At 68.6% G+C, this 115,343-nt stretch carries 104 protein-coding genes, 1 other RNA gene and 1 riboswitch (2 of these 106 cut by a window edge); of the genes, 36 read left to right on the top strand and 69 right to left on the bottom strand.

From position 1 onward, the window contains the following. On the bottom strand, positions 1 to 130 hold the 5' portion of the coding sequence (locus QSJ19_RS02290; RefSeq protein ID WP_286318066.1) for a WKL family lipoprotein. Its footprint begins 425 nt before the window's first position; the window shows 130 of its 555 coding nt (coding positions 1-130); the start codon lies at positions 128 to 130; its stop codon lies beyond the left edge, outside the window. A gap of 228 nt (positions 131 to 358) precedes the next feature. Here QSJ19_RS02290 and QSJ19_RS02285 point away from each other — a divergent pair, with 228 nt between their 5' ends. Next, positions 359 to 1,294 carry an asparaginase gene (locus tag QSJ19_RS02285; RefSeq protein ID WP_286318065.1) on the top strand — a complete coding sequence of 312 codons (936 nt, stop codon included), beginning with the start codon at positions 359 to 361 and terminating at the stop codon, positions 1,292 to 1,294. Between the two features lie 38 nt (positions 1,295 to 1,332). On the opposite strand, the gene QSJ19_RS02280 is transcribed toward QSJ19_RS02285, so the two are convergent. After that, positions 1,333 to 2,850, bottom strand: coding sequence for a DNA polymerase IV (locus tag QSJ19_RS02280; RefSeq protein WP_286318064.1), 1,518 nt, complete (start codon positions 2,848 to 2,850; stop codon positions 1,333 to 1,335). Between the two features lie 109 nt (positions 2,851 to 2,959). Beyond that, positions 2,960 to 3,406 (bottom strand): nitroreductase/quinone reductase family protein, encoded by a 447-nt coding sequence (locus QSJ19_RS02275; RefSeq protein ID WP_286318063.1) that lies wholly within the window; start codon positions 3,404 to 3,406, stop codon positions 2,960 to 2,962. A 134-nt stretch (positions 3,407 to 3,540) separates the two neighbouring features. Between QSJ19_RS02275 and QSJ19_RS02270 the strand changes: the two genes are divergently transcribed. Beyond that, complete coding sequence (locus QSJ19_RS02270) at positions 3,541 to 4,227, top strand: TetR/AcrR family transcriptional regulator (RefSeq protein WP_286318062.1); 687 nt, start codon at positions 3,541 to 3,543, stop codon at positions 4,225 to 4,227. 17 nt (positions 4,228 to 4,244) lie between these two features. Here the strand turns inward: QSJ19_RS02270 and sigJ are convergent, their stop codons facing one another. The 6 genes from sigJ to QSJ19_RS02240 form a co-directional block, all read right to left on the bottom strand. Then, a complete protein-coding gene (sigJ, locus tag QSJ19_RS02265; RefSeq protein WP_286318061.1) occupies positions 4,245 to 5,147 on the bottom strand; it encodes an RNA polymerase sigma factor SigJ in 903 nt (300 codons plus the stop codon). Continuing rightward, positions 5,144 to 6,385 (bottom strand): NAD(P)/FAD-dependent oxidoreductase, encoded by a 1,242-nt coding sequence (locus tag QSJ19_RS02260; RefSeq protein ID WP_286318060.1) that lies wholly within the window; start codon positions 6,383 to 6,385, stop codon positions 5,144 to 5,146. Before QSJ19_RS02260 ends, sigJ begins: the two co-directional genes overlap by 4 nt. A gap of 104 nt (positions 6,386 to 6,489) precedes the next feature. Beyond that, complete coding sequence (gene ileS / locus QSJ19_RS02255) at positions 6,490 to 9,657, bottom strand: isoleucine--tRNA ligase (protein WP_286318160.1); 3,168 nt, start codon at positions 9,655 to 9,657, stop codon at positions 6,490 to 6,492. 454 nt (positions 9,658 to 10,111) lie between these two features. Then, positions 10,112 to 11,002 carry a hypothetical protein gene (locus QSJ19_RS02250; protein WP_286318059.1) on the bottom strand — a complete coding sequence of 297 codons (891 nt, stop codon included), beginning with the start codon at positions 11,000 to 11,002 and terminating at the stop codon, positions 10,112 to 10,114. 24 nt (positions 11,003 to 11,026) lie between these two features. Next, the gene (gene wag31, locus QSJ19_RS02245; protein ID WP_286318058.1) at positions 11,027 to 11,860 is read right to left on the bottom strand and encodes a DivIVA-like cell division protein Wag31; all 834 of its coding nucleotides are present in this window, start codon (positions 11,858 to 11,860) and stop codon (positions 11,027 to 11,029) included. 308 nt (positions 11,861 to 12,168) lie between these two features. Further along, on the bottom strand, positions 12,169 to 12,495 hold the full coding sequence (locus tag QSJ19_RS02240) for a YggT family protein (RefSeq protein WP_286318057.1): 327 nt from the start codon (positions 12,493 to 12,495) through the stop codon (positions 12,169 to 12,171). 57 nt (positions 12,496 to 12,552) lie between these two features. Here QSJ19_RS02240 and QSJ19_RS02235 point away from each other — a divergent pair, with 57 nt between their 5' ends. Further along, complete coding sequence (locus QSJ19_RS02235) at positions 12,553 to 12,711, top strand: hypothetical protein (protein WP_286318056.1); 159 nt, start codon at positions 12,553 to 12,555, stop codon at positions 12,709 to 12,711. Here QSJ19_RS02235 and QSJ19_RS02230 read toward each other — a convergent pair. The 18 genes from QSJ19_RS02230 to QSJ19_RS02145 form a co-directional block, all read right to left on the bottom strand. After that, positions 12,696 to 13,409: a cell division protein SepF gene (locus QSJ19_RS02230; protein ID WP_286318055.1), complete on the bottom strand. Its 714-nt coding sequence runs from the start codon at positions 13,407 to 13,409 to the stop codon at positions 12,696 to 12,698. The genes QSJ19_RS02235 and QSJ19_RS02230 overlap by 16 nt on opposite strands. A 105-nt stretch (positions 13,410 to 13,514) precedes the next feature. Beyond that, positions 13,515 to 14,267, bottom strand: coding sequence for a YggS family pyridoxal phosphate-dependent enzyme (locus QSJ19_RS02225; protein WP_286318054.1), 753 nt, complete (start codon positions 14,265 to 14,267; stop codon positions 13,515 to 13,517). Beyond that, complete coding sequence (pgeF, locus tag QSJ19_RS02220; protein ID WP_286318053.1) at positions 14,260 to 14,985, bottom strand: peptidoglycan editing factor PgeF; 726 nt, start codon at positions 14,983 to 14,985, stop codon at positions 14,260 to 14,262. The genes QSJ19_RS02225 and pgeF overlap by 8 nt, the downstream gene beginning before the upstream one ends. A gap of 8 nt (positions 14,986 to 14,993) precedes the next feature. Next, the gene (gene ftsZ, locus QSJ19_RS02215; RefSeq protein WP_286318052.1) at positions 14,994 to 16,163 is read right to left on the bottom strand and encodes a cell division protein FtsZ; all 1,170 of its coding nucleotides are present in this window, start codon (positions 16,161 to 16,163) and stop codon (positions 14,994 to 14,996) included. A gap of 232 nt (positions 16,164 to 16,395) precedes the next feature. Then, complete coding sequence (locus QSJ19_RS02210) at positions 16,396 to 17,103, bottom strand: cell division protein FtsQ/DivIB (RefSeq protein WP_286318051.1); 708 nt, start codon at positions 17,101 to 17,103, stop codon at positions 16,396 to 16,398. After that, entirely contained in the window at positions 17,100 to 18,773 is a 1,674-nt protein-coding gene (gene murC, locus QSJ19_RS02205) for a UDP-N-acetylmuramate--L-alanine ligase (protein ID WP_286318050.1), read from the bottom strand. Before murC ends, QSJ19_RS02210 begins: the two co-directional genes overlap by 4 nt. Positions 18,774 to 18,834: 61 nt before the next feature. Next, entirely contained in the window at positions 18,835 to 20,034 is a 1,200-nt protein-coding gene (gene murG, locus QSJ19_RS02200) for an undecaprenyldiphospho-muramoylpentapeptide beta-N-acetylglucosaminyltransferase (protein ID WP_286318049.1), read from the bottom strand. Positions 20,035 to 20,102: 68 nt separating this feature from the next. Continuing rightward, a complete protein-coding gene (gene ftsW, locus QSJ19_RS02195; RefSeq protein ID WP_286318048.1) occupies positions 20,103 to 21,836 on the bottom strand; it encodes a putative lipid II flippase FtsW in 1,734 nt (577 codons plus the stop codon). Then, positions 21,833 to 23,407 carry a UDP-N-acetylmuramoyl-L-alanine--D-glutamate ligase gene (gene murD / locus QSJ19_RS02190; RefSeq protein WP_286318047.1) on the bottom strand — a complete coding sequence of 525 codons (1,575 nt, stop codon included), beginning with the start codon at positions 23,405 to 23,407 and terminating at the stop codon, positions 21,833 to 21,835. The genes ftsW and murD overlap by 4 nt, the downstream gene beginning before the upstream one ends. A 10-nt stretch (positions 23,408 to 23,417) precedes the next feature. Beyond that, positions 23,418 to 24,512, bottom strand: coding sequence for a phospho-N-acetylmuramoyl-pentapeptide-transferase (gene mraY, locus QSJ19_RS02185; RefSeq protein ID WP_286318046.1), 1,095 nt, complete (start codon positions 24,510 to 24,512; stop codon positions 23,418 to 23,420). Between the two features lie 124 nt (positions 24,513 to 24,636). Beyond that, the gene (locus QSJ19_RS02180) at positions 24,637 to 25,089 is read right to left on the bottom strand and encodes a UDP-N-acetylmuramoyl-tripeptide--D-alanyl-D-alanine ligase (RefSeq protein WP_502876068.1); all 453 of its coding nucleotides are present in this window, start codon (positions 25,087 to 25,089) and stop codon (positions 24,637 to 24,639) included. Beyond that, positions 25,086 to 26,726: a UDP-N-acetylmuramoyl-L-alanyl-D-glutamate--2,6-diaminopimelate ligase gene (locus QSJ19_RS02175; RefSeq protein ID WP_286318158.1), complete on the bottom strand. Its 1,641-nt coding sequence runs from the start codon at positions 26,724 to 26,726 to the stop codon at positions 25,086 to 25,088. The genes QSJ19_RS02180 and QSJ19_RS02175 overlap by 4 nt, the downstream gene beginning before the upstream one ends. Before the next feature lie 194 nt (positions 26,727 to 26,920). Then, the gene (locus QSJ19_RS02170) at positions 26,921 to 28,846 is read right to left on the bottom strand and encodes a peptidoglycan D,D-transpeptidase FtsI family protein (RefSeq protein ID WP_286318045.1); all 1,926 of its coding nucleotides are present in this window, start codon (positions 28,844 to 28,846) and stop codon (positions 26,921 to 26,923) included. Between the two features lie 21 nt (positions 28,847 to 28,867). Next, complete coding sequence (gene ftsL / locus QSJ19_RS02165) at positions 28,868 to 29,812, bottom strand: cell division protein FtsL (protein WP_286318044.1); 945 nt, start codon at positions 29,810 to 29,812, stop codon at positions 28,868 to 28,870. Further along, positions 29,809 to 30,750, bottom strand: a complete 942-nt coding sequence (gene rsmH, locus QSJ19_RS02160; RefSeq protein ID WP_502876077.1) for a 16S rRNA (cytosine(1402)-N(4))-methyltransferase RsmH — start codon at positions 30,748 to 30,750, stop codon at positions 29,809 to 29,811. Before rsmH ends, ftsL begins: the two co-directional genes overlap by 4 nt. 272 nt (positions 30,751 to 31,022) lie before the next feature. After that, a complete protein-coding gene (mraZ, locus tag QSJ19_RS02155) occupies positions 31,023 to 31,463 on the bottom strand; it encodes a division/cell wall cluster transcriptional repressor MraZ (protein WP_286318042.1) in 441 nt (146 codons plus the stop codon). Between the two features lie 466 nt (positions 31,464 to 31,929). Further along, positions 31,930 to 32,337 carry an SCO2097 family morphological protein gene (locus QSJ19_RS02150; protein WP_286318041.1) on the bottom strand — a complete coding sequence of 136 codons (408 nt, stop codon included), beginning with the start codon at positions 32,335 to 32,337 and terminating at the stop codon, positions 31,930 to 31,932. Positions 32,338 to 32,503: 166 nt separating this feature from the next. After that, positions 32,504 to 32,977 (bottom strand): SAV_6107 family HEPN domain-containing protein, encoded by a 474-nt coding sequence (locus QSJ19_RS02145; RefSeq protein WP_286318040.1) that lies wholly within the window; start codon positions 32,975 to 32,977, stop codon positions 32,504 to 32,506. Positions 32,978 to 33,242: 265 nt separating this feature from the next. Here QSJ19_RS02145 and QSJ19_RS02140 point away from each other — a divergent pair, with 265 nt between their 5' ends. The 3 genes from QSJ19_RS02140 to QSJ19_RS02130 all read left to right on the top strand — a co-directional run bounded on the left by QSJ19_RS02140 (position 33,243) and on the right by QSJ19_RS02130 (position 36,395). Continuing rightward, positions 33,243 to 33,899 carry a GNAT family N-acetyltransferase gene (locus QSJ19_RS02140; RefSeq protein ID WP_286318039.1) on the top strand — a complete coding sequence of 219 codons (657 nt, stop codon included), beginning with the start codon at positions 33,243 to 33,245 and terminating at the stop codon, positions 33,897 to 33,899. Then, positions 33,896 to 35,509, top strand: coding sequence for a phytoene desaturase family protein (locus QSJ19_RS02135; protein WP_286318038.1), 1,614 nt, complete (start codon positions 33,896 to 33,898; stop codon positions 35,507 to 35,509). The genes QSJ19_RS02140 and QSJ19_RS02135 overlap by 4 nt, the downstream gene beginning before the upstream one ends. Positions 35,510 to 35,570: 61 nt before the next feature. Beyond that, positions 35,571 to 36,395, top strand: a complete 825-nt coding sequence (locus QSJ19_RS02130; RefSeq protein ID WP_286318037.1) for an LppM family (lipo)protein — start codon at positions 35,571 to 35,573, stop codon at positions 36,393 to 36,395. Between the two features lie 42 nt (positions 36,396 to 36,437). Here the strand turns inward: QSJ19_RS02130 and QSJ19_RS02125 are convergent, their stop codons facing one another. Beyond that, complete coding sequence (locus QSJ19_RS02125; RefSeq protein WP_286318036.1) at positions 36,438 to 37,400, bottom strand: methylenetetrahydrofolate reductase; 963 nt, start codon at positions 37,398 to 37,400, stop codon at positions 36,438 to 36,440. Positions 37,401 to 37,494: 94 nt separating this feature from the next. Between QSJ19_RS02125 and QSJ19_RS02120 the strand changes: the two genes are divergently transcribed. After that, complete coding sequence (locus tag QSJ19_RS02120) at positions 37,495 to 38,658, top strand: polyprenyl synthetase family protein (protein WP_286318035.1); 1,164 nt, start codon at positions 37,495 to 37,497, stop codon at positions 38,656 to 38,658. Further along, the gene (mptB, locus tag QSJ19_RS02115) at positions 38,655 to 40,256 is read left to right on the top strand and encodes a polyprenol phosphomannose-dependent alpha 1,6 mannosyltransferase MptB (protein ID WP_502876066.1); all 1,602 of its coding nucleotides are present in this window, start codon (positions 38,655 to 38,657) and stop codon (positions 40,254 to 40,256) included. Before QSJ19_RS02120 ends, mptB begins: the two co-directional genes overlap by 4 nt. On the opposite strand, the gene QSJ19_RS02110 is transcribed toward mptB, so the two are convergent. After that, on the bottom strand, positions 40,225 to 40,590 hold the full coding sequence (locus tag QSJ19_RS02110; protein WP_286318034.1) for an Rv2175c family DNA-binding protein: 366 nt from the start codon (positions 40,588 to 40,590) through the stop codon (positions 40,225 to 40,227). The genes mptB and QSJ19_RS02110 overlap by 32 nt on opposite strands. 120 nt (positions 40,591 to 40,710) lie before the next feature. Here QSJ19_RS02110 and QSJ19_RS02105 point away from each other — a divergent pair, with 120 nt between their 5' ends. After that, positions 40,711 to 41,904 carry a protein kinase domain-containing protein gene (locus QSJ19_RS02105; protein WP_286318033.1) on the top strand — a complete coding sequence of 398 codons (1,194 nt, stop codon included), beginning with the start codon at positions 40,711 to 40,713 and terminating at the stop codon, positions 41,902 to 41,904. Between the two features lie 78 nt (positions 41,905 to 41,982). Here QSJ19_RS02105 and QSJ19_RS02100 read toward each other — a convergent pair whose 3' ends face one another. Both QSJ19_RS02100 and QSJ19_RS02095 read right to left on the bottom strand, forming a co-directional pair. Next, positions 41,983 to 43,377, bottom strand: coding sequence for a class II 3-deoxy-7-phosphoheptulonate synthase (locus tag QSJ19_RS02100; RefSeq protein WP_286318156.1), 1,395 nt, complete (start codon positions 43,375 to 43,377; stop codon positions 41,983 to 41,985). A 61-nt stretch (positions 43,378 to 43,438) separates the two neighbouring features. Next, positions 43,439 to 43,921: a polyadenylate-specific 3'-exoribonuclease AS gene (locus QSJ19_RS02095; protein WP_286318032.1), complete on the bottom strand. Its 483-nt coding sequence runs from the start codon at positions 43,919 to 43,921 to the stop codon at positions 43,439 to 43,441. A 44-nt stretch (positions 43,922 to 43,965) separates the two neighbouring features. On the opposite strand from QSJ19_RS02095, the gene QSJ19_RS02090 reads away from it, so the two are divergent. Beyond that, a complete protein-coding gene (locus tag QSJ19_RS02090) occupies positions 43,966 to 45,315 on the top strand; it encodes a glycosyltransferase 87 family protein (RefSeq protein ID WP_286318031.1) in 1,350 nt (449 codons plus the stop codon). A 42-nt stretch (positions 45,316 to 45,357) separates the two neighbouring features. Here QSJ19_RS02090 and QSJ19_RS02085 read toward each other — a convergent pair whose 3' ends face one another. From QSJ19_RS02085 to QSJ19_RS02060, 6 genes are all read right to left on the bottom strand, one after another. After that, positions 45,358 to 46,068, bottom strand: a complete 711-nt coding sequence (locus tag QSJ19_RS02085; protein ID WP_286318155.1) for a lysophospholipid acyltransferase family protein — start codon at positions 46,066 to 46,068, stop codon at positions 45,358 to 45,360. 101 nt (positions 46,069 to 46,169) lie between these two features. After that, entirely contained in the window at positions 46,170 to 47,150 is a 981-nt protein-coding gene (locus tag QSJ19_RS02080) for an ROK family protein (protein ID WP_286318030.1), read from the bottom strand. After that, the gene (locus tag QSJ19_RS02075) at positions 47,150 to 47,581 is read right to left on the bottom strand and encodes a hypothetical protein (RefSeq protein ID WP_286318029.1); all 432 of its coding nucleotides are present in this window, start codon (positions 47,579 to 47,581) and stop codon (positions 47,150 to 47,152) included. The genes QSJ19_RS02080 and QSJ19_RS02075 overlap by 1 nt, the downstream gene beginning before the upstream one ends. 105 nt (positions 47,582 to 47,686) lie before the next feature. Next, a complete protein-coding gene (locus QSJ19_RS02070; protein WP_286318028.1) occupies positions 47,687 to 48,925 on the bottom strand; it encodes an ArsA family ATPase in 1,239 nt (412 codons plus the stop codon). Positions 48,926 to 48,945: 20 nt separating this feature from the next. After that, complete coding sequence (locus tag QSJ19_RS02065) at positions 48,946 to 49,383, bottom strand: SRPBCC family protein (protein WP_286318027.1); 438 nt, start codon at positions 49,381 to 49,383, stop codon at positions 48,946 to 48,948. Beyond that, on the bottom strand, positions 49,383 to 49,829 hold the full coding sequence (locus QSJ19_RS02060; RefSeq protein WP_286318026.1) for a hypothetical protein: 447 nt from the start codon (positions 49,827 to 49,829) through the stop codon (positions 49,383 to 49,385). The genes QSJ19_RS02065 and QSJ19_RS02060 overlap by 1 nt, the downstream gene beginning before the upstream one ends. Positions 49,830 to 49,983: 154 nt before the next feature. Between QSJ19_RS02060 and QSJ19_RS02055 the strand changes: the two genes are divergently transcribed. Then, positions 49,984 to 51,786, top strand: a complete 1,803-nt coding sequence (locus QSJ19_RS02055; RefSeq protein WP_286318025.1) for an AMP-dependent synthetase/ligase — start codon at positions 49,984 to 49,986, stop codon at positions 51,784 to 51,786. A gap of 132 nt (positions 51,787 to 51,918) precedes the next feature. On the opposite strand, the gene QSJ19_RS02050 is transcribed toward QSJ19_RS02055, so the two are convergent. From QSJ19_RS02050 to QSJ19_RS02030, 5 genes are all read right to left on the bottom strand, one after another. Then, entirely contained in the window at positions 51,919 to 53,037 is a 1,119-nt protein-coding gene (locus QSJ19_RS02050) for a glycosyltransferase family 4 protein (protein ID WP_286318024.1), read from the bottom strand. Beyond that, positions 53,037 to 54,632 (bottom strand): hypothetical protein, encoded by a 1,596-nt coding sequence (locus QSJ19_RS02045; protein WP_286318023.1) that lies wholly within the window; start codon positions 54,630 to 54,632, stop codon positions 53,037 to 53,039. The genes QSJ19_RS02050 and QSJ19_RS02045 overlap by 1 nt, the downstream gene beginning before the upstream one ends. A 27-nt stretch (positions 54,633 to 54,659) precedes the next feature. Further along, complete coding sequence (locus QSJ19_RS02040) at positions 54,660 to 55,664, bottom strand: C40 family peptidase (protein ID WP_286318154.1); 1,005 nt, start codon at positions 55,662 to 55,664, stop codon at positions 54,660 to 54,662. Between the two features lie 222 nt (positions 55,665 to 55,886). Then, complete coding sequence (locus QSJ19_RS02035) at positions 55,887 to 56,591, bottom strand: C40 family peptidase (protein WP_286318022.1); 705 nt, start codon at positions 56,589 to 56,591, stop codon at positions 55,887 to 55,889. Positions 56,592 to 56,605: 14 nt separating this feature from the next. Beyond that, a riboswitch (cyclic di-AMP (ydaO/yuaA leader) is annotated at positions 56,606 to 56,785 on the bottom strand. Positions 56,786 to 56,893: 108 nt separating this feature from the next. Then, entirely contained in the window at positions 56,894 to 57,121 is a 228-nt protein-coding gene (locus QSJ19_RS02030) for a hypothetical protein (protein ID WP_286318021.1), read from the bottom strand. 245 nt (positions 57,122 to 57,366) lie between these two features. Between QSJ19_RS02030 and QSJ19_RS02025 the strand changes: the two genes are divergently transcribed. Both QSJ19_RS02025 and QSJ19_RS02020 read left to right on the top strand, forming a co-directional pair. Further along, complete coding sequence (locus QSJ19_RS02025; protein WP_502876064.1) at positions 57,367 to 59,124, top strand: DEDD exonuclease domain-containing protein; 1,758 nt, start codon at positions 57,367 to 57,369, stop codon at positions 59,122 to 59,124. A gap of 95 nt (positions 59,125 to 59,219) precedes the next feature. Next, positions 59,220 to 59,498, top strand: coding sequence for an Lrp/AsnC family transcriptional regulator (locus QSJ19_RS02020; protein ID WP_187589668.1), 279 nt, complete (start codon positions 59,220 to 59,222; stop codon positions 59,496 to 59,498). Between the two features lie 24 nt (positions 59,499 to 59,522). On the opposite strand, the gene trpD is transcribed toward QSJ19_RS02020, so the two are convergent. Together trpD and QSJ19_RS02010 are read right to left on the bottom strand one after the other, a co-directional pair. Beyond that, positions 59,523 to 60,596 carry an anthranilate phosphoribosyltransferase gene (gene trpD / locus QSJ19_RS02015; RefSeq protein ID WP_286318020.1) on the bottom strand — a complete coding sequence of 358 codons (1,074 nt, stop codon included), beginning with the start codon at positions 60,594 to 60,596 and terminating at the stop codon, positions 59,523 to 59,525. Between the two features lie 25 nt (positions 60,597 to 60,621). Continuing rightward, entirely contained in the window at positions 60,622 to 61,212 is a 591-nt protein-coding gene (locus tag QSJ19_RS02010; RefSeq protein WP_353507111.1) for a hypothetical protein, read from the bottom strand. Between the two features lie 51 nt (positions 61,213 to 61,263). Here QSJ19_RS02010 and ctaE point away from each other — a divergent pair, with 51 nt between their 5' ends. From ctaE to QSJ19_RS01985, 5 genes are all read left to right on the top strand, one after another. Continuing rightward, positions 61,264 to 61,875: an aa3-type cytochrome oxidase subunit III gene (ctaE, locus tag QSJ19_RS02005; protein WP_187589670.1), complete on the top strand. Its 612-nt coding sequence runs from the start codon at positions 61,264 to 61,266 to the stop codon at positions 61,873 to 61,875. Between the two features lie 57 nt (positions 61,876 to 61,932). Continuing rightward, a complete protein-coding gene (gene qcrC / locus QSJ19_RS02000; RefSeq protein WP_286318019.1) occupies positions 61,933 to 62,865 on the top strand; it encodes a cytochrome bc1 complex diheme cytochrome c subunit in 933 nt (310 codons plus the stop codon). Beyond that, positions 62,862 to 64,022 (top strand): cytochrome bc1 complex Rieske iron-sulfur subunit, encoded by a 1,161-nt coding sequence (qcrA, locus tag QSJ19_RS01995; protein WP_286318018.1) that lies wholly within the window; start codon positions 62,862 to 62,864, stop codon positions 64,020 to 64,022. The genes qcrC and qcrA overlap by 4 nt, the downstream gene beginning before the upstream one ends. Further along, a complete protein-coding gene (gene qcrB, locus QSJ19_RS01990) occupies positions 64,019 to 65,638 on the top strand; it encodes a cytochrome bc1 complex cytochrome b subunit (protein ID WP_286318017.1) in 1,620 nt (539 codons plus the stop codon). Before qcrA ends, qcrB begins: the two co-directional genes overlap by 4 nt. 139 nt (positions 65,639 to 65,777) lie before the next feature. Then, complete coding sequence (locus QSJ19_RS01985; RefSeq protein ID WP_286318016.1) at positions 65,778 to 67,301, top strand: bifunctional phosphatase PAP2/diacylglycerol kinase family protein; 1,524 nt, start codon at positions 65,778 to 65,780, stop codon at positions 67,299 to 67,301. 58 nt (positions 67,302 to 67,359) lie between these two features. Here QSJ19_RS01985 and QSJ19_RS01980 read toward each other — a convergent pair whose 3' ends face one another. Continuing rightward, positions 67,360 to 67,776, bottom strand: coding sequence for a cytochrome c oxidase subunit 4 (locus QSJ19_RS01980; RefSeq protein WP_286318015.1), 417 nt, complete (start codon positions 67,774 to 67,776; stop codon positions 67,360 to 67,362). Further along, positions 67,773 to 68,840, bottom strand: a complete 1,068-nt coding sequence (gene ctaC, locus QSJ19_RS01975; RefSeq protein WP_286318151.1) for an aa3-type cytochrome oxidase subunit II — start codon at positions 68,838 to 68,840, stop codon at positions 67,773 to 67,775. Before ctaC ends, QSJ19_RS01980 begins: the two co-directional genes overlap by 4 nt. Positions 68,841 to 69,200: 360 nt before the next feature. On the opposite strand from ctaC, the gene asnB reads away from it, so the two are divergent. Further along, complete coding sequence (gene asnB, locus QSJ19_RS01970) at positions 69,201 to 71,126, top strand: asparagine synthase (glutamine-hydrolyzing) (RefSeq protein ID WP_286318014.1); 1,926 nt, start codon at positions 69,201 to 69,203, stop codon at positions 71,124 to 71,126. Between the two features lie 54 nt (positions 71,127 to 71,180). On the opposite strand, the gene QSJ19_RS01965 is transcribed toward asnB, so the two are convergent. The 4 genes from QSJ19_RS01965 to QSJ19_RS01950 form a co-directional block, all read right to left on the bottom strand. Continuing rightward, on the bottom strand, positions 71,181 to 72,152 hold the full coding sequence (locus QSJ19_RS01965) for a carbohydrate kinase family protein (protein ID WP_286318013.1): 972 nt from the start codon (positions 72,150 to 72,152) through the stop codon (positions 71,181 to 71,183). A gap of 117 nt (positions 72,153 to 72,269) precedes the next feature. Continuing rightward, positions 72,270 to 72,629 carry a HesB/IscA family protein gene (locus QSJ19_RS01960; protein ID WP_187589679.1) on the bottom strand — a complete coding sequence of 120 codons (360 nt, stop codon included), beginning with the start codon at positions 72,627 to 72,629 and terminating at the stop codon, positions 72,270 to 72,272. Continuing rightward, on the bottom strand, positions 72,626 to 73,696 hold the full coding sequence (rarD, locus tag QSJ19_RS01955) for an EamA family transporter RarD (RefSeq protein ID WP_286318012.1): 1,071 nt from the start codon (positions 73,694 to 73,696) through the stop codon (positions 72,626 to 72,628). The genes QSJ19_RS01960 and rarD overlap by 4 nt, the downstream gene beginning before the upstream one ends. Positions 73,697 to 73,702: 6 nt before the next feature. After that, complete coding sequence (locus QSJ19_RS01950; protein WP_286318011.1) at positions 73,703 to 74,788, bottom strand: glycerate kinase family protein; 1,086 nt, start codon at positions 74,786 to 74,788, stop codon at positions 73,703 to 73,705. 88 nt (positions 74,789 to 74,876) lie between these two features. On the opposite strand from QSJ19_RS01950, the gene QSJ19_RS01945 reads away from it, so the two are divergent. Genes QSJ19_RS01945 through QSJ19_RS01935 form a run of 3 tightly spaced genes read left to right on the top strand, consistent with a single transcriptional unit; the run spans position 74,877 to position 78,194 of the window. Then, the gene (locus QSJ19_RS01945; protein WP_286318010.1) at positions 74,877 to 75,566 is read left to right on the top strand and encodes a DUF3043 domain-containing protein; all 690 of its coding nucleotides are present in this window, start codon (positions 74,877 to 74,879) and stop codon (positions 75,564 to 75,566) included. Positions 75,567 to 75,571: 5 nt separating this feature from the next. Then, the gene (cobT, locus tag QSJ19_RS01940; protein WP_286318009.1) at positions 75,572 to 77,407 is read left to right on the top strand and encodes a nicotinate-nucleotide--dimethylbenzimidazole phosphoribosyltransferase; all 1,836 of its coding nucleotides are present in this window, start codon (positions 75,572 to 75,574) and stop codon (positions 77,405 to 77,407) included. A gap of 10 nt (positions 77,408 to 77,417) precedes the next feature. Further along, positions 77,418 to 78,194, top strand: coding sequence for an adenosylcobinamide-GDP ribazoletransferase (locus tag QSJ19_RS01935; RefSeq protein WP_286318008.1), 777 nt, complete (start codon positions 77,418 to 77,420; stop codon positions 78,192 to 78,194). A 4-nt stretch (positions 78,195 to 78,198) separates the two neighbouring features. On the opposite strand, the gene QSJ19_RS01930 is transcribed toward QSJ19_RS01935, so the two are convergent. After that, the gene (locus QSJ19_RS01930; RefSeq protein ID WP_286318007.1) at positions 78,199 to 79,305 is read right to left on the bottom strand and encodes a branched-chain amino acid aminotransferase; all 1,107 of its coding nucleotides are present in this window, start codon (positions 79,303 to 79,305) and stop codon (positions 78,199 to 78,201) included. 65 nt (positions 79,306 to 79,370) lie between these two features. Next, positions 79,371 to 80,480, bottom strand: coding sequence for a glycine cleavage system aminomethyltransferase GcvT (gcvT, locus tag QSJ19_RS01925; protein ID WP_286318006.1), 1,110 nt, complete (start codon positions 80,478 to 80,480; stop codon positions 79,371 to 79,373). Positions 80,481 to 80,550: 70 nt separating this feature from the next. Here gcvT and QSJ19_RS01920 point away from each other — a divergent pair, with 70 nt between their 5' ends. The 6 genes from QSJ19_RS01920 to QSJ19_RS01895 all read left to right on the top strand — a co-directional run bounded on the left by QSJ19_RS01920 (position 80,551) and on the right by QSJ19_RS01895 (position 87,602). Further along, on the top strand, positions 80,551 to 82,095 hold the full coding sequence (locus tag QSJ19_RS01920) for a leucyl aminopeptidase (protein ID WP_286318005.1): 1,545 nt from the start codon (positions 80,551 to 80,553) through the stop codon (positions 82,093 to 82,095). 205 nt (positions 82,096 to 82,300) lie between these two features. Then, positions 82,301 to 84,118 (top strand): 2-oxoglutarate dehydrogenase, E2 component, dihydrolipoamide succinyltransferase, encoded by a 1,818-nt coding sequence (gene sucB / locus QSJ19_RS01915; RefSeq protein ID WP_286318004.1) that lies wholly within the window; start codon positions 82,301 to 82,303, stop codon positions 84,116 to 84,118. Positions 84,119 to 84,124: 6 nt separating this feature from the next. Continuing rightward, positions 84,125 to 85,009 (top strand): TIGR01777 family oxidoreductase, encoded by an 885-nt coding sequence (locus QSJ19_RS01910; RefSeq protein WP_286318003.1) that lies wholly within the window; start codon positions 84,125 to 84,127, stop codon positions 85,007 to 85,009. Further along, the gene (gene lipB / locus QSJ19_RS01905; protein WP_286318002.1) at positions 85,002 to 85,706 is read left to right on the top strand and encodes a lipoyl(octanoyl) transferase LipB; all 705 of its coding nucleotides are present in this window, start codon (positions 85,002 to 85,004) and stop codon (positions 85,704 to 85,706) included. Before QSJ19_RS01910 ends, lipB begins: the two co-directional genes overlap by 8 nt. Next, on the top strand, positions 85,703 to 86,785 hold the full coding sequence (lipA, locus tag QSJ19_RS01900; RefSeq protein ID WP_502876063.1) for a lipoyl synthase: 1,083 nt from the start codon (positions 85,703 to 85,705) through the stop codon (positions 86,783 to 86,785). The genes lipB and lipA overlap by 4 nt, the downstream gene beginning before the upstream one ends. Before the next feature lie 76 nt (positions 86,786 to 86,861). Further along, complete coding sequence (locus QSJ19_RS01895) at positions 86,862 to 87,602, top strand: DUF4191 domain-containing protein (protein ID WP_286318001.1); 741 nt, start codon at positions 86,862 to 86,864, stop codon at positions 87,600 to 87,602. A gap of 11 nt (positions 87,603 to 87,613) precedes the next feature. Here QSJ19_RS01895 and QSJ19_RS01890 read toward each other — a convergent pair whose 3' ends face one another. Genes QSJ19_RS01890 through QSJ19_RS01870 form a run of 5 tightly spaced genes read right to left on the bottom strand, consistent with a single transcriptional unit; the run spans position 87,614 to position 92,698 of the window. After that, complete coding sequence (locus QSJ19_RS01890) at positions 87,614 to 88,363, bottom strand: FadR/GntR family transcriptional regulator (RefSeq protein WP_286318000.1); 750 nt, start codon at positions 88,361 to 88,363, stop codon at positions 87,614 to 87,616. Positions 88,364 to 88,373: 10 nt separating this feature from the next. Next, positions 88,374 to 89,159 (bottom strand): 3-oxoacyl-ACP reductase, encoded by a 786-nt coding sequence (locus QSJ19_RS01885; protein WP_286317999.1) that lies wholly within the window; start codon positions 89,157 to 89,159, stop codon positions 88,374 to 88,376. Next, the gene (locus QSJ19_RS01880) at positions 89,156 to 90,592 is read right to left on the bottom strand and encodes an aldehyde dehydrogenase family protein (RefSeq protein WP_286317998.1); all 1,437 of its coding nucleotides are present in this window, start codon (positions 90,590 to 90,592) and stop codon (positions 89,156 to 89,158) included. Before QSJ19_RS01880 ends, QSJ19_RS01885 begins: the two co-directional genes overlap by 4 nt. Further along, a complete protein-coding gene (locus QSJ19_RS01875) occupies positions 90,589 to 91,350 on the bottom strand; it encodes a gamma-glutamyl-gamma-aminobutyrate hydrolase family protein (RefSeq protein WP_286317997.1) in 762 nt (253 codons plus the stop codon). Before QSJ19_RS01875 ends, QSJ19_RS01880 begins: the two co-directional genes overlap by 4 nt. After that, a complete protein-coding gene (locus QSJ19_RS01870; protein WP_286317996.1) occupies positions 91,337 to 92,698 on the bottom strand; it encodes a glutamine synthetase family protein in 1,362 nt (453 codons plus the stop codon). Before QSJ19_RS01870 ends, QSJ19_RS01875 begins: the two co-directional genes overlap by 14 nt. A gap of 259 nt (positions 92,699 to 92,957) precedes the next feature. On the opposite strand from QSJ19_RS01870, the gene QSJ19_RS01865 reads away from it, so the two are divergent. Next, the gene (locus QSJ19_RS01865) at positions 92,958 to 94,499 is read left to right on the top strand and encodes an amino acid permease (RefSeq protein ID WP_286317995.1); all 1,542 of its coding nucleotides are present in this window, start codon (positions 92,958 to 92,960) and stop codon (positions 94,497 to 94,499) included. Between the two features lie 41 nt (positions 94,500 to 94,540). On the opposite strand, the gene QSJ19_RS01860 is transcribed toward QSJ19_RS01865, so the two are convergent. Continuing rightward, complete coding sequence (locus tag QSJ19_RS01860) at positions 94,541 to 95,041, bottom strand: RDD family protein (protein ID WP_286317994.1); 501 nt, start codon at positions 95,039 to 95,041, stop codon at positions 94,541 to 94,543. Between the two features lie 324 nt (positions 95,042 to 95,365). Between QSJ19_RS01860 and glnA (QSJ19_RS01855) the strand changes: the two genes are divergently transcribed. Beyond that, the gene (gene glnA, locus QSJ19_RS01855; RefSeq protein WP_286317993.1) at positions 95,366 to 96,799 is read left to right on the top strand and encodes a type I glutamate--ammonia ligase; all 1,434 of its coding nucleotides are present in this window, start codon (positions 95,366 to 95,368) and stop codon (positions 96,797 to 96,799) included. Positions 96,800 to 96,955: 156 nt separating this feature from the next. After that, complete coding sequence (locus tag QSJ19_RS01850; protein ID WP_286317992.1) at positions 96,956 to 97,141, top strand: hypothetical protein; 186 nt, start codon at positions 96,956 to 96,958, stop codon at positions 97,139 to 97,141. A gap of 11 nt (positions 97,142 to 97,152) precedes the next feature. On the opposite strand, the gene QSJ19_RS01845 is transcribed toward QSJ19_RS01850, so the two are convergent. Both QSJ19_RS01845 and QSJ19_RS01840 read right to left on the bottom strand, forming a co-directional pair. Further along, positions 97,153 to 97,653: a hypothetical protein gene (locus QSJ19_RS01845; protein WP_286317991.1), complete on the bottom strand. Its 501-nt coding sequence runs from the start codon at positions 97,651 to 97,653 to the stop codon at positions 97,153 to 97,155. Positions 97,654 to 97,695: 42 nt separating this feature from the next. Next, on the bottom strand, positions 97,696 to 99,237 hold the full coding sequence (locus QSJ19_RS01840; RefSeq protein ID WP_286317990.1) for an MFS transporter: 1,542 nt from the start codon (positions 99,235 to 99,237) through the stop codon (positions 97,696 to 97,698). Positions 99,238 to 99,334: 97 nt separating this feature from the next. Between QSJ19_RS01840 and QSJ19_RS01835 the strand changes: the two genes are divergently transcribed. Together QSJ19_RS01835 and QSJ19_RS01830 are read left to right on the top strand one after the other, a co-directional pair. Beyond that, the gene (locus tag QSJ19_RS01835; RefSeq protein ID WP_286317989.1) at positions 99,335 to 100,090 is read left to right on the top strand and encodes a TetR/AcrR family transcriptional regulator; all 756 of its coding nucleotides are present in this window, start codon (positions 99,335 to 99,337) and stop codon (positions 100,088 to 100,090) included. 61 nt (positions 100,091 to 100,151) lie between these two features. Then, entirely contained in the window at positions 100,152 to 100,565 is a 414-nt protein-coding gene (locus tag QSJ19_RS01830) for a phage holin family protein (protein WP_286317988.1), read from the top strand. A gap of 8 nt (positions 100,566 to 100,573) precedes the next feature. Here QSJ19_RS01830 and QSJ19_RS01825 read toward each other — a convergent pair whose 3' ends face one another. The 5 genes from QSJ19_RS01825 to QSJ19_RS01805 all read right to left on the bottom strand — a co-directional run bounded on the left by QSJ19_RS01825 (position 100,574) and on the right by QSJ19_RS01805 (position 108,285). Continuing rightward, the gene (locus QSJ19_RS01825) at positions 100,574 to 101,224 is read right to left on the bottom strand and encodes a biliverdin-producing heme oxygenase (RefSeq protein ID WP_286317987.1); all 651 of its coding nucleotides are present in this window, start codon (positions 101,222 to 101,224) and stop codon (positions 100,574 to 100,576) included. Beyond that, positions 101,221 to 102,171, bottom strand: coding sequence for an endonuclease/exonuclease/phosphatase family protein (locus tag QSJ19_RS01820; protein WP_502876076.1), 951 nt, complete (start codon positions 102,169 to 102,171; stop codon positions 101,221 to 101,223). The genes QSJ19_RS01825 and QSJ19_RS01820 overlap by 4 nt, the downstream gene beginning before the upstream one ends. Beyond that, positions 102,171 to 105,185, bottom strand: coding sequence for a bifunctional [glutamine synthetase] adenylyltransferase/[glutamine synthetase]-adenylyl-L-tyrosine phosphorylase (locus QSJ19_RS01815; RefSeq protein ID WP_286317985.1), 3,015 nt, complete (start codon positions 105,183 to 105,185; stop codon positions 102,171 to 102,173). The genes QSJ19_RS01820 and QSJ19_RS01815 overlap by 1 nt, the downstream gene beginning before the upstream one ends. A 109-nt stretch (positions 105,186 to 105,294) precedes the next feature. Further along, positions 105,295 to 106,635 (bottom strand): type I glutamate--ammonia ligase, encoded by a 1,341-nt coding sequence (glnA, locus tag QSJ19_RS01810; RefSeq protein ID WP_286317984.1) that lies wholly within the window; start codon positions 106,633 to 106,635, stop codon positions 105,295 to 105,297. 84 nt (positions 106,636 to 106,719) lie between these two features. After that, the gene (locus QSJ19_RS01805) at positions 106,720 to 108,285 is read right to left on the bottom strand and encodes an alpha/beta hydrolase (RefSeq protein WP_286317983.1); all 1,566 of its coding nucleotides are present in this window, start codon (positions 108,283 to 108,285) and stop codon (positions 106,720 to 106,722) included. Between the two features lie 161 nt (positions 108,286 to 108,446). On the opposite strand from QSJ19_RS01805, the gene panB reads away from it, so the two are divergent. The 3 genes from panB to QSJ19_RS01790 all read left to right on the top strand — a co-directional run bounded on the left by panB (position 108,447) and on the right by QSJ19_RS01790 (position 111,883). Further along, positions 108,447 to 109,310, top strand: coding sequence for a 3-methyl-2-oxobutanoate hydroxymethyltransferase (gene panB / locus QSJ19_RS01800; RefSeq protein WP_286317982.1), 864 nt, complete (start codon positions 108,447 to 108,449; stop codon positions 109,308 to 109,310). 44 nt (positions 109,311 to 109,354) lie between these two features. Next, positions 109,355 to 110,308, top strand: coding sequence for a prolyl aminopeptidase (gene pip / locus QSJ19_RS01795; RefSeq protein WP_286317981.1), 954 nt, complete (start codon positions 109,355 to 109,357; stop codon positions 110,306 to 110,308). Positions 110,309 to 110,386: 78 nt separating this feature from the next. After that, positions 110,387 to 111,883, top strand: a complete 1,497-nt coding sequence (locus QSJ19_RS01790; RefSeq protein ID WP_286317980.1) for a CYTH and CHAD domain-containing protein — start codon at positions 110,387 to 110,389, stop codon at positions 111,881 to 111,883. A gap of 132 nt (positions 111,884 to 112,015) precedes the next feature. Here the strand turns inward: QSJ19_RS01790 and QSJ19_RS01785 are convergent, their stop codons facing one another. From QSJ19_RS01785 to QSJ19_RS01770, 4 genes are all read right to left on the bottom strand, one after another. Beyond that, the gene (locus QSJ19_RS01785) at positions 112,016 to 113,446 is read right to left on the bottom strand and encodes an RNB domain-containing ribonuclease (protein WP_286317979.1); all 1,431 of its coding nucleotides are present in this window, start codon (positions 113,444 to 113,446) and stop codon (positions 112,016 to 112,018) included. Between the two features lie 64 nt (positions 113,447 to 113,510). Beyond that, positions 113,511 to 113,941: RNase P RNA component class A (gene rnpB, locus QSJ19_RS01780), an RNA gene on the bottom strand. A 35-nt stretch (positions 113,942 to 113,976) separates the two neighbouring features. Beyond that, positions 113,977 to 114,654, bottom strand: coding sequence for a bifunctional RNase H/acid phosphatase (locus tag QSJ19_RS01775; protein ID WP_286317978.1), 678 nt, complete (start codon positions 114,652 to 114,654; stop codon positions 113,977 to 113,979). Continuing rightward, positions 114,651 to 115,343, bottom strand: partial view of a zinc ribbon domain-containing protein gene (locus tag QSJ19_RS01770; RefSeq protein ID WP_286317977.1) — the 3' portion only. It continues 45 nt past the right edge of the window; 693 of the gene's 738 nt are visible here — the last part of the coding sequence; the start codon falls outside the window, past its right edge; the stop codon is at positions 114,651 to 114,653. Before QSJ19_RS01770 ends, QSJ19_RS01775 begins: the two co-directional genes overlap by 4 nt.

Below are 115,343 nucleotides of genomic sequence, written 5' to 3'. Positions count from 1 at the left end.
CATCCGCCGAGGAGTCCGCGGACGAGACCGTCGGCACCTCCGGGATGTCGCTGTCATCGCTGCCACAGGCCGCAACCGATGCAACCGATGCCGCGATCAGTGCGGCAGTCACGATCTTCGGAAACTTCACCGATCTCCCTTACTGTCGTTCGTCCGGCCCACGGCGGATCTCCGCCCCCGCAGGTCCTGGCAGTTTCTGGCCGGATTGTCCCCCTCGGGCCCGCCAAAACTCACACCACTATGCCAAATCCACGGCCACGCCCCCAACAACCGCTCTCCGGGGACATCGACGTCGCAGCCGCAACGGTCGGCACGCAAAGATGGTTCCCCGGCGGAGGGCACCTTAATCTTGACCACCATGGCGACCACTCGAATCGTGCTGATCACCACCGGCGGGACCGTCGCCGCCCAGAGCACTCCGGACGGCGCGGTCCCGGCACTGTCGGCGCGCGATCTGCTCCCCGACGGTCCCGTTGCGGAGATCTCGACCGTCGACCTCATGTCGGTGGACAGTTCCGCGATGACGGTGGCCGATCAGTTCGCGGTCGTGCGCGCGATCCGTGCCGCCCTGTCGGATCCTGTGGTCGACGGTGTCGTCGTGACCCACGGCACCGACACCCTCGAGGAGACCGCGTATCTCGCCGACCTCTTCCACGGCGACGACCGACCGGTGGTGTTCACGGGTGCGCAACGACCGTCGGATGCGATCGACTCCGACGGGCCGGCGAACATCGCGACGGCGTTCGCGGCAGTGTCCGACCCGACGGTCCGGGGTCGTGGTGTGGTGATCGCGTTCGGAGGTGAGATCCTCTCCGCGCGTGGTCTTTTCAAGTCGTCGACGACGGAGTTGATCGCATTCGACAACATCCATCACGCGTTGCCCCGCCAGCATGTCGGTGACGATGTCCCGACGGCGGCGCGGGTTCGCGTCGATGCACTACAGCTCTATCCGGGGGTCTCCCCCGGTCTGATCGCTGCCGCGGTGTCCCAGCAGGCCTCGGGCATCGTGCTGTCGACGACCGGCGCGGGCAACACCCACCCCGACATCACCGCCGAGATCAGCGCAGCCGTGACCGCCGGGGTGGTCGTGGTCGTCACGTCCCGAGTCCCCTCCGGCGCGGTCATCCCCACCTACGGCGGTGGCGGCGGGGCCGTGGACCTCGAACGCGCCGGCGCCGTCGTCTCGAGGTGGTTGCGCGCCCCGCAGGCTCGGATCGCCACCCTCGCCCTGCTGTCGACCGGCGCCGACACCGATGCGGTGCGGGCGTTCTTCGCCGAGACCGCACTCGGCTGACCCGCTCGCCGCGTCGGGTGCCGGCGTCGGGCCTCGGCTCAGTCCGGGTCCGCAGACGGCAGGTCCGGCCACGCCAGGCTGTCGCGCGGATCGGCACGACAGAGATCGGGATCGTCGGCACGGAAGGTCACCGCCCGCCCGGGTCCGGTGGCGCGGGTCTCGAAGCGGACCGTCACCACGCCGTGTCCGCTCCCCTGGACCCACCCGTGACCGTGATCGGGGTGCGTGAGGTCGGCGCCGGTCTCCCAACGGCTCTCACTCCCGTCGACCTCGGCGTCCGTCGAGCCGCCGAGCGGCGCCGCGGATTCAGTGGACGAACCGGCCGCCACGAATCCGGCCTCCACATCCGTCTCGACACCGTCTTCGGCGACCACCACCGGACTCACGTCGTCGCCGAGTTCGTCGTGCAGCTCACCGAAGAGCGAGAACTGTTGCACCGCGGTCAGGCCCGAATACCCGACGCCGACGAGCCGGATCGGTCCGATGCTGCGTGGATCGAGCGCGAGGCGTTGCGCAGCGGAGGTGAGGACGCCGAGTTCGGTGGTCGCGGCGGGCAGCGTCATCGAACGGGTCAGCACGGACATGTCCGACCGCTTGAGCTTGAGGACGACGGTCCGCGCGCCACGACCGTCGGACAGGAGCCGGCGGTGCGCCCCTTCCGCGGCCGACTCGATCGCCGGACGCAGCTCCGACAGCTCGACGAGATCGCGGGGGAAGGTGGATTCGGCGCTGATCTGCTTGGCCGACGCTCGTTCCGCGACGGGCCGGTCGTCGATCCCCTGCGCCAGCCGGTGCAGCGCCGGTCCGAGCGTGGCGCCGAGTACGGAGACGACCTCGAGGTCCGACATCGCGGCGAAGTCACCGATGGTCTCGATGCCCAACCGGTGCAGGCGATCGCCCGACACCGGACCGATCCCCCACAACTTCCGCACCGGCAGCTCGTGCAGGAACTCGAGCTCGACGGCGGGCGAGATCGCCATGACCCCATCGGGTTTCGCCAGCCCCGATGCGATCTTGGCGATCTGTTTGCCACTGCCGAATCCGACGGACGCCGAGATCCCGACCGTCTCACGGATCCGACGACGCAGTCGCTCGGCGAACTCCGTCACCTCGTCCACCGACGCACCCGCGAGCTCCTCCGGTTCGCCGAAGGCCTCGTCGAAGGAGAGCATCTCGATCACCGGGATGGCATCGCGCACGAGGCCGAAGATGCGCGCGCTCACGACCCGGTAGACCGTCCCGCGCGGCGGGAGCACCACGGCTCCGGGGCCGACGAGTCTCCGAGCCTGATGCATCGGCATCGCCGACCGCGCGCCGAACGCCCGGGCCGCGTAACTGGCACCCGCGACGACGCCACGGCCGCCCGTTCCGCCGACCAGCACTGGACGATCCCGCAGCGTCGGCCGCGTCAGTTGCTCCACCGACGCGAAGAAGGCATCCATGTCGAGGTGCATCACCCAGCGCGAGCTGCGCCGGGCCCCCTCGCGCGTTCCGGCACCGTCACCGTCGGCGGCCCCGGACGGACCGGGGCTCGGGAACGGGACGTCGGAGACCATCTGACGAATCGTAGTTCCGTGGCGTCGGCCCTCCGAGCGCCGACCTCGGGACGGAAGGCGCGAGCGGCGTCCGGGAGCGGCAAGTCGGAGCGCCGTTCCTGGGCTGAGCTCAGGAACGGACCTCGAACACCGGCAGATCCTCGAGATGCGCGGCGAGCGTCTCGTCGTCGGGGTCGGTCGTCATCCCCTCGGGCAGGAACCGGCCGACCTCCCATCCCCACTTGTCGAGGTAGGCGCGGATGATCGGGCCACGCTGCGCCGGCTCGACCTCGACGAGGCGAACTGCTCGCCGACGACGCCCGCGGCGCAGTTCGGCGGTCGGGGTGACGCGGACGTTGCGCACCCACTGCGTCACGCCGCGCGGCGCCACCAGGTATTCGCGCCCCTCGAACGGCATCGGGTTCACCGGGACGGTCTGCGGCTTCCCGCTCGCGCGCCCGGTGACGGTCAGCGTCTGCGCGCCGGCCAGGTTGACACCGCGATCGGCGAGCCACCGCACCGTGCGGTTGAAGCCGTTGTCCATCCCCTGCGGCGGGCGGTAGTGCGTTGCGGTCATGGTGTGTCCTCTCGTCGTCCTCGCCGGTCGCGAGGTGAGTCGTGATTTCGAGAGCACCGCTCTCGTTTTCCAGTGTGCACCGTCGGTCCGGCTAAATCAAGAGCAGCGCTCTCGAATTGTGCGAGACTGGGACCATGACCGCCGGGACACGGGCAGCCAACCGCGCCGCCATGGAATCCGAGATCCGACGTCTGGGCCGCGCCCACCTGCGCACCCACGGCGCCGCCGGCCTGTCGCTGCGTGCCATCGCGCGGGAGATGGGCGTCGTGTCGTCGGCCGTGTACCGCTACGTGCCCAGCCGCGACGATCTGCTGACTCTGCTGCTCGTCGAGGCGTACTCGGACCTCGCGGACACCGTCCACGACGCGATCGCCCAGGTGGCGGAGGACCGACCGCGTGATCGGCTGGTCGCGGCGACCCGTTCGTTGCGGCGATGGGCCGTCGACGACCCGTCGCGCTGGGCGTTGCTGTACGGCAGCCCGGTTCCCGGGTACGCGGCGCCGGCCGAGCAGACCGTCGGTCCGGGCACGCGGGTCGTCGCCATGCTCATCACCGAGGTCGGCCGCGCCCACGCGGCGGGACAGGTGCACGCCGACGACACCGTGGCAGAGTCCGTAGCTCGCGACTTCGACGCGATACGGGCCGAATTCGACAGTGCGCTATCCGATTCCGCCCTCCTCGTGGCCACCACGCTGTGGGCGGTGACCATCGGTGCGATCAGTCTCGAGGTCTTCGGCCAGTACGGGTCGGACACCTTCGCCGACCCGGAGGCGTTGTTCGCGGCGCAGATCGAGCGTGCGCTCGCACCGATCGGCGGGTGACCCCGTGTCGACCCGCGTCAGCGTGAGATCCGTCGCGGCTCACCGACGCCGAGCAGTTTCTCCGGATTGCGGGTGGCGTAGATGTCGGCGACCAGACCGTCGACGACGTCGAGAACGAACACCCCCTGCAGCTCGCCGTCGAAGAAGATCCGCATGCCGGGCAGACTGTTGAAGATCGCCGGCTCGACCCGGAACTCCTCGAGCGTGGGTCCGACCCGCGCGAATCCGGCCAGCAGCCGGGCCACCGCGAGGGCACCGCGGACGGGCCGTTTGACCGCGCTCGCCTTGCCGCCACTGTCGGCGGTGAACACCACGTCCGGAGACATCATCGTCATGAGCGTCTCGACCTCCCCCGACTCCGCGGCCGCCATGAACGCATCGGTGATCTGGGCGGTACGGGCGGCGTCGACCGGCTCGAAACGTCGACGACGCGCATGGACGTGCTCGCGCGCTCGATGGGCCACCTGCCGGACCGCGGACCCGGACTTGCCGACGATCTCCGCGATCTCGTCATGGGAGAAGCCGAAGACCTCACGCAGGACGAACACCACCCGCTCGTCGGGGGTGAGGGTCTCGAGGACGACGAGCATCGCCGTCGACACCGACTCGGCGAGCACGACGTCGGCCGCGGCGTCGCGCTCGTCGAGCAGGATGGGCTCGGGCAGCCACGGACCGACGTACTGCTCCCGCCGCCGCGACGAGGCGCGCAATGCGTTGAGCGCCTGCCGCGTCACGAGAGTGGCCAGATACGGCTTCGTGTCGTCGACAGTGTCGAGATCGACGGCGGCCCACCGCAGATAGCTCTCCTGCAGGACGTCGTCGGCGTCGATGGCCGAGCCGAGGATCTCGTAGGCGACGGTGAACAACAACGGCCGCAGCTCGACGAACCGTCGAACGTGTTCGTCACACGCCGACGTCACGCCCGCACCCGGTCCGCGGTGTGGTCGACGGCCGGACCGGGCCGGCCGGAGAAGGTCGGGAACGCCCCCGGATGCCGGGCCTCCCACCGCAGGCCCCACAGCACACTCCGGCACACCAACTCCTTGATCCCGGCGGCCGCCCGCCCCGGGATGATCAGGTCGACGGGCGTGTCGTCGCGGCGTGTCGCCTGGATCACCGCGCCGCGACGGCCCAACGAGGTGCACTGCCCGACGAACACGACCCCGAGGGTCCCCGGCTGTCTGCCGGCCAGGCGGGCCAGCACGACGTCGGCGGCGTGTGGCCCGGTCTGATTGGCCGCCTGGCAACTCATCCGGATCGCCTGCCCGGCCGGGGCGACGGCATCACCCGCGCCGACGATGCGTACGTCGTCGACGCTGGTGAGCGTGTCGTCGGTGACGATGCGTCCGCGCGCGTCGGTCGTCAGACCACTCGCCGCGGCGACACCGGGCACGCCGAAGCCGGCGGCGATCACGGTCGTCGCGCTCGGCAGGGCCTCCTCCGCGGTCTGCGCCGAACGCCCGATCCGGGGATCCACGCGGGTGTCCACAACGGTGACGGTATCCGCCCCGACGGCCGCCACGCGACGTTCCTCCAGTATCTCGACACCCAGCTTCTGCAGACGTCGTCGAGCCGACCGTCGGGCCCGGGCACCGAAGGACGGCGCCAGTACGCCCGACGAGACGAGCCGGACGGCGCGACCGGCCTCGGCCAGCTCCGCGGCCATCTCGATCCCGGTGAGGCCGCCGCCGACGACAGTCGTCACGACATCCGTCGCGCTGTCACCCGTCTCCTGCCGAGTCAGGTCCGCCAGATGCGCTCGGAGCCGTTCGGCCTCCTCCCACTCACCCAGCACGAAGGCGTGCTCGGCGGCACCGCGGATCGCGTCCGCCGACGTACCCGTCGACCCGACCGCGTAGATCAGGTGGTCGTAATCGAGGATGTCGCCCGAGGCGAGTTCCACCCGAGCGCCGGGGACGTCGATCCGGGTGACCGTGTCGACGACGAGTCGTACCCGATCCCCCAGCACCTGATCGAAATCCTCGGCGGCGGTACCGGTTCCGGTGATCCACTGATGCAGACGGATACGATGCACGAAGTGCGGGCGCGCATTGACGAGCGTGACGTCGACGTCCGCCGAGCACAGACGGTTGGCTGCCATCGTGCCCGCGTAGCCGCCACCGAGGACGACGATCCTCGGACGGGTTGTGGTGGTCATGGTTGCTCCTCTCGAAGGTGGACAACCACGGGACACCACACGTCGCCGATCTGTGACACAGAGTGATCCAGATCACAGAGTTGCCCGCAGGGGCCGTCCCGACGCTACGACGCCTTCGCCACGTCCGCACTCGCGCCGTCGCCGAGGTCGATCGCGCCCGCGGGCCCCTCCGACGTCACATCGAACGTGACCGCGAGTACCTCACCGGCGATCAGGTCGGCGTGAGTGCGGGCCCAGTCGAGACGCTCGGCCGGCACGACGAGACGGACCGTGATCCGGTCGGACACGTCGAGACCCAGGGTCCGCCGCGCATCCTGCAGTTCGCGCACGCGGTCCTTGGCCCAGCCCTCCGCCTCCAGCTCGGGGGTGACGGTGGTGTCGAGCACCACGAGACCCCGGCCCCCGGGCAGCTCGGCCGTCGACTCGGGCTCGACGGCCACGAGCCGACGCGTGTACTCACCATCGTGCAGCTCGATACCGTCGGCGACGATCACCTCCGCGCCGTCGTCCCCGGTGCTCACCGACCAGTCACCGGACTTGACCGCCTTGATCACACGCTGGACGTCCTTGCCGAGGCGCGGGCCGGCCGCCCGGGCATTGACGGCGATCTCGTGACGCCCGTAGACGTCGGCGTCGGTGGCCAGGGTCACCGACTTCACGTTCATCTCGTCCTTGATGAGGTCGGTGTACGGGCCGAGTTGTCCGGCCGTCGGAGACGCCACGGTCAGCCCCGTCAGCGGCAGCCGCACCCGGAGCTTGTTGGCCTTGCGCACACTCGAGGCCACCGAACAGACCTCCTGCACCTCGTCCATCGCGGCTACGAGAGCGGCATCGGCGGGCAGATCCGTGGCGGCAGGCCAATCGGTCAGATGCACGGATCGTCCGCCGGTCAGGCCACGCCAGATCGCTTCGGTCGCCAGCGGCAACAACGGCGCCGCGAGTCGGGCCGCCACCTCAAGAACCGTGTACAACGTGTCGAACGCATCGGCGTCCTCGTCCTGCCCGGCCCAGAAACGCGCACGCGAGCGACGGACGTACCAGTTCGTCAACGACTCGACGAACTCGCGGAAGGCCTCAGCCGCCCCGGACACGTCGTAGCTGTCGAGCGAGGTGGTCATCACCTCGCGCGTCGCGGCGAGCTTGGCCAGGATGTAGCGGTCGAGCACATGCTCACTGTCGGTCCGCCAGACGGCCGGCCGGTCTGCGTAGAGCTGAAGGAAGCTGTAGGCATTCCACAGCGGGAGGAGCGCCTGACGGACCCCCTCCCGGATGCCACGCTCGGTCACGACCAGGTTCCCGCCGCGCAGGATGGGGCTCGCCATCAGGAACCAGCGCATCGCATCCGAGCCGTCGCGGTCGAACACCTCGTTGACGTCCGGGTAGTTGCGCTTCGACTTGGACATCTTCTGACCGTCGTCGCCGAGGACGATGCCATGCGCAGCAACCGATTTGAACGCCGGTCGGTCGAACAGGGCGGTGGCCAGGACATGCAGGTTGTAGAACCATCCGCGCGCCTGACCGTTGTACTCGACGATGAAGTCACCGGGATTGTGCGGCAACGCGCCGTCCGCCCCGGCGTGATCCCCCGTCGCTGCGCTCGCCCCGTCAAACCACTCAGCGTTCTCGAACGGATAGTGCACCTGCGCGAACGGCATGGAACCCGACTCGAACCAGCAGTCGAGCACCTCGGGTACCCGCCGCATCGTCGACTTCCCCGACGGGTCGTCGGGGTTGGGCCGGGTCAGCTCGTCGATGTAGGGCCGGTGCAGATTGTCCGGGCGCACCCCGAAGTCGCGTTCGAGGTCGTCGAGCGATCCGTACACGTCCACGCGCGGGAACTCGGGGTCGTCGGAGACCCACACCGGGATCGGCGCACCCCAGAAGCGATTGCGGCTGATGTTCCAATCGCGCGCACCCTCGAGCCACTTGCCGAACTGGCCGTCACGGATGTGCGCCGGCGCCCAGATGATCTGCTGGTTGAGCTCGAGCATGCGTTCCTTGATCGGGGTGACCGCGACGAACCACGACGGAACGGCCATGTAGATCAACGGCTTTCCCGACCGCCACGAGTGCGGATAGGAGTGCTCGATGGTGTCGTGCCGCAGGATCTTGCCGATCCCCTTGAGGTCCTTGATGATCACCGGGTTCGCATCGAACACCATCATGCCCTCGTACGGCGGCACGAGGGCGGTGAACCGGCCGCCCGGATCGAGCGGCTGCACGACCTCGATGCCGTTGGCCATCGACAGCTCCATGTCCTCCTCACCGAATGCAGGCGCGAGATGGACGACGCCGGTACCGCTCTCGGTCGTCACGTAGTCTCCGAGCAGCACACGGTGCGCGTTCGGATGACCGAGGAAGAAGTCGAACGGCGGCGTGTAAGAGAGGCCGGCGAGTTCGGCGCCGCCGTAGCTGCCGAGGACCTCGGGCTCGGGGATCTCCTTGGCGTAGCTGCCGAGCAATGCCTTCGCCAGCAGGTACTCCTGGCCGTCGGCCGCCCGGACATGGACGTATTCGACGTCGGGGTTGACCGCGATCGCCAGGTTCGACGGCAGCGTCCACGGCGTGGTGGTCCAGATCAGCGCGTTCACGCCGTCCAGCGACGCCAACGGACCGTCGGGCACCGACAGCGGCATCCGGACGGTGACCGCGGGGTCCTGCCGCATGCGGTAGGCGTCGTCGAGCTTGGACTCCTGGTTGCTCAGGGGGGTCTGCTCATACCAGCTGTAGGGCAGGACCCGGTAACCCTGGTAGATGAGCCCCTTGTCGTAGAGACGCTTGAACGCCCACATGACCGACTCCATGAAGTCGATGTCGAGGGTCTTGTAGTCGTCGTCGAAGTCGACCCATCGCGCCTGCCGGGTCACGTAATCGCGCCATTCGCCGGTGTAGCGTAGCACCGAGTCGCGGCAGTAGTCGTTGAACTTCTCCATGCCCATCGACTCGATTTCCGACTTGTCGGTGATGCCGAGTTGGCGTTCGGCCTCGAGTTCGGCGGGCAGACCGTGAGTGTCCCAGCCGAAGCGGCGCTCCACCTTCTTGCCGCGCATGGTCTGGTACCGCGGTACCAGATCCTTGACGTAGCCGGTGAGCAGGTGCCCGTAGTGCGGCAACCCGTTGGCGAACGGCGGTCCGTCGTAGAAGACGAACTCCTCGGCGTCCGCACGATTCTCGATGGACGCGGTGAACGTCTGGTCGTCGGCCCAGTAGTCGAGGACCCGTTCCTCGACCGCCGGGAACGACGGGGCGCCGCGACCGGTTCCGCCCGTCATGTCGACGACCGGATAGACCCGCGACTCCGACGAGCCTGCGGAGGGAGACCCGTGAGGGTCGGAGAAGGTGTCGGTGGTGTCGTTGCTGCCGACCGTCTCGGTCATCGTCGCTCTCCTCGTGCCTGGCATACGAACTGCTGCTCTGGCACGGGGACGCAGATCCGTGGTCGACGACCACTCGTGTGCGCGGTACCACCCCGCTTGCGCCGGTCAGATCCTCGGTAGAGGAGCGTGGCGCCACTCGACGGTTCACATCAGCTGATGTGAACCCACGGCTGTGACGGGCCGCTCCCCGCCCGGTTCTACTGAGGATGTCGGCGCAGCTGAGTGCCGGACTCCCGTTCTTCCGGGTGCTCCCCGGTGATGGCCGGATCGACGCAGCATCGAGTGTAGCCGCGGCGCACCCGAACGGACGAATCGTTTTCCGACACCGACCCGCCGATGACCGGGCCGATCAGTCGAGCGGCGGACGCCAGTTCGGGTCGAGCGGGTCGAACTTCTGCGTGCGCGACGGTTCTCCGTCGGGGCCGTCCGTGCGGTTGGACCGCTCCGCGGATTCCCACCCGCCGGGCGTGGAACCGTCGGGCCGCCTGGCCTGTGTCGGCGCAGGAGTCGGCGCGGCAGCACTCCGGGGGGACGGCATCCCGAAGGACTCCGTCGCGGGGTCACCCCCGGGGTAGGGCCCCGGCCGGCGGTGCGGTTCGACACCCGGCGGAATCGGTGGAGCAGGGGGTGTCTGCCCCGGAGCCGGCCGCGGGGGTGTCGGCTGCGGATACGGGCTGTTCGCGCCGCTCCTCGGGCCTCCCGGACCGGGATAACCGCGGTCCGGCGGCGACTGACGACGGGTCGCCGCGTCGTCGGCACCGCCGACCGAGCGGAGGTAGTCGTCGAGAGTGCCCTCACGCCGGGGTGTCCGCGGATCGTCTGCGCGCGCCCCGGGAGCACTACCGGACGGCTGCGCCGTAGGTGGCACGGGTTGCCTCGGTGCCGGGGGTGTCGGGCCGCTCCCGGACGAGGGGACATCCGGAGCAGCGGGCCCTCGGGCGACCAGGCCGCCCAGCGACACGTCGTCGTCGGGCACCTGCGCGGTCCGGCGACCGGCCGTGTCGTCGATGCCGTCGTCGGCGGCGTCGGCGGCGTCGGAATCGTTCGCCCCGTCGACGAAATCACCGATGGACGGCTCATCATCGCGACGGCTCGACCCGACGATGTCCGCGATGAGAAAACCCACCCCGACGAGACAGACGACGATGCACGAGACGGCAAGCCACACCGTGCCCGTGACCAGGCCGAGCACCAACAACACGAACCCTACGAGAGTTGCCGCCAGGGCGAGCGTCAGCACGAAGACTCTCCGCCAGTCCGCCGATTAACTCGGTGAGTAGCTGGTGAATCCGCCGTTACCCGGATCCGACGAGAAGGAGTCTGCTCTCCCGCCCTCGACCGGCGCCGCGCTGCCACGCTGCTGCAGTTCCTCGAGCTGGGATTCCAGGTAGGTCTTCAGACGGGTCCGGTATTCACGTTCGTACACCTTCAACTGCTCGATCCGGCCCTCGAGCACGGTCCGCTGCTGATTGATGGTGCCCATGATCTCGCTGTGCTTGCGCTCGGCGTCGGTCTGCAGTGCGTCGGCACGCTCCTGTGCCTGTCGCACCTGTGCCTCCGACCGGGTCTGCGCGTCGGCGAGGATGGCCTCGGAACGCTGCCGTGCATCGGTCAGCATCGCGTCGGACTTGGTCTGAGCGTCGGTGACCATCGCGTCGGCCCGCGAGCGGGCGTCGGCCAGAAGGGACTCCGCCTCCTGCCGCGAGGTGGAGGTCAGACGATCCGCGGTGTCCTGGGCGAGCGCGAGCACGCGTGCGGCACGGACATTGGCGTCGTCCTCGCCGAACTCGGGCCGCGGTGTCGGCTCGGGTGCCGGGGCAGGTGTCTCGGGCGCGACCGGCGCGGCGGCGAACACCTGGGTGCGCTCCTCCGCGGCCGGGGCAGTGCCACCGGCGGATGCCGACGAACGGGCCTCGGCGAGATCGCCTTCGAGTTCCTCGACCCGCTGCTTCAGGTCGCCGTTCTCCTCGATGAGACGGGCGAGTTCCGCCTCGACAAAGTCGAGGAACTGATCAACTTCGTCTTCGTTGTAGCCGCGTTTACCGATAGGCGGTTTGCTGAACGCGACGTTGTGCACATCAGCTGGTGTCAGCCGCATGTCGGTTCCCCTCATTGTCAGTCGAGTTTGGTGGATCACACTGTCTTCAGTTGGCAGCGCACCCAGTCTGCACAGTCTTTGCTACAGGCTGTCACTGTTTATTCATACCAGTCCAATTGGTAACTGGCGTCAAATCCTGTCACACGAGAATCGTTGGTAGCAGGACTTCGATGCACTCCTGCAATGCAACAGTCACTCGATGATGACCATCCAACCGTAGACCACCGGGTGGCAATGGTCACGAAGTGGTCACGAACGCGGGTCGGCGCGTCGCGGATCATCGAGAGCGACCGATTCGTCGGCGCAGGTCATGCGAGTCCCGCGATCGCCAGCGCGCTCGCCGAACTCCGGCTCAGCGAGCTCACGATCTGCATCGCGATCAGGACCACGATCATCACGATCATCAGTGAGAGATCCAGCCGTACCGGGCCCAGCGGGATCGGCGGCAGAATCCGTCGCAGCGCGCGGATCGGTGGGTCGGTCGCGGTGAACACGATCTCGATGATCACAACGGCGACACCGGTGGGGCGCCATTCCCGAGCGAAAGTGCGGACGAGCTCGACGACGAGTCGCGCCAACAGCAGCAGCCAGTAGATGAACAGCACGTAATAGAGGACCTGGAACAGAATCGTCACGCCACCAGATTGCCTGAAATGTCGGAGGGTCGGGCATCCGACCCGCTCAGGGCAGCCATGACGGTGGTCACGGCGCAGATCCCGCCGATGGACGACCGCACGATCGAGAACCCGGGCGGCCCCGACAACGCAGCGGCCCACCGGTCGTCCGGGGACGACGGGCGGGCCGCTGGGTCGATGACCGGCGCGACGCCGGGCGATCAGCTGTGGTTGTAGAAGCCGGTCTCGGCGATCTTGCGGCGATCCTCGGGTGAGACGTCGACGTCGGCGGGCGACAGCAGGAACACCTTCGTGGCGACCTTGTCGAACGAGCCGCGGAGCGCGAACGCGAGTCCCGCGGCGAAGTCGACGAGTCGCTTGGCGTCGTCGTTGCTCATGTCGACGAGGTCCATGATGACCGGATTGCCGTCGCGGAACCGCTCGCCGATGGTGCGTGCCTCGCTGTAGTCCGACGGACGCAGGGTGGTGATCTTCTGCAGCGGGCCGTCGGCGAACACGCGCTCGAGTTCGGCGCGCTCGTCGGGGACCACCGCGGTCCGCACCACCCCGGTCGGCCGCATCCCCGAGCGCTGCAGAGGCTCGAGGCGATGTGCCGCGCGGACCCGCTCGACGGGGTCGGGGCCGCCCATGTGCCGGGCACCGGCGTAGGCGTACTCCGGGACGGGTTCGAAGCCGGCGTCGTAGCCCTGCGGCTCGAACTCACCCGGATAGCGACGGTCGTCGACGTAGGCATAGTCGGCGTCGCGCGGCCCCTCACGGAACGACGACTCCCGGTAAGGCGCATCACCGTAGTAGTCGTCGCGGTAGCCGCGACCGCCACGCACGGAACTGCCCGGCTCCTCCAGGTAGTCGTCCTCGTAGTCACTCGGAGGCACCATGCCGAAATATGCTTTGAACTTCTGCATCGACGTCATTTCTGGCCTCTCTGTCGGTCCAACGCTGCCAGCGAGTAGATCGGGAGCAATCGGTGGTGCTGTTGTTGATCAGTGTGCTCGTTGGTTCTCATGTGACCAATGTGATTACTGAGAGACTAGCGGCCGGGGACCCATGATCGCGGTACCGACACGCACGCATGTCGAGCCATGTGTGACGGCGGCCTCGAGATCACCGGACATACCTGCGGACAGTTCTCCGGCATCCGGATGATCGGCGAGGAACCGCGCGCGGATGTCGGCCGCGCGCGCCATCCACTTCTCCGCCGGTCCGTCGACCGGCGCGATCACCATGAGCCCGCGGAGCTCCAGCGCCGAGGCCGCTCGCACGCGCTCGGCGAGCTCGGGCAGATCCTCGACGAGCACTCCGCCCCGGTGCGGATCACCGTCCAGGCTGACCTGCAGCAGCACACCCAGCGGACCCGTCCGGACAGAGGCATCCAGGGCCGATTCGGCACCCCGCGCCAAGGCGTCGACGACCTTGTCGCGGTCGACCGAGTGCACTGCCCGTGCCCACTCCGCGACCGATCGCGCCTTCTTCGACTGGACCGACCCGATCATGTCGAAGACGACGCCCGCGTCTTCGGAAAGCGGGTCGTCGGCGTGGATCCCGGCGATCTTGCGCGATGCCTCCGGCTCGCGCGACTCCCCGAAGGATCGCACACCGAGTGCGATCAACCTGCGCACGTCGTCGGCCGGGAAGAACTTGGTGACGACCAGCAACTCGATCCCGCCGCGATCGCGCCCGGCCGCGTCCGCCGCGGCGTCGAGCCGGGCGCACGCAGCCGAATACCGTTCGGCGAGTTCCCGACTCCGTGGATCGGGAGCCCCGTCAGGCATCGGCCGTCTCGTCGCGCGAATCGATCCAGATCACCGAGGCGAGGCGACCGGTCGGCGCACCCCGGCGGTGACTGAACAGGTCGGGATCGTCGATGGTGCACCGCGGGTCGGCGGCGACCGCGGCAACGCCGGCGGCCAGCAACTGGCGACGCAGTCCCGCCCGCAGATCCAGTCCGGTCGTGCCCTTCGCGGTCACGCAGGCACTACCCGGAAGCCGTTCCTCCACGTCATGCTGCACCTGCGCGGGTACCTCGTAATTGCTGCCGGAGGCCGCGGGCCCGAGCAGGGCGCCGATGCGTTCGGGCCGGGCGCCCAGGCCGATCATGGCGCGCAGAGTGGCCGGGATTATGCCGACGCGCGCACCCACCCGGCCCGCGTGCACGCCGGCGATGACCCCGGCCTCGTCGTCGGAGAGCAGGACCGGGACGCAGTCAGCACTGAGCACCGCCAGGGCGAGATCGGGTTCGGTCGTCACGAGGGCATCGGTCGCGGGCACGGCGCCCTCGACCGGACCTGTCACGACAGTGACGTTGCGGCTGTGGATCTGCTCCATCCAGACCACCCGGTCCGGTGGCAAGCCGATCTGGCCGGCGAGCCTATCTCGGTTGTCCGCAACGGCTTTCGGATCGTCACCGACATGATCGCCCAAGTTGAAGGAGTCGTACGGCGGCGCCGACACCCCGCCCGTGCGGTCGGTGACCACGCGGCGAACCCGCATGGCCCGCCTCAGCGCTTCATGAACGACGGCACGTCCACGTCGTCGTCGTCGAGGGTGACGTTGTTGCGCCGCGGCCGTTCCTGCGCCTCGACGAAGGGGTCGCCGGTCCCGGCAGGCATCTTGCCGAACAGCGGATCGTTGTCCTGTGCGGTGGCGCCGACGGTTCCGGCCTGCCCCGAGGTGACCGACGGTTTTCCGGCGGCGGCCGGCACGTCGGTGCGCTTGCGCGGCGTGCCGCCGTCGAATCCGGCCGCGATCACGGTGACGCGGACCTCGTCGCCGAGGTTGTCGTCGATGACCGTGCCGAAGATGATGTTGGCGTCCTCGTGGGCTGCCTCCTGGACCTGTGTCGCCGCGTTGTGGATCTCGAACAGGCCGAGATCACTGCCGCCGGCGATCGAGATCAGCACGCCGCGTGCACCTTCCATCGACGCCTCGAGCAGCGGCGAGTTGATCGCGGCCTCGGCGGCCTTCTTCGCGCGGTCCTCGCCCCGCGACGATCCGATGCCCATGAGAGCGCTGCCGGCGTCGCTCATGACACCCTTCACATCCGCGAAGTCGACGTTGATGAGACCGGGAGTGGTGATCAGATCGGTGATGCCCTGAACGCCGTTGAGCAACACCTCATCTGCGCTGCGGAAGGCGTCCATCAGGCTGACCTGTGCATCGCCGAGCTGCAGCAGCCGGTCATTCGGGATCACGATCAGCGTGTCGCACGATTCACGCAACGCGGTGATGCCGGCCTCGGCCTGCCCTCCGCGGCGCTTGCCCTCGAAGGAGAATGGCCGGGTGACCACACCGACGGTCAAGGCACCGAGTTTCCGTGCGATCGACGCGACGACGGGCGCACCACCCGTGCCGGTGCCACCGCCCTCCCCTGCCGTCACGAACACCATGTCCGCACCCTTGAGGAGTTCCTCGATCTCGTCGCGTGCGTCCTCGGCGGCCCGCCGGCCGACCTCCGGGTCGGCACCGGCGCCGAGCCCACGTGTCGAGTCTCGACCGACGTCGAGTTTGACGTCGGCGTCACTCATCAGCAGGGCCTGGGCGTCGGTGTTGATCGCAATGAACTCAACACCTTTCAGCCCCTGCTCGATCATTCGGTTGACGGCGTTGACGCCGCCGCCGCCGATGCCGACGACCTTGATCACGGCCAGGTAGTTGTGCGGTGGCGTCATGTGCCCGCCTTCCTCGTTCGATCCCGAAACTCTAAACCTCAACCACAGATTTAGAGTTATGTCAAGTAGATGGATGTTGGGGATGACGCTAGGCATCCGACCGCGGGCAGGCCAGCAAGCGGTCGGCGTGTCGCGAACTTGGTCGTTTCTTTTTTCACCGTTGTCACACGGGATTCCACGGCCGTGGCGGTCACCGGAGGGGTACCGGACGTCAGATCGCCGGTCCACCAGGTCATTTGTAGGCCGGGAACTCCGGGCTCGAGACGTTGTACATGGTTGCCGGGCGGGTGAGCAGCGCCGTCAGCGTGCGCGCCTTCTCGGCGCCGCGCTCGCTGTCCCCCCACACAACTGTCTTGTTGCCCTTGAGGGTGAACTCGATGTCGACCGGCGAGGACGCGGTGACCTTGACGAGCTTGCCCGAGATCGTCTCGGGCAGTTCGGAGACCGCGGTCAGGGTCGCCACGGTGGTCGGATCGCCCGGGCCCGGGTTCGGTGTCGCGAACTCGGGCAACCGCTTCATCTCGGGCGGCACACCGGTGCTCGTGTCGAAGGTCAGGTAGCCGACGCCGGTCCGGTCGAGGACGTGGACCTTCTGCCCCTCGGTGACCTTGGCGACCGGCTGTCGTTCGACGACGGTGATGGTCAGCGACGACGGGTAGCTGCGCTGGACGCGGACCGATTCGATCGACGGGATGGCCGCGATCCGCTGGGCGACCGCCTGCGTGTCGACCTGGAGCAGAGGTGTGCCGTCCGGCACGTGGGCGGCGCCGACGATCTCGTCGGTGGCGACGGCGCGGTTGGCCACGACGTCGGTCGAGCGCACCGACATGAGCGGGGTGAAGTAGGCGATGAGACCCAACCCGACCACCACGACGACCACCAGCAGGGTGCCGAGCAGCAGACGCGAGCGCTGCGTCGATCCCCGCCCGCGTCGGATCATGGCGTCGGTCCCGGGGCGTCCGCCGCGGGTCGCCGCGGATTCGCCGGGCCGACGGCCGGGCCGTCCACCGTCACCTCGACGGTGCCGCCGCCGTCGGCATCGGAAGCGACCGGTGTGGCATCGGCCGGGGCAGCGTCCAGGGCCGCGAGGATCTCCGGGCCCTGCATGGTGATGTCGCCGGCGCCGAGCGTGAGTACCAGATCACCCGGCCGGGCGATCGACGCGACGGTCCGCGCCAGGGCCGACAGGTCGGGCACGAAGACGACCGGACGGGTCACCCGATCGGCGATACTGGCGCCACTGATCCCGGGGATGGGCTGCTCGCGTGCGCCGTAGACGTCGGCGACGACGACGTGGTCGGCGAGGTCGAGTGCTGCCGCGAACTCCGCGGCGAACTCCTGAGTGCGGGAGTACAGGTGCGGCTGGAAGACGGCGATCACACGACCCGGCCCGACGGTCGCGGCAGTGTCGTCGGCGTCGGCGGGGTCGCCGGGTTCGTCGTCACTCTCCGCAGCCGCACTCTCGACGGCGAGGCGTGCGGCGGTCAGGACCGCCCGCACCTCTGTCGGGTGATGGGCGTAGTCGTCGAAGACATCGACACCGCCTGTGCGGCCGCGGAACTCGAATCGACGATGCACACCGCCGAACGCCTCGACGCCACGGATCACGTCGTCGAGGGCCGCGCCCGCGCGGACGCACGCCACGATGGCACCGAGTGCGTTGAGCGCCATGTGCCGGCCCGGGACAGTCAGCGCGATGCGGCGCTCGACGATGTCGTCGGACACCGGCACGTCGAAGTGGACCCGTGCCTCTCCCCCGGCACCTCGGGCCTCCCATGACTCCAGGCGCGCCGCGTGGGTGGCCGCCGGTGCGCGGTCGGCGTACCTCCCGTCCCCGTAGCCGAGCACCGAGATACCGCGGGTGGCCAGTGATCCGGCGCACCGCCCCGCGAAGTCGGCCGCCCCCTCGTCGTCGAGGCACACGACGAGGGTTCCGCCGTCCGCGATCCGCTCGGCGAACGCGTCGAACACCTTGACGTATGCCTCACGGCTGCCGAAGAAGTCGAGGTGATCGACCTCGATGTTGGTCACCACGACGACGTCCGGGGTGTATTCGAGCAACGAGCCGTCGCTCTCGTCGGCCTCCGCGACGAAGATCCCGCCGCTGCCGTGATGGGCGTTGGTGCCCGATTCGTTCAGCTCGCCGCCGACCGCGAACGACGGATCCAGTCCGCAGTGCTGCAGCGCGACGACCGCGATCGACGTCGTGGAGGTCTTGCCGTGGGTGCCGGCCACCAGCACGGTTCGATAGCCGCCCATCAACTCGGCCAGCACGCGTGGACGCAGCAGGATCGGGATGCCCCGCGACCGTGCCGCGACCAGTTCGGGATTCGTCTTCGGGATCGCCGCGTGGGTGGTGACCACGACCGACGGTCCGCCGGGGATCTGGTCGAGCGCCGATGGATCGTGACCCACCTGGATGCGGGCGCCACGGGTGCGCAACGCCAGGATGCCGCGGCTGTTCTTCGCGTCCGAGCCCGACACCTGGCCGCCTCGAGCGAGCAGGATGCGGGCGAGCCCGCTCATGCCGGCACCACCGATGCCGACCATGTGGACTCGACGAAGTTGTTCGGGGAGTTCGCCCGTGGGCGCGTGTGGCCCGTCGCTCATCGCCACACCTCTCCGCTCGTCGAGAACCTCACGGCGTTCACCGTGCCGCACGTGTCGATTCTCACCGCTGCGACCCCGAACCGTGAGAGCGAAACGCCGCGCGCAGCCGACCACGGTGATCGCCCGCCCGGTATTCGGCGGCGAGATCGAGGGCGGCCGAGGCGACCGCCGACGCGGCGTCGCGGTGCCCGGTCCCGGTCGCGGCCGCCGACATCGCGGCCAGACGACCGGTGTCGGCGAGCAGTGCGGGTACCTCGCGGGCCACCCACTCCGACGTGATGTCGGCGTCGTCGACGATGACGCCTCCGCCCGCCTCGACGACCGGCAGCGCGTTGAGGCGCTGCTCGCCGTTGCCGTGCGGCAGCGGCACGTAGACCGCCGGCAGCCCGGTCGCCGAGATCTCGGCCACCGTCATCGCTCCCGAGCGGCAGATGACGAGATCGGCGGCGGCGTAGGCCAGGTCCATCCGTTTGAGATAGCCGACCCCGCGATAGGGCGGTGCGTCGTCGGGCGACTGGGGGTGGATCGTGTTCTTCGGTCCGTAGGCGTGCAGCACGCCGATCCCGGCCGTGCCGAGAGGGCCTGCCGCACCGGCCACCGCCTCGTTGATGCGTTGCGCGCCTTGGGAACCGCCGAACACGAGGAGTGTCGGCGCGTCCTCGTCGAGTCCGAAGTAGTGACGTGCCTTGGCCCGCAGCCCGGGACGGTCGAGTTCGGCGATCACCCCGCGCACGGGGATGCCGACCACCTCGGCATCAAGGCCGGACCCGGGCACGGCGGCCATCACGCGGTCGGCCAGACGGGCACCCACCTTGTTCGCGATCCCGGCGCTCGCGTTGGCCTCGTGGATCACGATGGGCAGTCGGCTGCGGCCGCGGACATGCATCTGGGCGGCGAGGTAGGCGGGCAGGGCGACGTATCCGCCGAAGCCTACGACGACGTCTGCGCCGACCTCGGCCAGCACCGAACGAGTCGTCGTCACCGCCTGGATCAGCCGGGCCGGAGTCTTCGCGAGTTCCAGTCCGGGCTTGCGTGGCAGCGGGGCCGGCGGGATGAGTTCCAGGTGATAGCCACGTTCGGGGACCAGCGTGGTCTCCAGCCCGCGGATGGTGCCGAGGGCGGTCACCCGCGCCGTCGAGTCGATCCGCGTGACCGCGTCGGCGACCGCGAGTGCGGGCTCGATGTGCCCGGCCGTTCCCCCACCGGCGACCACCACCGACAGGGGACGTTCCGATCGTGACCGATCTCGCCCAGAACTCACCGGTGCACTACTCCATTTCGCATCTGTGAACGTCGGTTACCGGCGGGCGAGCGTGGCTCGCCCCGACGTCAGCGTCGCGACCAGGTGGGCCGATCCGTCGGACGCCACTGCGGCGCCGACGTCGTCCGCCGATCGCCGGTCGCATGTCCGCCCCCTCCCCGGGCCGAACCCGACCGCGCCGACGCCGAACGCGTCGCACCTGATCGTGCCGAGGCCGCACGGGGCGACCAGGAGGAGACCGAACCGTCACCGCGATCAGCCGTGCCGGAATACCCCGTACGGTAGTCGACCCGAATTGTGGACGTGCGCGGTGCCCGGGCCCGCGACGGGGCCTGATCGCGTGCGGGCTGCTCCGCCGGCCCGGAACGCCGACGGCGCAGTCGCGCCCAGCGCGACGGGGCGGCCGGCGGGGTCGGGCGCGCCCGCCCGGGGCGTGCCCGGTCGGCCTGGGCACGGTCCGGACGGCGGCGGTCGAGTCGGTCGCGCAGGGCGTCGGCCCGGCTCGGTCGGTACGGCACCGGCGCCGGCAGTCGCAGCCACCGGCCCAGACGGCCCTCGTCGCCGCCGACGAGCGCGGCGACGGCTTCCGGTTCGTGCCGGGCCGCATTCGCCAGGAGGCCGAGCATCGCCAGCACCGTCAGTGTCGACGTACCACCCGCGGACAGCAGGGGCAGCTGGATGCCGGTGACCGGCAGCAAACCGATGACGTATCCGATGTTGATGAACGCCTGGGCGGTGATGAGCACGGTGATCGTCGCAGTCATCAGTCGCAGGAACGGGTCCACCGACCGGGCCGCGATCCGGAAGCCGATGAAGGCCAGGATGGCGAACAGGATGACCACCAACAGGCCGCCGATGAGTCCGAGTTCCTCACCGATGATCGCGAAGATGAAGTCGTTGTGTGCGTTCGGGAGGTAGTTCCACTTCGCCCGGCTCTGCCCGAGGCCGACGCCGAAGACCCCGCCGTTGGCGAGCGCATACGTCGCCTGCCGCGCCTGGTACCCCGCGCCCTGCGGGTCGTCGATACTCCCGAGGAAGCTCATCACGCGTTGCGACCGGTATCCCTCGACGAGGGCGAGCAGCACGGCCAGCGCGGTTCCGACGGCGGCGAACGACAGGAACACCTTGGCTGGCAGGCCTGCGAACCAGAGCAGTGCGCCGACGATGATCGCGATGGTGATCGTCGTGGAGAGATTGGGTTCGAGGATGATCAGCAGGCAGATCAGCATAGCCACCGGGAGCAGCGGGATCAGCAATTCCTTGAGCGACGCGTTCTCCCGACGACGCGACGCGAGCAGATGCGCACCCCACACACACAGGGCGACCTTGACCAGCTCGGACGGCTGCACCGACAACCCGCCGACGACGAACCATCGGCGCGCACCCTGACTGAGGGTGCCGATGCCGGGGACGAGGACCAGCGCGAGCAGGATCGTCGTCACGATGATCAGTGGGGCCGCGACCCGCCGCAGCAACCGCACCGGGATACGCAGCATGATGTAGAAGCCGACGAGGCCGAGGAGCGCGAAGATCACCTGCGTGGCGAAGAGCCCGTACGACGACCCGTCCTTGGAGTAGCCCTCGACCGACGACGCCGACAGCACCATCACGAGTCCGAATGCGGTCAGCAGGAACGCGATGGTGAGGATCAGGTGATACGACGCGAGTGGCCGGGCGAGCAGGTTGCGCACGGCCTCGACGATCGTCGCGCCCCAGGTGTGACCGGTCGACGCCGACGATGCCGAGGAGGCCTTCACGTCCGGCGTGGACGCCGACGACGATGCGTCGGAGGTGCCGCTCATCGCGGCGACCCGCTCGTGTCCGCCGCCCCGGGTAACGCTCGGGCGGCGGCCGCGAACGCGTCGCCGCGCCGGCCGTAGCCGGCGAACATGTCCAATGACGCCGCGGCCGGGGCCAGCAGCACCGCATCCGGGCGGTCGTCGACGACACGGCCGAGGTGCGCGGCGATCGCGACGGCACGCTCCATCACGGCGACGGCCGCGGCCTCGTCATCCCGGGTCGCCGACGACCGCGCGTCGGGATCGTCCGACGAGGCGGGGCGCGTCAGGTCCGCGGGCAGGGCATCCTCGAGGGTCGCGGTCGCGAGCTGAACAGTCACCCGACCATCGTCCCCTGTGAATACTGTGACTGTTGGGACTTCTGGGGCGTGTCGCGCGATCGTCTCGACGATCACATCGCGGTCCCGTCCGATGGCCACGACGGCGGCCAGGCGTTCGCGGGTGTCGCGCACCAGCTCGTCGACAGAGGCTCCCTTGAGCAATCCGCCGGCGACGAGGATCACCCGCCGGTGACCGCGGATCGCGGCCTGCGCCGCGTGCGGATTGGTGGCCTTGGAGTCGTCGATGTAGTCGACACCGTCGACCGTGGCGACGACGTCCCCACGATGTGCCCCGGGGCTGAATCCCCGGAGGCCGGCCGCCACGGCCTCGGGCGTGACACCGATGGCCAGCGCGATCGCCGCGGCCGCCAGTGCGTCGGCGACGCCCGACGGTCCCGGTGGTCGGATGACGTCGGCCTCGACCAACTCCCGCGACTCCCGGTCCGGCCCGAACGCGCGATCGACGAGCGTCCCGTCGACGATGCCGAGCTCGTCGTCGCCGGGTGCACCGAGGGTGAAACCGACGCGGCGGCCCGCGACCGGCAATGCCGAGGCCACCCGGTCGTCGAGGCCCACCACCCCGATCGCACCGTGCAGCGCGATGGTCTTCGCCTCGGCGTAGGCGTCGAACGATCCGTGCCAGTCGAGGTGATCGTCGGCGATGTTGAGCACCACGCCGGCGTCCGGCGACACCGACGGCGCCCAGTGCAACTGGAATGACGACAGTTCGGCGCAGAGCACGTCGACACGCGGTTCCTGCTGCATGGCGTCGAGAACCGGGAGGCCGATGTTGCCGCACGCCGCGCCCGCCAGCCCGGCGGCATCGACGATCTCTGCCAGCATCGAGGTGGTCGTGGTCTTGCCGTTCGTCCCGGTCACCACCAGCCAGGTGCGGGGCGCCCCGAGCATCCCGGCGCGGTCCACCCGCCAGGCGAGTTCGACCTCCCCCCACATCGGGAGGCCGGCATCGGCCACGAGCTGCATGAGCGGGTGGGTCGGCGCGAATCCGGGAGACACGATCATCAGGTCGGTCGTCGCGCTCCACGAGTCGTCGTCGAGCAGTTCCGACATCGCCACCGTCCGCGCTCCCAGCGCCGCGAGCTCGTCGTCGGCGGGGGTGTCCGGCCCGAACCGCGCATCCGCGACCGTCACCCGCGCACCGACGCCGGTGAGGAACCGTGCCGCCGACCGCCCGGCCGTCCCGGCGCCGGCCACCACGACGGGCCTGCCGGCCAGCTCGGTCACATCGGTCATCGTCTGCCGATCAGCCACTGACGGCCAGGAACTCGCTGTAGAACAACGACAGGCCCAGAGCGCACGCGATGGCCGTCAGCAGCCAGAATCGGATGATCACCGTCGTCTCGGCCCAGCCACCGAGTTCGAAGTGGTGATGGAACGGTGCCATGCGGAACACCCGTCGGCCGGTCGTCCGGAAGAACGCGATCTGGATGACGACGGAGACGATCTCGGCGACGAAGAGTGCACCGATGACGACGGCGAGCAGTTCGGTGCGGGTCGTGATCGACAATCCGGCGAGCATGCCGCCGAGCGCCAGGGATCCGGTGTCGCCCATGAAGATCTTGGCGGGTGCGGCGTTCCACCACAGGAACCCGAGGCAGGCGCCGCCGCCCGCGACGGCGATCAGCGCGAGGTCGAGGGGATCACGGACGACGTAGCAACCGGGGGTGATCTCCTGCGTCGCCTTCGGCCCACCGGTGCACGCGTTGCGGTACTGCCAGAACGTCACGAGGACGTAGGAGCCCAGGACCATCGCCATGGATCCGGCGGCGAGACCGTCCAGTCCGTCGGTGAAGTTGACCGCGTTCGACCATGCCGCGACGACCAGCCAGCAGAACACCACGAACACCGCCGACCACATCGAGATGGCGTCGATGTCGCGGACATAGGACAGGTGGGTGCTGGCCGGGGTGTAGCCGGCGTCGTTGCGGAACTGCAGCACCAGCACACCGAAGAGGATGGCGGCGACGAACTGCCCGATCGACTTCGCGGTCTTGTTCAGGCCGAGGTTGCGGTGCTTGCGGATCTTGATGATGTCGTCGAGGAAGCCGACGATGCCGAGCGCCGTCGCGAGACCCAGGACCAACAAGCCGGATGCCGTCACTCCGGTACCACCGGTGAACAGCCCGACCAGATGCGACCCGAGGTACCCGGCCCACAGCGCGGCGAGGATCGCGACGCCACCCATCGACGGCGTCCCGCGCTTCGTCTGATGGCTCTGCGGACCCTCGACCCGGATCTCCTGACCGAAACCCTGTCGGGTGAACAGCCGGATCAGGAACGGGGTGAGCAGGATCGACACCGCCAGCGCGATGCCGCCCGCGATCAGGATCTGTGTCACCGCGTCGTCCTCGTCTGCCCTGTCACCGTCGTGGCTCTCTCTCGTTCGTCGTCGGTCGGTCGGTCTCGGGGCGCGGCTGCCATCCCCTCTCGTGCGGGTCGTCGCCGTGCAGCCACGTCGGTCATCACCCGTCCCGCCACAGTTCCGCGAGCGCGGCGATCTCCGGGCTCGCGGCGGCGACGAAGACGACGTCCGCGGACTCCGGACACCAGTCCCCCGGTTCGCTCAGCAGTTCTCGTGCCTCGGCAGTCGAGGCGACCAGGCGCGCCTCGTCCCCCCAGGAGCCTTCCATGATCGCCCCCTGATGCAGTGCGCGCACCGATCGGGACCCTCCGACACACAGCGTCTTGTCGACGGCGAGTCGAACCGCCTGACGGCCGAGCCGATCGTGTTCGACGACACCGTCGTTCTCGCTGAGTCCGGCGCCGACGGCGACCTCGCCGATGATCACCCACGTGCGGCTCGTGTCGTCGGCGGCGCGCGCGACGGCGCCGGCCTCGGCGAGATCCCGCAACATCGTCCGCACGTCGTCGATCCCGGCCGGGACCGGGGCGACGAGCACCCGCGGCGCGCTCACTCCCCGTTCTCCCGATCCGAAGCGGCCTCGCCGGCGACACCCGGGAGTCGGTCGAGTGACTGCGTCGCCACCACCCGGTCGTCGAACGGATGCTTGACTCCGTCGATCTCCTGTCCCGTCTCGTGGCCCTTGCCCGCGATGAGGATCGCGTCGCCGGTCTGCGCCCAGGCGATCGCCGTCGAGATCGCGTCCGCACGATCACCGATTTCCTCCACCGCGGCGCCGCCACCCTCGGCGCGCACACGGTCGGCCCCGGCCATGACCTCGGCCCGGATCGCGGCCGGATCCTCGGAGCGTGGGTTGTCGTCGGTGACGATCAGCAGGTCGGCTCCGCGGGCAGCGATCTCGCCCATCATCGGACGCTTGCCCGTATCCCGGTCGCCGCCCGCGCCGACGACGACACCGATCCGCCCGCGCGTCTGATCGCGCAGCGTGGCGATCACCGCGTCGAGTGCGGCGGGTTTGTGCGCGTAGTCGACGAGGACGAGGAAGTCCTGGCCGCGGTCGATCCGCTCTAGTCGGCCGGGCACCGAGACCCCGGCGATCGCGTCGATGGCGGTCGCGGTCACGACACCTGCGCCGGAGGCGATCGCCAGGGCGGTCAGGGCATTCGCGACGTTGTAGCGACCGGGTAGCGGGACGGTGAGGTCGTGCTCGACCCCGCCGGGCGCGGTCACGGTGGCGTGTTGCACCCCGTCGGCGTCCACCGACGACGGCCCTGCGTGCCACGACGCGGGAACCGGGCCGGTGGACACCGTCACCGGTGTCGTCTGCGGGTCCGCGCCGGCGACCTCGACCATCCGTCGGCCCCACTCGTCGTCGACGCAGATGACCGGCCGCACCGCGCGGGTGGACGACGCCGGAGCGAACAGTTGGGCCTTCGCATCGAAGTAGGCCCGCATCGTGTGGTGGAAGTCGAGGTGGTCCTGGGACAGGTTGGTGAACGCCCCGATCGCGAAGTGGGCGCCGTCGACCCGGCCCAGCGACAGGGCGTGACTCGACACCTCCATGACGACGGCGTCGACGCCGCGCTCGAGCATCGTCGCCAACATCGCCTGCAATGTCGGGGCCTCCGGGGTGGTGAGCGCGCTCGGTTGGGCGACGCCGTCGATGCGGGTCTGCACCGTGCCGATCAGGCCGACGGAATGGCCACCGGCGAGCAGTGCCGCCTCGACCATGTAGGCCGTGGTGGTCTTGCCGGAGGTCCCGGTGATGCCGATCAGCTTCAGGCGTTGGGACGGATAGCCGTAGATGCGGGCGCTGACCGGTCCGAGGACCGTCCGCGGCTCGGGATGGATGAGGACGGCACAGGCCGCGTCGGGCCCGAGGACACTGGTGAGTTCGTCGCGCCCGGCCGGATCAGTGAGCACCGCCGTCGCCCCGGCGGCAAGCGCCTGTTCGGCGAAGCGTGCACCGTGGGTCCGACCGCCGGGCAGGGCGGCGAACAGATCGCCGGGGATCACGTCCTGGGCCCGCAGGGTCACGCCGGTGACCTCGACATCGGCGGGCACCGACCCGATCAGGTCGAGACGCGCCCCGGTCGCCGTGGACAGCACCGACACCGCCGTCGGTGCCACGCTGGTCGGGCGCGGCATCACCTCGGCCACCTGCGCGCGCTTACGGCGAGTCGACGCCATCGCCTGGATCCGCCTCCCCTCGCTGATCATCTCGACAGACCCGGTCCGGGCCCGGAAGAACGCACTCACGATACCGTCAGGCCCTCATCGCACGCGTATCGGTGAGAACCGGGCACCGAACGCCGGTCAGAGGGGCGCGATCAGGTCCCGATCGCGCGGCACCTCGTGCATGTCAACCTGGGTGTGAGTCACACTCACCGCGCCTCGAGCGTCAGCCGCGGCGTGGGCCCCGGGGACAGGGAGACCCGATCGCGCTGCAGCAGCCACGACGCGAGCGTGCCGAACATCGGCGCCGCCGACTGTCCCCCGCTGCCATCGGAGCTGCGCTTGGGATTGTCGAGCATGATTCCGATGACGTAGCGCGGATTGTCGGCGGGGGCGATGCCGGCGAACGTGATGTTGTAGTTCGAGTTGGAGTAGCACCCGCACGCCGGATCGACCTGCTGGGCCGTACCGGTCTTGCCGGAGAGCTGATAACCCGACACCGCACCGGTCGAGCCGGTGCCCTGCTGCACACCCATCGGATCCTTCTGCAGGACGGCACGGAACATGTCGCGCACCGTGGTAGCGGTCTGCGGACTCACCACGCGCACGCCATCGGGCCGGGCGACGTCGTCGGTGGGCTGCCCGTCGCGTTGCTCGGACGCCATGATCCGCGGCGGGATGCGCATGCCGTTGTTGGCGATCGCCTGATACATGGCGGTCATCTGCAGCAGGGTCATCGAAAGACCCTGTCCGATGGGCAGGTTCGCGAAGGAACCACCCGACCACTGGCTGAGGGCCGGGACCTCTCCGGCACTCTCGGCGGGCAGTCCGACACCGGTCCGCTGACCGAGTCCGAAGCGGGTCACCATGTCGGCGAACCGCTTCTCCCCGATCTTCTTGGCGAGCATCAGGGTGCCCACGTTCGACGACTTCCCGAAGATACCGGTGGTGGTGTACGGCTCGACGCCGTGCGACCACGCATCGTTGACGGTGACACCCGCCATGTTGATGCTGCCGGGTACCCGATACACCTCGGTGGGTGTGGTCACCCCGTACTCGATGGCCGCGGCCGCCGCGATGATCTTGTTCACCGAGCCGGGCTCGAACGGCGACGTGACCGCGCGGTTGCCGAGGTCGGCATCCTTCTGCTCGTCCAACGGCTTCGAGGCGTTGAAAGTGTTGTCGTTGGCCATCGCCAGCACCTCTCCGGTGCGCGAATCGAGCACGACCGCGGACGCGTTCTGGGCGCCGGAGGCGGCCTTGGCCGCCGACACTTGACTCTGGACGAACCACTGGATGTCGGAGTCGATCGTGAGCCGCACCGTGGCACCGTTGATCGCCGGATGCACGTTGCGCGTGCTGCCCGGGATGATCGCCCCATCCGACCCGCGGTCATAGGTCTTCGAGCCGTTCGTGCCCGCCAGGGCCGAATCGAGGGATGCCTCGAGACCGATCAACCCGTTCCCGTCATAATTGACGTCACCGATGATGTTGGCGCCCAACGATCCACCCGGATACAGCCGGATGCTCTGCGGATCGGCACCGATCTCGGGGAACTCGGTGGTGATCGTGTTCGCCGTCTCGGGACTCACCGAGCGCGCCAGGTAGACGAAGGTGTCGTCGCTGGTCAGTTTGGACAGCAGGTCCTGTTCGCTGATCGACCCTCCCAGTGCCGAGGACACACCCTTGGCGATCTCCCGGAGCCGGGTGTCGACGTCCGGGAGGGCGGCATCCTCTCGATGAGCGGACTCGATCTGCTTGCGAACCGCCTTGGGCAGGAACGTCAGTGACCGCGCCTCATCGGTGTAGGCGAGCGGTTTGCCGTTGCGGTCGAGCAGTGCCCCTCGTTTGGCGGTCAGCACCTGGGTGTACTCGCGCTGCTGGGCGGCCTGGGCCGAGATCGAGGAGGCCTCGACGGTGTGGACCACGATCATCCGGACGGCGACGGCGATCACCGCGAGGATCACGATGGCACCGGCGATTCGGCTGCGGCCGAGGAACGCCTCGGGACGGCGCGGACCGCGACCTCCCGACGATCCGGAACCGCCACGGCCCGAGCCGCCCCGTCCGGATCCGCCGTGGCCACCTCGTCCGCGCCCGGACATGTCGAGGCGCTGGAAGACGGCACGTGTCATGGTTGCCAATTGTCCACTCGACTATCGCGATTGCGGCCCATTTACGCCCGGCGCGTTGGCGTTGGCCGGAGCACTCGCGTTGGTACTCGGCGGCAGTACGTTCGGCGCAGGCGCAACAGCCGTCGGCGCAGGCGGATTCTGCGGGCCGGCCGAAGGGGCCGGAGTTGTCGGAGTCGTCGTGTTCGACCCCGGGTTCGGTGCGGCGGTGTTCGGTGCGGCGGTGTTCGGTGCGGTCGTCGGCGCCGCCGGGGATGGAGCTTGCTGCGACGGCGTACTCGGCTGCGTGCCGTTCGACGAATCCGGTTGCGCATCAACTGACCCCGCCGACGAACCACCGGGAAGACCCTCGGAGTCGTCGACCTTCTTCGGGTCGATCTTCTCCACCGGGTCGGGCCCGGTCGACGGGTTGATCGAGCGCATCGCCTTGCCCTGCGCGGGTTCCGGATCGCCGACCACCCGCGGCCGTCCGGACCCGTCCACGATCATGCGCGCCGGGTTCTTCGCGGGGATCAGACCGAGCCGGGACGCCTTGTCGGCCAGCTCCGGTGCGGAGTCGCCCGATTCGTAGCTGCGCTTGAGGGTGTCGCGGCGGTCGAGCAACGCCTGGTTCTCCTGGCGCTCCTCACCGAGCCGGTACGAGTCGGCGGCCGCCTTCGTCGACAGCCACAGACTCAGACCGAGCCCGACGACGAGCAGCGCGATCACCGGGACGACGAACGGGATGCCGGTGATCCGTGCGCGCAACGACATCGTCTCGCGCGGAGCCGAGGTGACCACCGGTGTCCGGTCGACGGACCGCCCGGTGCGCTTCTCTCGATCGATCCGCTTGCGTCGGCGATCGATGGCCCGTTGAGCCGCACGCGATCTGGTGGCCCGTTCGGTGCCGGCGGTTTCCCGTCGGACCCGGCGCGTCCGGCCGGCGCCGACCTCGTCGTCATCGACGTCGATGTCCTGCAGCAGCGTCATGCGCGATCCTTTTCGTCGACACGTTCGATCACCCGGACCCGCACCGGGGCCGAGCGGGGATTCAGCTCACGTTCGTGGTCGTCGGCCTGCTCCGCCCCACGGGTCACCAACCGGAAATCCGGTGCGGAGCCGGGCAATTCCACCGGAAGACCGGGCGGCGACGTCGACGTCGTCCGGGTGGCGAACTCCCGCTTGACGATCCGGTCCTCGAGCGACTGATAACTCATCACCGCCAACCGCCCTCCGACACGCAGCACCGACAGCGCGGCCGGGAGTGCACGGCGCAGCGCGTCGAGCTCGTGGTTGACCTCGATACGCAGCGCCTGGAAGGTGCGTTTTGCCGGATGCCCGCCGGTGCGTCGGGTGGCTGCCGGGATGCTGTCGTAGAGGAGCTCGACGAGACGTGCGCTGGTGGTGAACGGTTCGCGCTCACGTTCGCGGATGATGGCCTTGGCGATCTTCCCGGCGAACCGCTCCTCGCCGTACTCGGAGAGGATCCGCGCCAGTTCACCTTGGGTGTAAGTGTTCAGAACGTCTGCGGCCGTGGTGGTCTCGCTTGAATTCATGCGCATGTCCAGGGGCGCGTCGACGGAGTACGCGAAGCCGCGGTCCGCCCGGTCGAGCTGCATCGAAGAGACGCCGAGGTCAAACAGGACAGCGTCCACGAGCGGCGTACCGGCGGCCTGGACGACCTCTCCGATCTCGTCGAATCGGGCCTGATGGAACGTGATCCGGTCGCCGAACTCGGCCAGCCGATCACGAGCGATCGCCAACGCCGAACTGTCGCGGTCGATTCCGATGACCCGCACGTCAGGGTTCGCACGCAGTATGAGTTCGGTGTGGCCACCGGCACCGAGCGTGCCGTCGACGAAGACCGGTCCGCTGTCGGCGGGAGCGTCGAATGCCGGGATGATCAGGTCGATCATCCGTGCCGCCATCACGGGGAGGTGCCCGAACTCGCCGGAGCGCCGCGGGGTGCCCGGGTCGTCCTCGGGCTCCTCGTGGCGTGCGTTCACCGGCCTTCTCCTCGGACTGTGCGGCTCGACTCGTTCACTGCTGAATGCGGCCCCGGCGCTGCCGGGGTGTCCGATGAGGCGGGGTCTCGGCCCGATCGCGCACCTGGCGTTGGGGAAGTACGCCAGGGTCGCGCCGGGCCGAGGCCTCGACCCACCCGATCCCTTATTCACTTCTCGCCCGCTCATCGAGCCGGCTAGAGCAACGAATCCAGTGCGGCGGAGCCCGCGGCGGAGAAGTCCTCCTCGTGCTCGCTCTGGTAGTCGCGCCAGGCCTGGGCGTCCCAGATCTCGAGGTGATCGAAACCGCCGATCACCACACATTCCTTGGACAGGCCTGCGTAAGTCCGGTGCTCCGACGACAGGGTGATCCGGCCCTGCCCATCGGGGCGCTGCTCATCGGTACTCGCGAAGAAGTACCTCTGAAACGCCCGCGCCTCGGGGTTGTTCCTCGATGCCGCCATGGTTTGTTCGGCGATCGCGTCGAACTCCTCGGACCGGTACACCGACAGGCTGCGGTCCTGGCCTCGTGTGACCATCACCCCTCCCGCCAATGCGTCCCGGAACTTCGCGGGCAACGTCAGCCGCCCTTTGTCGTCCAGCCGGGGCGTGTAGGTGCCGACAAATCGCACGGACATGTCGTCACCTCCTGCCCCACCGAGTTCGACGTCCGGTCCGTCTCACCCAGTGCTGCCACAGTACCCCACTTTCCACCACTTTCCACCCCCAACACTCCACCCGTACCCCGCACGATCAGAAAACTGCAGTTCAGTCAGCCGCAGCGGAGTGGTGGGTGTCGCCGTTACACGGCGCGTCGCAGCCTCGACTGCGTGTCACCACTGGGACCGAAGATGATCAAAGTGCCTGGTGAGATCACTCTCAGACACCCGTGGGGCGAAGTGGGGCATGCAGGTGGGGCGCCGTGGGGAATGCAGGTGGGGCGCCGTGGGGAATGCAAACACGGGGCGCGGCACCACGGGGAACACCGATGCGACAGGGACAAACCCCCGGGTACACCCGGCCAGGCACACGACTGAGGCCGCACACCACTCGGTGTGCGGCCTCAGTGAGAACCTGTGTCGGCCGGAGAAGTCCGGCCGATGTCTATTCCTGCTCGAAGCGCCTGTTGAAGCGGTCTTCCATGCGTTCGGAGAACTTGCGCTTCGGTCCCCCGCCGCGCGACTCCTTGGCACCGTCGCCCGCACCCTTGGCGGAAGCGGATGCGGCCTTGCCGTCGCCGCCGCCCCAGAGCGCGAGCAATCCCGCCCCGAACATGATCAGGAAGCCGACGAGACTGACGATCGGGAATCCGCCGACCCGGACATCGATGATGAGTCCGCCGACGAGGAGGACCAGACCCACCACGAAGATGGCGATCGCCTGCAGGCGCCGCCGGCCACTGGACCTCCCGAGGCGACGATGCTTGACACTCGACGCGAACTTCGGGTCTTCGGCATACAGAGCGCTTTCGATCTGTTCGAGCATCCGCTGCTCGTGCTCCGAAAGAGGCACCGACCCTCCTAACTCCCAAACTCCACCGGCCCCGAGCAACATACGACCACTGAGATCACACGCGCTGTCGACGCCGTCCAGCCGTCGTCCACGGCTTCATCTGCCATGATACGAGCAGAATCTCCCGGCGACCACCATTACCCGAGGTTGGGTCGAATGGGTCATGTCACGCCGTCCGATCTGGGCGCGCATTCTGATGCGTCAGCTTGCCCTGCTCGTACGCGATGAGAAGCGTTTCGACGTCATCGAGCAATGCGATGACCTGTCGGCGCATCGCCCCGATCGAGCGATCGTCGAGGGTGCGGACGAGTCCGGACTCGATGTCCAGCCGCGTCTGCGACCGGGCAGCGAAGAAGTCGGCATGTCCGGCGAGCTCCGGCACCACGACCGGGAGACGATTCCAGGCGTTGCGCGAATGCCTGCGGCGGACCGGCCGGATCGACGGTTCATGGATCTCGATCGCCGCGCCGGCGGCACGCAGTGCGGTCAGGTAGTACTGACGGAAGCGTTCGGCGCCGTCCTCGACACCGTCGGCGTTCTCGAACAGGATCTCGGCACGATCGAGCAGGTCACGACTCCGACGGACGACGATCGGATCGATGTCCGACGCCGAACGCGTCGTCGACGGGTGGCCGGGCATCTCACACCTCCTCGGTGCTGGTCGTACTGTGTTCGTCGGACCGCGGCTCGCGGTGTCACTGCTTTGTACAACGCCGGACCGACAGCAAACGCTTCCCTCGTTCGCCGCCGGCCCGGCGTGTGGGTCGGCGGGGTGGCCAGAACAGCTTGCGGAGGCTGATTCATCGAACACCCGTTCGACATATTCAATATAGCTAGCGCAGGCCCCACCTTCAAGACGACCGCCGGCACGGATGCCGAGAGTTCGACGAGAGGACAGACGTTCGTTGACGATCCGCCTCGTTGACCTGACCGGGCAGGATGCCCGCATCTGGCTCGAACCCGCCCTCGACATCTACGTGACCGCGATGAACTATCCGCGCGGCACCGAGATCCACCGGGCGGCGCTGTGGCGCGACCACATCTCACGGCCCGGGTGGCGTGCCGTCGGCGCGGTGGCCACCGTTGCGCCGACCGATGTGCGCGCCCCCGACGTCGTCCGTCGCAGGCTGTCCCGGCCGGTGGCCGTCGACGACACCGAGATCCTCATCGGCATCGCGTACGGATACCGGGGCGCCCGCGATCAGTGGTGGAATCAGCAGCTGAGGCTCGGTCTGCGTCAGTCCGGTCATCCCGACGCCGACATCGACGAGGTCACCCGTGACTACTTCGAACTGACCGAACTGCACGTGCATCCGTCGGCGCAGGGCCGCGGGATCGGCGAGTGGCTGCTGCATCGACTGCTCACGGGCAGGACCGAGCGTTCGGTGTTGCTGTCGACCCCGGAGATCGCCGCCGAGGACAACCGCGCGTGGTCCCTGTACCGCCGACTCGGATTCGTCGACGTGCTGCGCCATTTCACGTTCACCGGCGACCCTCGGCCGTTCGCCTTCCTCGGCCGGTCGCTGCCGCTCGCCGCCGACGACCCGCGGGGCCACTCATGACCGCCTCCGCGGCGCATGGGCACGTCGACGCTGTCGTCGTCGGCGCAGGACACAACGGACTCGTGGCGGCCGCCTACCTCGCCCAGGCCGGGCGATCGGTCCGTGTCGTCGAACGTGACACGGTGCCCGGCGGCGCCGTCTCCACGATCGAGCGGTTCCCAGGCTACCGCGTCGACCGGGGTTCGTCGGCGCACCTGATGATCCGGCACGCACCGATCCTCGACGAACTGTCGCTCGCCGAGTACGGCCTGCACTACGTCGACTGCGATCCGTGGGCCTTCAGCCCGGGCACCGACACCACGGCACCCATCGTGTTCCGGACCGATCTCGACGCCACCTGCGCATCGATCGAACGCGCCGTCGGCGCCGCCGACGCCGACGCCTACCGTCGGTTCGTCGGCGTGTGGCGACCACGTGCCCGTGCGGTCATGGAGTCGTTCTACTCATCTCCCGACCCCGCACGGTTCGCCACCGCGTTCTCCGGGCTTACCGGCACGGCGACGACGGCACGCACCGGGCCGATCGGACGGCGGACCGGGGCCATGGCCTCGCTCACCCAGGAACTGATGGCCTCGGGCGACTCGTTGCTCGACCGGTGGTTCACCGCCGAACCGCTCAAGGCCGCGCTGGCCTGGTTCGGGGCGCAGTCCGGGCCACCGATGAACGCGCCCGGCACCGCGCCGATGATCGGTTTCGCCGCGTTGCAGCACGACATCCCGCCCGGACGCGCGATCGGCGGCAGCGGTGCACTGACCGCGGCCTTGCTGCGTCGACTCGCCGCCGACGGCGGCGAGGTGCTGCTCGGCCATGCGGCCACCTCGATCGCGCCGTGCGGCGATCACTGGCGGGTCGAGACCGACGGCGGACCCGCGCAGTGCGCGACGACGATCGTCGCGGCCTGTCACGTGCTGACGACGATGGATCTGCTGGCAGCCGGTGGCCACGATCCGGACACACTGCGGCGCTGGCGGTCTCAGATCGTCGTCGGCGACGGCATCGGTATGGCGGTGCGGCTGGGCACCGACGCCCTGCCCGAGTACCCGGACCTGCCGTCGGACCTCCCGGCCCACGGCGTGCATTCCGGACTCGGTCTGCTGGTGACCGACCGCGCGCAGTTGCGCCGGGCACATGCGTCGGCGTCGGTCGGTGAACTCCCGGAGCGCCCGGCCTGTGTGGCGATGGGCTACTCGGCGATCGATCCGACTCTCGCACCTGCCGGGCGCCACCTGGTGAATGTGTGGGCGCAGTGGCACCCGTATCGGCTGACCGGGAGACGGACGTGGGCGGAGGCAGGTCCGGAGGCGGCGGCCGCCGTCGTCGCGGAACTCGATCGTCACGCGCCGGGTTTCGCCGACCGGATCGTGCACACGCACGTCCAGACGCCCGCCGATCTCGAGCAGGAGCTCGGGCTGCTCGGCGGCAACATCATGCACGTCGAGATGAGCATCGATCAGATGTTCTTCTGGCGGCCGCATCCCGACCTCGCCGGACATCGGGTGCCTGGCGCCGACGGCATCCTGCTCGCCGGAGCATCGACCCATCCAGGCGGTGGGGTCACCGGCGCCAGCGGCCGGATCTCGGCCCGGCTTGCGCTGCGGCGCCGCCGATGAAGACGCGGTCTCGGCTCCGTCCGGGTGCGTCGGAGTGGTTCGACGACCCGGGTCTGGCACCATGAGCTGCGTGCGTTCGTCATCCCGCTGGTCTGCGATCGTGATGCTGCTGTCCCTGATCGCCGCTGCTCCCCTGCTCACCGGATGTCTGGAGCGTTCGACGACCGTCGGCGACCGCTACTCGGGCACTGTCGTCGTGGCCACGTCCCCGGACAATCCCCGGGGTGCGCCGAAGCTCGACATACCGGAGTCGATGACGTCTGCCGTCAGCGTGAGCGAGTACAGCACGGTCCCGGAATCCGAGTCGCAGGCTCCGCCGACGACCCCGGGTGACTCCGCTCCGTCGACGACACCCGGCGCCGATGACGACGACACGAACGGTGCAGACCAGCAGGAGATCCCGCGCGTCGGAACGCGCGCGGTGTTCACCGACCTGACCGCGGGTCAGTTCAGCCAGCTCGGCGACATCGTGGCCGCGTCCTTCGGCGATTCGGCCATGAGCATGGACCTGACCGCCAAGCGCAACGGCGACGTCGTCCGATTCCGTGGGAGTGCGGACCTGAGTGATCTGACCCCGGCGCGCGACCTCGTGCAGTTGACGGTCACCTTCGCCGGTCCGGTCACGGCGACCAACGGGGAGCAGGTCGGCGAGAACACGGTGACGTGGACCCCCGAGCCGCGCAAACCGTCGGACTTCAGTGCCGACGCGACCTACGCCGATCCCGCCACGGCGGCGGTCAGCAGCTGGTCATGGTTCCTGGCGCTGCTCTGCCTCGTGACCGTCGCGGCGATCGCCCTGCTCGCCTACCGCAAGCGTGACCGCAGTCCCCGGCCGGGTCGTCCCCGCCGGACGAGCTCGCGCACGACGGTGTCGTCGGGCAAGTGACCGACTGAGCGGGAACCTGCGGTCCGACGACGGGTACGACCGTCAGCGCGCGGCGCTGGTGGCGGGCAGTACCGAACTCGTGTCGACCCCGAGACGCTCGAGCACCTCGCTGGTCGCCTTGGCGAAGTTCAGGCTGCAGAAGTGCAGGCACGGAACGCCTTCGGCGATCAGCCGACCGGCCATCTCGGTCGCGAAGTCGATGCCGACCGCTCGCACGGCCTCACGGTTCTCCTCGGGGCCGTCCCCGGCCGCGTCGGCGAAACGTGCGTAGACATCCGGTGGGATCACCGAGCCCGACAGTTCCGTCATGCGGCGGACGGTGGCCAGCGAGGTGATCGGCATGATGCCCGGGATGAGCGGTTTGGCGCCCTGCTCCGGGTCGGCCCGCGAGACGCGGTCGCGAAGGCGGAGGAAGTCCTCGACGTCGAAGAACATCTGTGTGATGGAGTACTCCGCACCGGCACGGAGCTTGTTCACCAGCGCGCGGGTGTCGTGATCGAGATCGGGCGCCCGGTGATGACCTTCGGGGAACGAGGCGACGCCCACATGGAAGTCGCCGAGGTCGTCGATCAGCCGCACGAGGTCCTCGGCGTACTCGACGCCGTCGGGATGCCGGACCCAGTCGCCGAGGGGATCCCCCGGCGGGTCGCCACGCAACGCGAGGATGTTGGTGATGCCCTGATCTGCGTAGGCGCCCACCAATGCCCGCAGTTCGGCGATGCTGTGATTGACCGCGGTGAGATGGGCGACGGGCAGCAGGGTCGTCTGTGCCGCGAGCTCTCCGGTGATCCGGACGGTGCGATCTCGTGTCGATCCGCCGGCGCCGTAGGTCATCGAGACGAACGCCGGTCCCAGTCGCTCGAAGGTCCGCACCGCACGCCACAGGCGGGCTTCCGCCTCGGCGTCCTTGGGCGGGAAGAACTCCACCGAGAACGGCACGGGGCCCCGGTGGGGCGCGGAGAGCCGATCGAGGATGGAGGGAGCCGGGTTGGCGGATGAGGTCACCTGGACATTGTACGGATGGCGCCCCCCGGACCGCCGCCCCGTCTCCCGGCGACCGGGCGGTGGCCTCCGCCGGTCGTGACACTAGCCTGGCAGGGTGACCTCCGCGCTGCCCGTACCCGCCGCTCTCGACGATGTACCCGCGGCCGTCGAATCCGTCCTCGCGGCGTTCTTCGACCATGCGGGGCCCGTCGCGGCGGACATCGACCCGCAGGTCGGGGCCGCCGCCGAGGTCGTCCGTGACTTCGTCCTGCAGGGCGGAAAGCGCGTCCGCGCGACCTTCGCCTACGCAGGATGGCTCGCCGGACGCACCGCCACGTCGGGACCCCCACCCGGCGACGACGCCGACCCGACGAGGCCCGACTCGCCCGACGACTCCGATGCGCTCCGGGTCGCCGCCTCACTCGAGCTGGTGCAGGCCTGCGCGCTGATCCACGACGACATCATCGACCGGTCCGACACCCGGCGTGGACGGGTGACGGTCCATCGCGACTTCGAACGACGCCACCGGGCCGACGGCTGGGCCGGCGATCCCGGGCATCACGGGGTGGCGGCCGCGATCCTCATGGGAGATCTCGCGCTGGCGTGGGCCGACGACCTCGTGCACGGACACGTCCCCGGCGACGCGGCGGCCATCACACCGCCACGACCGCTGCCGGCGGCCGTGGGACGGGTGTGGTCGTCGATGCGCACCGAGGTGCTCGGTGGCCAGTACCTCGACATCGTCAACGAGGCGGGCGGCGAGGAGTCCGTCGACGCGGCCTACCGGGTGATGCGGTTCAAGACCGCCGCCTACACGGTGGCGCGTCCGCTGGAACTCGGTGCGACCCTCGCCTCCGCGCCGCAGGCGCTGATCTCCGATCTCCGGTCCATCGGTCATGACCTGGGGATCGCGTTCCAGCTACGCGACGACCTGCTCGGCGTCTTCGGAGATCCCGAGCGCACCGGCAAGCCCTCCGGCGACGATCTCGTCGCAGGAAAACGCACGGCGCTGCTCGCGGTCGGACTGGCCCGCGCCGCCGACCGCGATCCCGAACTCGCCGCCCGGCTGCGCGATGCCGTCGGCCGAGAACTCACCGATTCCGAAGTCGGTTCGGCCCGAGCACTTCTCGTCGATGTCGGCGCCGTCGACGAGATCGAGCAGCGGATCTCGACAGTCCTCGAGTCCGCGCTCGCCACGCTTGACGGCGCCGGTCTGCCCACCCCGATCCGTGCCGAACTCACCGGGTTCGCCCACCGGATCGCACACCGCTCGACGTGACCACCACCCGCGACGACGTGTCGCCATCCGGGCCGACGGAGCGACGGCGCTCGGCCGGGCTCGGCGACCTGTTGCTCGGGCTGGTGGGCGCGATCGCCGTCTGCGTCGGCAGTTTCGGGGTCGGCGACATCGCCCGCAACAGCACCGTCGCACAGGACCTCGGACTCGCCTCGATCTCCTACGGACACGGAAAGACGCTGTTCGGCACCATCTTCTGGCTCGGCGTCGCGACGATGGTCATCGCCTGGGTCCGCCTCGGACGTAGGGTCGTACGCCGCCCGGCAGATCGGCGCCCCGACAGCAGTGCGTCGACCGCACCTGCGACCGTGGCCCAGCCGACCGTGCGCACGATGGGGCTCGGCATCCTCGCATGGGCGGCACCCCTCGCGGTGGCCGTCCCCGTGTACAGCCGCGACGTGTACGCCTACCTGGGCCAGGGAGCGGTGTTCCGTGAGGGATTCGACCCCTACGTCGACGGCCCGGCCCACCATCCCGGGCCACTGCTCGACAGCATGGCGCAGGTGTGGGCCACCACGACGGCGCCCTACGGACCGTTCTTCGTCGGGGTGATGCGGGGCATCACCGAGATCACCGGCGACCACGCGATTCTGGGCGTGTACGCCGTCCGGATCGCACTATTGCCCGGACTCCTGCTGGCGCTGTGGGCGATTCCCCGACTCGCCGACCATTTCGGGGCGTCGCCCCAGGCCGGTCTGTGGCTGGCGCTGGCCAATCCGATGATCCTCATCCACCTGGTGTCCGGTGCGCACGTCGAACTGCTGATGATGGGAGTCCTCGTCGCCGGGGTCACCCTGGTGGTCACCGGCCGCCACATACCCGGGCTCGTCGTGCTCGGTCTGGCGGTGTCGATCAAGGTGACCGCCGGCATCGCCATTCCGTTCATGGTGTGGATCTGGTTGGCGCACATCCGCGCACGACGCCCGGTCCGTCCCACCGACGTCGTCGGTGTGTTCGCCGCTGTCATCGGGATCACGGTGGGGGTGTTCGCCATCTGTACGGCCGCAGTGGGTCTCGGATTCGGATGGCTCTCCGGTCTGGGCTTCGCCGATCAGATCATCAACTGGTTCACCCTGCCCACCCTGGCCGGACACGTGGTGACGCTCGTGGCATCGCCGTTCGTCGCCCTGAACCTGCAGCCGGTGTTGGCGGTGACCCGGGCCGTCGGCTGGGTGGTGCTGGCGCTCGTCCTCGTGGTCCTGTGGTGCACTCATCGGCGGGGCGAACGTTCGGCGATGGCCGGCATGGTGTGGGCGATGCTCGCGGTGCTCGTCCTCGAACCGTCCACGCTCCCCTGGTATTACACGTGGGTGCTGTGTCTCGCGGTGGCGTTCACCCTGCCCGGACGGGTGCGAGCGGTGGTCGTGTTCGTCTCGACGTTCATGCTGATCGTGTTCCAGCCCGACGACTCGATACTGTTCTACAAGCCCGTCGAGGTGCTGGTGGCCGCTGCGTTGTCCGCACTGGCCGCCGTGTCGCTCGTGCGGCCGGATCCGCTGCGGCTACGACGCGTCGTCGGCTGGTTCCGCGACGAACCAGTGTCCGGGGTCAGAAGGCCTGCGCCTGAGCGCGACGAATGACCTCGCGCGCCGAATGCGTGTGCAGCGCATCGGCGGGATGCATGCCGAGATCGTCCTGCACGGTGAACATCCACGTCATCACCTCGTCGCGGCTGTAACCGCCGTCGAGCAGTACCTCGACCAGACCGTTGAAGTGTTTGACGATGCCGAGCTCGTCGAAGAACACGGCGGGGATCGCGGGCTGACCGCCGCGGGAGACGGCGAGCAGATGATGGTCCCGGATCAGCGTCCGTACCCGGTTGGGCGACACCCGCAGTCGGCGGGCGACGTCGTCGACGGTCAGCGTGTCGAGATCGGACGGGAGACGGTCCTGCGACAACGGTAGTGAACCCACATCGCCGAGGGTACCGGCTCCGGCGGCGCGCGGGCCACGGATGACCCCACCCGTCACTGCGTCGCGACGGTCCCGGGTCGATCCCGCGCCGCGGACGGGCGGACCGGTACATTCAGCGGCGTGAGACCACCTGCCGACGCTCTCCTGGGCTCGACCCTGGAGGGCCGCTATCGCATCGACGCGCCGATCGCGCGTGGCGGCATGTCCGCGGTGTACGTCGGTGTGGACCTGCGCCTCGGACGTTCGGTCGCGATCAAGGTGATGGACTCCCGCTACAGCGGCGACCCGATGTTCCTCCGACGTTTCGAATTCGAGGCGCGCGCGGTTGCGGGACTGAAGCATCCGGGGCTCGTGGCGGTCTACGACCAGGGCATCGACGACGGCACCGCGTTTCTCGTGATGGAGCTCGTCGAGGGTGGCAGCCTTCGGGAGCTCCTCCGTGAACGTGGCCCGATGCCTCCGCATGCCGTCACGGCGGTCGCCGATCCGGTGCTGGGCGGGCTGGGCACCGCGCACGCCGCGGGTCTGGTCCATCGAGACGTCAAGCCGGAGAACGTCCTCATCTCCGATGTGGGCGAGGTCAAGGTCGCCGACTTCGGACTCGTGCGCGCGGTCGCCGAGGCGGGGGTGACCTCGGCGAGCGTCATCCTGGGCACGGCGGCCTACCTGTCGCCCGAGCAGGTGGAGGCCGGTGATGCCGATGCCCGCAGCGACGTCTACTCGATGGGCGTGATGATGTTCGAATTACTCACCGGCCGTACACCTTTCCGGGGCGACACACCTCTCGCCCTGGCCTACCAGCGACTGAGCTACGACGTCCCGGCCCCCGGCGACGTGGTCCCGGGCGTCCCCGAGGAGTTCGACGAGATCGTGCTCCGGGCGACCGAACGCAATCCCGCCGATCGATTCGCCGACGGATTCGACATGCAACACGCCCTGCTCGCCGCGGCCGACGACCTCGAACTGCCCCCGTTCACCGTGCCCGCCCCGCGGAGATCCGCCGAACGGGACACCGTGGCGCGCATGCGCGCCGGTCATCAACCGCAGATGCCACCCGCACCTGCCGCGCACGACACCCGGGTCGCCTCCCGGCCCGAGATGACCCCGCCCCCGGTCACGTCGGCGAGTTCGGCGGCCGTCGCACCCCCGCGACCCGCCGGTACCCGGTCCCGGGTGCAGACCGGCGACGACCTGCCCGCCGAGCAGGACGACCGTGGCGCGCTGCGCGCGGTCGTCTGGATCACCATCGTCCTGGCGCTGGCCGCAGCCGTCGCAGCGGCCGGTTGGTGGGCCGGTCAGACGTATCTGATCTGACACCGGCGGTCGGAACGGCGCTGTCCGGTCGGCGCTGTCCGGTCGGCGCTGTCCGACGAGTCCGCGCCGACCGGATGGTCAGCCGCGGAGCATCTCGGCAACGAGGAAGGCCAACTCGAGCGACTGCTGTGTGTTGAGTCGTGGATCGCACGCGGTCTCGTAGCGGCCGGCGAGGTCGAGGTCGGAGATGTCCTGTGCGCCACCGAGACATTCGGTGACGTCCTCGCCGGTGAGTTCGATGTGCACGCCACCCGGGTGGGTGCCCAACGCACGGTGCACCTCGAAGAAGCCCTGCACCTCGTCGACGATGCGGTCGAAGTGGCGGGTCTTGAATCCCGTCGACGCCTCGTGGGTGTTGCCGTGCATCGGATCGCACTGCCAGATGACCTTGTGCCCGGTCGATTCCACCGCGGACACGATGGCCGGGAGGACGTCGCGGACCTTGTTGTTGCCCATCCGGGCCACCAAGGTGAGGCGGCCGGGCCGGTTGTGCGGATCGAGACGCTCGACGTAGTCGACGGCCTGCTCCGGTGTCGTCGTCGGACCGATCTTCACGCCGATCGGGTTGCTGATCAGCTCCGCCAGCGCCACGTGCGCGCCGTCGAGTTGACGCGTGCGTTCGCCGATCCAGAGGAAGTGCGCCGACAGGTCGTAGAGCATCTTCTCGTCGGAGCCGTCCGGGTCGTCGGCGAGTCGCAACATCGCGCGTTCATAGTCGATCACGAGGGCCTCGTGGGAGGCGAAGATCGAGGCCGCATCGAGATTGGTGTCGGTGACGCCGCATGCGTCCATGAAGCGGAGCCCACGATCGATCTCCGACGCCAGTGCCTCGTAGCGGGCACCGGCCGGGGAGGTCCGGACGAACTCGCGATTCCACAGGTGCACGCGGCGCAGGTCGGCCTCCGAACCGGTCAGCGCGCGAACCAGATTCATCGCGGCCGCGGCATTGGCGTACGCGCGGACGAGTCGTGACGGATCGTGCACACGGGCGGCCTCGTCGGCGACGAATCCGTTGACCATGTCGCCGCGGTAGGACAGCAGGCCCAGGGCGTCGGTGTCCGACGACCGTGGCTTCGCGTACTGGCCTGCGATGCGCGCGACCTTGACCACCGGCAGGCTGGCGCCGTAGGTCAGGACGACGGCCATCTGCAGCAGCGTGCGGATGTTGCCCTTGATGTGCGGCTCGGTGTTGTCGACGAACGTCTCGGCGCAGTCACCACCCTGCAAAAGGAAGGCGCGACCCTCGGCCACCTCGGCGAGCTGGGAGGCCAGCGACTGCACCTCGACCGGCATGCAGATCGGCGGGACACTCTCCAGCACGGTGCGCATCTTGCGCGCCTCGTCGGCCGGCCAGCTCGGCTGCTGCAACGCCGGCCGGGAGAGCGCATCATCGAAGCGGGACTGCAGGTCACCTGGCAGCGGGGGCAGCTCCGGGAGCTCTTCGATCGGAACGTCTACGGTCCAGTTCGTCACCACGGATACAGGGTAGTGGAGTCGACGGATCTCCCGGGCGACGGGCACCCGCAGGCGGCCGTCAGCGGCGCGACGCCTCGATGGCCTGCCACTTGCGCCAGTTGTGGCGGGCATCGGACAGTGCGTCGTGGGCGTCCCGCGGTGACGGCGGCAGGGTCGGACGGCCATTGGCCTCCCAGTGCTGCCGCAGTTCCCGGGTGAATCGCGGCATGACGCGGGGCAACGCCGTCATCGGTCCCCACAGCTGACACAGCACGACGTGGTCGTAGGCGCCGACCCACGCCCACAACTCGACCTCGTCGTCGGCCTCGGTGAGAAACGCCAGGAGGTCCTCGCGGATCTGTCGGCGGCTGCGCCACGCCGGCGATGCCGGGGACGGTAACTTGGGCAGGACGTTCGCGCGCACCCACTCACCTGCCCGGCCCGGATCGAACTCGGTGGACACCGCGTAGAATTCGCGACCGTCGTCGGCGACGACACCGATCGAGACGAGTTCGATGGTGGTGCCGTCCTCGATAAACTCCGAGTCGTAGAAGAACCGCATAGCCACCAGTATTCACACCACCGTGAGCGAGAACCGCCGAGACCATGACTTATGTGACCGAGGCCGACACCCGGCTGCGGCGATGGGCCCCGTCGGTCCGCGCGCGCACCGCCATCCTCGTGGCGTTCGTCGCATCGACGGCGCTGCAGATCGTCGGCATCCCGTTCACCGCGAGTTTCGGCACCCGCACCCGCATCGATCTCGACGTCTACCGACTGGGCGCGCAGATCTGGCAGCAGGGACAAAGCCTCTACGCCGACGGCTCGATGCCGTTCACCAGCGACGGCATCTGGTTGCCGTTCACCTATCCCCCGTTCGCCGCCATCGGTTTCGTCCCGCTCGGTGCCCTCGGGCTCGGACTGGCGGGTGTGCTGATCTCACTCGTCACCGTCGCGCTCACCGTGGTGATCATCCACATCGTGTTGTCGGTGCTGGACGTGGGGAACCCGCAGAACCGGTGGTGGTCGGCGCTTCTCGTCGCCGCCGTCGTCGTCTGGTTCAACCCGCTGTGGATGACGTTGGGCTTCGGGCAGATCAACATCATCCTGATGGCGATGATCGTCGTCGACATCTTCGTAATCGGTCGGGGTCGAGCTGCAGCGGCCGGCCCGATCCGCGGTGTCATCACCGGCATCGCCGCCGCCGTCAAACTGACCCCGATGGTCTTCGTCGCGGTGTTCCTGGTGACCAGGCGCTGGCGGGCGGTGGCGGTTGCGCTGGCCACGTTCGCCGGCGCCGGCGCACTGGCGTGGGTCTGGCTGCCCGCCGATTCCCTGGACTACTGGACGCACACCCTGTTCCACACCACCCGGATCGGTGATCCGGCCGGGCGGATCAACCAGAATCTCAACGCGATGTGGATCCGGCTCGTGCCGCACTCCGAGTCCACCCAGCAGTTGCTCTGGGCGGTGAGCTGTCTCGTGGTGACCGCGCTCGCGTTCGTGGCCGCCCGTTCCTGCCGTCCCGTCGCCGCGTTCGACGCCCTCGCGCGCCGCGACGGTGACCCGGCCGCGCGGGTCGCCGCGGTTCTCATCACATGTGTCGTAGCCGTGTGGGGGCTGCTGATATCCCCCACGTCGTGGGCCCATCACTGGGTCTGGGCGGTCCCGACGATCGTGACAGCCGCCGTCGTCGCCGTTCGTTCGACGGACCGGCGACTGCTCGCCGCGTACGGGACCCTCGTGATCACCGGAATCGTCGTTTTCGCGTCCGGCCCGTTCCAATTCCTGTCTCCGGCGGTCCGGCAGTGGTCGGTCGTCGACCACCTCGTCGGCAACGCCTACACACTGTGGGGGCTGGCCGTGCTGCTCGTGGCGTGGCTCCTGCCGCCGCAGTTCACCGTCCGTGACGAGCACGGCGCCCCGGTCCGGCTGGCCGACGCGCACGCACGCTGAGTCCACCCGCCGACCGCATCAGGGCGGCGCGAGGGGGCTCGTTCAGGCTGCCGAGCGCTGCTCGGCCGGGACGTCCTGCGCGGGTTTGTTCTTGAGCGACGCGGCATAGATGTCCACGTACTGCTGGCCGGACAGCTGCATGAGCTCGTACATGATCTCGTCGGTGATGGCGCGCTCGATGAACCGATTACCCTGCATGCCCTCGTAGCGCGCGAAGTTCAGCGGTTTCCCGATCTTGACGACGATGCGCGAGGGCCGCGGGATGATCGATCCGGGCGGATTGAGTTTGTCGGTGTTGATCATCGCCACCGGGATCACCGGGACACCGGTGTCCAACGCGATGCGTGCCAACCCGGTCTTGCCCTTGTACAGGCGGCCGTCCGGTGATCGGGTGCCCTCGGGATACATCCCCATCAGTTCGCCCGCCTCCAGCTGTCGGCGCGCGGAGATGAGAGCACCGGCAGCGGCCTCGGCGCCGGATCGGTCGATCGGGATCTGGCCGACCGCCGAGAAGAACCACCGTTGGAAGGCGCCCTTGAGACCTGTCCCGGTGAAGTACTCGCTCTTGGCGAGGAAGTAGATCCGACGGTTCACCATCAATGGCAGATAGAAGCTGTCCATGACCGCGAGGTGATTGCTCGCCAGGATCGCCGGCCCCCGATCGGGAATGTTCTCCAGACCCTCGATCTTCGGTCGGCCGAGCAGTCGGAGAATCGGTCCCAACAGCACATACTTGAACGTGTAGTACCACATCGCAGACTCCGAACTCGCCGCCATCACTTGACTCCGGTAGCACTGTGACCGGAGCCGACCATCGACCCAGACCTTACCCGCAGAAAACGATACCGACCGGTTCAGGTCTCGGTGAGCACATTGGCCACCTGTGCGCTGATTCCTTGGCGCGCAACTTCAGCCGCGCCGACAACCCCCGCGCTCTCGCCGAGCTGAGTGCCCCGGATACGCGCGAGCTGCCGGTGACCTGCGCCGGTCACCAGCCTGGCGTAGTGTTCGCGCGCCTCGTCGAGAAACAGGCCCGACGCCGCGCCCACGCCTCCGGCCAGCACGATCAGGTCGGGATCGAAGATGTCGGCGATCATCGCCAGCCCCTGACCCAGCGATGCCGCGAAGAGGGCGAAGGCGGCGAGCGCGACAGCATCTCCGTCCGCGGCGGCACCGGCCACACGGCGGCCCGTCAAGGAACCCGGGTCGGCCGCCACATCCGCGGCGAGCTGACTGCGTCCCCAGTCACCGTCGGCCAGCAGTTCGAGCACGGTGTCGACCAAAGCCGTACCGCTGCAATATCTTTCCCAGCAACCGAGCTTGCCGCACGAGCACGCACGACCGTCCGGGACGATGGTCAGATGCCCGAGCTCGGGCGCCACACCGAAGCTGCCGCGATAGATCTCGCCGTCGAGGAGCAGACCCGCACCGATGCCGGTCCCGATCGCCAGTACCAGTGAGTTCTTACCCCGGGCCGCCGCCCCGAAACGCCACTCCGCGACGGCGGCGGCATTCGCGTCATGCTCGGCGAACACCGGGATGCCGATCCGAGCCGTCATGTCTTCGGCGACCGCGGCCTCCCGCCACGGGAGGTGCGGCGCGAAGCGGATGACCCGGCGATCCGGCGTGAGGAAGCCCGCGATCGCCAGCCCGACGGCCTTCGCCGCCCAGCGTGAGGTCAGTTCACCGACCAACCGATCGAGGCAATGCTCGAGTGCCGTCGCCGTCGGCGGCGTGGCGGCCCGCAATGTATCGAGCATGGCCCCGTGGTCGTCGACGACCGACGCGCGAACGCTCGTCCCGCCGATGTCGATGCCGATCGTCAAGTCGCCCATCAGTTCTCACCCTCGAAGTCGAGCCGAGTGGCTCGTGTCGACCGGCCTGTCGAATCGATCCGCACCGAGATCGGCTGATAGTGCGGATCGGTGCCCGGCGCAGTCGGTGGCGACGACCGCAACGCATTGGCCATCGCCTCGAGCACCGCGATCAGCGCCGCGATGAGCCGAGCGAGGAGGTCACCCAGTTCGGTGAGCAGCGTCGTGATCTCACCCGACAGATCGCCGAGCGTCGCGCCGTCGATCGTCGGGGCGGCAACGCCCGCACCCGCCGCGGCACCACGATGACCGGCACCGCCGAACAATGTGGCGAGCTGATCGATCTGGGTGGCGACCCCGAGAAGGAAGTCCCGCACCGGGTCGCCTCCGGCGCCCCGAGCGTGGCCTGCGACGTTGTCGTCGCCGTCTCCGGTCGTGTCGTCCGAGGTCATCTGGGCAGCTCTCTCCTGTCCGGCTCGGCAGTAGTGTACGCGACGGTCTGCGAGACCACGTCCCCACGCGGAACGACGACGTCAGCGTCCCAGCGCCACGTCTCCTCATCGACCCTTGGGCCACAGCGCGGGGTCCGGGACGAACCGGATCGCGAGCTCGGCTCCGTCCCACCCCGCGTCGACGACCGTGCACCTTCTCAGCACCGACGGCAACCGCACGGGGTGTCGAAACCCCCCGACGGTCACCAGCAGGTCGTCGCCCGACCGACCCAACTGCAACGCATCGGGCTCGGGAAGCCTTTGGCGCCAAGTGAGTTCATAGACCCGGTCAGCGCCGGACCCCGACCCCGCGTCTATCTCCGCCACCTGCGCGTCGCCGGAACCGCGCCGCCGGCCGTTCGGCCCGGACAGCGTGACCCCCAACCTGCGGAGGCGGGCAGCGCGGTCGATCGTCTGATCCAGCCGCTCGACATCGACGCAGTCGACGTCATCCCCATCGGCGCCGATCACCGCCCGCAGTCGGTCGGCGATCTGCCCCGTCGCCACGACGTCGCCGTCGTGCCCGACGCCATGATTGATCACCACCGAGCGCAACGCAAGACCCATCACGTCGACGCCGGCCAGGAATTGCGGCAGGAGCCGCTCTCCCCTGTCGTCGGCGCCGACCACGAGATGGACGGCGACCGCGTGCGGGTCGGACACCAACTCGGTGATGTCGGCGCAGTCGCGGTCGATGGCGTCGACCGCCGCCGTCAGTTGCGCCATCATCGGCCGCTCGGCTGCGGCGGCAAGTCGACGATGCCTGGGCCACAGTCGATTCAACGACTGACTCAGCACCGACGACGCCCGCAGGAACTCGAACGGGTCGCCGTGCGCAGAGGCGTCGACGACGATGCGGCGCCAGTGGCCGCTGACCGCCTCGTCTCGGATTCGACGCAACAGCAGGAAATCCTCGATCCCCGGCAACGTGACCAGTTCACCCGGCGCGATGTCGGCGAGCACGCCGACCCCCGGCAACGTCACCTTCGAACGACTCACCGTCTCCGACAGCACAGCGGTGAACTCATGCCACGTGCGTTCGAGGAGCGCGAGACGGTCCAGAGACAGCAGATGCAGCCGAGATGACACCGCCACCGGCTCGTCAGGGCTGCGGAACACCCCCAGCAACGACGCGGTAGGCGACAACCGGTCGACCGTCACCAGCAATGTGTCCCGGTCGGGTGTCATGGCCGGTGAACCCGCCCCGGCCGGTCGTCGAGTCCCTGCCTGTCGGCCGGTCACGCGGCCGAGCGCACCAGAAGCCGCGGTCACCGAGACCCCGGCTCCCCCCGGCCCGATCACCATATGAATGGGCGTGAGATCGATCAGTCTTCGACCCTCTTCTTCAGGTCGTTCAGCGCGGCCTCGGTGATGGCCTTCTCCGCACGCCGCTTCAGCTGCCCGATCATCGGCACCACGAGATCGACCATCAACTCGTAGGTCACCTTCGTCGAACCCGGCACCTGCTGCGACAGGACATATCGGCCACGCTGATCCCGTTGCAGGTCGCTGCTGACCAGATGCCACGAGACCGCGCGGCCGTCGGGCTCCCAGTCGTAGGACAACACGTAGGTGTCCTGCAGCACCCCGGCGTCGAGCACGAAGCGCACCTCGCTGGGGCGTCCGTCCGCGCCGGACGACGTCACCTCGACCTCACGGGCAGCCGAGACCCACGCGGGATAATTCTCGAAATCGGCGATCACCGCCATGATGTCGGCGGCATCGGCATTGATGACGATGGACCGTTCGGTGTGATCGGCCATCAGCCCACCGCCCGATCCGCCGACTGCACGGCGTCGTCGGCGATCGCCGGGCCACCCACCCAGCGGCCCGACTCGAGACGCTCCTTCACCTCGAACGACATCACCTTGCCCGCCGCTCGGCGATCCCGATTCGCATCGGCGAGCGCCACACCACGCGCACGCGCGTCGTCGGGCAGGGCGACCGTCGGTTCGGCATGCAGGAAATAGTGCAGGACGAATCCGTCCATCACCGGCTCACACCAGATCTCCATCGTCCCCGCCACCGGGCCGTCGACCGACCACCGCACCCCCTGGGCGCCCCGATCCTCGGTCACCGTGAGACGCAGATCTGGCCACCAGCGTCGCCAACCGGCCCGATCGCCGACCACGTCCGCCGCCAACGACGGTGCGGCGGCGACGAAGGTCTCATCGGCCACCTGAATGCTCGTCACGCTGACTAGCTTCACATACTCCACCGACCCCGGGACAGTGACCTGTCCCGGACGCGCACAGGCGACCGTGCCCGGCCTGGCAGCGGATACCTCTACGGACCGGGTCCGGCCAGGAGATCCGCAGGACTACCATCGCTCCAGGAGATTCTGATCGGCGAAAGGTACCTCGATGAGTGAGTTCAGCGTCCCAGCTCGATTCTCGATCGCGGAGAGCGCGGACTGCACCGACATCATCTTCGGGATCGCCGACCGTGAACCCGACAAGATCGTGTTCCGACGGAAGGACGGCGACGACTGGGTGCCCGTCCTCGCCACCGACGCCGCAGCCCAGATCACCTCGCTCGCCAAAGGCCTGATCGCCGAGGGCATCGCGCCGGGCGATCGGGTGGCGCTGCTCTCACGCACCCGGCTGGAGTGGACCCTGCTCGACTTCGCGATCTGGTCCGCAGGCGCCATCACCGTCCCGATCTATGACTCCTCGTCCGGCCCGCAGGTCCAGTGGATTCTGGAGGACTCCGGTGCGACGGCGATCATCGTCGAAGACGACGGCCACCGGGCCATCGTCGACGGCGTGGACGGGCTCGGTCCGCTGCGGGTGTTCCAGATCGAGGCCGCGGCAGGCGCGCTCGGCGCCGTCGCCGAACTCGAAGCGGCCGGCGCGGAGGTCCACGACGACGAGGTCGCCAAACGCCGCTCCGCTCTGAACGCCGCCGATCCCGCCACCCTCATCTACACATCCGGCACCACGGGGCGCCCCAAGGGCTGCGAACTCACGCACGCCAACATGCTGTCAGAGGTCCACGGGGTCCTCGAGGGCAACCTGCGCAACCTCCTCGGCCCCGGCAAACGCATGCTGATGTTCCTGCCCCTCGCCCACGTACTCGCACGCGCGATCACGCTCGTCGCCATCGAGGCCGGCGTGGAGGTCGGGCACTACGCGGACACCAAGACCCTCGTTCCCGAGTTCGCGGTCTTCCGTCCCTCGCTGATCCTCTCGGTGCCACGCGTCTTCGAGAAGGTCTACAACACCGCCCGCCAGAAGGCCCACGACGACGGCAAGGGAAAGATCTTCGACACGGCCGCCGAGGTCGCGATCGACTACTCCACCGCCGGCGAAAAGGGTTCCGTCGGACTCGTCCTGAAGCTCAAGCACGCCGTGTTCGATCGCCTCGTCTACGGAAAACTCCGTGCCGCCCTGGGCGGCCAGTGCGAACTCGCCATCTCCGGCGGGGCACCGCTCGGCGCCCGCCTCGGACACTTCTTCAGCGGCATCGGCATCCCGGTGTACGAGGGTTACGGCCTGACCGAGACCACCGCGGCCTTCAGCGTGAACACCCCCGGCGCGGTGAAGGTCGGCACCGTCGGAAAACCCCTGGCGGGCAACTCGGTCCGCATCGGCGAGGACGGCGAGGTACTCCTCAAGGGCGGTGTCGTGTTCAACGGTTACTGGCACAACCCCGACGCCACGGCCACGGCCCTGACCGACGGATGGTTCCACACCGGAGACCTCGGCACCGTCGACGCGCAGGGCTTCATCACCATCACCGGACGCAAGAAGGAACTGATCGTCACCGCCGGCGGCAAGAACGTGTCGCCGGCCGGTCTCGAGGACGTCATCCGGGCCAGCGCCCTCATCTCGCAGGCCCTCGTGATCGGCGACGCGAAACCGTTCATCGCCGCTCTCATCACCATCGACCCGGAGGCTTTCCCCGCGTGGAAGGAGCGCAACGGCAAGCCCGCCGACGCGAGCGTCTCCGACCTCGCCGACGATCCCGATCTGCGCGCCGAGGTGCAGGCAGCGGTCGACGACGCCAACACGACGGTCTCGCACGCCGAGGCGATCAAGAAGTTCCGCATCCTGCCCGACGACTTCTCCGAGGAGACCGGCGAGATGACCCCCACGCTGAAGGTCAAGCGCAACGTGGTCGTCGAGAAGTTCGCCGGCGACATCGACGCGATCTACGCCAAGTAGCGGCGCCGGCCCGGACCATCAGATCTCGTTCGTCCCCCGGATACCGGCTCGTCGCTCGGGTACGGCTCGTCCTTCGCGAGCAGATGTGGGACGAACGCATACCCGGGGCACGAACTCGTCGGTTGCACCCGATCAGAGCAGTTGGACCAGGCGCGCGGCCATGGATCTCCACTGCCACGTCGTCAGTGCATGCTCGCGACCGCGGGCACCCATCTCGCGGGCCGTCTCCCGGTCGCCGAGAATCGCGGTGACCGCCAGCGCGACCGCGTCGATGTCGCGGCCGTCCACCACCGTCCCGGTCTCGCCCTCGACCACCGTCTCCGGTGCGCCCCCGGACATACCCGCCACGACGGGTACCCCCGTCGCCGACGCCTCCAGGTAGACGATGCCGAGTCCCTCGACATCCAGACCGCCGCCGCGGGTACGCGCCGGCATCGCGAACACATCCGCGACGTTGTGGTACGCGGGTAGTTCCGCCGACGGCACCGAACCGGTGAACACCACGTGATCGGTCATTGCGGTCTCGGCCGCCAGGCGCCGCAGCGTGTCCGCATACGGTCCACCGCCGACGATGACGAGGGCGACGTCGCCGACCTCGCGCCGGATCAACGGCAACGCCCGGATCAGCACGTCCTGCCCCTTGCGCGGCACCAGTCGCGACAGACAGAGCACGGTCGGTCGGTCCCCCACACCGAGCTGCTCCCGAACACGGGTGCGCGCAACAGGATCCGGCGCGAAGCGGTCGGTGTCGACACCTGGCGGGAGATACTCCAGCGCGGCCTGGGCGCCGAATGCCGGCGCGAACCGTCCGCGCGTGTACCGGCTGACGAAGGTGATCACGTCGACATGCCCGCCGATGAAGGTCAACACCTGCCGGGCCACGGGCAGCATCGACCACCCCACCTCGTGACCGTGCGTGCTGGCGATCACCCTGGTCGCACCCGCACGACGCATCGCCGGCGCCAGGACCGCCAGCGGCGCCGCGGCGCCGAACCAGACCGTCGAGATGTCGTGACGGCGGATGATCTCCGCCGCCCTCCGCGCCACGAACGGAGTCGGCACCATCAGCGTCGTCGGATGCCGCACCACCGTGTAGGGCACCCGCGCGTCGAACTCCTCATGGCCCCGCCACCGCGGCGCATAGACGACCACATCCTCAGGTGGCAGCAGGTCGACGAGGTTCTGCAGATACGACTGGATACCACCCGGTCGTGGCGGAAAGTCATTGGTCACCAACAACATTCGCTTCATCACCGAACCTGCGCGCTCAGCCAGCGCCGCCACGACGCGACGAGTTCGGCTCGGTCGATCCCCAACGCATCCGAGATCGACCTGTCCTGCCGTCGACGGTCGTCAGAGGCCGCCACACCCACATACAAGGCCTTGAGCTTCTGCTCCCCGAAACGATTCGCGACGAACGCCGCCGCCGACCACGCCGATTGATACGCCACCATCGCACTCTCCTCGCCGACAGCGAAATCGCGATCCTCGGGGAGCCCGGTCGGGAGCCCACCGGCGCGCACCCGCTCGGCCAGATCCGGTGCGGCATCGTCGAAACGCGTGTAGGTACCCTTGCGTCCGACGTATTCCGGAACACCCTCGGTCATCCAGAGCGGTGCACCCGGAGCGGTCACCACCCGCGCGGCCACATGGGTCAGTTCATGGCGCAGCACGACGCCGAGGGCCGGCGACGGGAGCTCGGCTGCTTTCGGTGTCAGGATCACCCGCTGCCCGGTCGCCACCTTCTGGTCCGAGTCGATCTGACTGAATACCGTCGCGGCCGCGGCACCGGTGATGTCGGACGCCGAACTCTGCGCCAGCGCACGGAAATCGGCGGGGCGTTCGGTGGCCACCACGACCGCCCGGCGCGGCCAGTCGGCGCCCCAGAACCCGGTCACGGCCGTCACCGCGCCCGGCAGCTGTCGGCGGACGCGGTCCACGACACCCGTCGTACCCGGATAGGAGGCCACCACCGACGTGCCACCCGCCGTGCGGACATCGTCGGCGGCCAGCCCCGGCAACTCCCACATCTGTGTCGGCGCAGGCGTCCCGCCGATCGCCACCGCGTCGCCGACGACCTTCCAGTCGTCGCCGTAGCGTGCCATCACGAACTGGCCCGGCACCACCACCTCGGGTTCGTCGACACCGACGACAGCGCGTTCCTCCGACCCGCCGCTCGAACCCGGCCCGCTCGCTTCACTCCCGGCACCACTCGAATCCGGCCCGCTCGCTTCGCTCCCGGCGCCGCTCGAATCCGGCCCGCTCGCTTCGCTCCCGGCGCCGCTCGAATCCGGCCCGCTCGCTTCGCTCCCGGCGCCGCTCGAATCCGGCCCGCTCGCTTCGCTCCCGGCGCCGCCCAGCGCATAGCGCAACTCGATCGGAGCCACCCACGAATCGGAACTGCCCTGCGCGTCCAACCGCGTCTGCAGGTCCGGCGGCACCAGCGTCTCCGCCTCCTCAGTGGGTGCGGGCTGATATCGAAAACTCTTGAGGCTCAGATGTGTTCCACGCGTGCGGCCGTCGGAAGCCGTCCCGGCGGAGAAGTTGCCGGCGGAGGTCTCGAGCCGGACGCGGAAAGCTGCGCCCGCGGCGGGATCGAGCAGCGACCCCACCCGCGCCGGATCTCCTGCGACGACCGCATCGCCGAGAGCGTCGAGAGCGTTCTGCACACCGGCGGCGCGCTGTTGCTCATAGACATTCGGCGCACTCGCCACCGATGGACTGCTCGACGATGTGGATGCCGGACCCGACTGCCCGCATCCGGCGAGGACTGCGGCGACGGCCACGATCGAACCGACGACTGTCAGAATCCGGCGGGCGCCGCCTCCACCATCCGGATACGCCATCCGGATTCGCCCCTGACGACCCGTCACTCAGTACCGGCGGGCCGAGTTGAACGGTCCGGCCTCGTCGATCGGCACGACCTTGACCGGCACACCGAACGTGGACGCATGAATGACATATCCGTCGCCGACATACATGCCGACATGGTGTGCGTCCGGATAGTAGATGATCAGGTCGCCAGGCTTCAGGTCGCCACGGTCGACGGCCTGCCCCGAACCGTTCTGCGCCTCGCTCGAACGTGGCAGCGTCTTACCGGCCTGACGGTAGGCCCAGACCATCAGACCCGAGCAGTCGAAGGAGCTCGGCCCGGTCGCGCCCCAGACGTACGGATCGCCGATCCTGGTCAAAGCGGCCTGAACCGCGACGAGCGCGGGCGAGGTGCCCTTCGGCACGAACCGAGGGTCGAAGTCGAACTTGGGTCCGCGCAGCGCCGCGAGCTGTTTGCCGGTCATGGATTCGTAGACGGCACGGATCTGGATCGCCTGCAGCTGCAGGTTCGCCTGCTTGGCCTGCAGTTCGCCGCGCGTCTTCTCCGCTGCGGCAACCGAGGCCGTGGCCTCCGTCGCAGTCTTGTCGGCGGCGGCCTTGGCGGCCAACGTGTTCCGACGGGCGTCCTTCAGTCCCTTGAGGTCGGTCGCGGCCTGCCGCGAGATCAGTTCCAGCCCAGACATCTGATCGAGCAACGACTGCGGCGAATCGCTCACCAGCACCGCGTAGAGCCGGTTGACCCGAGCGCCCTTGTAGCTGGCACGCACGACCGAGTCCACGCGTCCCTGATAGCTCTCGAGTCGCTGCTGGGTGGTCACCAGGGTGCGGTCGGCCTGCGTCGACGCCTTCTTGGCGGTCGCGACGATCCGACGCTGCTTGTCGTACTCGATCTGCGCGTTGTGCATCGCCTCGGTCGACTTCTCGGCGTCGTCGCTCAGCTTCTTGTACCGGACCAGGAGCTGATCCGGCGTCCGCACCGGAGCGGCGCCGGCATCACCGGCACCCGCCGACGTCCCGAACTGGCAGAGTCCGACCACCAAGGTCATCACCGCGGCCACGAGAACTGCGGGAACCGACCGCTTCCGCGCGGCCGACCATCCGGTAACCACGGTTGTCACTTCTCCTCTACCGCTTTCCCCCACGATCACCCGACACGAGGGATGACCCGTCTGCGGTCATCCCTCGTCGGGGTGATGTGTGCGGGCGGATCACGCAGAATCCGCGTGATCCGCCCGCACAGAGCTCACTTCGTGATCGGTCGCCGACGCTCAGTAGCGACGGATACCGGTCAGATCCCAGTTGTTCACCTTGTCCCGCTTGACCGGGACCCCATAGGTGGACGAGTGGACGAACGTTCCGTTGCCCACGTAGATGCCGGCGTGGCCGCCACCGTTGAAGATCAGGACGTCGCCGGGCTTGGCGGTCGCGATCGAGGAGACCGGGGTGCCGCCGCCGAGCTGGCCGTAACTGTCGCGAGGGACGGTCTTACCGGCCTGCTTGTAGGACCAGTAGACGAGTCCGGAGCAGTCGAAGGCATTCGGTCCGGCCGAGCCGTATGAGTACGGCGATCCGATCTTGCTCTCCGCAGCGCTCACGGCCTTCTCGGCCGGAGTCGGCTGGGGCGCGAAGATGCCGCCGCCGCCCTTGGGCTGGAACTGCTTCGGGATCTGATCGGGATTCAGTCCCGGAATGGTGAACTTGCCGACATTCGGGATGTCGACATCAGCACCGGGCCGTGCGGCCGGGGTGCTCTTGGCGACCGGGGCCGCCTTTTTCTCCTGGAACTGCTGGGGTATCTGTTTGGTATCGACCCCAGGAAGCTCGAACGTACCGACGTTGGGTACGTGAACCGGCGCTGCCAGCGCCGGGCCGGCGACCGCGGCGAGCGAACCGACGGTGATCGACCCGGCCACCACCGCACGCTTGGCAACCTTGCTGCCGCGGTTGGGCTGTTCCAAACGATGTTTGGCCACGAAGCGACTTCTCCTTGCTCTCCCTCGACCGCCGACCGAGTTAGCTGTCGGGTTCGGGCCGGAAGAATGGCCCTACACAGGTGTCACGACGACGTCTGACCGTCGTCGGGCACGCGCGATTCACCCCAATTCGGATCGCTCCGAAACTGATGGTTCCCCGGTTCGCCCAGCGGGCGATTGAGCGGTGACCTATCCAGACCACTCCTGTTGGAGCGGGACGCTCTGCAAAGGTCTCGGAAAGGTTACGAAATCGAAGACGGGTCTGTCCACCGACAAGGGAGCGGCGCCGACGACCCGCTTGGTCACCCGGCGCGGAGAATTCGCAGTGTTTGCCCCGGATCATGGCCCTGAGCTGCCACTTTCCCGCTTCTTGCAGATACTGCAGCGGAACTGGAGACCATTGCAGCAGCGACGAACACATCGATTGCCGCGTCGATCTCGGCATCTCCACGAACGTTGGGTTCCGTGACCTTTCCTCCACCTTGGACCTGCGGGTTTCCACTCTCCGGCGCTTCGAACAACACCTGCATCATGCATCCGTCGCAGGCGACCGGACGGCCTGGGCAGGTCTGGCAGTCGACGTACATGTGTGATCTCCATCTCAAATTGCGTTCGGGCGGTTTGTCGGCCCCCGCCCGACGGCCGATCGGCATCAGGGACCACATGGATGGAGAGTAGGAACGGGTACCGACAGATCCGGCGCGCAACGACCAGACCTCCGCTTTCCCGCGTGCCACATCAGAACCTGTCGTGACATCGAACTAGTGTTCGGTCCGTGGTTATCGCGACGCAATCGACCGGTGGACAGCTCACCTTTGCCGACCTCGACAGCGGCGGCGACGACTACACCGACCGGTCATTGTTCGAGACCACCCTCGTCGTCGTCGACCTCGAGACCACTGGGGGGAGCGCGGCCACCGATCGGATCACCGAGATCGGGGCGGTGAAGATCCGCGGCGGCGAGGTGATCGGTGAGTTCGCCACCCTCGTCGACCCGGGTTGCCGGATCCCGCCCCAGATCGTCACCCTCACCGGCATCACCGAGGCGATGGTCAGTGACGCACCGGCCATCGCCGAAGTGCTGACATCCTTCGTCGAGTTCGCACGCGGCTCTATCCTGGTGGCCCACAACGCCAGGTTCGATATGGGATTCCTCCGCCAGAACGCTTCTCGCCTCGGCATCGAGTTCCCGTTCGCCGCCAGCCTGTGCACGGTGGCGATGGCGCGCCGGATACTCACGCGCGACGAGGCGCCCTCGGTCCGCCTGTCCGCCCTGGCCGACCTGTTCGACGTGTCGGTACGCCCGACCCACCGTGCCCTCGACGACGCCCGCGCCACGGTCGAGGTCTTCCACCGTCTGCTCGAGCGTGTCGGCAACCAGGGCGTCGGCACCTACCGCGAACTGACCGCCTACCTCCCCCGCTCGAACCCGCGACTCCGGGCGAAACGCGGACTCGCCCGTGATCTCCCGCCGCGCCCCGGCGTCTATCTGTTCCGCGGGCCGTCGGACGAGGTGCTCTACGTCGGGACGGCGGTGAACATCCGGCGCCGCGTGCAGTCCTATTTCACCGGCGGCGATCCCCGCCGCCGCATCGGCGAGATGGTCGAGCTCGCCACCCGCGTCGACCACGTCGAGTGCGCCCACGCCCTCGAGGCAGGAGTACGCGAGTTGCGACTGCTCTCCGCGCACGCCCCGGCGTACAACCGCCGCTCCACCCAGCCGCATCGCGGGTGGTGGATCGTCCTCACCGCCGAACGCTTCCCACGCCTGAAGGTCTCGCGCACCCCGACCGAGGACGCGCTGGGGCCGATCGCCACGCGCACCGCGGCCGCTACGATCGCCGACGTGATCGGCTCGGCCGGCGGATTACGCAGCTGCACAACACGTCTGGGTTCCGCATCGCACCACTGGTGTCGCTCCGAGGAGGCCGGCGGGCCCCGGATCGGGGGCTGCCATGCGGCGTCGGACCGACCACTGACGCTGCCCGACTACCTGCCGCGGGTGGCCGCCGTCCGCGACCTGCTCACCGGCGACTCCGACGTCCTGCTGCGTGGACTCACCGACCGCCTCGCCAGGCTCGCCGACGCGCAGATGTTCGAAAGCGCCGCGCGGCATCGGGACCGGCTGTCGTCGACGATCGATGCACTGTCGCGGTGCCAGCGATTGGCGTCGCTGTGCCGCATCGGTGAACTGGTGGTGGCGCGGCCCGACGGCGAGCGGGGATGGGAGCTGGCCGTGATCCGGCACGGTCGCCTCGCGAGCGCGGGCGTCGCGCGCCGCGGGATCTCACCGATGCCCGTCGTCGCCACCCTCGCCGCATCGGCCGAGACAATCGTCCCCGGTACCGGTCCCCTGCTCGGTGCGCCACCGGAGGAGACGGCGCTGTTGTTCCGGTGGGTCACCGAGCCGGGAGCCCGCATCGTGACCACGACCGATCCGTTCGCCCTGCCCGCCGCATGCGCGGAGAGATGGACCGACTGGTCCCAGAGCGCGCGGGCGGCCCGAGAGGTACCGCGTCGTCGTGCGGGATGAGCGTGGTCGCGGCTCGCCGGATGCGCCGCGCGCCGCGGCGGGGTCGACGCGTCGGTGCGCCCGATGGCCGTGGCGCGAGCACTACTGTGACAACCATGATCACCGCCATCGTCCTGATCCACGCCGATGTCCACCAGATCCCGGAGACCGCGCAGGCCGTCGCCGACATCCCCGGGGTGTCCGAGGTGTACTCATGTGCCGGCGACGTCGACCTGATCGCGAAGATCAAGGTGCGCGACCACGAGCAGATAGCCGACGTGGTGACCGACAAGATCAACCGGCTCCCGGGGGTGACGCACAGCGCGACCCACATCGCGTTCCGCAGCTACTCCAGTTCCGATGTCGAAGGCGGGTTCTCGATCGGCGAGGAGTGACCCACCCCCGACGGTGACGGCGGGTCAGCGCGCAGCGGAGAGCTGTGTGCTCAGTGCCGCCCAACGATCCAATACGCGCGCGGCCCGACCGTCGTCGATGACCCGGGCCGCCCGCTGCATGGCCGCACGCATCGCCTCGGCGAGTCCGGCGTCGGACATCGGTGCGGTCTGTTCGAAGGCGACGATCGCGCCCGCGGCGTTCAGCAGGACCGCGTCCCGGACGGGGCCGACGGCCCCGGCGAGGAGATCGCGTGCGATGGCCGCGTTCACGGTCGCGTCGCCGCCCTGCAGAGCGGCCAGTTCGACGGTGTCGATGCCGACGGCCGTCGGATCGAGCGAGAGTCGGGTCACCGTCCCGTCGATCACCTGCCACACGGTGGACGTCGTGGTGGTCGTCAGTTCGTCGAGGCCGTCGTCGCCACGGACCACGAGCACCGCGTTGCCGCGGTCGGCAAACGCCTGCGCGAGCACGGGCGCGAGATCGACGAAGGCGCAGCCGATGAGCCCGCGTTGCGGTCGGGCCGGGTTGGTCAGCGGGCCGAGCACATTGAAGACTGTCGGGATGCCGATCTGACTGCGGGGTGGACCCGTGAACCGGAAGGCGGGGTGGAAGACCGGCGCGAAGCAGAAGCCGATCCCGACCTCCTCCACACACCGCTCGACATCGGGTGCGCCGAGGGAGATCGCGACGCCGAGGGCCTCGAGGACGTCCGCACCACCACTCTTCGACGACGCCGCCCGGTTGCCGTGCTTCACCACCGGAATCCCGGCTGCAGCGATCACGATCGAGGTCATGGTCGAGATGTTGACGGTGTGCGACCGATCGCCCCCGGTACCGACGACGTCGACGGCCGGACCCGACACGTCCACCAGGGTCGCGTGATCGATCATCGCGGCGGCCAGCCCCCGCAACTCCGCCGGGGCGGCGCCCTTCATCTTCACGCCGACGCCGAATGCGGCGATCTGCGCACCGGTGGCGGCGTCGCCCATGATCTCGTTCATCGCCCAGGACGCTTCCTCGACGGTCAGATCGATGCCGTCGGTGACGCGACCGAGGATCTGCGGCCAGGTGAGAGAGGAGGTGTCTGAGCTGCTCACGGTCAAGACAGTAGTGGTCGCGCCGTCATCGGCGCTCCACCGGTCGCTGCAGCACCTGCCACCGGACGACGACACCACCGTGGCGCGAGCCCAGACTCGCCATCCGAGAACGCTCCTGCGACAGGTGGACCGCGTCGAGGAGCTGGCCGCGGGCCAGGATCACGACCTCGATGTCCGGCTCCGGCGCGGACACCGACACCGACTCGTCGTCGACCCGCTCGTACCCGTCGAGACCTCCTGTCGCGGCGGCGTCGTCGGCCCGGTCGCGCGGGATGAGCAGCACATGTCGCAACACCACCTCCTCCTCGGGACGCCAGTCGGACGCGGCCAGCACCGTCGAACTGGCCGCCGCCTCGTCGTCGGACTCGGCGACGACGACCAGTCCGGGGTCGCCGACGACGATCGGCTCGTCCGCCCCGTGGCCCCGAAGTCGTTGTCGCAGACGATCCCAGCGCCCCGCGCGCACCGGCCGCCCGTTGAGGTCACGGGGTGCCGAACCCGGTCTCCCGGGCACGTATCCCTCGTCGTTCACCCACCCAGGAAACCACGCGCGCAGACACGCCGACGACGACGTCCGCAGCGCCGCCACCTGGGTCGGGAGAAATAGTTCGGTCAATTTCGAGACCCAAGTGGTCAGCGCTTACTACGAACCGTCATACTTCACTTTGTGACTAGCGCTGTAGGTACCTCAGGAACAGCCATCACCTCGCGCGTGCACTCGCTGAACCGGCCCAACATGGTCAGCGTCGGCACCATCGTGTGGCTGTCCAGTGAGCTCATGTTCTTCGCTGGGCTGTTCGCGATGTACTTCGTCGCGCGCGCCAACTCCTCTGTGGGTTGGCCGCCCGAGCCGACCGAGCTGAACCTGACATTGGCCATCCCGGTGACGACGGTCCTCATCCTGTCGTCGGTGACATGTCAGATGGGTGTGTTCGCCGCGGAGCGTGGTGACGTGTTCGGTCTGCGTCGGTGGTATCTGCTGACCTTCTTCATGGGTGCGTTCTTCGTCGCCGGCCAGGCGTACGAGTACTACCACCTGGTGCACGAGGGCACGACGCTCAGCTCTAGCGCATACGGCTCCGTGTTCTACATGGCGACCGGCTTCCACGGCCTGCACGTCATCGGCGGTCTCGTGGCCTTCATTTTCCTGTTGATCCGCACCAAGCTGTCCAAGTTCACTCCGGCGCAGGCCACGGCTGCCATCGTGGTGTCGTACTACTGGCACTTCGTCGACATCGTCTGGATCGGTCTCTTCGTCACCATCTACTTCATCAGGTAGCTCGCCCGCCCGGCAGCTACCTGCACAACAGTCCGTCCGCTTAGTAGAGAGTCACAGATGAGTTCATCTCCACCGCGACCGTCGGATAGCGACGACGTGGACGCCACGCAGGACACCGGTGTCCCCACGTCGGATCGGCCCACCTCGGCGCGCAAGACGAAGTCACGACGCAAGATGCGTCGCCGCGCCAGCGGCACCCTGCTGCTGCTCGTCGGCCTGCTGACCGCCGGCGTCCTCGCGTCGATCCTGACGCCGAAGCCCCAGGTCGCCGTCGCCGACGAATCGAACGCGGCCCTGATCAGCGACGGCAAGAGGCTCTACGAAACCTCCTGCATCACCTGTCACGGCGCCAACCTGCAGGGTGTCGCCGACCGCGGTCCGGCGCTGCTCGGTGTCGGTGACGCAGCCGTCTACTTCCAGGTGTCCACGGGCCGTATGCCCGCGGCCCGCGGCGAGGCCCAGGCCGCGCGGAAGCCTCCGAAGTTCACCAAGGCCCAGATCGACCAGCTCGGCGCTTACATCCAGTCCGAGGGTGGCGGACCACAGGTCATCTACGAGCGCAACGCCGACGGCTCGGTCAAGATGGAGGACGGCCTGCCCGTCCTCGCACAGGAGTCGCTGCGCGGCAAGAATCTCGGACGCGGTAGCGAGCTCTTCCGCCTCAACTGCGCGTCCTGTCACAACTTCACCGGCCGCGGCGGCGCACTGTCGTCGGGTAAGTACGCCCCGCAGCTCGACGATGTCCACGAGCAGCAGATCTACACGGCGATGCTCACCGGACCGCAGAACATGCCGAAGTTCTCCAACCGCCAGCTGTCGCTGGAGGAGAAGAAGGACATCATCGGCTTCATCAAGTACGTCACCGAGTCCAAGCCGCAGGGCGGCTTCTCGCTCGGCGGATTCGGCCCGGTCAGCGAGGGCATGGTCATGTGGGCTCTCGGCGTCACGGCGATCGTCGCCGGCGCCATGTGGATGGGATCACGGCAATGAGTGCAAACGACGGTAAAGACGTTCCGTCGAAGGACGACCTCGACCAGATGAGCAAACAGGATCTGGTCAAGCTCGGTACCAACCTCGACGGTGTGGAGATCATCCACCGCGCCGAGCGATTCCCCGAGCCGGGGACCGGTGTCGAGAAGCGCGCCGAACGCCAGGTCGCGATCTGGTTCACCATCGCGGGCATCTCCGCCCTCGCGTGCTTCGTGATCTTCATCTGGAATCACTGGGAGTTCGCGCTCCCCGACTCCGTCGACTACTGGCGCTACACGATGAACACCCCGCTGCTGGGTGTCACCTTCGGCCTGTCGGTGCTGTCGATCGGCATCGGCATGGTGCTGTTCACCAAGAAGTTCATCCCGGCGGAGATCTCGGTCCAGGACCGCCACGACGGCGGGTCGGCCGACGTCGACAAGAAGACCATCGTCGCCGAGCTGGGCGACTCGCTCACCACCTCCACCCTGCCGCGCCGCAAGATGATCCTCGGTTCGGCGGCCTTCGGTCTTGGTGCGTTCGCGTTCACCGGTCTCATCGCCGGCCTCGGAGGGTTCATCAAGAACCCGTGGGCGCAGCGTGAGGACGCACCGCTGTGGCACACCGGCTGGTCCCCCATCCACAACCCGGCGGACAACCCCAACGAGACCGTCTTCCTGCGTCGCGACACGGGCAATCCGTATCAGGTAGCCCTCGTGCGTCCGGAGGATCTCGACGCCGGCGCGATGGAGACCGTCTTCCCGTGGCGCGTCTCCGACGGTTACGGCGAGACCGAGGAGTCCCGTCACAAGCTGATCGAGAGTCTGCGCTACGTCAGCAACCCCGTGATGCTCATCCGTCTACGTCCCGAGGACGCGGCCCGTGCGATCAAGCGCAAGGGCCAGGAGAGCTTCAACTACGGCGACTATTTCGCTTACACGAAGGTGTGCAGCCACCTCGGTTGCCCCACGTCTCTCTACGAGCAGCGCACCAACCGCATCCTCTGCCCCTGCCACCAATCGCAGTTCGATGCCCTGGAGTACGCGAAACCGGTCTTCGGTCCGGCTGCGCGGGCACTGGCACAGTTGCCGATCACGGTGAACAATCAGGGATACATGGTCGCCGCAGGCGACTACATCGAACCCGTCGGACCGGCATTCTGGGAGCGTAGATCATGACCATCGCCGACCGTCTCGCGACGCAGGCCGAAGAGGTCGACTCGCGCTATCACCTGTCTCCGGGCATCCGGCGGCAGATCAACAAGGTGTTCCCCACCCACTGGTCGTTCCTGCTGGGTGAGATCGCGCTGTACAGCTTCATCATCCTGCTGGTGTCCGGTGTCTACCTGACCCTGTTCTTCGATCCGTCGATGAGCGAGGTCGTCTACGACGGTGCCTACCAGCCGCTCAACGGTGTGATGATGACGCGCGCCTACGAGACCACCCTGAACATCTCGTTCGAGGTACGTGGCGGCCTGTTCGTCCGCCAGATCCACCACTGGGCCGCGCTGCTGTTCGCCGCGTCGATCATCGTGCACATGGCGCGCATCTTCTTCACCGGCGCGTTCCGCCGCCCGCGTGAGGCCAACTGGATCATCGGCTGCCTGCTGCTGATCCTGGCCATGTTCGAGGGCTTCTTCGGCTACTCGCTTCCCGACGACCTGCTCTCGGGTACCGGCGTCCGCGCCGCGATGAGCGGCATCGTGCTCGGCATCCCGCTGATCGGCACCTGGATCCACTGGGCGCTGTTCGGTGGACAGTTCCCCGGCGACATCATCATCCCGCGCCTGTACGTGATGCACATCCTGCTGTTCCCGGGCATCATCCTGGCGTTGATCGGCGCGCACCTCGCGCTGGTCTGGTATCAGAAGCACACCCAGTTCCCCGGGCCGGGCCGCACCGAGAAGAACGTCGTCGGCGTGCGCATCCTGCCGGTGTTCGCGGTGAAGTCGGGTGCGTTCTTCGCGATCACCACCGGTGTGCTGGCCATCATGGCGGGCATCTTCCAGATCAACCCGGTCTGGGTGCTCGGACCGTACAATCCCGCACACGTGTCGGCAGGCTCGCAGCCGGACATCTACATGATGTGGACGGACGGCCTTGCCCGCCTGATGCCTGCGTGGGAGCTCTATCTCGGCAATTACACGATCCCGGCGATCTTCTGGGTGGTCGTGGTCATCACCATCATGTTCACGGTGATGTTCGCCTACCCGTGGATCGAGAAACGCCTCACCGGCGACGACGCGCACCACAACCTGCTGCAGCGTCCGCGTGACGTGCCGGTCCGTACCGCGATCGGTGCCATGGCGCTGTCGTTCTACATCATCCTGACGTTGTCCTGCATGAACGACGTCATCGCGCTGAAGTTCCACATCTCGCTCAACGCGACGACGTGGATGGGCCGCATCGGCCTGATCGTGGTGCCGCCGCTGGCCTACTTCATTGCCTACCGGTGGGCACTGGCACTGCAGCGCAGCGACCGCGCGGTCCTCGAGCACGGCATCGAGACCGGCATCATCAAGCGACTGCCGCAGGGTGAGTACATCGAGATCCACCAGCCGCTCGGCCCGGTCGACGACCACGGTCACCCGATCCCGCTCCCCTACGAGGGCGCGGCGCTGCCGAAGCGGATGAACAAACTCGGTTCGGCCGGCGCTCCCGGTACCGGCTCGATCCTCCTCGAGGACCCGCCGGAGCAGCAGGAGCGCAACATCGAACGCGAGCACGAGATCGAGAAGGCCGAGAAGAAGGCCCTCCGCGAGTTGCAGGCCAAGGGTGGAGACCCGATGAGCTGATCCGGCTGGAGGTCATCTCTTCACAGATCGGCCGCCGTCGCACACCGCGACGGCGGCCGATCTGCGTTTCGTCGCATCGGCTCGTCGCATCCGTGCTCGTGTCGGCGCGTGAACCTCCGGGGACACTAGGATCGGATCAATGAGATCACCCCGCCGCTCACTGCCCGACCGATTCGCCTGGGACTCTTCAGGTTTACGCCAGATCACGCGCGGTCTCGGCACACTCGACGCGGAGATCTTCGCCACGATCGCACGCTCCGACTCCCCTGCCCTCGATGCGACGATGCCCCGTCTGTCCCGTGCCGCCGACCATTCGAAGCTCTGGTTCGCCATCGCGGGCGGCATGGCCCTGAGCGGCCGTCCGGCGCTGCAGCGGGCCGCGGGCCGCGGTGTGGTGACGTTGGCGGTCACCAGCCTCGTCACCAATCAGTTCGCCAAACGAGTCCGTGATCGCGCCCGGCCGACGGCGACATCCGTGCCGCTGGAACGGCGCAGCAGACGGCTACCGACCTCGAACTCGTTGCCGTCCGGCCACTCCGCCAGCGCCGCGGCGTTCGCCCTCGGCGCAGGCATCGAGCACGGTCCGACAGGGCTGATGCTGGGCGGGCTCGCGGGCTTGGTCGGGCTGTCGCGGATCGCCACCGGGGCGCACTATCCCGGCGACGTGATCGCCGGACTCGGCATCGGTGCGTCCATCGCGGTGATCGGTGCGCGACTCGTCCCGCCGATCACCGAGCACAGCGTCGCGGTCCCCTCCCCCAGCGTCGTCCCGGCCACACCACGACCCCGGGGCGCCGGCGTCGTCCTGGTGGTCAATCCGGCGTCCGGATCGGGTACCGGAGCGCGGGTGCTCGACGAGGTGCGCAGCTCGCTGCCCGACACCGAGATCGTCGAGGTCGGTGACGGCGACGACATCGAGACCCACCTGCAGGATGCGGCCGCGAGCGCCGAGGTCCTCGCTGTCGCGGGCGGCGACGGCACCGTCGCGACGGCGGCGCGCATCGCCATGGACGCCGATCTGCCCCTGGCCGTCTTCGCGGGTGGGACCTACAACCACTTCGCCCGCGATCTGAGCGTCCCGACGGTCTCCGCCACGGTCGCGGCGCTCGCCGAGGGCACAGTCCGGCGTGTCGATGTCGCGGTGTTGAACGATGAGACCGTCATCCTCAACACAGCCAGCATCGGAGCCTATCCACACTTCGTTCGCACGCGGACGAAGTTGCAGCACAAGCTGAGTCGACCGGTCGCAACGGCGGTCGCGATGACCTCGACGCTGCGTCGGACCAAGCCCGTGCGCATCCGTGTGGACGGCAGGGTCATCGAGACGTCCTTGTTCCTGCTAGGCAACTCCCTCTACCGCCCTTCGGGCTTCGCCCCGTCACGACGCATCCGCATCGACGACGGGCTCCTCGACGTCCGGATCCTGGAGGTGGGCCACCGCTTCGCACTCGCGCGGCTGTTGGGCTCGTTGGCCACCGGCCGGCTCGAACGCTCGCCGCTCTATCACGAGATGCAGGTGCCCCGGTTCTCGTTCTCCGCGGTCGACGACCCGGTGGTCGTCGCCCACGATGGCGAGATCGGCGAAACGTATCGGGAGGCCACGTTCCGGGTCGCCTATCGCGCGCTGTCGGTCTGTGCTCCGTCGCCAGGGCCCGGCCGCTGACGACGGACAACAGCCGCACCCGAATCCGGGGTGCGGCTGTTGTGAGTTGTTCGTCCGGTCAGTGCTTCTCGGGACCGACGTGGTACTCGAAGACGAGTCCCGCGGCGGTACCCATGATCACCAGTGCCGAGAAGATGGCGAACCAGAAGTTGCCGGTGGCGAAGCCGACGGCGAACATCGCGGCGCCGGCGGCGATGGCGATGGGCCACCAGGAGCCGGGGCTGAAGAAGCCCAGTTCGCCTGCGCCGTCCTCGACCTCGGCATCCTCGTAGTCCTCGGGACGGATCTCGACGCGGCGGGCGACGAACCGGAAGTATGTGCCCGCGATCAGGGTCAGTCCACCGCTGAAGAACATGCCGGTCACGCCGGCCCATTCGACGCCGCGACTCGAGAAGGCGGTGCAGATCGTGTAGACGATACCCGCGAGGAAGAAGAACGCGGTCAGAAGTTCGAAGATCCGTGCCTCGATTTTCATCCGTTGGCTCCCACCGTGCAGTTCGACACGTTCGTGTCGTTCGCGTTGCCCAGATCCTTCGGGGTGTCACCGTTGGTGGCCCGACGTGTGTCGAACGGCACCGTCGTCACCGATTTCGGCACCTCGCAGATCGCCTCGAGTGCCTGAGCATTCGTCGACTGCGGGTTCTGCTCGCGGTACTTGATGTACGCGTCGAACTTCTGCGGGCTGACGGCGCGGACCTCGAAGTTCATCATCGAGTGATACGTGCCGCACATCTCCGCACAGCGACCCACGAACGCACCCTCACGATCGATGCTCTGGATCTGGAAGCGACTGTCGGAGTGGTTCTGCTTCGGGAACGGCATCACGTCGCGCTTGAACAGGAACTCCGGGACCCAGAACGAGTGGATGACGTCGGCGGAGGCGATGTCGAACTCGATCCGCTTGCCGGTCGGCAGCACCAGGATCGGGATCTCCGTCGACGAGCCGACGGTCTCGATCTGGTTGAACTTCAGGTAATTGCGGATGTCGTCGTCACGTCCACCGGCCGGCAGCGGCAACGGCTCACCCTGGTGGGTTGCCTCGCTGCGGGCCTGCAGCTCGAACGGGCTGCCGTTGCGCTCGAAGCCGTCGTAGCGCGCCCCGTCGGTGAACTCGACGTCGCGATACCCGAACTTCCAGTTCCACTGGAAGGCGGTGACGTCGACGACGACCTTGGGATCGGAGGTCTTCTTCTCGACGTCGTTCTGCACGACGACGGTGAAGTAGAACAGGACCGCGATGATCACGAACGGGATCGCGGTGTAGCCGAGCTCCAGCGGCACGTTGTAGGCCGTCTGGCGCGGGAACTCGTCCTTGCCGGCCTTCGCGCGGTGGAACGAGATCGTCCAGAAGATCAGAGCCCACACCAGGATGCCCATCAACAGTGCGGCGATGACCGACCAGGTCCACAGGTCGCCCATCTTCTTGGCCTCGGGGGTCACGCCCGCGGGCCAGCCGAACCGCATCGCCGTCCGGGCGTCACAGCCCGACAGGAGCAGCGCACCGATGCCGAGTGCGACGAGTGCCCCGACCTGTTTGATCGTCCGCGACGCGGAACGGGCCTCTCGCGCCCGCGGTCGTCCACCGTGTGCCAATTTCACGCCTTCCCGCTCGCTCGGCCTCGACGTCATGTCGATCCGAGTTGCATGCCACATGACTCGCACAGGGCTTTCTTCGCCCGCGCCGGGACAGATCTCACCCCGCGCATGGCAATTCTTGCACCTAGTACTACGCAGCGTAGACCAACCCGGCAAAGCTTTCGTGATTGGGGTTTACCTGCGTGCGTCGCCTACGCGGCGGTGGGCGACGGGCCACGGCCCGCACGCGTTGTCGTCGTCGTTCGTCAGGCATACTCGACCCGTCGGAAGCACGCGCGATCATCGATAAGTGAGGCCCGTCTGGTGTGTGGTTTGCTCGGTCTGCTGACCTCGGACGGATCGGCGGCCACCGCCGTCGACCTGGTGTCCACCGCATCCCACTGCATGCGCCACCGCGGGCCCGACGAACCCGGCACGTGGCATGACGACGACCTGGTCCTGGGATTCAACCGGCTCTCGATCATCGACATCGAGCACTCGCACCAGCCGTTGCGATGGGGCCCGCCGGAACAGCCCGACCGCTATGCGCTGGTGTTCAACGGCGAGATCTACAACTACCTCGAGATCCGCGAGGAACTGCGGCGCGACGAGGATGCCCGATTCACCACCGAAGGTGACGGCGAGGCGATCGTCGCGGCCTTCCACCACTGGGGTCCCGACGCCGTGCGCCGGCTGCGCGGCATGTTCGCCTTCGCCATCTGGGACACCGAGACCCGATCGCTGTTCATCGCCCGCGACCCGTTCGGCATCAAGCCGCTGTTCATCGCCACCGGCCCCGGCGGCACCGCATTCGGCAGCGAGAAGAAGAGCCTCCTCGAACTGATCGGCCGGCTGGGCCTCGACGACGATCTCGATCCCCGGGCCATCGAGCACTACACCGTCCTGCAGTACGTGCCCGAACCGGAGACGCTGCACGCCGCGATCCGACGGCTGGAATCGGGCTGCCACGCGACGATCCGGCCCGGGCGGGCGCCACAGATCCAGCGTTACTTCACGCCGCGGTTCGCGGTGCGTCCCGTCACCGACGCCACCCGGCAGAAACGCTACGACGAGATCGCCGAGGTCCTGTCGGATTCCGTCGCCAAGCACATGCGCGCCGACGTCACCGTGGGCTCGTTCCTGTCCGGCGGTATCGACTCCACCGCGATCGCGGCGCTCGCGATCCGACACAACCCCGACCTGATCACCTTCACCACGGGTTTCGAGCGCGACGGGTACTCCGAGGTCGACGTCGCCGTCGAGTCCGCAGAGGCCATCGGTGCCCGGCACATCGTCAAGGTCGTCTCCCCGACCGAGTTCATCGAGGCCATTCCGCAGATCGTCTGGTATCTGGACGATCCGGTGGCCGACCCGGCGCTCGTCCCGCTCTACTTCGTCGCCGCCGAGGCCCGCAAGCACGTCAAGGTGGTGTTGTCGGGCGAGGGTGCGGACGAGCTCTTCGGCGGGTACACGATCTACAAGGAACCGTTGTCGCTCAGCGCTTTCGACCGTTTACCGACCGCCCTGCGCCGGCTGGCGGGGCGAGTGTCGGACCGCATTCCGGAGGGCACACGCGGCAAGAGTCTGTTGCACCGCGGCTCGCTGGCACTCGAGCAGCGTTACTACGGCAACGCGCGCAGCTTCGACGACGCGCGCCTGCGCGCCGTGCTGCGTGACTACCGTCCCGAATGGACACACACCGACGTGACCGCCCCGATCTATGCGATGTCGGAGGGTCTCGATCCGGTCGCCCGCATGCAGCACGTCGACCTGTTCACATGGCTGCGCGGCGACATCCTCGTCAAGGCCGACAAGATGACGATGGCCAACTCGCTCGAGTTGCGGGTCCCCTTCCTCGATCCCGAGGTGTTCCGGATCGCGGAGACGCTGCCGTTCGACGAGAAGATCTCCCACGGGACGACCAAGTACGCGTTACGCAAGGCGCTCGAGCAGATCGTCCCCGCGCACGTCCTGCATCGCAAGAAGCTCGGCTTCCCGGTTCCCATCCGGCACTGGCTGGCGGGCACCGAGATGTACGACTGGGCCCACGAGACGATCCGGCAGTCGCAGACCGATCACATCCTGAACAAGGACGCGATCATCGCCATGCTGAACGAGCACCGCGACGGCGTCGTCGACAACAGTCGCCGACTGTGGACCCTGCTGATGTTCATGGTGTGGCACGGGATCTTCGTCGACGGCTCGATCGTCCCCGACATCACCGACCATCACTACCCCGTGCGGGTATAGAGCGCAGACGGGTGGGACCGCGGTCCCCACTCGCGCTCCGGATGTCGTGCCGGATCAGAAGACGGTGGCGATCTCGGTGGCGGCGGAGTCGCCGTAGGCATCGGCGATCCGCTTCAGCGCGAGTTCGCGGTCCCACGTCCAGTCCTGGGTGGAGACGGTCTCGAGGACGAGCACCGCCACCATCGAACCGACCTGGGCTGCCCGTTCGAAGCCCAGGCCCTTGCCGAGTGCGGTGAGGAATCCGGCCCGGAATCCATCGCCGACGCCGGTCGGATCGACCTTCTCGGTCTCCGGGACGACGGCGACGTGCGTGCGGGTTCCGTCCTTCTCGACGATCTCGACGCCATCCTTGCCCAGCGTGGTGACGCGGACTCCCACCATCACCGCGACCTGGGTCTCCGACAACCCGGTCTTCTGCCGGAGCAGACCCCATTCGTACTCGTTGGTGAACAGGTAGGCGGCACCGTCGATCAGCGCCCGCGCCTGCTCGCCGTCGAGCCGGGCGAGCTGCTGAGAGGGATCGGCCGCGAAGGGGATGCCGAGTTTCCGGCATTCGTCGGTGTGCCGAACCATCGCGTCCGGATCGTCGGCGCCGACGAGCACCAGTTCCGGATCGCCGGTCTGCGTGACGACCTCGGAGAGCGCGATCTCGCGTGCCTCGCTCATCGCTCCCGCGTAGAAGGTTGCCAGCTGCGCCATCGTCTGGTCCGTCGTGCACATGAACCGGGCGGTGTGTTGCGTCTCGGAGATCCGCACCGCCCGACAGTCGACGCCGTTCGACTCGAGCCACTGACGGTAGTCACCGAAGTCGGCACCGACGGACCCGACGAGGACCGGGCTTCCCCCGAGCACACCCATCGCGTAGCAGATGTTGCCGCCGACGCCGCCTCGCCGGACCACCAGGTCCTCGACGAGAAAACTCAGGGAGATGTGCTCGAGGTGATCACCGAGTAGCTGTTCGGAGAACTTCCCCGGGAAGGTCATCAGATGGTCGGTTGCGATGGAGCCACAGACAACGATTGCCACGTGTGGGACGCCCTTCGTTCTGGCGGACTGGACAGCAGTCCACGCTACCGGTGGCCCTCAGAGCAGAACGGCCGCACCCCCGAGGTCAGGGGTGCGGTCGTGGAGGTTCTGGCTGATTCAGTTGAACGAGTCGCCGCAGGCGCAGCTTCCCGTGGCATTCGGATTGTCGATGGTGAAGCCCTGCTTCTCGATGGTGTCGACGAAGTCGATGGTGGCTCCACCGACGTACGGCGCGCTCATCCGGTCGACAGCGAGGGTGACGCCGCCGAAATCGTCGGTGAGATCACCGTCGAGGCTGCGATCGTCGAAGAACAGCTGGTAGCGCAGGCCTGCGCACCCGCCGGGTTGGACGGCGATACGCAGCGCGAGGTCGTCACGGCCTTCTTGGTCGAGCAGCGCCTTGGCCTTGCCGGCGGCCGCCTCGGTCAGAAGGACACCGGTTGTGGTGGCGGCTCCGGATTCGTTCTGAACGGTCATCGATACTCCTGTGTGTCTCGGGTCGGGCTCTGGTCGGAACGGACGGAACGCCGATCCGGCTCGTCCATGAGGCCAAGTGCTGATTTCAACGGTACCTCGTCGGGGTCTATTCCTGCGGGGTCTGATCCTGCGGGGTCTATTCCTGCCGACTCCCGACGCCGTGCCCGCCGGGCCGCGACGACAGAGTCCAGCGTGAACACCACCAGCGCCGACCACACGATCGCGAACCCGGCCCAGCGCTCCGGCGGCATGGGTTCGTCGAGCACCCACACACCGATCACCAGCTGCATGGTCGGCGTGATGAACTGCGCTATCCCGAGCACGATCAGCCGGACCCGGCGGGCACCCGCCGCGAACAGCATCAGTGGTGCTGCCGTGACGACGCCGGCGAGCGCCAGCAGGGCCGCGTGGGCGGGGCCAGCGGTTCCCATCGTCAATCCGGTGGTCATGGCGACGACGACGAGTTGGGCGATGGCCAACGGAGCCAGCCAGAGCGACTCGAGGGTCAGTCCGCTCATCACATCCACCGACGGCCCGATGTGCTTCTTCACCAGGCCATAGAAGCCGAAGGAGAACGCCACGCCCAGTGCCAGCCACGGAAACGCGCCGTAGCCGACGACGATGACGACAGTGGCCAGCACGGCCAGTCCGATCGCCACACATTGCAGGGGTCGCAGGTGTTCTCGCAGGACGAGGACGCCGAGCAGCACGGTGACGATCGGGTTGATGAAGTACCCGAGACTCATCTCGATGACATGACCGTTCAGCGTAGCGAGCAGGAACACCTGCCAGTTGAGGTAGATCAGCACACCGGCGACGGCGGTCCAGGCCACCAGCCGGCGGTGGGCGAGGACCGCGCGCAGGCGCCCCCAGCCACCCACGAGCGGGATGAGGATCACATAGAAGACCAGCGACAGCAGGATTCGCCAGGCCACCACCTCCCACGGCCCGGTCGGTTCCAGCAGCACGAAATAGAGGGGCAGGAAACCCCACAGGAGGTAGGCGCCGACGGCGTAGACACCTCCGGTCAGTCCGCTCGCGCGCGGCACTGCGTCGCGAGCGGTCACCGACGGTCACACGGCATGTGTCGCGACCTCGTTCCCACCCCAGGCAGCGGCGACCTGCTCGGCCAGGCGCGACAGCTGATTGTCGGCATCGGCCATAGCCACCTCCACCGACCCGGCGACGTCGACGATGGCGTGCGCACCCGCGATACCTGCGGCGGTGATGTCCCCGGCCGGGAGCGTCACCTGCCCGGCGAACACCAGGGTCGGGATTCCCGCGGCGCCTGCCGCGTCGTTCAACGCCGCGACCACCTTTCCGCGCAACGTCTGCGTGTCGAATCTGCCCTCGCCGGTGATCACCAGGTCGGCGGCCGCCACATCGGCGACGCGGTCGGTGGCCTCGGCGACCACGGTCGCGCCGGACACCCTGCTCGCACCGAGCGCGAGGAGCGCCGCGCCCAGACCGCCGGCCGCTCCCGCTCCGGCCTCAACGGTGACATCGCGCCCGGCCACCCCGGCCAGCACCCGGGCCCACTGCCCCATCCGCTCCTCGAGCCGATGCACTGTCTCTGCGTCGGCACCCTTCTGCGGACCGAAGACGACCGCCGCGCCGAGATCTCCGAGCAACGGGTTCTCGACGTCCGACGCCGCCACCAGCGTCACCCCGGCGAGTCGACGCGCCGCCGCATCCGGTCCGCCCAGTGCCTCCATGAGGCCGCGGCCGCCGTCCGTCGTCGCCGAACCCCCGAGGCCGATGACGACGGTCCGAGCGCCGGCGTCGACCGCCGCACCGACGAGCTGTCCGACACCGGTGGTGTCGGCGGCGAGGGCCGTGCGCGGCGTCGGCCGTCCGCCGAGCTGATGCAGTCCGCACGCCTGGGCGCATTCGATGTAGGCGGTCGGCGACACCGAGCGATCGTCATACAGCCAGTCGGCCGTGACCTCGGCGCCGAGCGGACCCGAGACGACCGCCGTGCGCCGTTCACCGAAGCGCGACGCGAGGACATCGACGAATCCGGGGCCACCGTCGGACTGCGGTGCCGAGTGCACGTCATCGTCGGGGCGGGCGGCCGACCATCCGCGGGCGATGGCCGCGCACGCGGCCACTGCCGACAGCGTGTCGCCGAAGGAATCGGGGGCGATCAGTACACGCATGTGGGGCTCTGCCGTGGGTCGGTCATGCGCACGAAGTATAGGGAGGTCGGAGAACCTCGGCAGCGTGGAATCGCCTACCCTCGAAGGTGTGAAGTTGCCATGGAAGTCCAACGATGCGTCCGTCGCCGACGACGTCGACACCACCGTGTCGGATCCGGCCGACGACGACGCGTCCACCAGCACCGTCGACTCCAAGGGCACCGCCTACACCCCCGGCAAGGGCCGCGCGACACCGTCTCGTCGCGAGGCGCAGGGGCGGCGGCGCGGTCCCGTCGCTCCGCCGCCGACGACGCGTTCGGAGGCACGTGCCCGCAAGAAGGCACTCAAGTCGTCACTCTCGCGTGAGGAGAAGCGCAAGATCTCCGACGACCGCCGCACGCAGCGCACCGAGCAGCGCGAGCGGATGATGGCCGGCGACGAGCGGTATCTGATGCCGCGCGACAAGGGACCGGTCCGCCGGTTCGCGCGAGACATCGTCGACTCCCGCCGCAACTTCGCCGGACTGTTCATGCCGTTCGCGATCGTGCTGATCGTGGTGATGTTCGTGCCGGCCATCGCGGTCTACGCGAACTTCGTCCTGCTGGTCTTCGTGCTCTTCATGGCCATCGACGCGGCGATCTTGGGCCGACTGGTGAATCGCCGTGTGCGCGAGCGCTATCCGGACACCGATGCCACCCAGACCGGCTTCCGCCTCGGGTGGTACTCCTTCACCCGCGCCATGCAGCTACGCATGATGCGGGCACCCAAGCCGCAGGTGTCGCCGGGCGACGAGGTCTGACTCCGGTGGTGTCACGGGGGGCCCACGCCGACGAACACACGAGGACGGGGACACGCACGCTGGTTCTCGGCGGGGTGCGGTCGGGTAAGTCCGTTCACGGCGAACACCTGCTCCGCGAGCACACGCGGGTGCGCTATGTGGCGACCGGGCCGACGACGTCGACCGACGCCGACTGGGTGGCCCGCGTCGCCGCCCACCGGGAGCGCCGCGACGAGCGCTACACGACCGTCGAGACGGTCGACGTGGCCGGCACACTCCGGGACGATCCCGCGACGGCCACCCTCGTCGACGATCTCGGCAACTGGCTGGCCGCCCAGCTCGACGCCGTCGGCGGCTGGGGCGACGAGCCCGTCGACCTCGACGATCCGCGCTCCGACATGTGTTCCGCCGTGGCCGCTTTCGACGGAGACCTGGTCCTCATCAGTCCTGAGGTCGGACTCTCCGTAGTGCCGCCGACGCCCGCGGGCCGACGCTTCCAGGACGAACTCGGCGCGTTGAACGAGGCCGTCGCCGCGGTCTGCGATCGTGTCGTTCTGCTCGTCGCCGGCCGGGTGCTCGAACTCCCCGCCGACGCCGCGACACCGATCCCCGTACCCCCGACGCCGGCAACAACCTCCGCGTCGGCGGCACACCGGATCCCGCCGACGGCAACCGACCCGGCCCCGACGCCGGGTCCTCCGCTCGCCCCGACCGCCATCGACCCGACCGACGCCGAGGTCTTCGGTCCGCTCGAGCCGCCGGACACGGCGGTCGCGATGGAGGCCCGCGAGCGACAGCTGACCCTGACCAAGCCGCCCGGATCTCTCGGCCGCCTCGAGGAACTCGGGGTGTGGCTGTCGTCATGCCAGGGTGTGTGCCCCCCGCGAGCGGTCACCGCCCCCACGGTTGTGGTGTTCGCCGGCGACCACGGTGTCGCGCACTCCGGCGTCTCGGCCTTCCCACCCGAGGTCACCGCGCAGATGGTCGCCAACATCGCGGCCGGTGGCGCCGCCGTCAACGTCCTCGCCCGGCGAGCGGGCGCGACGGTGCACGTCGTCGACATGTCGGTCGACGCGGACACTCCCGCCGAGGTCTCCCGGTACAAGGTGCGCCGGGGCAGCGGTGATCTGCGGACCACCGACGCCCTGACGCTCGCGGAAGCGCGCGAGGCCCTCGCGGCCGGCCGCGCGATCGCCGACGACCTGGTCGATTCCGGCGCCGATCTGCTCATCGGCGGCGAGATGGGTATCGGCAACACCACCCCGGCCACTGTCCTGATCGGCACGTTGACCCGGCGCGAACCGGTCGAGATCGTCGGGCGCGGAACAGGTATCGACGATGCGGGATGGATTCGCAAGACCGCCGCCATCCGCGACGGCATGCGCCGGGCGCGACGTCACGTCCACGATCCGCTCTCCCTGCTCGCAGCCGTCGCCGGCGCCGACCTCACCGCGCTGGCCGGGTTCCTCGCCCAGGCAGCCGTGCGGCGGACTCCGGTCATCCTCGACGGGATGGTCGTGACCGCCGCGGCGATGGTCGCCAACGAGCTCGCCCCCGGCGCGTCGCGGTGGTGGGTTGCCGGTCATCGTTCGGTCGAGCCGGCGCACACCATCGCACTCGGCCACCTCGACCTCGAGCCCCTGCTCGACCTCGGGATGCGTCTCGGTGAGGGCAGCGGCGCGTTGGCCGCACTGCCGATCGTGGCGTCGTCGGTCGACATCATGACGTCGATGGCGACCTTCGACGAGGCGGGTGTCAGCGACGGCACGACGGCCGGCCCGGAAGCCACCGCCGACAGCGCGGACGACACCGACGGGATCGCGCGGGACCCGGACGACGCCGTCGTGCCCGGCGCGCGCTGACCCGGCGACGATGCTGCCGCCGGCCCGAGCCGTTTACGTCGCGGTGAGCTGGATGACCGTCGTCCCCGTACCGCAGCCGCGGATGCCGATGGACCGGTCGGTGGGGGCGGCGGTGATGACCGCGGTCCCGGTGGTCGGCATCCTGCTCGGCGCCGCAGCCGCGGGTCTCGCCGCAGCGCTGTCGATGACCGACCTGCCGACCGCGATGATCGGGGTCCTGGTGGTCGTCGCGCTCGCCGTGGCCACCCGCGGCATGCATCTCGACGGTCTGGCCGACACCGCCGACGGCCTGGGATGTTACGGCCCGCCGGAGCGCGTCGCCGAGGTGATGCGCAGCGGCTCGGCGGGCCCGTTCGGGGTCGCGGCGGTGACCTCGGCGATGATCGTCCAGGTCATCGGATTCGGCTCGTTGACCGACCAACACCGTTGGTACGAGCTCGCTTTCGCGATCGCTCTGGGCCGGATCGTCGCCGTGATCGGTTGCCGTCGCCGACTGCCCGCCGCCCATCCGACCGGCTTCGGCGCGCTCGTGGCGGGCACCCAGCACACCTCGGTCGTGGTGTGGACGGTGCTGGCACTGGCCGCCGGAGCCGTGTGCGGGTGGACCCCCCACGGCCTCGACGTCGGCGCCGCCGTCCGGGCCGTCGTCGTGATCGTGGTGGTGGTCGTCGCGGGGTGGTGGTTCACCGCCCATTGCGCACGCCGGATGGGCGGGATCAACGGTGACGTGCTCGGGGCCGGGATCGAACTCGGTGTGACCCTCGCGGTCGTCGGTCTGCTCGTGTGAGAGGTCAGGCCCGGTACAGCTCGGTCATCCAGCCGTGGGTGTCGGCGAAGGTGCCGCGCTGGATGCCGGTGAGGGTGTCCCGCAGGGCCTGGGTGACCTCGCCGGCGGTGCCGTCACCGATCAGGTAGTCCTCGTTGTCGCCCTTGACGCGGCCGACCGGCGTGATCACCGCGGCGGTACCGCAGGCGAACACCTCGGTGATGTCGCCCGACGCGACACCCTTGCGCAATTCCTCGGTACTGATACGACGTTCCTCGACGGCGAACCCGGCGTCGGTTGCCAACTGCAGCAACGACTCCCGCGTGATACCGGGCAACAGCGACCCGGACAGCTCCGGGGTCACCAGGCGGGCGTCGGCGCCGGAACCGAAGACGAAGAACAGGTTCATCCCGCCCATCTCCTCGATGTACTGGCGCTCGACGGCATCGAGCCAGACCACCTGATCGCAACCGTGCTGGGTCGCCTGCGCCTGGGCGAGGAAGGCGGCTGCGTAGTTGCCGCCGCACTTGGCGAAACCGGTGCCGCCAGGGGCGGCACGGACGTACTCGGTGGACAGCCAGACGCTCACCGGCTTGATGCCGCCGGAGAAGTAGGCACCGGCCGGCGAGGCGATGACCGAGTAGATGTACTGATTCGACGGCGCGTTCACACCGAGACCGGCCTGCGAGGCGAACATGAACGGCCGCAGGTAGAGCGCCTCCTCACCGCCGGCGGCGGGCACCCACTCGTTGTCGGCGTCGAGCAGGACCCGCAGCGAGGCGATGAAGTCGTCGACCGGCAGCGGCGGCATCGCGAGACGTTCGGCGGACCGCTGCATCCGCAGCCCGTTGGCCTCCGGCCGGAAGGCGGCGATCGAACCGTCCGGCTGACGGTAGGCCTTCAGCCCCTCGAACACCTCCTGGCCGTAGTGCAGGACCATCGCCGACGGGTCGAGGGCGATCGGCGCGTAGGGCCGCACCTGCGCGTTGTGCCATCCCCGGTCCACGTCGTAGTCGACCATCACCATGTTGTCGGTGAAGTACTTGCCGAAACCGGGCGCGGCGAGGATCTCCGCACGGCGATTCTCCGACACCGGGTGGGGATGCTCGGTACGCGTGAACTGCAAGGTCATTGGGCAATCGTACCGCCGGGCCGCAAACCCTTTGCCGCGGCGTCGGAGCTCCCCGGCGTCCGAGGTCAGACGTGTGGCGCGACGAACGGCGGGGTGATGACCTCGCACGTCAGATCGCGTCCGCGGACGTCCACGACGACCTCGTCGCCGACGCCGACGCCGCTGTCGGTGGCGATGAGGGCCAGGGCGATGCCCTGCTTGAGCGAGGGTGAGAACGTGCCGGAGGTGCACCTGCCGATCGTCTCGCCGCCAGGTCCGGCGAGTACCGCACAGTCGGCGCGGGGCACGCCGCGCCCGAGCGCCTTGAGGCCATAGAGCCGACGCACGGGACCCTCCGACTTCTCCGTCGACAGACGTTCCCTGCCGAAGAACTCGGGCTTCTTCCATCCCACGGCCCACCCGACGCGGGCCTGCACCGGCGAGATGTCGGGGCCGAGCTCGTGCCCGTGCAGGGCGTACCCCATCTCGGTGCGCAGGGTGTCGCGTGCGCCGAGACCGGCCGGCTGACCGCCGTGTTCGGTGACCGCGCCGAGCACCGTGTCGAACACCGCACCGGAGTCGGCCCACCGCGGGATGAGTTCGTAGCCGCGCTCACCGGTGTACCCGGTGCGGCACACCCGCACCGGGACCGACCCCGACGCGGTCGCGAGGTCGGCGTCGGCGAAGGCCATGTATTCCATGTCCGTCGGCAGCCCGACCGCCGACAGCACGTCCGGCGCCTTCGGTCCCTGCACGGCGAAGACACCGTGGTCGCGGTGCCGGTCGGTCACCGAGACACCCTCCGGTGCGGCGGCGGCCAACAGGCCGACGACGGTGGCGGTGTTCGCCGCGTTCGGCACCAGGAAGACCTCATCCGCACTCACCAGGTAGGCGATCAGGTCGTCGACCACACCACCGGACTCGTTGCAGCACAACGTGTATTGCGCCTTGCCCGGACCGATCTTGCCGAGATCGTTGGATAGCGTGCGGTTCACGAAGTCCGCGGCGCCCGGCCCGGACACCAGCGCCTTGCCGAGGTGACTGACGTCGAAGATGCCGACGTTCTCCCGGACCGCCGTGTGCTCGGCGACCGTGCCCGCGTACGAGACCGGCATGTTCCACCCGCCGAACTCGGCGAAGGTGGCACCCAGTGCGGCGTGGCGATCGGCTATCGGTCCGGCGAGGAGATCACTCATACGTCCACCTTAGGAGAAGCGCGTGATGGAAGCCGGTGGTCGGTCGGCGCCCACGGTTACAGTTGGTTTCGTGACCAAGAACGAGACCTTCGACCGCGTACGCGGCCCAGAACTGGAGTTGGCGACCACCCTCGGCAAGGGCGACGACGCCCTCGTGATCGGCCTCATCGCGCCGGAGTCCGACGACGACGCGGACAGCTCGGATGACCGTGAACCGACGCTGGTGATCGGCGACGGCATCCTCGACGACGCGCAGGCGGAGGCGATCGCCACCGCGGTCCGCCGTCTGGGTGCCACCGGGTCGCACGGCGAGATCACCCGCCTCCCGGCTCCCGACGGCCTCGACGTCGATGTCGTCGTCGCCGTCGGTCTCGGTGACCCGGCCACTGCCGACGACGCCGATCGCCTCCGTCAGGCCGCGGGTGTCGCGGCGCGCGAGCTCGACGGCATCGAGCAGGCCGCGACGACATTGTCCGCCCTCGATCTCGGCGCCGCCGCCGAGGGACTGTTCCTCGGCGCCTACCGATTCGACGCGTTCCGCACCGACAAGACCCGACCGAAGAAGGCGCCCCCGACCCGGATCACCCTGCTCGTCGACGACAAGGGAAAGACCGCGAAGGCGGATCTGGCCCATGCCGCCGCCGTCGCCGACTCCGTCGCCATCGCCCGCGACTTCGTCAACACCCCACCGAGCCACCTGTTCCCCGAGGAGTTCGCCGAACGCGCACGCCGGTTGGGTAGTGCGGCCGGGCTGAAGGTGGAGGTGCTCGACGACCAGGCCCTGGATAAGGCCGGCTACGGCGGCATCATCGGCGTCGGGAAGGGATCGTCACGCCTTCCGCGGCTCGTGCGCCTCGTCCACACCGGCAAGAAGAACGCGAAGAAGGTGGCCCTCGTCGGAAAAGGCATCACCTTCGACACCGGCGGCATCTCCATCAAGCCCGCCGCCAACATGGACCACATGACCTCTGACATGGGCGGTGCGGCAGCGGTCATCGCCGCGACGATCCTCGCCGCACGACTCGATCTCGACGTGTCGGTGACCGCCACCGTCCCCATGGCCGAGAACATGCCGTCGTCGACGGCGCAGCGGCCCGGAGATGTACTCACCCAGTACGGCGGCACCACCGTCGAGGTGCTCAACACCGACGCCGAGGGCCGCCTGATCCTTGCCGACGCGATCGTGCGCGCCGCCGAGGATGAACCCGACTACCTGATCGACACCGCGACCCTCACCGGCGCCCAGATGGTCGCGCTCGGGGCCCGCACCCCGGGTGTGATGGGTACCGACGACTTCCGCGACCGGGTCGCGGCCCTGTCCCGCGAGGTGGGTGAGAACGGGTGGGCGATGCCGCTGCCCGCCGAGCTGCGCGGCGACCTGAAGAGTCGCGTGGCCGACCTCGCCAACGTCACCAATCACCGCAACGGCGGCATGCTGTCGGCGGGACTGTTCTTGAAGGAGTTCGTCCCGTCGTCGGTGGGATGGGCCCACATCGACATCGCCGGACCGGCGTTCAACACCGGCGGACCGTGGGGCTACACGCCGAAGGGCGGGACGGGCGTGCCGGTCCGGACCATCGCGCGTGTGCTCGAGGACATCGCCGAGAACGGTTAGGAGCCGGTGTGCGCGAGCCCCGCTCCGCCTCGTTCGACACCACGGATGAATGTCCGGGCACACCACGTCTGTGTGACGCGTGACGGGTAGGGTGATCCGGGGACGGACGGCTCACCCGCCACAGCCCGTCTCACGTGCACCGGCGGCGCACACACCGCGGTGAACAGACCTAGTGACCACACGTCGAGTTCAGGAGTCAACAACGATGGCCTTCTCCGTCCAGATGCCCGCCCTGGGTGAAAGCGTCACCGAAGGAACCGTTACCCGGTGGCTCAAGGAGGAGGGCGACACCGTCGAGGCCGACGAGCCCTTGCTGGAGGTGTCGACGGACAAGGTCGACACCGAGATCCCCGCCCCCACTGCGGGTGTGCTGACCAAGATCATCGCCCAGGAGGACGACGTGGTCGAGGTCGGCGGCGAACTCGCACTCATCGGTGAGGAGGGCGAGCAGGCCGGCGGCGACGATTCCTCCGACTCCGCGAGCGACGATTCCGCGGACTCCGCGGGCGGCGACGAGCCTGCGGACGCGGGAGAGCCCGAGCAGGCAGACGAGGCCCCGTCCACCGAGGCGGAGGCACCGGCCGAGAAGCCGTCCGCCGAGTCGACGAAGGGCGGCGGTTCGGCCGAGGGCACCGACGTCGTCATGCCGGAACTCGGCGAGTCGGTCACCGAGGGAACGGTCACGAACTGGCTGAAGTCCGTCGGCGATTCCGTCGAGGCCGACGAGCCGCTGCTCGAGGTGTCCACCGACAAGGTCGACACCGAGATCCCGTCACCGGTCGCGGGCACCCTGCTCGAGATCGTCGCCCAGGAGGACGACGTGATCGAGGTCGGCGGCAAGCTCGCCGTCATCGGCGACGCGTCGGCCGCCCCCGCCGAGAAGTCGGCACCCGAACCCGAGGCCGAGCCGGAACCCGAGCCCGCCGCCGAGCCGGAACCCGAGCCCGCCAAGGCATCTGAGCCCGCACCGGCGGAGAAGCCTGCCGCCGAGAAGCCCGCGCCCGCCGAGGAGCCGAAACCCGCGGCCGTATCCGCCACGTCGGAGCCGACCACGATCTCCTCGACCCCGTACGTCACCCCGTTGGTGCGGAAGTTGGCCGCGGAGAACGACATCGACCTGAACGCGATCACGGGCACTGGCGTCGGCGGACGGATCCGCAAGCAGGATGTGCTCGCGGCCGCAGAGGCGGCGAAGGCCCCCGCCCCGTCGTCGGCACCGGCCGCGCCCGCTGCCGCGGCACCGTCCGCACCGGCGGCGACGTCCTCGCCCGAGGTCCGGCCGGAGCTCGCCGAGCTGCGCGGCACCACGCAGAAGATCAACCGCATCCGCCAGATCACCGCGAAGAAGACGCGCGAGTCGTTGCAGACGAGCGCTCAGCTCACGCAGGTCTTCGAGGTCGACATGACCCGCATCGTGTCGCTGCGCAAGCAGGCCAAGGAGTCGTTCAAGGCCTCCGAGGGCGTCAACCTGACGTTCCTGCCGTTCATCGCGAAGGCCGTCGTCGAGGCGCTCAAGGCGCACCCGAACGTGAACGCGTCGATCGACGAGGACAAGAAGGAGATCACCTACTACGACAAGGTGCACCTCGGCATCGCCGTCGACACCGAGCAGGGGCTGCTGTCGCCGGTGATCCACAATGCCGACGACCTGTCCATCGCCGGCCTCGCCCGCGCGATCGCCGACATCGCAGCCCGCGCACGCAAGGGCGCCGGCGGCCTGAAGCCCGACGAGTTGGCCGGTGGCACCTTCACCATCACCAACATCGGCAGCCAGGGCGCACTGTTCGACACCCCGATCCTGGTGCCACCGCAGGCCGCCATGCTCGGTACCGGTGCGATCGTGAAGCGCCCGGTGGTCATCACCGGCGAGGACGGATCCGAGTCGATCGCGGTGCGATCGATGTCGTACCTCCCGCTGACCTACGATCACCGGCTGATCGACGGTGCCGACGCGGGACGCTTCCTGACGACCATCAAGAAGCGACTCGAGCAGGGTGCCTTCGCCGCCGACCTCGGGCTCTAGACACCGATGCGGGTAGCCGTCGCCGGCTCTCAGGGGTTGATCGGCTCCGCGGTCGTCTCCGCGCTGCGCGACTCCGGACACACCGTGGTCCGGCTGGTGCGGCGTGAGGCACTCTCGGATGACGAATTCAGCTGGGAGCCCGAGACATTCGGGGTCCCGGCGGAGAGTCTCGAGGGCGTGGACGCGGTGGTCTCCCTCGGCGGGGTCGGCGTCGGCAACCAGCGGTGGACGGGACGGTTCAAGCAAGAACTACGAGACTCCCGGATCACACCGACCGAGGTTCTGGCCGAGGCGGTCGCCCGCGCCGGCGTGCCGACGTTCCTCAGTGCGTCGGCGACCGGCTTCTACGGGAACACCGGCGAGCACGAGGCCACCGAGACCGACCCGTCGGGTGAGGGATTCCTCGCCGACCTGGTCACCGACTGGGAACGCGCGGCGACCGCGAATGCCGGCGACGACACCCGCGTCGTGCTGCTCCGCACCGCGCCGGTGCTGTCCCGCAGGGGCGGGCTGCTGAGCCGCCTCAAGCCGGTGTTCTGGCTCGGACTCGGCGGCGCGATCGGCAGCGGCGATCAGTACTTCTCCTGGATCAGCCTGCCCGACGAGGTAGGGGCGATCGCATTCCTGCTCGAGTCGTCGATCAGTGGTCCGGTCAACCTGGCCTCCCCGGGAGCGGTGCCGTTCGGTGAATTCGCCGATGTGCTCGGACACTCCATGCACCGGCCCACCGTGCTCAAGGTGCCCGGTTTCGCCGCCAAGGCCGTTGGCGGGGAGATGGCCGAGGAAATGATTCTGTTCAGTCAGCGCGTTGCACCAGGAGTGCTGACCGATCACGGATTCGACTTCCGCCATCCCCGCATCGACGCCGCACTGGAGTACGTCCGTGGCTGAGCGTTCCCTGCGCCGCTCGTCCGAACCGATCGAGGTCCGCAGGCTCGGCGTCGTCGACTACCGCTCCACCTACGACCTCCAGCACCGGCTGGCGTCCGAGCGTGCCGACGGTGTCCTCGACCACGACGTGCTGCTGCTCCTCGAGCATCCGTCGACCTATACGGCCGGCAAACGCACCGAGGACTCCGATCGCCCGACCGACGGCTCCCCCGTCATCGACGTCGACCGCGGCGGTCGCATCACCTGGCACGGACCCGGCCAACTCGTCGGTTACCCGATCATCGGGCTCGCCGAGCCGCTCGACGTCGTCGAGTACGTGCGCCGGCTCGAGGAGGCACTCATCACCGTCTGCGCCGATCTGGGAGTGACGACGGGACGCATCGACGGACGCTCGGGTGTGTGGGTCGCCGACGGTCTCGGCGAGCGCAAACTCGCACAGATCGGCATCCGCGTCGCCCGGGGGGTCGCACTCCACGGGTTGGCCCTGAACATCGATCCCGACATGAGTGCCTTCGAGGCGATCGTCCCGTGCGGCATCGCCGACGCGGGCGTCACGTCGCTCGCGCGCGAACTCGGTACCGCACTCTCCGTGGAGAGCTTGCTCACACCGGTCGCCGCCGCCGTCCAGGCCTCCCTCGACCACGACCATCGCGCACCGGATGCCTTGAGCACCACGGGCGTAGCATCGGAGCGGTGACTGTGTCCCCATCCACCGACCACACGAGCACCGCCACCACCCCGGGCGATCCCACCGAAGCCACCGCCGCCTCCACCCCACCGGCCGGTCGCAAGCTGTTGCGTCTCGAGGTGCGCAATGCGCAGACCCCGATCGAACGCAAGCCCAGCTGGATCAAGACCCGCGCCACCATGGGACCGGAGTACACCGAGCTCAAGGGGCTGGTGAAACGCGAGGGTCTGCACACCGTGTGCGAAGAGGCCGGCTGCCCCAACATCTACGAATGCTGGGAAGACCGCGAGGCCACCTTCCTCATCGGCGGCGAGCAGTGCACCCGCCGCTGCGACTTCTGCCAGATCGACACCGGCAAACCCGCCGAACTCGACCGCGACGAGCCCCGCCGGGTCGCCGAGAGCGTCCAGGCCATGGGCCTGCGCTACTCCACCATCACCGGCGTCGCCCGCGACGACCTGCCTGACGAGGGCGCCTGGCTCTACGCCGAGACCGTGCGCGCGATCCACCGGCTCAACCCGGGCACCGGCGTGGAGAACCTGATCCCCGACTTCCACGCGAAATCCGACCTGCTCGCCGAGGTCTTCGACGCGCGCCCCGAGGTCCTGGCCCACAACCTCGAGACCGTCCCCCGCATCTTCAAACGCATCCGCCCGGCGTTCCGCTACGAACGTTCACTCGACGTCATCACCCAGGCGCGCGACTTCGGGCTGGTGACCAAGTCGAACCTGATCCTCGGGATGGGTGAGACCCCCGAAGAGGTCCAGTCGGCCATCGTCGACCTGCACGAGGCCGGGTGCGACATCCTCACCATCACCCAGTACCTGCGGCCCTCACCGCGTCACCATCCGGTCGAACGGTGGGTCAAGCCCGAGGAGTTCGTCGACCACTCCGAGTTCGCCTCCGAGATCGGTTTCGCCGGCGTGATGGCCGGACCACTGGTCCGCTCGTCCTACCGCGCCGGACGCCTCTACGCGCAGGCCATGGCCCGCCACGGCCGCGAACTCGCACCGTCACTGGCCCACCTCGCCGACGAGGGCTCCGCCTCCCAGGAGGCCTCTAGCCTCATGGCCCGCCTCGGCCGGTAAGGGCTCGACCGCACCCACCCCCATCGACACCCGACCGCGGTCCGACGACCGACAGTCGGGACGTAAACTGGTCGGCATGGCAAAGGCGCAAGACAAAGAGGCGAAGGCCGAGGCGAAGAAGGCCCGCAGACAAGCGTCGCGGGAGCGCTACAAGCAGTTGTGGCAGGCCTTCCAGATGCAGCGCAAGGAAGACAAACGGCTGATCCCGTACATGATCGGCCTCTTCGTGCTGATCGTCGCGGTCTTCGTGGTCCTCGGCCTCGTGTTCGGCTCGGTATGGCTGCTCCTGCCGCTCGGCATCGTCCTCGGTCTGCTGGCCGCGTTCATCCTGTTCGGTCGGCGCGTGCAACGCACCGTCTACACCAAGGCCGAGGGGCAGCCCGGCGCCGCGGGATGGGCCCTGGGCAACATGCGCGGGCAGTGGCGCGTCAAGCAGGCGGTGGCCGGCAACGCACACCTCGACGCCGTGCATCGAGTGATCGGCAAGCCCGGTGTCATCCTTGTCGGCGAAGGCTCCCCCACCCGGGTCAAACCGCTTCTCGCCCAGGAGAAGAAGAAGGCGGCCCGCGTCGTCGGCGACACCCCGATCTACGAGATCATCCTCGGCAACGACGACGGCCAGGTCCCGCTGAGCAAGCTCGAACGCCACATCAACAAGTTGCCGAACAACGTCGACGGTAAGCGGATCGACGCACTCGAAGGCCGTCTCGCGGCGCTCGGCGGACGCAACCCGCAGGGACCGGGCATGCCCAAGGGGCCGATCCCGGGCAACGCCAAGGTGCGCGGCATGCAGCGCACCGCGCGCCGCAAGAGCTGATCCGGCCGGACTCAGCCCAGGAACCCGCGCAGCAGTGTCGCCGTGCCCCCGAGGTGCGCGGCCATCGCCGCGGCGGCCGCATCGGGATCGCCGGTCAGGATGGCCATCAGTATGGCCTCGTGCTGCTCATCGGAGTGGGCGATGTTGACCTCGAGCTGTGGGATGCGGTCCAGTGCACGGTTGATCCGCATCCGGTTGTCGGCGGTGAACGCGACGATCGACGGCGCTCCGGTGGCCTCGGCGATCGCGAGGTGCAGCCGCGAGTCCAGCCGGCGATAGTCCTCGCCCGATGCCCTGCGGATGTCGCCGAGCCGCGCCCACAGCGCCTCGCGCTGCAGCGCCGACAACGTGCGCCCGGCCGCCATCCGGGCCGAGCCGACCTCGAGGATCTCTCGGACCCGCAGGGCGTCGTCGAGCTCGGTCGGGGTGATCGGCTCACCCCCTGCACCGGTGAGGTCGGTGGCGGCGACCGCGCCGGGGGTCGGCAGCACGTCGGCCAGGAACGTACCGCCGTAGCGGCCACGCCGGGACAGCAGGAACCCGGCATCGGCGAGCGCCCTGATCGCCTCCCGCACGGTGTCCCGGCTGACACCCAACCGCACCGCCAGTTCACGCTCGGGCGGGATCGACTCCCCCGGCTCGAAGACACCCAGTCGGATCAGTTGCAGCAGCCGACCGACGGTCTCCTCGAACGCATTCGCGGGTCGGACCGGCGCCAGCAGCGCGTCGGTCACGGGGTGCGACCGGACCGCATCTGTCATGACGTCCCCACTACAGCGGCGTGACGTACGCCGAGCTGATCCCACCGTCGACCAGGAAGGTCGACGCCGTGATGAACGATGCGTCGTCGCTGGCGAGGAAGGCGACCGCGGCGGCCAGTTCCTCGGGTTCGGCGAATCGCCCGACCGGGACGTGCACGAGCCGTCGGGCGGCACGCTCGGGATCCTTGGCGAAGAGCTCCTTCAGCAGCGGCGTGTTGACCGGTCCCGGGCAGAGTGCGTTCACCCGGATGCCCTGTCGCGCGTACTGGACACCGAGCTCCCGGGACATCGCCAGGACGCCACCCTTGGACGCCGTGTAGGAGATCTGTGACGTCGCCGACCCCATCACCGCGACGAACGACGCGGTGTTGACGATCGAGCCGCGCCCGGCAGCGGACATGTGACGCAGCGCGGCTCGGCACGAGAAGTACACCGAGTTCAGATTCACCGACTGCACCCGCTGCCAGGCGTCGAGATCGGTGTGCTCGATCAGATCGTCGTCCGACGGTGAGATGCCCGCGTTGTTGAAAGCGATGTCGACAGACCCGAACCGCTGCGCGGCCGTGTCGAACAGGCCGTCCACCTGTGCACGGTCGGCGACATCGACAGGTACGAAGACACCGTCCACCTCGTCGGCCGCCCGCTTGCCCGCGTCCGGGTCGAGATCGCCGATGACGATGGTGGCCCCCTCGGCACGCATCCGGCGGGCCGAGGCCAGGCCGATGCCGCTGCCGCCACCGGTAATGACCGCGACCCGCCCGGCCAGGCGCTGTGTCAGATCGACTGTGGTACTCATGCTGTCCCTTCGGGATGGGGATGTGCAGGATCGGGACGAGCGGGATCGGGCTGTGGCACATGCGGTTCCGCCGAGTCACGGACCGCGATGAACACGTTCTTGGTCTCGGTGAAGCCGAAAGGCGCGTCCGGACCCAGTTCCCGGCCGAGACCGGATTGCTTGAAGCCACCGAACGGCGTGGTGTACCGGACGGATGAGTGCGAATTGACCGACAGGTTGCCTGCCGCGACCGCCCGCGACACCCGCAGGGCACGCGACAGGTCATCGGTCCAGATCGAACCGGCGAGACCGTAGTCCGTGGCGTTCGCGATCCGGATGGCATCGGCCTCGTCGCCGAACGGCAGGACGACGACGACGGGACCGAAGATCTCCTCTACGACGGCGCGGGCCGTCGGTGCGGGGGTCAGGACCGTCGGCGGGAACCAGAATCCCGGTCCGTCGGGTGCCGATCCGCGGAACGCCACCGGAGCGTCGTCGGGCACGTAGGAGGCGACCTTCTGACGGTGTGTCTGCGAGACGAGCGGGCCCATCTCGGTCGTGTCGTCCGTCGGATCGCCCACCCGAACGCCCGCGACCGCCGGCTCGAGGAGCTCCATGAACCTGTCGTAGACGCTGCGCTGCACGAGGATTCGGCTTCGCGCGCAACAGTCCTGACCTGCGTTGTCGAACACGCCGTACGGTGCGGTGGCGGCGGCCTGCGCCAGGTCGGAGTCCGCGAAGACGATGTTGGCGCTCTTGCCACCCAGCTCGAGCGTGACCCGCTTGACGGACTCGGCCGCGCGGGTCATCACGTGCTTGCCCGTCGTCGTCGACCCGGTGAAGACGATCTTGCCGACGCCCGGATGCGAGAGAAGTGCCTCGCCGACGACGTCGCCGCGTCCGGGCAGCGCCTGCAGCAGACCGGGCGGCAGGCCGGCCTCCGCTGCGAGCTCGGCCAGGCGGATGGTGGTGAGCGGTGTCCATTCGGCGGGCTTGACCACGACCGCGTTGCCGGCCGCCAGGGCGGGAGCGAATCCCCACGAGGCGATCGTCATCGGGAAGTTCCACGGTGTGATGATCCCGACGACGCCGATCGGTTCCGAGAAGGTGAGGTCGATTCCGCCGGCGACGGGTATCTGCTTGCCCGACAACCGTTCCGGGGACGCGGCGTAGTAGGTCAGCACGTCGCGGACGTGGTCGGCCTCCCAGCGCGCCTGACCGATCGGGTGCCCGGAGTTCGCCACCTCGAGCGCGGCGAGTTCGTCACGGTGCGCAGCGACGACGGCCGCGAATTGACGCAGACCGGCCGCGCGTTCCGCGGGAGCCAGTGCAGCCCACACTCGTTGGGCACGGGCAGCGGCATGGATCGCGTCGTCGACGGCGGCCGCGTCGAGCTCGGAGACCGTGGTGATGAGTGCCTCGGTCGCCGGGTTGATCACGTCGAACGTCGTCATACCTCCACCTTCTGGGAGCGGGCGAGCCGGACGCGGGCCGCGTCGACGACGGCACTGAACAGCCTCAGGTCGTCGAGCCGCTCCTCCGGATGCCATTGGACGGCGACCACGAAGTCGTCGCCGGGGATCTCGACCGCCTCGATCAGATGATCGGAATCCCGCGCACTGACCACGAGAGACTCCGCCGGCCGGTCGATCGCCTGATGGTGATAGCACTGGGTCTCGACGGACTCGCCGAGCATCGAGGCGAGGCGTGTGCCGGGCGTGATATCGATCTGCGTACTGGAGAACACCGCATTGCCCGCACGATGCCGGGAGTGCCCGACGACATCGGGGAGGTGTTGGTGCAGCGTCCCGCCGAGCGCGACGTTGAGCACCTGGATGCCGCGACAGATGCCGAGCACCGGTACATGGCGCCGCAGCGCCGCCTCGAGCAGGGCGAACTCCCATCGATCACGGTCGGTGCGAGGACTGTCGGTCTCCGGGTGCCGATCCTGCCCGTATCCGGCGGGGTCGACGTCGACCCCGCCGGTCAGCACCAGCGCGTCCAGTCCGTCGACGACCCGGTCGGCGATCTCACGGTCGGCGGGTTGGGGCGGTAGCAGGACGGCGATCCCCCCGGCCCGCCCGATGCCGTCGAAGTAGACATGGGGCAGGAAACTGGCACGGACATCCCAGACGCCGGTGCGCGACTGCTCGAGATAGGTTGTCAGCCCCACCACCGGACGGATCGTCGCGGCGCGTTCAGAGTCGTTCAAATCCTCGCACCCTCTCCCAATCGGTCACGGCCGAACCGTACGCGGCCAGTTCCACGCGGGCGTTGTTGAGGTAGTGTTCGACGACCTCGGACCCGAAGGCCTCGGCGGCCAGCCTCGATCCGGCGAAGAGATCCGCCGCCTCGGCCAGCGTGGTCGGCAGCCGCTCCGCCGGGCCCGCATACGCATTGCCCGAGGCGATCTCGGGCAACGGCAGCTCGCGGTCGACGCCGTCGAGACCGGCCGCGATCAGGGCGGCGACGGCGAGGTACTGGTTGACGTCGCCGCCGGGTGCGCGGCACTCCACCCGCATCCCGGCGCCGTGGCCGACGACGCGCAGGGCACAGGTCCGGTTGTCCATGCCCCAGGCGATCGCCGTCGGCGCGAAGCTCCCGTCGACGAACCGCTTGTACGAGTTGATGTTCGGGGCGCAGAAGAGCGTCAGCTCACGCAGCGAGGCCAGAATGCCCGCGACGAAATGCCGGAACATCGGCGACATGCCGTCGGGCGCCGCGCCGTCGGCGAAGACCGCGGTGTCGTCGTCGGCGCGCAGGGAGATGTGGATGTGGCAGCTGTTGCCCTCACGCTCGTCGAACTTGGCCATGAACGTGAGGCTCTTGCCGTGGCGGTCGGCGATCTCCTTGGCACCGTTGCGGTAGATCGTGTGGTTGTCGCAGGTGACCAGGGCGTGGTCGTAGCGAAACGCGATCTCCTGCTGTCCGAGGTTGCATTCCCCCTTCACCCCTTCGCAATACATACCGGCGCCGGTCATCCCGCGCCGGATGTCGCGGAGCAACGGCTCCATCCGGGTCGACGCCAGCATCGCGTAGTCGATGTTGTAATCCGTCGCCGGGGTGAGGTCGTGGTACCGCTTCGCCCAGGCCTCGCGGTAGCTGTTGTCGAAGACCATGAACTCGAGTTCGGTGCCGACGAACGGCACCAGACCGCGCTCGGCGAGACGGTCGATCTGGCGGCGCAGAATGGTGCGCGGCGCCGCGACGACGGGGTCTCCCCCGGTGGTGCTCAGATCTGCCAACACCAACGCCGTGCCGGGTAGCCACGGGATGCGCCGCATCGTCGCCGGGTCCGGTGTCATCACCATGTCGCCGTAGCCGGTGGCCCAACTCGACATCGCGTAACCGTCGACGGTGTTCATCTCGACGTCGACGGCGAGCAGGTAGTTGCAGCATTCCGCACCATGGGCGGCCACCTCCTCGACGAACAGCCGTGCGGAGACACGCTTGCCGGTCAGGCGGCCCTGCATATCCGGGAAGGCGACTATCACGGTGTCGATCTCGTCGGCGAGGACGAGCTCCCTCAATTCCGTCATGTCCAGCATGCCGTCGCTCATCGGCGCTCCTCGTCGCTCCGCGGTCTCCGTGTCCGGGCCGTCCTGCGTGTCCGGTCGGTCCGATGGTGACCGGGCGCGGTCATCCGGTCAACCATTGGATGTCCACCTGATCACGTATGCATGCGCATCACCAGACAATACAAATCGGACCTTTCGCCCAATGGCAGGTGAGCAGACCTTTGGAGTCCTATCCTGCGGAGAACGGTGGCACGGCGCGACCGCGTCCACGGTCCGGCACCCAGCGAGAGCGAGAGACGCGATGGCAGATGTGTCCAAACCGGCGATGAAGTCGTCCGGCGTCACGTACACCCATGCCGAGGACGGCTACTTCGAGAAGCGTCAGCTCAAACGCAGCGCGGGCTTCTGGGGCATCTGGGGTATCGGCATCGCCGCGGTCATCTCGGGCGACTTCTCCGGGTGGAACTACGGCATCGGTCAGGCCGGCTGGGGTGGCCTCGGGGTCGCCGCCCTGATCATCGTCGTCATGTACTTCGGCATGCTCTTCTCGATCGGCGAGATGTCGGCGGCCATGCCCCACACCGGCGGCGCCTACTCGTTCGCTCGGGCCGCGATGGGTCCGTGGGGCGGATTCGTCACCGGATTCGCCGAGACGATCGAGTACGTCTTCACCACCGGAGTGGTCGTCTACTTCTCCGCGTCCTACGCCGACGCCATCACCGACGACCTGTTCGGGCTGAGCATGCCGGCCTGGGTGTGGTGGTTGATCCTCTACGCCGTCTTCATCGCCCTCAACTCGTGGGGCGCCGAGGCGTCGTTCACGTTCGCCATCGTGGTCGCCCTGGTGTCGGTGGGGATCCTCGTCCTGTTCGGCATCCTGGCCCTGGCAAACGGTGCCGTCGACTTCGGCAAGCTCCTCGACATCGACCCGGACACGACGAAGTCGGGTGCCAGCGACTTCCTTCCGTTCGGTGTGATGGGCATCCTGTACGCACTGCCGTTCGCGATGTGGTTCTTCCTGGGCATCGAGGAGCTCCCGCTCGCCGCCGAGGAGGCGCACGAGCCGACGAAGGACATCCCGCGGGCCGGTATCTGGGGGCTCATCACGCTCGTCGGTTGCGCCGCGATCGTCTTCTTCCTCAACCCCGCGGTCACCGGCTCAGCCGCCCTCGGCGACTCCGACGAACCGTTGCTCGACGGCTTCCGCGCCTTCCTCCCCTCCGGCTGGGCGTCGGTGTTGTCGGCGTTCGCGCTGATCGGCCTGCTCGCCAGCCTGCAGGGCATCATGTACGCCTACGGCCGCAACCTCTACTCATTGAGTCGCGCGGGCTACTACCCGAAGGTGCTCTCGCTCACCGGTTCCCGGCAGACCCCCTACGTCGCGCTGATCGCCGGAGCGGTCATCGGGTTCATCGCGCTCCTGGTCATCGAGTACTGGATCTCCGGCGCCGGCGCGATCGTCCTCAACATCGCCGTGTGGGGTGCGGTGCTCGCCTACATGCTGCAGATGGCGTCGTTCATCCTGCTGCGGCGGAAGTACCCGAACGCCCGGCGCCCGTACACCAGCCCCACCGGGGTGTGGGGTGCGGCGATCGCCTTCGTGATCGCCGCCATCACCTTCGTCGGCGTCCTGATCAACCCTGACTACCGCGACGCAGTGATCGCGATCGTGGTGTTCTACGTCATCGGCCTGCTGGTCTTCGGCCTCTACGGCCGGCACCGCCTCGTGCTCTCCCCGGAAGAGGAGTATGCGGTCACCGGCGGCCTGCACGGCTTCGATCCGGAGAAGGAGGGACTCGGCGGCACCATCGAGGACGAGATCCTCAAGGGTCACCCCGACTGAGTCCGGCCGTACGACTCGAATCGGACGCGAACTTGCGCCGATCAGCGGGTGCGCACCATCGCGGTCCCGGTCGCGCGGTCGTGCAACGCCCGACCGTTGTAGTCGTTGATCAGTGCCGGGACCAGGAAGACGATGAGCACCTGCCTTCCGAGTGCGCGCAGGATTCCGACGGCGGCGAACGGTTCCCTGCCGGTCGCCTCGGCCTCCGCGCGGTCGGGGCCGAAGTCGACCCGGGCGACACGCATGCCGAGCGCGAATTGGCCGGGGGTGAAACCGAAGAACGTCACCGCGACCACACCGATGACGAACCAGACCCCGAGCACGGTCGTCCCCAGCGACGGCGACGAGGAGGGCACGAACAGCAGCGAGACACCACCGCCGAGCAACCAGTCGATCAACAGCGCGGCCACGCGGGGCCATCCGCCGGCCAGGGCGCCCGGCCCCGACTCGGGCAGACCGAGGTCCTGCCCGCGGTACTCACCGCCACCGCCTTCGGGCCCGATTTGGGGTCCCGACAGCCACGATCCCGTCGCCCGTCCCATCAGCGCTCCCCCGCACTCGGGTCGCTGATCGGTCTGGCCGGAATCGATACATGCATGCTCCAATGCTAGACGGGGTCTCCCGGGCGGCCGATCGTGGTTTTCCCACCTTCCGTGGTGCTCCCCCCGGCGACATGGCATCGTTGCGAACCGGAACGACGTGTCGTCCAGATATCTGAGCCGTGTAACACAGGAGAAACACGGTCTTGACGCGCGGGCAACCTCGCGTCCATACGGTTCTCGCTGAGATCCGCTGTGTTCCAGTCGGCGGCGGATGAGGCGGGCAGGTGATCTGGCCACCCGAACAAGTTAAGGAGTCACCGGACGGTGTACAGCAGCAAAGAAGAACTTCTCGAGGGCATCAAGAAAGAGGGCGTCGAGTACGTCGACATCCGCTTCTGCGACCTGCCCGGTGTGATGCAGCACTTCTCGATCCCGGCGTCGGCGTTCACGGAGGACGTGTTCGAGGACGGCCTGGCGTTCGACGGCTCGTCCGTGCGAGGCTTCCAGTCGATCGACGAGTCGGACATGATGCTGCTGCCAGACCCCGCGACGGCACGAATCGACCCGTTCCGCCACGCGAAGACGATGAACATCTCCTTCTTCGTCCACGACCCGTTCACCCGCGAGGCCTACAGCCGCGACCCGCGTAACGTCGCACGCAAGGCCGAGGACTACCTGGCCTCGACCGGCATCGCCGACACCTGCTTCTTCGGCGCCGAGGCAGAGTTCTACATCTTCGACGGCGTCTCGTTCGGCTCAGAGATGAACGGCACCTTCTACGAGGTGGAGTCGGAGTCGGGCTGGTGGAACACCGCATCCCCGACCGACCCGGACGGCAGCCCGAACCTCGGCTACAAGGTCCGTCCCAAGGGCGGCTACTTCCCCGTCGCGCCGTACGACCACTACGTGGATCTGCGCGACGAGATGTCGACCAACCTGCAGAACGCCGGCTTCGAACTCGAGCGCGGCCACCACGAGGTGGGCACCGGCGGTCAGGCCGAGATCAACTACAAGTTCAACACCCTGCTGCACGCCGCCGACGACGTGCTGCTGTTCAAATACATCATCAAGAACACGGCGTATGCGAACGGCAAGACCGTCACCTTCATGCCGAAGCCGCTCTTCGGTGACAACGGCTCGGGCATGCACGCCCACCAGTCGCTGTGGAAGGACGGCAAGCCGCTGTTCCACGACGAGGCCGGCTACGCAGGCCTGTCGGACCTGGCCCGCTACTACATCGGTGGCATCCTGCACCACGCGCCGTCGCTGCTGGCGTTCACCAACCCGACGGTGAATTCCTACAAGCGCCTGGTGCCTGGCTACGAAGCCCCGATCAACCTGGTCTACAGCCAGCGCAACCGTTCGGCCTGCGTGCGTATCCCGATCACCGGCAACAACCCGAAGGCCAAGCGCCTCGAGTTCCGCTGCCCGGACAGCTCGGGTAACCCGTACCTGGCGTTCGCGGCCATGATGATGGCCGGACTCGACGGCATCAAGAACAAGATCGAGCCGCACGAGCCCGTCGACAAGGACCTCTACGAGCTCCCGCCGGAGGAGGCCAAGGGCATCCCGCAGGCGCCGACCTCGCTGTCCGCCGTCATCGACAAGCTCGAAGAGGATCACGATTACCTCACCGCCGGTGGCGTGTTCACCGAGGACCTGATCGAGACCTGGATTGCGCTCAAGCGTGAGAACGAGATCGAGCCGGTGCAGATCCGTCCGCACCCGTACGAATTCGCGCTCTACTACGACTGCTGAGCGCGACGACCGCTGCCGCGCAGTCGGTTCACAGCACGAGGCCGAAGGGCGGCCGGGACTTCTCCCGGCCGCCCTTCGGCCGTTCTCACGTGATTGATGTCACGTTAAGGTCTTTGTGCCCTGCCGTTTCACTCCGGTTGTACTTAGGTTGAGGACATGACCCGCAGCAGATTTGTCGAAGACCTCGCACCCGGCGACCGCATCAGCGTCGACGGCATGCGCGGAGTGGTACGCACGACCACCCGAACCGGCGACGACCAACGCATCGTCGAGTTCGTCCACAGCTCGGACAACCGTCGCGAGATCACGTTGGCGTCCGGCGCCACCGTCGAGATCCTCTGAGCCGACCGGCTTCACGCCGTGCCCGGTGCTCCCGGGATCGGCTCGGTCGACCGTCGCTCGACCGCTTCCGCCACCCGGGCGATTCCCTCGAGGAGCATGGCACCGTAGGCGTCGTCGGCGAGCAGGTCCACCCGCCGTCGTGCGTCGTCGAGGTGTCCTGCGGCCGGACGGAAGGACCCCAGTCGGCGCAGATCGTCGGCGAGGTTGAGGTGCAGTGACGGGTAGAAGGCGGCGACCTGCAGGCTCTCGTGGTGGGTGCGCAACCGTGCGTCCGACAGCACGTCGGCAGCGTCCAGCGCCCGCGTGTCCCACATCAAGGCCTCGGCAGCGTCGGTGACCATGTCGGCCAGGTGATGGGCGAGCACGCACCGATGGAATGGGTCTCCATCGGGCCGGATCTCGTTCCACAGGTCGATCATGTCCCTGCGCGCCGCAGTCCGGTTGCCGGCCTGGAACGCGCCCACCGCCTCGGTGATGCGGGCCAGTGTGGGGTCGGCGGTGGTCTCGGTCATTCGTGGCGCTCCGATGGTCGCAGTGACGGGTATCCGCGAACGCTACGGCGTCGCACCGACATCCTCCGATGGTCGACGGCGGCCACTCACACCCCGCGACGTCCGGTCGTCTCCCCCGCCCCACTCGGTCAACAGCCATCCGGCGAGGACGGCTGCGCCGACCAGGACGCCGGCCCCACACCACGCCGCGACACCCAGTCCGTCGACGAACGATCGTCGCGCCGCATCAAGGATCGCCTCGGCGGGACCGGCGGGGAGATGATGGGCGGTCGCCACCGCACCCGCGAGGCTGCGCGCCGCCTCCCCACCGACGAGGTCGGCCGGAAAGGTGGTGCGGAACACCGCATTGACGACGCTTCCGAGAACGGCGATACCGAGTGCGCCGCCGAGCTCACTCGACGTCTCCAGCAAGCCCGACGTCGCGCCGGCACGGTCGGCGGGCGCCACCGAGACGACATAGTCGGCGATCATCGACGTGGCCGCGACGACGCCGCTCGCCAGCAGGGTGGCCCCGATCAGCACGACGACCAGGGTGTCGATGCCCGTGCAGACGGCCAGCACAGCGAATCCGCCTGCGCCGATTGCCATCCCACCCGAGATGACGGCCGGACGGCCGGTGCGCTGGGCGATGACCGCGGCCATCGGTGCGACCGCGCCGACCACCACCGTCGGCAGGAGACTCCACAGGGCGGCGCGCAACGGCGAGTAGCCCAGGACCGACTGCAGATACTGGGTCATCAGGATCGAGTTCCCGAGCAGCGCGAACATGCAGACGAGGTTCGTCCACACCGACATCCCGAACCTGCGCTCGCCCAACAGCGTCAGATCGAGCATCGGATCGGCCAGGCGTCGCTGGCGGACGACGAACACCACGCCGACGACGACACCGATGATCAGCATCAGCAACCGTGACACCGCGAACCCGTCCGCCGCGAGATTCTTGACGGCCGCGACGATGGGCAGCAGGGAGGCCAGCACGAGCATTGCGCTGACCAGATCGACCCGACGGCCCGGCGTGGCCGTGTCACCGGGCAGCACGAGCGGTGCTGCCAGCAGCAGCACGATCATGATCGGCACGTTGATGAGGAAGACCGATCCCCACCACACGTGTTCGAGAAGCAGGCCACTGACCACCGGTCCCACCGCGACGCCCCCGGCGAGGACCGCGTTCCAGATGGCGATCGCCTTGGCGCGTTGACCGTCGTCGTCGAAGATGTGCCGGATCATCGCGAGCGTCGATGGCATGAGGGTGGCCCCGGCGACCGCGAGCAACGCGCGCGCCCCGATCAGCATCTCCGCCGACGTCGCGAACGCGGCGGCGAGCGAGGCCGCGCTGAAGGCGGCTGCGCCGATCATCAACAGTCGGCGGTGTCCGATGCGGTCGGCCACCGACCCCATGGTGAGGAGCAGACCGGCCAGGACGAACCCGTAGATGTCGAAGATCCACAGCTGCTGCTCCGGCGTGGGTGACAGATCCGCCGCGATGTAGGGCACGGCGAAGAACAGCACCGAGACGTCCATCGAGACGATGAGCATGGGCAGGCAGAGCACGAGGAGTCCGAGCCAGGGCGAACGACGACCCATTACGATCCCTTTCGGTGTATGAGATAGACTGTTTATGTCGTACGCAGATACTAGAGCGGAACTGTGTACCAAGCAAGCAGTTTGTAGGATGTGCACCATGCCCTCGACCGACGACCCGGATGCGCGGCATCTCCCCCGGTATCTCGCACTGTTGTGGGGACGGGCCGACACCGGACCGCGACGCGGCCCGCGGCCGACCCTGACGGTCCACGACATCGGCCGCGCGGCCGTCGAGATCGCCGACACCGACGGCGTCGACGCCGTCTCCATGAAGGCCGTCGCCGGTCGTCTGGGACTCACCACGATGTCGCTGTACCGCTACGTCGAGAGCAAGGACGATGTCGTCGACGTCATGGTCGACACCGCGTTCGGACCGGCGGATCCGTCACTGACCGCGAGTGGGACGTGGCGTGAGCGCCTGACCGCGTGGGCACTGTCCGCGGCCGAGCTCGGACGGCGCCGACCGTGGCTGGCCACCATCCCCCTGCGCCGGCCGCCGGTGGGACCGAATGTTCTGTCCTGGACCGACGCCGGGGTGCGCGCCTTCGAGCAGACACGACTCGACGGGCAGCAGAAGCTGAGCGCACTCCTGTTGGTGGACGGATTCGTCCGACAACACGTTCGTCAAGCCAGCCAGATGGGCATGCTGGACATCTCCGACGCCGATGCGGCCGCGTCCTACGAGACCACGGTGGCGGCCCTGGTCGGCGACGGACACCTGCCGAATCTGGCTGCGGCGATCTCGGATCCGGCGATGGCCGACTCCGACGACTACTTCACCGAGGAGCTGGACTTCGGGCTGACGGTGATCCTCGACGGCATCTCCGCTCTCGTCGACCGCACCGGTGGGTGAGAGTTCGCCCGACACCGGCGATCGCGTCCCCGACGACGGCTCGCACGCCTACGATGACCTCATGATTCGCATACTCGTCCGTGCGCTCGTGTATCTCATCTCGGCCGCTCTCGGACTCCTGGTGGCGAGTCTGATCCTCGACGACTTCCACGCCCATGCGGGCGGCTTCCTGCTCGCGGTCCTGGTCTTCGCCGCGGCACAGATGATCCTCAGCCCGTTCATCGTCAAGTTCGTCCAGCGAAACGCCGAAGCCTTCATCGGCGGCGTCGGGCTGGTCTCGACCTTCGTGGCGCTGCTACTCGCAACCCTGCTCGGCAGCGACGGCATCCAGATCGACGGAGTCACCACCTGGATCGCCGCAACCGTGGTCGTGTGGCTGGTCACCGCGCTGGCCACGCTCTTCGTGCCGTACCTGCTCGTGAAGGCCGGCGTGAAGCAGGCCCGCGAGAACAGGGCAGACGCCGCGCAGAACTGACGGTCGTCTCAGGCGGCGAGCTCGGCGAAGAGTCGCTCGTTGTGTTCGAATGCTGCGACGGCCTCGTCGATCACCGCGCGAGCCTGGTCGTCGTCGAGCGGCAGACCGTCCAGGGTGGCGCGGTACGCGTCCTTGTACCGCTTGAGCTTGTCGATTCCGTCGAACACGTAGAAGGTCAGCATCTCGTCGGTGAGTCCGTAATGCAGCTTCATCCGGCTGCGGATCACCTGTCCCCCACTGAGATCACCGAGGTAGCGGGTGTAGTGGTGGGCCACGAAACGGGCGGGGTCGGTGCGCGTCGCCTCGATCGCCGCCACGTAGGCGGCGACGCCGGGCAGCGGTGTCGCGGCGTCCGGATCAAGGCCTAGTGCGACGAGATCGGCGCTCAGCCGCGGCACTCGGCGTAGTCGCTCGTCGACGACCGGCCCCGCGACCGGATCGTCGGCGAGGTCGTCGCCGACCTCCTCGAGCGCCCGGTAGACGAAGTACAACTGCGCGGCCATCCGCCGGTACCCGGAGGCATCGAGCCGTCCCGACATCAGGTCGTCGACGAAGGTGGCACGCTCGGCGCGGTCGTGGGCGACCGCGGTAGCGGCGCGGAGATCCTCCGACAGCTGCGGACGCGTCGCGGTACGGGAGGCTTCGGGGGTGGTCGTCATGGTGCCACCAGTGATACCACCACACCGCGGTGATCGGAACCGGAGATGTCGAACGTGCGGACAGAGGTCGCGACGAAGCCGCGGCTGATCACGTGGTCGATCGCGATGACCGGCCGACCTCCGGCGCGGTCCGTCGGATAGGTCGGCAGGAATCCCGCTCCCGCCTGCTCGGTCGCGTCGATGATGCCGTTGTGCAGCAGATCGCGGTACCGGACGTGATCCCATGTGGCGTTGAAGTCTCCGGCCGCGATCAGCGGGCCGGGCGGCAGCGAGCGCAGATGCTCGCCCAGCAGTTCGAGATCACGCTGCCAGATGTGCGTACGGCCGGGCAGCGGGGCTCCCGGATGTACGGCCAGGACCCGCGTGCGCGGCGAACCCGGCAGATCCGTCACCGCCTCCAGGTTGTGCAGCACGGTCTCGTCGTCGACCTCGGTCTCACCCGACAGTGGCGTCCGGCTGAACAGTGCGGTGCCCAGGGCCAGATCACCGGGCACGGCGAACACATGCGGCAATTGTCGTGCGATCGTGGTGGCGCGCAACCGCTCCAGCCCCGCCGGGGTGACCTCCTGGACCGAGAGGATGTCCGCATCCGCGGCCGCGACCTGCCTGGCCAATGCGGCGGCGTCGGCACCGCCGAAGAGCATGTTCGCCGAGACGACGACGATCTCCTGCCCGGCGGGCGCAGTCTGCGCACGCCACAGCGGTAGCTGGGTGTAACACAACGCCGCGACGACCACCACCCCGACCGTCAGCATGACCCACCGGCGTGTGGCCGCGAAGATGATCAACGCGAGCACGCCGGCGATCACGGCGAAGGGCACCGCACTGGTCAGATAGAGCGAGACCTCTCCGCGCGACGGGTAGAAGTGCAGCCACACCGCCAGCGCGGCCGCGGCCGCCAGCACCCATCCGGCGAGCAGGAGCACGAACCGGATGGTGCGCCCGATCACGCTCCGAACACCTTGCGCACCACCGTCTTCGCCCGTCGGGTGACACGGAGGTAGTTCTCCAGGAACTCCGCCGCCTGGTCCTCCGGCCACCCCGCCGCGTAGGCGACCGCGCGCAGCTGACTGCCCGGCGCGGGCAACTGGTCGACCGGCTTCCCCCGGACCAGCACCAGCGCGTTGCGGGCGTTGGTCGCCGTGAGCCACGCCTCCTTGAGCAGCGCGACATCGGTCTCGGCGAGCAGTTCGGCGGAGCCGATCGCGTCGAGCGACTGCAGCGTGGAGGTGTTGTGCAGCGTCGGATACCGATGGGCATAGCGCAACTGCAGCAGCTGCACCGTCCACTCGATGTCGGCCAGCCCACCCCGGCCCAGCTTGGTGTGGGTGGCCGGATCGGCCCCCCGTGGCAGTCGTTCCGAGTCGACCCGCGCCTTGATCCGGCGGATCTCCTTGACCGCCTCCGACGACACCCCACCGGCCGGGTAGCGAATGCGATCGGCCATGTGCAGGAAGTCGATTCCGAGCTGCTCGTCACCGGCGACCTGATGCGCGCGCAACAGCGCCTGGATCTCCCACGGTTGCGCCCACTGCTCGTAATAGGCGGCGTAGGCGGCCAGGGTCCGCACGACGGGGCCATTGCGCCCCTCGGGCCGCAACCCGGTGTCGACTTCGAGGGGCGGATCCTCGCTCGGCGAGCCGAGCATCGAACGCACCTTCTCCGCGATGGTCTGGGACCAGCGCACGGCGGCGGCCTCGTCGTTGCCCGGCTCGGGACGGCAGACGAACAGCACGTCTGCGTCCGATCCGTAGCCGAGCTCTCCGCCGCCGAGCCGGCCCATGCCGATGACGGCGATACGTGCCGGTGCGGGCTCGCCGCGATCGCGCTCGGACTCCGCGACGACGACGGTGAGGGCGGCATTCAGCACTGCCGCCCACACGCTGGAGAGCGCGGCGCAGACTGCCGGGACGTCCATCATGCCGAGGATGTCGGCCGACGCGATCCGCGCCAGCTCGAATCTTCGATGCGAACGGGCCACGGCCACAGCACGTTTGAGGTCTCTCTGCCGTACGGTCGACGCGATGAGCCCGCGGGCGACATCCTCGGGGTCGACCTCACACAGTTTGGGGCCGTTCGCGCCGTCGGAGTAGAGGTGGATCACCTCGGGCGAACGCATCAACAGATTGGCGATGTACTCCGACGTCCCGAGCACATGCATCAGCCGTTCGGCGACGACTCCGTCGTCACGGAGCAGGCGGATGAACCACTCGGCGTCGTCCATCACGTCGCACAGCCGCCGGTAGTTGAGCAGACCGGCATCCGGATCCGGGGTGTTGCCGATCCACTCGAGCAGCGACGGCAGGATCAGCAACTGGATCTGCCCACGTCGCCCGGCCGACGACGCCAATGCACGGATGTGACTCAACGCGCGTTCGGGTTTCGCGTACCCCAGAGCCGAGAGCCGGCGTTCGGCGGACTTGTCGGAGAGCGTCAACTCGTCGGTGTTGAACCTGGTCGCCGCCTCCAGCAGCGGCCGGTAGAAGAGCTTCTCGTGCAGCCGGCGGATGCGCGCCTTCTGCCGCTTGAGCTCTTCACGCAACACGCCGGACGAGTCGAGATCGCCCTCCTGCCGGATGTGGGCCGCGCGGGCCAGCCACCGCATGTTGTCGACGTCGTCGAAGGCCGGCAGCAGGTGGGTCCGCGAGAGTCGTTGGAGCTGAAGGCGATGCTCGAGGGCACGCAGGAACTGATAGGACGCATTGAGATTGGCGCCGTCGTCACGTCCGACGTATCCACCCGCGGTGAGGGCGCTGAGCGCATCCACCGTCGCCCTGACCCGGATCTCCTCGTCCACCCGTCCGTGCACCATCTGCAGCAACTGGACGGCGAACTCGACGTCACGCAGGCTGCCACTGCCCAGTTTGAGGTTGCGTTCCCGCAGCTCCTCGGGCACCAGCGACTCAACCCGCCGCCGCATGGCCTGCACCTCGGGAACGAAGTCCTCGCGCTCGGCGGCCGTCCACACCATCGGGTTCAGGGCATCGATGTAGTCGTCGGCGAGCTCCATGTCACCGGTCATCGGGCGCGCCTTGAGCAGCGCCTGGAACTCCCAGGTCTTGGCCCAGCGACGGTAGTAGGCGACATGCGAGTCGAGGGTGCGGGTCAGCGCGCCGGCCTTGCCCTCCGGGCGGAGGGCCGCGTCGACCTCGAAGAACGCCAGCGATCCCACCCGCATGAGTTCGCCGGCGATCCTGGCGGCGACACCGTCGGCCGGTTCGCTGACGAACACCACATCGACGTCACTGACGTAGTTCAGCTCGCGCGCACCGCATTTGCCCATCGCGATGACGGCGAGCCGGACCGGCAACGGTTTGTCGCCGCACACCTCGGCGATCGCCACGGCCAGCGCCGCGGTGAGCGCGGCGTCGGCGGCGTCGGCGAGGAATCCGCCGACCTCGGGCAGATAGATGACCGGCTCGTCCTCGACGGTGGGTGCGAGATCGTGGGCGGCCAACTGCAGCAGCAGCTCCCGATATGCGATCCGCAGCGCGACGACCGCCTTGGGTCCGGTGACCGAGGAGCGGTAGACCTTGTTGCCCTTCTCCATCTCGCCCGGCTCGGGTGTCGCGCCGACGGCCGCGAGCATCCGCTCGTTCATCTCCTCGACCGACGGGAGCACCGATTCGGTCAGCAGGCGCCAGCTCTCCGGTTCGGCGACGAGATGATCACCCAGGGCGTCGGAGCCGCCGAGCACCGCGAAGAGCCGACCACGGAAACCCCGGTCGGTGCGGATGAGCTGATCGATCTCGGCCCAGGCGGGATCGTCGATCGCACCCTTGATCCGGATCAGCGCGCGCAGCGCCAGGTCGGCGTCCGGGGCACGCGACAACGCCCACAGGACGTCGATCGACGCGTCGTTGTCCCACCCCAGTTCCGCGAGGTGCCCCGGCGCGGTGTTCTCGAGCAACCCGAGCCGCCCGGCGCTGGGGACGCGGTCGCGTCCGCGAAGTGATGTCACACCCAAAAAGGTAGCGGGCGAGCCGGACCGCCGTCTCGTCAGGGCACGCCGCCGGGGCGGGTCGGCCGGACGCACCCGCGGTGCGCCCGATCGCTGCGGGTGCGGGCCGTCAGAGCGGCAGGTAGTTCTTCAGCTCGAACGGGGTGACCAGACTGCGGTAGTTGGTCCACTCGCTCCACTTGTTGCGCAGGAAGTAGTCGAAGACATGCTCTCCGAGCGCTTCGGCGACGAGCTCGGACTTCTCCATCTCCACGAGTGCTTCGGCCAGGCTGCCCGGCAGTTCGCGGTAACCCATGGCCCGACGCTCGGCGGGGGTCAACGCCCACACGTCGTCCTCGGCCTCGTCAGGGAGCTCGTAACCCTCGCTGATCCCCTTCAGGCCGGCGGCCAGCAGAACCGCGAACGTCAGATAGGGGTTGCACGCCGAATCCGGGCTGCGGACCTCGATTCTGCGCGACGACGCCTTGTTGGGCGTGTACAGCGGGAGCCGGATCAGGGCCGATCGATTGGCGCCACCCCAGGTGGCGGCCGTCGGCGCCTCACCACCGTGGATCAGTCGCTTGTAGGAGTTCACCCACTGGTTGGTGACCGCGCTGATCTCGCTGGCGTGGTGCAGGATCCCGGCGATGAACTTCTTGCCGGTCTCCGACAGTTGCATCGGGTCGTCGGGATTGTGGAAGGCGTTGGTGTCACCCTCGAACAGGCTCATGTGGGTGTGCATGGCCGAACCCGGGTGCTCGCTGAAGGGCTTGGGCATGAACGTCGCCCAGGTGCCCTCATCGATGGCGACCTCCTTGATGACGTACCGGAAGGTCATCACGTTGTCCGCCATCGACAGCGCGTCGGCGTAGCGCAGGTCGATCTCCTGCTGACCGGGCGCACCCTCGTGATGGGAGAACTCCACCGAGATACCCATCGACTCCAGGGCCTCGATCGCATGGCGACGGAAGTTGGGCGCGGCGTCGTGAACCGCCTGGTCGAAGTAGCCGCCGGTGTCCGCGGGTGTGGGGACGCTGCCGTCGAGAGGCGCGTCCTTCAGGAGGAAGAACTCGATCTCGGGATGCACGTAGCAGCTGAAACCCTGATCGGCCGCCTTGTTCAGCTGGCGGCGCAGCACATGCCGCGAGTCCGCCCAGCTCGGTGTGCCGTCGGGCATCGCGATGTCGCAGAACATGCGGGCTGAGTGGTGACGTCCACTCGACGTCGTCCACGGAAGGATCTGGAAGGTCGACGGGTCGGGCTTGGCGACCGTATCCGCCTCGGAGACGCGGGAGAACCCCTCGATGGCCGAACCGTCGAATCCGATACCCTCGGCAAACGCCCCCTCGAGTTCGGCCGGGGCGATCGCCACCGACTTCAGGTAGCCGAGAACGTCGGTGAACCACAGCCTCACGAATCGGATGTCGCGCTCTTCGAGGGTCCGCAGCACGAATTCCTTTTGGCGATCCATGACCCGGAGATTAGAAGTAGCCTGTTAAATCCGTGTTACATCCACAATTCGAACTCCCCTTCCTGCGGCTTTGCGACGTGATTCTCAGCATGTGAGACGAGGAGATGGCACTCTGAGATCGATGAGATACCGGCTGACCGTGTCGTCGACGCATGGGTCGCCGCCGAAGACCGCCGTGTGATGCCGACCCCGCACGGTCACGACGGCGGCGGCGTTCGCCCGCGCCCAGTCGAGGCCGGCCGCGTACGGCGTGGCCGGGTCACCCGTGGTCGCGACGACCAGCGCCGGTGCCGGCAGGTCCGCCCCCGATCCGGCAGGCGACCCCGGCCGTGCGGATCGCGCACCGGGCGTCCAGTATTCGCAGATCCCGAGCGGACCGTGACCGGTACCGCGGCCGTCGTCGGCGAACGGCGCCTGCCGGCGCGCCCGGTCGTCGTAGTCGTCCCACCGCCCACGGTCGCGAACTCTCGCGTCGTCGGCACAGGTGATGGCGAGGAAAGCGTCCGACGTGGAGTCGTAACCACCGTCCGGCCTTCGTCCCTCGGCGTCGTCGGCGAGCGTCAACAGATCCGAACCGTCCCCACGGGACAGACCGGCAAGCGCGGAGCGCAGGCCACCCCAGGTCGCCTCTCGATACAGCGCTGCAATGGTCGCGGTCTCGGCGTCGCCGGCCGACAGCGAACGGGACCCCACGGCCACCGGAGCGAGGCGCAGCGGGGCGAGCATCTCGCGGTACCGCTGCACCGCCTGATCGGGACGCGTCCCCAGCGGGCATCCGGTGCGTCGAACGCAATCCGCCGCGAAATCCTCGAAGGCCCGCCCGAAGCCGCCGAGTTGCGCCAGGGCGGTGTCGATGGGGTCCTCGTCGGGATTCACCACACCGTCGAGGACCACACCGCCCGCATGCGACGGGAAGCGGCGCGCGTACTCGATCGCCGTGCGTGTCCCATATGAATGGCCGACGAATCCGATCCGGTCCTCGCCCAGCGCGATCCGCACACGGTCGAGATCCTCGACCGCGAAGGCGGTGCCGACCCGGGACAGGAACGTCGCACCGATCCGGTCCCGGCACCGCGCGGCGAGTTCTTCACGGTCGCGCTCGATCCGCGCGATCCCTGCCGCCGAGCGGTCACCGGTGTCGGCCGCGCGCGCGGCGTCGCGCTCGGCATCTGTGCGGCACCGCAACGACGGTCGTGACGCTCCGACACCCCGCGCGTCGACGGCGACGAGGTCGTGGGTCCGGGCGAACGGCAGGGCCGCCACCGACTCTCCCGCGTCGATCAGGTGATCCACCGCGGACGTCCCCGGACCGCCGGGATCGATGACGACCGTCCCGGCCCGCTCACCCCGCGCCGGCAGCCGCGCCACGGCGAGGGAGATCGTGCCCGCCGCGGGATCATCGGGATCGAGGGGCACGTCGAGCCGCCCGCACAGCACGCGGGAGCCATCCGACGAGCCCACGACTCGATCAGCCCCGACGGCCGTATCACCGGCAGGACCACACGCCTGGAAATCGATACCCGGCGTCACCGACTCCGCCGGCCGGCACCCTCCGAGCACACCGAGCGCCACGATCAGGAGGACGGTCGCCCGGCGTCGTCGAACCATTCGCACACCTGTCGACATACCGGTCGACTTACCGGTCGACATGCGGTGATCGTAGGCCACCAGCACTGGCCACCCATGACGCGGCTGTGAGGAAAGCCACAGTTCATGGCATTCAACACGCTCCGTTCCGGTGCCACAATGGGGACTGTCAAACCCAACCCGGGTACCTGCCAGGCAGGACTCGAGGCAGAAAAGAGACAACGATGTCCGATTCTTCGGTGTATGGCGCGTCCGGCCCCGTCGCGGGCGATCCCGCTGCCCAGGCCCCCCGTCGTCGCGCGACCCGCGTGCAGCATCTGGCCCAGATGAAGGCCGAGGGCGAGAAGTGGTCGATGCTGACCTGCTACGACTACTCGACCGCCCGGATCTTCGACGCGGCCGAGATCCCCGTTCTGCTCGTCGGCGACTCGGCGGCCAATGTCGTCCTCGGTTACGACTCCACCATCCCGGTCACACTCGACGAACTCATCCCGCTCATCCGTGCGGTCGTGCGCGGCGCACCCCACGCGCTCGTCGTCGCCGACCTCCCGTTCGGCACGTACGAGGCGAGCCCGCAGCAGGCCCTCGAATCGGCCGTCAAGGTCTTCAAGGAGACCGGTGCCCACGCGATCAAACTCGAGGGTGGCGAACGCGTGGCCGACCAGATCGCAGCACTGTCCGCGGCCGGAATCCCCGTGATGGCGCACATCGGGTTCACCCCGCAGAGCGTCAACGGGCTCGGCGGCTATCGCGTCCAGGGGCGTGGCGATGCGGGCGATCAGCTCGTCGCCGACGCGATCGCGGTCCAGGAGGCGGGTGCGTTCGCGGTGGTCATGGAAATGGTCCCGGCCGACCTCGCGGGCCAGATCACCCGCAAGCTCACCATCCCGACGGTGGGCATCGGCGCCGGGCACGAGACCGACGCGCAAGTCCTCGTCTGGCAGGACATGGCCGGACTCACCCACGGCAAGACCGCGAAGTTCGTCAAGCGCTTCGCCGACGTCGGCACCGAATTGCGCACGGCGGCAGAGCAGTACGCCGACGAGGTGCGCCGCGGGACGTTCCCCGGGGCCGAACACAGTTACTGAGCGGCCGACCCCGCGGCGGAGAGATCGCGCATAGGGTTGTGCCCATGCGCGATTTCTATCCGGCCACCGAACCGTACGACCAGGGCCACCTCGACGTCGGCGACGGCCAGCAGATCTATTGGGAGACCTCCGGAAATCCCGATGGCAAACCCGTCGTCTTCGTCCACGGCGGCCCGGGCGGCGGCACCTCGCCCGATCAGCGACGATTCTTCGACCCGGCGCGCTACCGCATCGTGCTCTTCGACCAGCGTGGCTGCGGCCGATCACGCCCCCACATCGCCGACGGGGCGGACCTGTCGGTCAACACCACGCCGCATCTCATCGCCGACATCGAGGCGCTGCGCGAGCATCTCGGCGTCGAGCGCTGGCAGGTCTTCGGCGGATCCTGGGGTTCCACCCTCGGACTCGCCTACGCCGAGTCCCACCCGGAACGTGTCACCGAATTGGTCCTGCGCGGCATCTTCCTGCTTCGCCGCAGCGAGATCGACTGGTACTACAACGGCGGCGCCGCGAACATGTATCCGGATCTGTGGGAGTCCTACCTCGCACCGATCCCCGAGTCCGAACGCGACGGTGACCTCGTCGCGGCCTACCACCGTCTGCTGACCTCGTCGGACCGAGATGTCGCGCAGGCGGCGGCCAGCGCCTGGACCGGCTGGGAACAGGCCACGAGTCACCTGCTGCCCAAGAACTCCGAGGAGCCGGGCGATGCGCGATTCGACCTCGCCTTCGCGGCGATCGAGAACCATTACTTCATGAACCGCGGCTTCCTCGAGGACGGCCAGCTGCTGGCCGACATCGACCGCATCGCCGACATCCCCGGCGTAATCGTGCAGGGCCGCTACGACGTGGTGTGTCCGCCCCGCAGCGCCTGGGATCTGCACCGTGCGTGGCCGGCCGCCGCCCTGCACATCGTCGCCGACGCCGGACATGCCTCGTTCGAGCCCGGGATCAAGCATCACCTGATCACCGCGACCGACGAGTTCGCCGGGCGCTGACACCGGGCAAACTAGACTCGACGGCACAGACACGGGACGCGGGCGTCCGCGTCGGCGGCGGTAGCGAGGAGGATCTGGGTGGCGGCATCCGAGCAGGTCGAGGTGGAATTGAAGTTCGACGTGGATGCGGGCCACACGGCTCCCGACCTCCGGGTGTTGCCGGGCGTCGTCGGCGCCGAGGAGCCGCAGACGTTCGGTCTCGACGCCACCTACTTCGACACGGAGAACCTCGACCTCGCCGGCAACCGCATCACGATGCGCCGCCGGACCGGCGGCAAAGACGCCGGGTGGCACCTCAAGCGCCCCACCGGAACAGCCGGTGCCCGGCACGAACTCCAGTTGGGGTTCGACGACGCACCGGAGGACGGTGTGGTGCCGGCCGAGTTGATCACCCCCGTCATCGCGCTGACCCGCACACGCGCGCTGATCCCGGTCGCCGCGATCTCCACGACGAGAACCGTCACGACGCTGCTCGGCACCGACGGCCGACCGGTCGCCGAGTTCGCCGAAGATCTCGTCACCGCCCAATCCCTGCTCCCCGGAGGCCATTTCCAGGAATGGGCGGAGTGGGAGTTCGAGCTGATCGGGACGGCCGCACACCCGTCGCTGCTCAAGGCGGCCGGCAAGTTGCTGCGCAACTCCGGCGGGCGTGCCCCGTCGTCGGCGTCCAAGCTGGCTCGCGCGATCGGATCGACACCGACCGTGGTGGAACCGCACCTGGGCAAGCGGCCGACCGCTCTGGAGCTGGTGATCACCGACATCGCGATCCATCGCAACTCCCTCATCGCGTACGACCCGCTGGTCCGGGTCGACGCGGAGGACGCGGTCCATCAGATGCGGGTGGCCTGTCGCCGACTGCGCAGTCTGTTCTCCGGATTCCCGACCGTCCTCGACGCCACGCGCGTCGCGCACCTCGACAACGAGCTGAAGTTGCTCGCCCGGATTCTGGGCGATGCGCGGGATTCCGAGGTGCAATTGGCCATCGACGAGTCGCTGTTGCGGTCCGAGAACGCCTCCCCCGACCTGATCGCCCGGCTGACCGAGGCCGAGGCGTCCGTGCACGATCGTGCCATCAGAACAGCGCACGTCGCGATGAACTCCGACCGGTATTTCGCGTTGCTCGATGCCATCGACGAGCTGATCGCGTCACCTCCGCCCGGCCCGGATGCGGACCTCGATGCCGGAACCGCCGTCGACCGGGCGATCACGAAGAGCCGCAAGAGCATCCGGAAGTCTCAGGACGCGCTGGCGTCGTTCGCGGAAGGCTCCCCCGAATGGGAGGAACAACTGCACACGATCCGCAAGAAGGCGAAGCGACTGCGCTACAGCACCGACGCGGCCACCCCTCTCGGCAAGAAGCGGCACAAGAACGTCGCGCGAGTCGCCAAGAACATCCAGTCCGCACTCGGTGACGTCAACGACACCCACATCAACCGTGCGCGACTCGCGGAACTGGTTGCGGGCGGGACACTCTCCGGGCCGGACATGTTCGTCCTCGGACGGATCGACGCTCGTCAGGAGGCCGACGGCGAGCGCGCGCTGGCCGCCTACCGCAAGGCCGCCAAAGACCTCTGACCCACCCCACCCTCCCGCCGCGCGCCCGGCGCGCCCGCGCGCCCGCGCGCCCGCCCCCACGTTCGTCCGCCGGTTGTGTGTTCGTCCGCCGGGTGCATCCGACGGACGAACACAGAACTGGGGGAAGAACTCTCAGGTCGCGGGCGCGAAGGCGACCTTCCGTGCGGTCGGGTCTGCCACCGTCAGGGTCACCGGTAGCCGACGACCCTGCTCCGGGTGACCGTCGCAGGGTGCGATCACCGCAAGATCGGTGACGAACACCTGCGCGGGCCGACGCTCGGTTGCCGCATGCAGCACGACGGCATCGAACCGCTCTCCGACCCGGTGCGACAGCAGCACGGCCTCGGCGAGGTCGATACTCGCCCGATCGGCCGCCGCCGACAACGAATCAGCCGAACGGAGGAGTTTCGGCAGGGTCGGCAACGCACGGGAGACCCAGTCGGGCACAGGCTCCCCCGAGGTCACCGACAGGCAGACCTCGGTGGCGAAGCGGTCACCGAGCCGACGCAGCGGCGCCGTCACGTGCGCGTAGAGTCCGGCGATCGCCGCGTGACGCATGCGGTCGGGCCGCGGCGCGGGCTGCTGGTCGCGGTCGAGCGGATCAGCCAGCGCCAGGTAATCCGCCCCACGCATCAACGCCGCACCGCCGGACATCAGTGCGAGTGTTGATGGTTCATCGCGCGGCAGACCTGCGAGGAACTGACCCGGCGTGGCGCCGGCGGGCCAGTCGACGCCGAGCGCTGCCGCGGAGACACGCAGGGCCTCGACGGCATCGTCGTCGGCCGGTGGCAGCGTCCGGAGCAGCCCGAACCCGGCGTCGGCCATCATGGTGCCTGCGCACATGCCGGTGAGCAATGAGAGTTGCGAGTTCCACATGTCGGCCGCGGTGTGCGGGGCCAGTCGCAGGGTCCAGCCGGAGTCCCCCCGCACCACCTCCTGGTCGGGCAGGTCGAGTTCGACCGCCCCGCGCCGCAGGGCGACCCCGTGACGGAGTTCGCCGAACGCGGGCAGAGCGGCGATCGACGGGTGGAGCCGTCCGGCGACGGCGTCGGCCGAGACACCGGCATAGTCGAGCTGGGCGACCGAACGGATCGTCGCGCGACGCACCGACACCTCCCGTGTCGCCCCGTCACGGGTCACGCGGATGGTCCAGAGCACGCACGGCCGCGTCTGGCCGGGCAGCAACGATCCTGTCCCCTCCGACAGCGAACGAGGATGCAGCGGCACCGAGCAGTCGGGAAAATAGACGGTGGTGCCGCGACGCCGGCTCTCCTGGTCGAGGGCTCCCTCGGGTTCGACCAGCGCGGCGACATCGGCGATCGCGTAGTCGACGACGAATCCGTCGTCGTCGGCGGTGAGGTGGACGGCCTGGTCGAGATCCTTCGACGTCGGCGGATCGATGGTCACGAACGGCAGGTCGGTGCGGTCCTCACGGTCGGCGGCATGACGGTCGACGGCATGGTCGGCCTCGTCCTGCGCGCCGGTGCCGTAGTCCTCGGAGACGCCGAGTTCGGTCCGGACGGCGTCGAAGTCGATGTCGGGTGCCGACAGTATTCGCTGCACACCCCGACTGTAATGGCCTGCGGCATCAGGGCGCCGGGATCGGTGCGGCGGGCTGTCGTGGGGGCGAACGAGTCGGCGTGTAAGCCGGATCCTGTCCCGCTCGCGTGACTGACGTCGCGCGAGCGGGGGCGACCATCCATCTGGGCACACCGTCGCCGGGTACCTCGAGCGGCCCACCCGCGGGCTCGGGCGAGCAGCCCTCGAACACCCGCGCATCCGCACCGTCGGATCGCTCCGCGGTGCGGACTTCGGCCTTGCTCCGGGTGGGGTTTACCAAGCCGGCGCGGTCACCCGCGTCGCTGGTGCGCTCTTACCGCACCGTTTCACCCTTACCGCCGGCACGCCGGCGGCGGTCTGTTCTCTGTGGCACTGTCCCGCGGGTCACCCCGGGTTGCCGTTGACAACCACCCTGCTCTGTGGAGTCCGGACTTTCCTCGATGTCGGCGTACCCGTCGCCCGGGCCGTTCCGCGCACCGCGGCCGCCCGGCCGACTCGTTCGCCCACCCAGGATAGCGCCCGCGGGCATCGCCTCAGCCGAGGTGGCCGGTGTCGTTCACCAGTCGTACGACCGACCCGCCGTCGGGATAGAACTCGGCGATGGAGAGCGAGGCCAGATCCAGATGGAGCCGGAACAGCAGTTCCGGGCCGGTGCCGAGAGCATCGCGCAGCAGCAGCTTAATGGGAGTCACGTGCGACACGACGAGCACCGTCTGGCCCCGATACCGTTGCAGCAGATCGTTCTTCGCGGCGACCACGCGGTCGGCGACCTGCGCGAAGCTCTCACCACCGGGGGTGGCGACATCGGTGTCGGACAGCCATCGCGCGTGCAGATCGGGATCCCGTGTCGCGGCCTCGGTGAACGTCAGTCCCTCCCACGAGCCGAAGTCGGTCTCGATGAACCCGTCGTCGACCGCCACATCGACGCCGAGCCGATCGGCGACCGATTGCGCGGTCGACCGCGCGCGGTGCAGCGGCGACGAGATGACGGCGGCGATGTCGGTCCGGGTGCCGAGACGATCGGCCGCCGACCGTGCCTGCGCACGACCCACCTCGGTCAGTTCGGGGTTACCCCGCCCCGAGTACCGACGATCGACCGACAGCGCGGTCTGCCCGTGGCGCAACAGCAGCAAGCGGGTCGGCTCGGTGTGCTTGCCCTGCCACGTCGGCGCTCGCCGGCCGGAGGCGTCGGTGGATGGAGACGAGGTCAAAGCCCCGACTCCGCTGTGCGGACCAGGATCGCACCGCATTCCTCGCATCGGACGACATCGTCGGACAGCTTCGCCGAGATCGAGGCGATCGTGCCGCGATCGAGTTCCATCCGGCAGGCGCCGCATCGTCGGGCCCTCAGGAGTCCCGCGCCGATGCGGCCGGCGGATCGCTGTTTGTCGTAGACGGCGAGCAGATCGGCCGGGATCTCGGCGGCGACGGCGGTGCGACGCTCTGTGGCTGCCTCGGCATCGGCGTCGATGGCGGCGAGTGACGTCGTCCGGCGTTCCCGGGTCGCGACGACCTCCGCGTCGAGATGTTCGATGGTCGCGGCCGCCCGTTGCTGCTCGGCGGTCACTGCCTCCTGCTGCTCCATGACGCTCAGCATGTCGTCCTCGAGGTTCGCCCGACGCCGGCCGAGTCCGGCCAGCTCGTGCTGGAGTTCCGACAACGCCTTGGGGGCGAGGCCCCCGGCCGTCAACAACGCCGAGTCCTTGGCCTCGCGAGAGGCCATGCCGGTCACCTCGCTGTCGATCCGGCGGTACTCGCGGGTGAGGTCCTCGGCGGAGATCTCCGCACGCACGAGGTCGTCGCGCGCCGCGTCGACCTTCTCGTTCAATTCGGCGAGTTCGGTGTCCTCGGCGAGATGTGTCCGCCGGTACACGAGCCGCGCGAGCTCCGCATCCGCGTC

The organism is Gordonia sp. ABSL11-1, assembly GCF_030315685.1.
Taxonomy (GTDB): Bacteria; Actinomycetota; Actinomycetes; order Mycobacteriales; family Mycobacteriaceae; genus Gordonia.
This window is presented reverse-complemented; position numbering and strand designations above follow the sequence as displayed.

Coding starts and splice junctions, on each gene's coding strand:
- QSJ19_RS02285 (WP_286318065.1), top strand. CDS start 359: ATGGCGACCACTCGAATCGTGCTGATCACCACCGGCGGGACCGTCGCC.
- QSJ19_RS02280 (WP_286318064.1), bottom strand. CDS start 2,850: ATGGTCTCCGACGTCCCGTTCCCGAGCCCCGGTCCGTCCGGGGCCGCC.
- QSJ19_RS02275 (WP_286318063.1), bottom strand. CDS start 3,406: ATGACCGCAACGCACTACCGCCCGCCGCAGGGGATGGACAACGGCTTC.
- QSJ19_RS02270 (WP_286318062.1), top strand. CDS start 3,541: ATGACCGCCGGGACACGGGCAGCCAACCGCGCCGCCATGGAATCCGAG.
- QSJ19_RS02260 (WP_286318060.1), bottom strand. CDS start 6,385: ATGACCACCACAACCCGTCCGAGGATCGTCGTCCTCGGTGGCGGCTAC.
- ileS (WP_286318160.1), bottom strand. CDS start 9,657: ATGACGGGCGGAACCGGTCGCGGCGCCCCGTCGTTCCCGGCGGTCGAG.
- wag31 (WP_286318058.1), bottom strand. CDS start 11,860: ATGCGGCTGACACCAGCTGATGTGCACAACGTCGCGTTCAGCAAACCG.
- QSJ19_RS02235 (WP_286318056.1), top strand. CDS start 12,553: ATGACGGTGGTCACGGCGCAGATCCCGCCGATGGACGACCGCACGATC.
- QSJ19_RS02230 (WP_286318055.1), bottom strand. CDS start 13,409: ATGACGTCGATGCAGAAGTTCAAAGCATATTTCGGCATGGTGCCTCCG.
- QSJ19_RS02225 (WP_286318054.1), bottom strand. CDS start 14,267: ATGCCTGACGGGGCTCCCGATCCACGGAGTCGGGAACTCGCCGAACGG.
- pgeF (WP_286318053.1), bottom strand. CDS start 14,985: ATGCGGGTTCGCCGCGTGGTCACCGACCGCACGGGCGGGGTGTCGGCG.
- ftsZ (WP_286318052.1), bottom strand. CDS start 16,163: ATGACGCCACCGCACAACTACCTGGCCGTGATCAAGGTCGTCGGCATC.
- QSJ19_RS02210 (WP_286318051.1), bottom strand. CDS start 17,103: ATGATCCGACGCGGGCGGGGATCGACGCAGCGCTCGCGTCTGCTGCTC.
- murC (WP_286318050.1), bottom strand. CDS start 18,773: ATGAGCGACGGGCCACACGCGCCCACGGGCGAACTCCCCGAACAACTT.
- ftsW (WP_286318048.1), bottom strand. CDS start 21,836: ATGAGCGGCACCTCCGACGCATCGTCGTCGGCGTCCACGCCGGACGTG.
- murD (WP_286318047.1), bottom strand. CDS start 23,407: ATGACCGATGTGACCGAGCTGGCCGGCAGGCCCGTCGTGGTGGCCGGC.
- QSJ19_RS02175 (WP_286318158.1), bottom strand. CDS start 26,726: ATGGCGTCGACTCGCCGTAAGCGCGCGCAGGTGGCCGAGGTGATGCCG.
- QSJ19_RS02170 (WP_286318045.1), bottom strand. CDS start 28,846: ATGACACGTGCCGTCTTCCAGCGCCTCGACATGTCCGGGCGCGGACGA.
- ftsL (WP_286318044.1), bottom strand. CDS start 29,812: ATGACGCTGCTGCAGGACATCGACGTCGATGACGACGAGGTCGGCGCC.
- rsmH (WP_502876077.1), bottom strand. CDS start 30,750: ATGGCGGCACGGATGATCGACCTGATCATCCCGGCATTCGACGCTCCC.
- mraZ (WP_286318042.1), bottom strand. CDS start 31,463: ATGTCCGTGCGATTTGTCGGCACCTACACGCCCCGGCTGGACGACAAA.
- QSJ19_RS02145 (WP_286318040.1), bottom strand. CDS start 32,977: ATGCCCGGCCACCCGTCGACGACGCGTTCGGCGTCGGACATCGATCCG.
- QSJ19_RS02135 (WP_286318038.1), top strand. CDS start 33,896: ATGACCGCCTCCGCGGCGCATGGGCACGTCGACGCTGTCGTCGTCGGC.
- QSJ19_RS02130 (WP_286318037.1), top strand. CDS start 35,571: ATGAGCTGCGTGCGTTCGTCATCCCGCTGGTCTGCGATCGTGATGCTG.
- QSJ19_RS02095 (WP_286318032.1), bottom strand. CDS start 43,921: ATGCGGTTCTTCTACGACTCGGAGTTTATCGAGGACGGCACCACCATC.
- QSJ19_RS02090 (WP_286318031.1), top strand. CDS start 43,966: ATGACTTATGTGACCGAGGCCGACACCCGGCTGCGGCGATGGGCCCCG.
- QSJ19_RS02085 (WP_286318155.1), bottom strand. CDS start 46,068: ATGTGGTACTACACGTTCAAGTATGTGCTGTTGGGACCGATTCTCCGA.
- QSJ19_RS02080 (WP_286318030.1), bottom strand. CDS start 47,150: ATGGGCGACTTGACGATCGGCATCGACATCGGCGGGACGAGCGTTCGC.
- QSJ19_RS02075 (WP_286318029.1), bottom strand. CDS start 47,581: ATGACCTCGGACGACACGACCGGAGACGGCGACGACAACGTCGCAGGC.
- QSJ19_RS02070 (WP_286318028.1), bottom strand. CDS start 48,925: ATGGTGATCGGGCCGGGGGGAGCCGGGGTCTCGGTGACCGCGGCTTCT.
- QSJ19_RS02065 (WP_286318027.1), bottom strand. CDS start 49,383: ATGGCCGATCACACCGAACGGTCCATCGTCATCAATGCCGATGCCGCC.
- QSJ19_RS02055 (WP_286318025.1), top strand. CDS start 49,984: ATGAGTGAGTTCAGCGTCCCAGCTCGATTCTCGATCGCGGAGAGCGCG.
- QSJ19_RS02050 (WP_286318024.1), bottom strand. CDS start 53,037: ATGAAGCGAATGTTGTTGGTGACCAATGACTTTCCGCCACGACCGGGT.
- QSJ19_RS02045 (WP_286318023.1), bottom strand. CDS start 54,632: ATGGCGTATCCGGATGGTGGAGGCGGCGCCCGCCGGATTCTGACAGTC.
- QSJ19_RS02040 (WP_286318154.1), bottom strand. CDS start 55,664: ATGACCTTGGTGGTCGGACTCTGCCAGTTCGGGACGTCGGCGGGTGCC.
- QSJ19_RS02030 (WP_286318021.1), bottom strand. CDS start 57,121: ATGCAGGTGTTGTTCGAAGCGCCGGAGAGTGGAAACCCGCAGGTCCAA.
- QSJ19_RS02020 (WP_187589668.1), top strand. CDS start 59,220: ATGATCACCGCCATCGTCCTGATCCACGCCGATGTCCACCAGATCCCG.
- qcrC (WP_286318019.1), top strand. CDS start 61,933: ATGAGTTCATCTCCACCGCGACCGTCGGATAGCGACGACGTGGACGCC.
- qcrA (WP_286318018.1), top strand. CDS start 62,862: ATGAGTGCAAACGACGGTAAAGACGTTCCGTCGAAGGACGACCTCGAC.
- qcrB (WP_286318017.1), top strand. CDS start 64,019: ATGACCATCGCCGACCGTCTCGCGACGCAGGCCGAAGAGGTCGACTCG.
- QSJ19_RS01985 (WP_286318016.1), top strand. CDS start 65,778: ATGAGATCACCCCGCCGCTCACTGCCCGACCGATTCGCCTGGGACTCT.
- QSJ19_RS01980 (WP_286318015.1), bottom strand. CDS start 67,776: ATGAAAATCGAGGCACGGATCTTCGAACTTCTGACCGCGTTCTTCTTC.
- QSJ19_RS01960 (WP_187589679.1), bottom strand. CDS start 72,629: ATGACCGTTCAGAACGAATCCGGAGCCGCCACCACAACCGGTGTCCTT.
- QSJ19_RS01950 (WP_286318011.1), bottom strand. CDS start 74,788: ATGCGTGTACTGATCGCCCCCGATTCCTTCGGCGACACGCTGTCGGCA.
- QSJ19_RS01935 (WP_286318008.1), top strand. CDS start 77,418: ATGCTGCCGCCGGCCCGAGCCGTTTACGTCGCGGTGAGCTGGATGACC.
- QSJ19_RS01930 (WP_286318007.1), bottom strand. CDS start 79,305: ATGACCTTGCAGTTCACGCGTACCGAGCATCCCCACCCGGTGTCGGAG.
- gcvT (WP_286318006.1), bottom strand. CDS start 80,480: ATGAGTGATCTCCTCGCCGGACCGATAGCCGATCGCCACGCCGCACTG.
- sucB (WP_286318004.1), top strand. CDS start 82,301: ATGGCCTTCTCCGTCCAGATGCCCGCCCTGGGTGAAAGCGTCACCGAA.
- QSJ19_RS01910 (WP_286318003.1), top strand. CDS start 84,125: ATGCGGGTAGCCGTCGCCGGCTCTCAGGGGTTGATCGGCTCCGCGGTC.
- QSJ19_RS01895 (WP_286318001.1), top strand. CDS start 86,862: ATGGCAAAGGCGCAAGACAAAGAGGCGAAGGCCGAGGCGAAGAAGGCC.
- QSJ19_RS01890 (WP_286318000.1), bottom strand. CDS start 88,363: ATGACAGATGCGGTCCGGTCGCACCCCGTGACCGACGCGCTGCTGGCG.
- QSJ19_RS01885 (WP_286317999.1), bottom strand. CDS start 89,159: ATGAGTACCACAGTCGATCTGACACAGCGCCTGGCCGGGCGGGTCGCG.
- QSJ19_RS01880 (WP_286317998.1), bottom strand. CDS start 90,592: ATGACGACGTTCGACGTGATCAACCCGGCGACCGAGGCACTCATCACC.
- QSJ19_RS01870 (WP_286317996.1), bottom strand. CDS start 92,698: ATGAGCGACGGCATGCTGGACATGACGGAATTGAGGGAGCTCGTCCTC.
- QSJ19_RS01865 (WP_286317995.1), top strand. CDS start 92,958: ATGGCAGATGTGTCCAAACCGGCGATGAAGTCGTCCGGCGTCACGTAC.
- QSJ19_RS01860 (WP_286317994.1), bottom strand. CDS start 95,041: ATGGGACGGGCGACGGGATCGTGGCTGTCGGGACCCCAAATCGGGCCC.
- QSJ19_RS01850 (WP_286317992.1), top strand. CDS start 96,956: ATGACCCGCAGCAGATTTGTCGAAGACCTCGCACCCGGCGACCGCATC.
- QSJ19_RS01845 (WP_286317991.1), bottom strand. CDS start 97,653: ATGACCGAGACCACCGCCGACCCCACACTGGCCCGCATCACCGAGGCG.
- QSJ19_RS01840 (WP_286317990.1), bottom strand. CDS start 99,237: ATGGGTCGTCGTTCGCCCTGGCTCGGACTCCTCGTGCTCTGCCTGCCC.
- QSJ19_RS01835 (WP_286317989.1), top strand. CDS start 99,335: ATGCCCTCGACCGACGACCCGGATGCGCGGCATCTCCCCCGGTATCTC.
- QSJ19_RS01830 (WP_286317988.1), top strand. CDS start 100,152: ATGATTCGCATACTCGTCCGTGCGCTCGTGTATCTCATCTCGGCCGCT.
- QSJ19_RS01825 (WP_286317987.1), bottom strand. CDS start 101,224: ATGACGACCACCCCCGAAGCCTCCCGTACCGCGACGCGTCCGCAGCTG.
- glnA (WP_286317984.1), bottom strand. CDS start 106,635: ATGGATCGCCAAAAGGAATTCGTGCTGCGGACCCTCGAAGAGCGCGAC.
- QSJ19_RS01805 (WP_286317983.1), bottom strand. CDS start 108,285: ATGTCGACCGGTAAGTCGACCGGTATGTCGACAGGTGTGCGAATGGTT.
- panB (WP_286317982.1), top strand. CDS start 108,447: ATGTCCGATTCTTCGGTGTATGGCGCGTCCGGCCCCGTCGCGGGCGAT.
- pip (WP_286317981.1), top strand. CDS start 109,355: ATGCGCGATTTCTATCCGGCCACCGAACCGTACGACCAGGGCCACCTC.